The following is a 115,343-nucleotide window of genomic DNA, read 5'->3' on the forward strand; positions in this document are numbered from 1 at the left end:
GCTGGCGGGGCGTGTGCGGGCCCGAGCCGGTGTGCGCGAGGACCGCGAGGGCTGCGTCGGCGAGGGAGCCGTCGGCGCGCACGGGGACGGCGCTGATGCTGCCAGAGCCGTAGTTCGCGGTCAGGACGTGTCCGGCGTACAGGCCGAGGTGCGTGGGGCCGCTGCCGGAGACGGGGGTGGGTGACCCGAGGAGTTCGGGCCTGTCGCCGTTCACGCGGTACGCGGCCACCGCGCCCTCGGTCGTCTCGCTGACCGCGTAGAGCGTGCCGCCGTCGGGCGCCAGGGCCAGATAGGAAGGGTCGGGCACGTCGTTCGCGCCAGCGAGGACGGTCAGTGCCCCGCTGTCGGCGTCCACGGCGGCCGCCACGATCCCCGGCCCCCCGGCCGCCGTGAACGACCCGATGAAAGCCCGCCTGCCACCGTCTGCCACCACTGTCCCCTCTCGGTCGGGTGCGTCCGGAGCTGACGGTAGCAGTCGATCATTCGCGGTCTAGACCAAGTCACCCACATGCTGAAGGGCGGCGTCCCCGCGCGCTTCGGCGCGGTGCTACGCCCCGACCAGGGGCGATCCCGTCGGAGTCCGCAGCGGGGTGGCGAGTTCCGCGAGGGCCCGCTCCAGGCCGTGCAGGTGGGTCAGGGCCGGTTCCGCCGCGGGCGGGGGTGTCGCGGGGTCCGCGGGCCGCTCCGGGCCGCCATTCGTGAGCGCCTCGACCGCCGCCTCCACGCGCCAGCAGGCCGCGGCGAGGCGGGCGTCGTGCGAGGCCACCGGGTCGGCGGCCACCGCGACCAGGCCGCGGATCTCGCGGGCGCAGTCGTCGAGCAGGGCCAGCACCCGGCGGGCGCGCCGCTTGCGGCCGAGCATCGGGTTGAGCGGGTGCACCAGCGGGGCCACCGACAGGCGGACCCGGCCGAGCAGCTGCTCCAGCTCGGCCACGCGCACGGCGGGGTCGGCCGTCGGGGAGCCCGCCAGGCGCGCGGCGGCCTCGGCGGTGGCGGCGTGGACGCAGCGCAGGGCGCGCTGGATCCAGGCGTCCGTGACGGCGTGGGTCGTCACCGGCAGCACGAACAGCACCGCGAGCACGGCGCCGAGCGCGCCCACGCCGGTCTCCGCGGCCCGCAGCGCCAGCAGCGCGGGATCGAGGACGCCGAGCAGGCCGTAGAGGAGCTCGGCGAGGAGCGTGACGCAGAGCATCATCCAGGTGTACGACACGGCGGCGGTGTAGAAGATGCCGAAGACGCAGACGGCGAGGATGGCGGCCGTGGGGACCGGGGCGCCGTCCAGCGGGACCGCGACGGCCAGTCCGAGGCCGATGCCGATCACCGTGCCCAGGACCCGGCGGAAGCCGCGGACCAGGGTCTCGCCGCGCGAGGTGGTGTTGACGAACACCCACCAGGTCGCGCCGACGGCCCAGTACCAGCGCTCACCGGAGACCAGCTGGCCCACGACGAGGGCGAAGCCCGCGCCGGCGGTCGCCTGGACGGCCTGGCGGGTGGTCACCCGGGCCAGACCGGTGCCGCCGGGCGGCGCGGGCGCCGCGGCCGGGGGCATGCGGCGCTCGTAGCACCACAGGCCGAAGCGCACCGCGGCGGCGACGGCGAGGGACAGGAGCAGGGCGGCGTAGAGCTCGGGGAGGTGCCGCGGGGTCGCCTGGAGGAACTGCGCGACGAAGTACGTCATGAACGCGAAGACGCCGAGGCTGTGCCCGCGGGGCCCCCAGCGGCGCGCGTACACGCCCGCGCCGACGACCGCGAGGAAGGTCAGGTCGCGGGCGAGCGGCTGGTCGTGCAGCTCGGCCGCCGCGGCGAGCACCGGCAGGCCGACGAGCGGCAGCAGCGCGGTGGTGACCGCCTGACCGCGCACGGTGGCGTCGGTGACGGTGAACAGGGCCAGCAGCGCGGCGAGGCCGCCGGTGACGGCCCCCACGAGGGAGTGCCCGGCAAGGCCGCAGACCACGACGGCGAGACCGATGCCGACGACGGCCCGCGCGGCGAAGCGCAGCCGCGCCCGCCCCGGGTCCGGCGCCACGAACACCCTCTTCAGCACTGCTTCCCGCCCCCTGCTCGATCAAGGCATGAAAAAGGCGCCGCGGGGTCCGCAGCGCCATCGACCGTGTCATTGCAGCATCCGTCCGACTGCTGGCTCAAGTGGCGTCGCCTATGCTGGGCCATTGGCACAGGGAAACGGGTCCGGTGTCGCCCACCGGCGGGCCAACGGACCACGCGTGAGGAGGCCGGGCCCATGGCCGTGGACGAGCTCGACACCCGCATCCTGCGGCTGCTGCTGGAGCAGCCGCGCACCAGCGTGCGCGAGTACGCCCGCATCCTCGGGATCGCCCGCGGCACCCTCCAGGCCCGCCTCGACCGGCTGGAACGGGACGGCGTGATCACCGGCACCGGCCCGGCCCTCTCCCCCGGCGCTCTCGGCCACCCGGTGCTGGCGTTCGTGCACATCGAGGTCACCCAGGGCCACCTCGACGACGTCGGCGACGCGCTGGCGGCCGTACCGGAGATCGTGGAGGCGTTCTCGATCACAGGCGGCGGGGATCTGCTGACCCGGGTGGTCGCGCGGGACAACGCGCACCTGGAGGACGTGATCCAGAAGCTGATCAGCCTGCCGGGCGTGGTGCGCACCCGCACCGAGGTGGCGCTGCGCGAGCGGGTGGCGCACCGGCTGCTGCCGCTGGTGGAGTCGGTGGGCCGCACAGCGCGCAGGTGAGCCTTGGCATGCTGGACGGCATGAGCAATCTCGGCACCCTCTCGGTCATCTTCGATCTCGACGGAACGCTCGTGGACAGCGAGCCGAACTACTACGAAGCGGGGCGCCAGACCCTCGCCGAGCACGGTGTGCCGGACTTCTCCTGGGCCGAGCACGAGAGTTACGTCGGCATCAGCACCCTGGAGACGGTCACCGCCTGGAAGGCGCGCTACGGACTGCGGGCCTCGGTGGAGGAACTGCTCGCCACGAAGAACCGCCGCTATCTCGAGCTCGCCCGCGCCGGCACGCGCCCCTACCCGCAGATGCGGAAGTTCGTGGAGCTGCTGGCGACCGACGGGATCCCGATGGCGGTGGCGTCCGGCTCCTCGCGGGAGGCGATCGAGGCGGTGCTGGCCGGCACCGGCCTGGACGCCCACCTGCGGACCGTCGTCTCCGCCGAGGAGGTCGCCCACGGCAAGCCCGCCCCCGACGTCTTCCTGGAGGCCGCCCGCCGACTGGGCGCCGAGCCCGCCGACTGCGTGGTCCTGGAGGACGCCGCCCCGGGCGCCGCCGCCGCGCACGCGGCCGGGATGCGCTGCATCGCGATCCCGTACGTCGCCGCTCAAGCGGACGCCCCCGAGTTCGCGACGGCCGGGCTGCTCCTGCGGGGCGGACAGGAGGAGTTCACGGCGCGGGGAGCGTACGAGTGGCTGGCGGGCCGGGGCTGAGACCGCCGTACAACCCTGGCGTGCACCTCTGGCGTACAACCCTGGTCGCATCCCGGTGGTCTTGGTGGCGTGACCGAAATGATCAACGGACTGTCATGCTGAGGCCGCGGCGCCGCCGGAGCGGCGAGGTGGTCCACATGTTCGAGCTGTACCGCCTGCACGCGGACGCCGAACGCGCCAAGCGGACCGCCCTGTCGTTCACCGTGACCGCCCGGCTGGCCGCGGGCGCCGCGGTGTCGCTCGGCTGGCTGGCCGGGGCGCTCCTGTGGTGGCGCCCCGACCACTCGGGCGCGCGCACGGCACTGCTGGTCGGCTGCGCCGCGCTGGGCTGCGGCGTGCTGTGGGCCGTACTGCTGGCCGGGGCCACGCGCTGGCTGCGGCGCGGCCTGGTCGCGGACGCGGGCAGCGAGCCGCCGCGGGTGGCCGGCCTCGCGCCCGACAACTGGAGCACCCCCGACTGGGTCTGGGACACGCTGCGGATCGCGAACCTGGTGCTGATGTGCGTCCCGCTCACGGGCCTGGGACTGGCCCTCGGCGCCCCGGCCGCGCCCGAGGACGTCGAGGAGTGGCTGCGCGTGGGCCGGTGGCCGGCCACCGGCCTCGCCCTGTTGCTGACCGGGATCATGGGCGGGGTCATCGGCGGGCTGTCCGTCGGTCTGGGCGCCACGACGAAGGAGTGCTGGACCGTGCGCGGGGCGCTGGGCTGGCTGACGGTCTACGGCACACCACTCGCGCTGGCGGCACCCTGGCTGGCCGGCGCGTACGCGCACTGGTCGGCCGCGCTGCTCTGCCTGGCCGCGTTGTGGCTGCTCATCGCACCGGTGAACAAGGTCGCCAAGGAGATCCCGGGCGGCTCCTCGGACTGAACGGCCGGAACTGGTCGCTCCAGACCCGTTGACCCTCAGGCGCCTCGTTCCTATCGTCTGGTCGATCACTCGTACGGTGTTCGCAATACCGAACAACTCATACGGCGTTGACTCGCAGAGGAGCACCCATGGCACCGCCCCTCTCCAGACGATCCCTCCTCCAGGCAGCGGCCCTCGCCGCCGCGGCACCCGCCACCACCCTCGCCCCCGCCGGCCGCGCCGCAGCGGCCGGCGCCCAAGAGGCCGCGCTCCCCGCCCCGCCCGCGTGGACCGTGCGGCCCTTCGCTCTCGACCAAGTCGCCCTCGGGCCGGGCGTCTTCGCCGACAAGCGCGAGTTGATGCTCGACCACGCCCGTGGCTACGACGTCAACCGGCTGCTCCAGGTCTTCCGCGCCAACGCCGGCCTGCCCACCGGCGACGCCGTCGCCCCCGGTGGCTGGGAGGGCCTGGACGGCGAGGCCAACGGCAACCTGCGCGGGCACTACACCGGCCACTTCATGACCATGCTCGCCCAGGCCTGGGCCGGCACCGGCGAACAGGTCTTCGCCGACCGGCTGCGCACCATGATCGGGGCGCTGACCGAGGTGCGCGAGGCACTGCGCGAGGACCCCGTCGTGCTCAGCACCGGGGGGAAGTTCGGTACCGCCGCCGAGAACGTGCGCGGCTCCTACCAGTACGTCGACCTGCCCTCCGGCGTCCTCGGCGGCGCCGACGCGGTCACCCTGTCCGCCTGGGTGAAGCCCACCCACGGCAGTTCCTGGGCCCGCGTCCTCGACTTCGGCGACAACACCACCCGCTACCTGTATCTGGCCGCCCGCAACGCCGACGGCGTCCCCCGCTTCGCCATCACCACCGCGGGACCGGGAGCCGAGCAGGGCCTCAACGGCACCGCCGCGCTGCCGCTGAACCAGTGGAGCCACCTCGCCGTCACGATCGCGGGCGGCACCGGCGTCCTCCACGTCAACGGCACCGAGGTCGCCCGCGACACCGCGATGACCCTCACCCCGGCCGCCCTCGGCACGCCCGCCAACCACTGGCTGGGCCGCTCCCACTACCCGGCCGACCCCGTCTTCGCGGGCGCGTTCGACGAGTTCAACGTCTGGTCACGGGCGCTGACGGCCACCGAGATCACCGCCTTGCAGGGCAGCCGGGCCGCCGACACCTCCGCGGGACGCGGCGACCTGGCGTCGTACGCCTTCGACGAGACGTCCGGCGGGACCTTCGCCGACGCGTCCGGCCGGGGACTGACCGCGACGCTGCGCCGCACCTGGGGCGCGCCGAGCCATCCCGGGTTCCTGGCGGCGTACCCGGAGACGCAGTTCATCGACCTGGAGTCGAGGACCAGCAGCGACTACACGAAGGTGTGGGCGCCGTACTACACCGCGCACAAGATCCTCCGAGGTGTGCTCGACGCCCATCTCGCCACCGGCGACGCCCGCGCCCTCGACCTGGCGTCCGGTATGTGCGACTGGATGCACTCCCGGCTGTCCAAACTGCCGGAGGCCACCCTGCAACGCATGTGGGGCCTGTTCTCCAGCGGCGAGTTCGGCGGCATCGTCGAGGCGATCTGCGATCTGCACGCGATCACCGGCAAGGCCGAACACCTCGCGCTGGCCCAGCTGTTCGACCTCGACCGGCTCATCGACTCCTGCGCCGCGAACACCGACATCCTGGACGGCCTGCACGCCAACCAGCACATCCCGATCTTCACCGGATACCTGAGGCTGTACGACGCCACCGGCGAGCGGCGCTACCTCGACGCCGCCCGCAACTTCTGGGACATGGTCGTCCCGCACCGTATGTACGGCATCGGCGGCACCAGCACGGGTGAGTTCTGGAAGGCGCGGGACGTCGTCGCGGGCACGATCAGCGCGACCACCGCCGAGACCTGCTGCGCCTACAACCTGCTCAAGCTGAGCCGGACGCTCTTCTTTCACGAGCAGACGCCGAAGTACATGGACTACTACGAACGGGCGCTGTACAACCAGGTGCTCGGCTCCAAGCAGGACCGGGCGGACGCGGAGAAGCCGCTGGTCACCTACTTCATCGGGCTGACCCCGGGGCATGTCCGGGACTACACCCCCAAGCAGGGCACCACCTGCTGCGAGGGAACCGGCATGGAGAGCGCCACCAAGTACCAGGACTCGGTGTACTTCACGAGGGCGGACGGCACAGCGCTCTACGTCAACCTGTTCAGCCCTTCCACGCTGACCTGGGCGGCGAAGGGCGTCACCGTCCGGCAGACCACTCGCTACCCGGAGGAGCAGGGGACCACGATCGCCTTCGGCGGCGGCTCCGCGGTCTTCGACCTCGAGCTGCGGGTGCCCTCATGGGCGACGGCCGGGTTCCGTGTGACGGTCAACGGCCGTGCCGTGTCCGGCACTCCGACACCCGGCACCTACTTCACGGTGTCCCGCACCTGGCGCGCCGGCGACACGGTCCGCGTCGCCGTCCCCTTCCGGCTCCGGGTGGAGAAGGCCCTGGACGACGCGAGGACGCAGACACTCTTCTACGGCCCGGTGAACCTGGTCGGCCGCAACTCCTCGCCCGATTACCTGGAGTTGGGCCTCTACCGCAACGCCGGTCTCTCCGGCGATCTGCTCCCCTCGCTCACCCCGGTCGCGGGCAGACCGCTCCACTACGCTCTGAACGGCACCGAGTTCGCCCCCTTCGCCGAGGGCACCGAGGACCCGACCCACGCCTACTTCCGGCGCGTGGAACCCCGGGTGCTCTTCGGGAACCTCGACTCCGGCGTCGCGAACCCGGCCAAGTCCGACGGCACCACTTTGCTGGACGAGATCTGGGCCGGCGCACCCTTCACCGGCAAGGGCGCGCTCGTCGCGCGGGTGCGGTCCACCGTGGACGCGTGGGTGACGGCGGGCCTGCTCGGCGCGGCCGAAGGGCATGCGGTCGTCACCACGGCGCGGCGCGCCACCTACGCTCCCTAGACCGCTCCGCGCTCCCTGGCCGCTACGACCTGCGGCGCGGCTTTCCGCCGCCGCGTCGCGGGGTGCCGCCCTTGCCCGACCGCTGGGTCTTCCCGGCGGCCGGCTTGCGGCGAGCCTGCTGCGCGGGCTTGGCCTTCGGCTGGGCCTTGGGCTGGGCCTTGGCCTGCTCCGGGGTGCGGCCGCGGGTGCTGTTGACGGTGCGGCCGCGGACGACGCCGATGAAGTCCTCGACCAGGTCGGTGGTGGCCTCCTCGGGCCAGGACAGGGCGATCCCCGACTGGGGGACGTCCACCAAAGTGCGGTAGGTGAGGTCCTTGCGGTGGTGGAGGCGGGCCAGCGACTGGGGGACGACGAGCAGGCCGACGTTGGCCGCGACCAGCTCGACGGCGTCCGCGGTGGTGGCGGGGCGCTCGAAGCCGGGCTGACCCGGCGGCCGCTCCCACTCCAGGACGTCGTCCAGCGGATGGAAGACGACCTCGTCGGCCAGGTCCTCGGCGGTGACCTCCTCGACGGCCGTCACCTCGTGGTCCTTGGGCACCACCACGACCGTGGTCTCGGTATAGAGGGGGATCGCGCTGAAGAACGCACGGTCGACCGGCAGCCGTACGAGACCGGCGTCGGCGCGGCCGTCCCGCAGGGCCTCCGGGGCCTCCTCGGCGGTGACCGCGAGGAGCTCCAGGGGGATGTCGGGGTAGCGCTCGTTCCAGATCCGCACCCACTTCGAGGGTGTCACTCCGGGAACGTACGCGAGCCGGAACGAGAGGGGTGCTTCCGAGCCTGTCACCTGGCCAGGTTACCCGCCGTGGTCGGCGGCCGTTCACTCACTCGATACCCTTGACCCATGACGCAGCACCAGAGCACCCAGACGATGAAGCCCGCCACCGCGGCCAAGAAGCTGGGTGTGTACCTCGAGGCCACCCCCGCGGAGTTCCGGGAGGGCGTGGTCTCGCGCGCCGAGCTGAACGCGCTCCAGGCGGACCCGCCGGAGTGGCTGCGGGAGCTGCGGCGCACCGGCCCGCACCCCCGCCCGGTGGTCGCCGCGAAGCTCGGCGTCTCCATCGCGGGCCTCGCCCGGGGCGGGGTCACCGAGCCCCTCACCACCGAGCAGATCGACGCCCTGAAGCAGGAGCAGCCGGAGTGGCTCCAGAAGGAGCGCGCCACCCAGGCCGAGGTCCGCAAGGAATCGGCCCGCATCAAGCAGCAGCAGGCCGAGCGGGCGAACCGGCAGGACTCCTGACCGTCAGCCGATGTCGGCATGGGACCCGGGGGCGCCGGGTTCGGGGTCGGTCAGCTCGGCGCGGCCGATGATCTTCTCCTGGGCCGCGACCGCGGGGGCCTCCCAGGCGTCCAGGTCGTGCAGGTACTTCTGCACCATCGCGTAGCCGCCGCCACGGAACGCCGGGTTCTCGGTGCCGTCGACGAAGCCGAGGAGGTCGCGGGCGTCGGGGCAGGCAGTTCGCGTACCGCGCCCTCGCCGCGCGGCTCGACGGTGGCGACCAGGAACAGGGCGCTGGGGGCGAGTAAGCCCCCGGCAACACCCGAACGCGCACCCGCCAAAACCCGAATGCGCACAAGAGTACGACCCTGTAATCATCCTGGCATGCAGCTCAGCCTGGAATCGCTGGTCGTCCGTCACACCCACCGCCTCCCTTCCCCCGCCGGTTCCGCGGGGCAAGGGGCCGTCGCCGCGCGGCAGTTCGACGCCGCGCTGATGTCCGTGGGCTTCAAGCTGTCGGCGGACCTGCTGAAGCACCTGTCGGGGCTGTCGGCGGACACGGTCCTCGCCACCGCCGAGCGCACCCTGGCCACGGTCCGGGAGATGGTCGGCGACCATGTGCGGCACAACGTGTACTTCGTCGACTTCCCGGCGAACGTGCCGGACACCCTCGACTTCTGGCGGGACTGCATCGCCCGCGCCCTCGCCGACGAGTCCGTACGGCCCGGGATCCTCGCCCAGCTGAGCACCGGCGTGGTGAACCTGCTCACGCTGCCGTCGTACGGCCGCTACCAGCACTCGTACGAGGAGATGCTCGCCGCGCACGAGGAGCTGCTCGCCGCCGCCGGTGACCGGGTGACCGTGCTGCACCTGGGCGGCGCGCTCGACGACGAGGTCCATGACCTGTATCTGGCTCTCGCCGGTTCCACCACCCCGCTGGGCGACGAGCACCTCGCCGACCTCGCGGTCCTGGCCGGGATCTGCGCCGACCGTCCGCAGCCCGAGGCGATCCCGGTGCGGGAGAACCGGGCCGTGGTGAACCGGGCCCGGCTGGCGGCGGGGGCCGCGCCGATGCTGGACACGGTCACCGACGTACTGCGGCTGGCCTGCGCGCTGTCCGACGGTGACGTCACACTCCAGACGCCGACCCGGTTCCGGGCGCTGTCGCGTCCGGTGCGCCGCGCCCTGCTCGCGGGCCTGGACTCCGTCGTCGCGGCGGCGCCCGGCAAGCTCGCCGACGTCCCCGTGCACCGCGAGGCGTTCAAGCGGCTCGGCGAGCGGCTGCACCCGCACGAGTACCCGCGGTGGCCGCACGCCGCCGAGGCGTTCGCGGTCGCGCGCGGCGAGCGCAAGGCGCCGTCCTTCGACCGCCGGCTGGAGGAACTGCTCGGCGAAGGAGATGTCATCGGTGCGGCGCTGCTGCTCAAGGACGCACCGGGCCGGCTGTTCCGGTCCCTCGACCGGCTGCTGCGCCTGTGCCGTACGCAGGAGGAGCGGGACTGTGTCGTGGGCGCCGCCGTCGAGGCCGCGCCGCAGGTCTCCGGGCGGGTCGTGCTGTCGGTGCGTGAGCATCTGCACAACCGGGCCGACGGCGGCGAGCGGCGGCGCGTGTTCATCAACCGGCTCGGGCGGGCCTGGGTGACCGACGACACCCGCGCGGGCGTCCCCGAAGCCGAACGGGTCGGTCTGATCGAGGCGTTGGACGACGAGATCCGCCGTCGGCTGCCGGAGCCGGGGCAGTTGCTGGTCGACCCCGATGTCCTGGACGTGGCGCTGCCGCTCAGCGGGCGGGCCACCGCCGCCGGGCTCGGGGTGCTGCCCCGCGGCTCCCTCTCGCCGGTCGAGGGCGAGTTGCTGCGGTTCTTCGTGTACTGGAAGCAGCGCCGGCGGGACACCGACTACGACCTGTCGGCGCTGATGCTGGACGCCGACTACCAGACGGTCTGCTGGCTGTCGTACACCCATCTCGCCGAGTTGGAGGGCGAGCACTCGGGAGACATCACCGAAGCGCCGCAGGGGGCCTCGGAATTCATCAATCTCCGGCTGGGGGCCGTGCGCGGGACGTTCGTCGTGCCGCAGGTCAACCTCTACTCCGGGGAGGGGTTCGAGGAGGTCGAGGAGTCGTTCTTCGGGTTCATGCTGCGCGAGGGCGAGCAGAAGGGGCGGCCGTTCGAGCCCCGGACCGTGCGGATGAAGTCGGAACTGCGCGGTCCCGGCCGGGTGGCGCTGCCGCTCGCCTTCCTGCGCGGGGAGGACGGCGGGTGGCGAGCGAAGTGGCTGCACCTGTACCTGAAGGGCACGCCGTCGGCCAACCGCGTAGAGGACAACCGGGTGTCGGTGGCGACGCTGCTGCGCGGGATCGTGGAGCGCGAGCAGTTGACGGTCCGTCATCTGGTGGAGCTGATGAGCGGCGGTGAAGTGACCCTGTGGGACGGGGAGAAGGTCCCGGACGGGCCGGTCACCTACATCGGGCTCCAGCGGCCCGAGGGGCTGCACCCGGACTCGCGGATCGTGACGCTCGAAAATCTGCGCGACCTGATCCCGGAGTGACTGGTAGCGTGAGCCGTGGCGAGGCCATGAAGGGGCTTCCTTCTACCTCCGTGAGAACGGATTCCATGAACTAGTCCCTTTGCTCTCCTCGCCCTAGTCGGCACCGGCCGTCCCGCCACCGCGCGGGGCGGCCGGTTCGCTGTTTCAGCTGTCGTAGTCGACGGTGAGGGTCTCCGAGACCGGGTACGACTGGCAGGTCAGCACATACCCCGCCTCGACCTCGTTCTCCTCGAGGGCGAAGTTGCGGCGCATGTCGGCCTTGCCGTCCGTGACCAGCGCGCGACAGGTGCCGCAGACGCCGCCCTTGCAGGCGAACGGCAGGTCGGGGCGGGTGCGTTGGGCGCCGTCGAGGATGCTCCGCTCCCTCGGCAGGGCCGAGGTGGTGGAGCGGCCGTCGAGGACGACGGTGACCTGGCTGATAGGTCCGGTCGGCCCGGACTCCGTGTGGCGCACCTCGCGGACGGGCTCGTCGTCGGCGTAGAACAGCTCCTGGTGGACGCGGTCGGCGGGAACGCCGAGCTCGTCCAGCACCCGCTGGGCGTCGCGGACCATGCCGTGTGGGCCGCACAGCCACCAGTGGTCGGCGGTCCGCACATCGACCAGGCCGTCGATGAGCGCCGCCAGCCGCTCGGCGTCGAGGCGGCCCGAGAGCACCTCGGCCTCGCGGGGCTCCCGGGAGAGGACGTGGGCGAGCTGGAAGCGGCTCGGGTACAGGTCCTTCAGGTCGGCCAGCTCGTCGGCGAACATCACCGTGCCGCTGCGGCGGTTGCCGTAGAAGAGCGTGACCCGGGAGCGGGAGTCGGCGGCGAGGACGGACTCGGCGATGGACAGCATCGGGGTGATGCCGGAGCCGGCGGCGAGCAGCACATGGTGGCCGTGGGCGGTCAGGTCGGGGGTGAAGTTGCCGGTGGGGGCCATCACCTCGACGGTGTCGCCGGGGCGCACCTCGTTGACCAGCCAGGAGGAGAACAGACCGCCCGGCACGACGCGGACGCCGATGCGCGGGTCCGCACCGGCGGGCGTGCAGATGGAGTACGAGCGGCGCTCGTCCCGGCCGTCGATCTCGCGTCGCAGGGTCAGCGACTGGCCGGGCGCGAAGGCGAATTCCTCGGACAGCTCGGGCGGGATCTCGAAGCCGACGGCGGCCGCGTCCTCGCACAGCGGCTGCACGGCGGCGACCCGCAGCGGGTGGAAGACCGGGCGGCGGCGCGGGCGCGGCTTCACGGCCTCGGCGGGGGCGGTCGGGGCCATCAGATCTCCTTGACGTACTCGAACGGCTCGCGGCAGGCGCGGCAGCGCCACAGCGCCTTGCACGAGGTGGCGGCGAACCGGGAGGTCTCCTCGGTGTCCGCCGACCCGCAGCGCGGACAGGCCACCTCGCGCCGGGTGGGCGACAGCTTGAGCGGCACCGGACCCGCGGCCCGGCGGGGCGCGGCACCGGGCGGGGCGATGCCGTGCTCGGCGAGCTTGCGGCGGCCCTCCGGGGTGATCCAGTCGCTGGTCCACGGCGGGTTCAGGACGGTCCGGATCTCCACGCGCGCGTACCCCGCGTCCCGGAGCCGGGCGGCGACGTCCGCGCGCATCTCGGCCATGGCGGGGCAGCCGGAGTAGGTCGGGGTGAGGTCGGCGACGACCGTGCCGTCCTCGGTGAGCGTCACGCCGCGCAGGACGCCGAGGTCGGCGAGGGTCAGCATGGGCAGCTCGGGGTCCGGCACCCGCTCGGCGATCTCGCGGGCATGCCGTACGTCGAGCTGGAGGGTCACCATGTCGCCCCCGGGTGGGCGCGGGCCACGCTCTGCAGCTCCTCCAGCAGCGGGGCGAGGTGCTCGGTGTGCTCGCCGTCGCGGCCGGAGCCGGGGGACGGGCGGTACATCGGCATGGGCAGTCCGGCCTCCTCGGTCACCTGGCGCAGTACGTCCACGACCTCGGTGCGCACGTCGCAGGCGGTGAACAGCTCGCCCAGGTACGGGCCGACCTGCTCGACGGCCTTGCGCATCCGGCGGTGCGACTCCTCGGTGCCGTCGCCCAGGCGGACCGCCCACTCGGCGGCGTACTGCCGGTGGTAGGTCAGTTCCTTGACGCCCTTGGCGGCGACGGCGGAGAGCACCGGGTCGGGGTGCGAGACCAGTCGCTCGAAGTGGGCGAGCCGCCAGCTGGACAGCACCAGCAGCCGCACGACGGTGAACGCGAAGTCGCCGATGGGGAGTTCGGCGAGCCGGACGTTGCGGAAGTCGGCCGCGTCGCGGAAGTAGGCGTAGGCGTCCTCGTCGCGGCCGGTGCCGTCGGCCTGTCCGGCGCGGGAGTAGAGCAGCCGGGCCTGGCCGAGCAGGTCGAGGCCGATGTTGGCGAGCGCGACCTCCTCCTCCAGCTCGGGGGCGCGGGTGATCCACTCGGCGAGGCGCTGGGCGCTCACCAGCGCGTCGTCGGCCAGGGCCACGCAGGTCGCGGCGAGTTCACCGGCGTCCACGCCGTCCGGCACGGTGGTGTCGACGCCGTGCAAGGGGTCCTCGAAGCCGGTGCCGTAGGCCCAGCGGGTATCGTCCTCGTGACCCTCGGCGAGGGTCATGTAGACGTGGTCCTCACTCATCCCGGCTCCTAAATGTGCGGGACATCGTCGGGGATGTCGTAGAAGGTCGGGTGGCGGTAGACCTTGTCCGCGCTGGGCGCGAAGAAGGGGTCCTTCTCGTCGCGGGTGGAGGCGGCGATGTGCTCGGAGCGCACCACCCAGATCGACACGCCCTCGTTGCGCCGGGTGTACAGGTCGCGGGCGTGGGTGAGGGCCATCGTGTCGTCGGCGGCGTGCAGCGAGCCCACGTGGACGTGGTTCAGGCCGCGCTTGCCGCGCACGAACACCTCGTACAGAGGCCAGTCGGTGTTGCTCATGCCGCCGGTTCCTTCCGGGCCCGCTTGGCCGCGTGGGCGGTGGCCGCCTCGCGCACCCAGGCGCCTTCCTCGTGGGCGCTCCTGCGCCGTTCCATCCGCTGGGCGTTGCACGGTCCGCCGCCCTTGATCACCCGCATCAGCTCGTCCCAGTCGGGGGTGCCGAAGTCGTGCCGGCCGCGCTCGGCGTTCCACTTCAGCTCCGGGTCGGGCAGCGTGACGCCGAGCTTCTCGGCCTGCGGGACGGTCATGTCGACGAAGCGCCGGCGCAGTTCGTCGTTGCTGTGCCGCTTGATCTTCCAGGCCATCGACTGGGCCGAGTTGGGGGAGGCGTCGTCGGGCGGGCCGAACATCATCAGCGACGGCCACCACCAGCGGTTCACCGCGTCCTGCACCATCTCCCGCTGGCCCTCGGTGCCGCGCATCATCGTCAGCAGCAGTTCGTAGCCCTGCCGCTGGTGGAACGACTCCTCCTTGCAGATCCGCACCATCGCGCGCGCGTAGGGGCCGTAGGAGCTGCGGCACAGCGGGACCTGGTTGCAGATCGCGGCGCCGTCGACGAACCAGCCGATGACGCCGACGTCGGCGAAGCTCAGTGTGGGGTAGTTGAAGATCGAGGAGTACTTCTGGCGGCCCTCGATCAGCCGGTCGGTGAGGTCCGCGCGGTCCGCGCCGAGGGTCTCGGCGGCCGAGTACAGGTAGAGCCCGTGTCCGGCCTCGTCCTGCACCTTGGCGAACAGGATGGCCTTGCGGCGCAGCGACGGCGCGCGGCTGATCCACTCCCCCTCGGGCTGCATGCCGATGATCTCCGAGTGGGCGTGCTGCGCGATCTGCCGGACCAGCGTCTTGCGGTAGCCCTCGGGCATCCAGTCGCGCGGCTCGATGCGCTGGTCGCGCGCGATCGTCGCGTCGAAGTGCTCCTGGAGCGCCTCCGGGGGCTCCGGGGGCACGGCCTCGGCGAGGTGTGTCGTGGTCATCTCCACCAGCTTCCCAACCGACCATTCGTTCGGTCTCCAGTGTGACGCGTTTCCGTGGCTCCGGCAAGACCCTTGGAGGGCGGGAACGGACCCTTGACAGCCGTACGCCCCGGCTGATTGTTTGGCCGTGCCGAATGCAGACCGAATGGTCGGTTGGGACAGGAAGTGGTGGAGATGACCACGACACACCCCGCGGCGGCGATGTTCGCCGCGGACCAGGCCTCCCGGGGTCTCGGGATCGAGCTGCTGGAGCACGGCGAGGGGACGGCCGTGCTGCGCATGACCGTGACCGCGGCGATGGTGAACGGACACGGCATCGCCCACGGCGGCTATGTCTTCCTGCTCGCCGACACCGCCTTCGCCTGCGCGTGCAACAGCCACGGCCCGGTGACCGTCGCCGCGGGCGCCGACATCACCTTCGTCGCCCCGGCGTACGAGGGCGACGTGCTCGTGGCCCGCGCGCAGGAGCGCACCCGGTTCGGCCGCAGCGGCATCTACGACGTGAGTGTCCTGCGGGGCGACGAGGTCGTCGCGGAGTTCCGCGGACGCAGCCGCAGCATCGGCAGTACGACGACACACGCGCCGAAGGAGTCGCGATGAGCAACCTGGGCGAGCCCCTCCCCCACCATCTGCTGGACGAGGCCGAGCGGTTGACCCGCGAGCAGCTCAGGGAGCTCCAGCTCGACCGCCTCCGCGCGACGTTGCGGCACGCCTACGACCATGTGGAGCTGTACCGCGAGAAGTTCGACGAGGCCGGTGTCACCCCGGACGACTGCCGCGCCCTGGAGGACCTCGCCCGGTTCCCGTTCACCACCAAGGCCGACCTCCGGGACACCTACCCGTTCGGCATGTTCGCCGTGCCCATGGACCAGGTGCGCCGGGTGCACGCCTCCAGCGGCACCACCGGCCGGCCCACGGTCGTCGGCTACACCGAGAACGACCTGTCGATGTGGTCGGACGTGGTCGCCCGCTCGATCCGGGCCGCCGGCGGCCGCCCCGGCCACAAGGTGCACGTCTCCTACGGCTACGGCCTGTTCACCGGCGGACTCGGCGCCCACTACGGCGCCGAACGCGCCGGCTGCACGGTGATCCCCGCCTCCGGCGGGATGACGGCCCGGCAGGTGCAGATCATCCAGGACTTCCGGCCCGAGATCATCATGGTCACCCCGTCCTACATGCTCACCCTGCTCGACGAGTTCGAGAAGCAGGGCGTCGATCCGCGCGACAGCTCGCTGAAGGTCGGCATCTTCGGCGCCGAGCCGTGGACGGAGGAGATGCGCCGCGAGATCGAGGAGCGGGCCGGGATCCACGCGGTGGACATATACGGGCTGTCCGAGGTGATCGGCCCGGGTGTGGCGCAGGAGTGCGTGGAGACCAAGGACGGACTGCACATCTGGGAGGACCACTTCTACCCGGAGATCGTCGACCCGCTCACGGGCGAGATCATGGCCGAGGGCGAGGAGGGCGAGATCGTCTTCACCTCGCTCACCAAGGAGGCGCTGCCGATCATCCGGTACCGTACCCGCGACCTGACCCGGCTGCTCCCGGGCACCGCCCGGCCCGCGTTCCGCCGGATGCGGAAGGTGACCGGCCGCAGCGACGACATGATCATCCTGCGCGGGGTGAACGTCTTCCCGACCCAGATCGAGGAGATCGTGCTGCGCACCCCGGCGGTCGCCCCGCACTTCCAGATCCAGCTCAGCCGGCACGGCCGGATGGACCACATGACCGTCCGCGTCGAGGCCCGCCCCGACGCCGGGCCCGAGCAGCGCCGGACGGCCGCCGGGGCCATCGCCCAGGGTGTGAAGGACGGCGTCGGGGTCACCGTCGAGGTGGAGATCGTGGAGCCGGAGACGCTGGAGCGTTCGCTCGGCAAGCTGAAGCGGGTCAAGGACCTGCGCAAGGAGTAGGGGTCAGCGCCCGCGCAGGCTGCCCGCCGTCTCCCCGGTGCGTTCGCGCAGCAGCACGCGGAGGGTGTGGGCGTGCTCGTAGCCGACCTTGCGAGCGATGACCTCCAGCGGCTGGTCCGTGGTCCGCAGCAGGTGCGCGGCGCGCTCGACGTTCTCGGTCACCCGCCCCACCGTGTGGGGCGCCCGCACCCGTCAGCGAGCGCACCCTCCAGCGCACCATGCGCCGCACCCGTGCGCCGCGTCGGCGATCGATATCGGCTCGGCCACTCCGCGTGCAGCGAGCGGAAACTGCTTGACCGTTCGGAATTCCTGGATGAACTCTCCCTTCTGGTGCAGCCGGGGCCGGAGGCTCATTTGGTGCTGTCCGAGAGCGCACCGCGGGAATGCACTGTCGGACCATCCCCGGTGCACTCGTGGAACCCAGACACCCATTCGAAACCCCTAACTTCGGTGCCCAGAGCCGAATTCGCCGTATCCGCAAAGGGGGTTTCCGAAAATGTCGACGATGCCGGTCGGCGGGCTGGTTCCGCGAGCCGACGACAACGCGGCGGACCTCGTGGTCCGCAACGCCCGTATCCACACCGGCGATCCGCGCCGCCCGCACGCGGAGGCGCTCGCCGTCCGGGACGGGGTGATCACGGTCGTCGGCGACGACAAGGACGTGGCGGACGGGATCGGTCCGGCCACGAAGGTGGTCGACGCGCTCGGCCGGCGGATGGTCCCCGGCCTCAACGACGCCCACCTTCATGTGATCCGCGGTGGCCTCAACTACGTGCTGGAGCTGCGCTGGGACGGGGTGCGCAGTCTGCGTCAGGGCCTTGCGATGCTGCGGGAGCAGGCCGCGCGCACCCCGAAGGGCCAGTGGGTGCGGGTGGTGGGCGGCTGGTCGGCGGAGCAGTTCGCCGAGCGCCGGCTGCCGACGGCGGCCGAACTGAACGCCGCCGCCCCGGACACCCCGGTGTTCGTGCTGCACCTGTACCAGTCGGCGGTGCTGAACCGGGCCGCGCTCAAGGCGGCCGGCTTCACCCGGGACACGCCCGACCTCAAGGGCGGCCAGATCGTGCGCGGCCGGGACGGGGAACCCACGGGCCTGCTGCTCGCCGCGCCCAGCGCCCTGATCCTGTACTCGACCCTCGCCAAGGCGCCGATGCTGGAGGGAGAGGACAGAAAGACCTCGACCCGGCATTTCCTGCGCGAGCTGAACCGTTTCGGACTGACCTCGGCGATCGACGCCGCCGGCGGATTCCAGAACTTCCCCGACCATTACGCGACCGTCGTCGAACTCGCCGAAGCCCGGCAGTTGTCCCTGCGGATCGCCTATCACCTGTTCCCGCAGACACCGGGCCAGGAAATAGCCGACCTGACGCGCTGGACCGAAATGGTGAGCCCCGAGGACGGCGATGAATGGCTGCGGCTGAACGGCGCGGGCGAGAATCTCACCTGGGCCGCCGCCGACTTCGAGAACTTCACCCAGCCCCGCCCGGAACTCACGGATTACGAGCCCGAGTTCGAGAAGGCGGTACGGCTGCTCATGGAACGCGGCTGGGGATTCCGGCTGCACGCCACCTACGACGAGACCATCCGCCGCGACCTCACCGTGTTCGAGAAGCTCGCCGCCGAGGGGCTCTTCCCCGCCGGCAACCGGTGGCTGTTCGACCACGCCGAGACCGTCTCCCCCGCGAGCCTGGACCGTATCGCCGCGCTCGGCGGCGCGATGTCCGTGCAGAACCGCCTGTCCTTCCAGGGCGAGGCGTTCCTGCGGCGCTACGGCCCCGGCGCCGCCGCGGACGCCCCACCGCTCCGCGCCATGCTGGACCGCGGTCTGACCGTGGCCGCCGGCACGGACGCGACGCGCGTGTCGACGTACAACCCCTGGGTGGCGCTGCACTGGCTGGTCAGCGGCCGGAGCGTGGGCGATCTGGAACTGCGCCCGAGGTCCAACCGGGTCGACCGGGAGACCGCGCTGGCGATGTTCACCCGCGCGGGCGCCGAGCTGACCGGCGAGGACGAGGTCAAGGGCGTGCTGCGACCGGGCTGTTACGGCGATCTGGCCGTACTGTCCGACGACTACTTCACCGTCCCCGAGCCGGAGATCGCGCACATCGAGTCGCTGCTGACGGTGACGGGCGGCCGCATCGTCTACGCCGCCGCCGAGTACGAGGGGCTCGACGAGGAACTGCCCGCGGTGAGCCCCGCCTGGAGCCCGGTCGCCCACTTCGGCGGCTACCAGGCCGCCCCACACGCGGGCGTCCGCCAGGCCGTCCTGCTCGGCGAGGCGGTCGCCGAGTCCGAGCACCACCGCCAGTGGCGCGTCGCCCGCGGCCTCACCCCGGACGGCACCGCGACGCCGTTCGACCCCTGCTTCTCCCTCTGACGGAACCGATTTGACGGTCCGTCACCGCATGTCCGACAAACCCTCATCACCCCTGTCCAGAAAGGTCTCCACCATGGTCGACATCGCCGAGGTCACCGCCGCTCCCAGCCCTGACCTGCTCACCCCCGACAACTGCGCGGTCCTCTTCGTGGACCACCAGCCGCAGATGTTCTTCGGCACCGGCAGCGGCGACCGCACCGCGATCATCAACGCCACCGTGGGACTGGCGAAGGCCGCCCGGGTCTTCGACGTGCCGGTCGTGCTGAGCACGGTCGCCGCCGAGTCGTTCTCCGGCCCGATCATGCCGCAGCTCGCGGACGTCTTCCCCGACCAGAAGATCATCGACCGGACGACGATGAACGCCTGGGAGGACGTGAACTTCGTCGAGGCCGTCAAGGCCACCGGCCGCCGCAAGCTGGTCCTGGCGGGGCTGTGGACCGAGGTCTGCGTCGTCCTGCCCGCCCTGTCCGCGCTCTCCCAGGGCTACGAGGTCTACGTCGTCACCGACGCCTCGGGCGGCGTCAGCCCGCAGGCCCACGAACACGCCGTCCAGCGCATGATCCAGGCCGGGGCGATCCCGGTCACCTGGGTGCAGGTGCTGCTGGAGCTCCAGCGCGACTGGGCCCGCACGGAGACGTACACCGCGGTGACGGATGTCGTGAAGGAGAACGGCGGGGCCTACGGCCTCGGCATCGTCTACGCCCAGTCCGTCATCGGCGCGCACGCCGCCGGCTGATCACCCACTCACGTCAGGAACAGGCGGGAAGACGATGGACACCGGGCTGCTGCTGCTCCGGCTCACCGTAGGACTCCTCATCGCCGGGCACGGAGTGCAGAAGGTCAGCTTCCGGCTCGGCGGCGACGGGCTGGCGGGCGGCACCGAGGAGTTCCGCCACGACGGCTTCCGCGGCGGGAAGCTGACGGCGCTGGTCGCCGGTGCCAGTCAGATCGGTTCCGGCCTGTTCCTGGCGGCCGGACTGCTCACGCCCCTGGCCGCGATGGCAGCCATGGGCGTGATGACGGTCGCGGGCACCGTGAAGTGGCCGAAGGGGCTGTGGGTGCAGCACGACGGCTACGAGTATCCGCTCGTCCTCGTCGTCGTGTCGGCGGCGCTCGCGCTGACCGGGCCGGGACGCTGGTCCGCGGACCACGCGCTGGGCGCCACTGCGTGGCCGGAGTGGGTGGCGGTCGCCGCGATCGTGCTGGGTCCGGCGAGCGGGCTGCTCACGCGGGCGGTGCTGCACCGGCCGGAGGAGAGGACGCCGGAGGAGAGGACCAGGTATGCGCAAGCTGCTGACTGACGCGTTCCGCACGCTGGTGCCGCGGGGTGGGGACCGGCACGGGCCGCTGCCGCCTCTGCTGTTGACCCTCACCGTGGTCACCGGCCTGGTCGACGCGGTCAGTTATCTCGCCCTCGGGCATGTCTTCGTGGCCAACATGACCGGCAACGTGGTCTTCCTCGGCTTCGCCCTGGCGGGCGCCGAGAGCCTGTCCGCGCTCGCCTCCGCGGTCGCGGTGGTCGCCTTCCTGGCCGGCGCGCTGGCCGGGGGCCGGGTCGGCGCGCGGTACGCCTCCCACCGCGGACGGCTGCTGACGTCGGCGACGGCCGTGCAGACGCTCCTGGTCGCGGTGACCGTGGTGGTCGCCGCCGTGACGGACGGGCGGGTCGGAACCGGCGTCCAGTACACGCTGATCGTGTTCCTGGGGCTCGCCATGGGCCTGCAGAACGCGGTCGCCCGGCGCCTCGGGGTGCCGGACCTGACGACGACCGTGCTCACCCTCACCCTGACCGGCCTCGCCGCGGACTCCTCCACGGCCGGCGGCGAGGCTCCGCGCCCCGGGCGCCGTGTCCTCTCCGTCCTCGCCATGTTCCTGGGCGCCCTCATCGGCGCGGCGCTGCTGCTCGACGACCACCTGGTCCCGCTGCTGCTCCTGACGCTGGTGCTGCTGGCGGTCACGTCGGTGACCGCGCACCGCCTGTCGAGGGCCGACGCCCCCTGGATCCGGCCCTGAGCCATTGCGGCGCCTTGAGGCCTTGAGGCCTTGAGGCCTTGAGGCCTTGAGCTTTTGGGCCGCCGCTGATCTACGCGTCCAGCCGTCCCAGGTGATCCACGTTCCGCCGGTCCTCGGCGTCCTGGCTGGCCTCGCTCGCGAACCAGGCGTCGAGGATCTCCTTCAGCAGCGGCTCGGACGTCAGCCGCAGACTGAGGGCGAGCACATTGGCGTCGTTCCAGCGGCGCGCGCCGTCCGCCGTGTAGGCGTCCGTGCACAGGGCCGCCCGGACCCCGGACACCTTGTTCGCGGCGATGGAGGCGCCGGTGCCGGTCCAGCAGCAGACCACGGCCTGGTCGGCCCGGCCGTCGGCCACCTCGCGGGCGGCGGCCTCGGAGCACACGGCCCACTGGGGGTCGTCGCCCGGCCGCAGCGCCCCGTGCGCCACGGTCTCGTGGCCGCGCCGCTCCAGCTCCGCGAGGAGGAAGCGGGCGACGGGTTCGTCCATGTCGGAGGAGACGGAGATCCGCATGCCCGCAGCCTACTCAGCCCTCCGCCGGGTGACCCGCGTCACGTGCTGTCACAGGGATCGGCCGCGCGGTGTCTTGAGGCCGAACCCCTGAAGCGGAGGAGACACCATGAGCGAGAACCACCAGGTCGTCGTGGTCGGCGGCGGATACGCGGGCGTCATGGCGGCGAACCGGCTGACGCAGCGCGACGACGTGACCGTGACCCTGATCAACCCCCGCCCGACCTTCGTCCCGCGGCTCCGCCTGCACCAGCTGGTCGGCGGTGAGCAGGACGTGGTGCTCGACTTCGGCGACCTGCTGGCCGAGCGGGTCGGCCTGGTGGTCGACAGCGTGGAGCGGATCGACGTGGCCGGGCGGCGCGTGGAGCTCAAGAGCGGCGGCGCCCTGCGCTACGACTACCTGGTCTACGCCGTGGGCAGCGGCAGCGCCGATCCGCGGGTGCCCGGGGCGGCCGAGTTCGCCCACCCCGTCGCCACCCTGGAGGCGGCGCGACGGCTGCGGTCGATCCTCGACGGCACGCCGACGACGGCCCCGGTGACCGTGGTCGGCGCGGGTCCGACCGGCATCGAGACCGCCGCCGAGCTGGCGGAGCGGGGCCGCCGGGTCACCCTCGTCTGCGGCGGACCGCTCGGCGCGTACCTCCACCCCAAGGCCCGCCGTACGGCCGCCAAGCGGCTCACCCGGCTCGGGGCGACCGTGCTCGACGGCCCCGGCACGAAGGTGACGGCCGTGTCCCGCGACGCCGTACGGCTCGCCGACGGCCGCGAGCTGCCCAGCACGGTGACGATCTGGACCGCCGGCTTCGGCGTGCCCGATCTGGCCGCGCGCAGCGGGCTGAGCACCGACGCGGAGGGCCGCCTGCTCACGGACGAGACGCTCACCGGCGTCGACGACGAGCGCGTCGTCGCGGCGGGCGACTCGTCCGCTCCGTCGGACCTCCCCTTCCGGATGAGCGCCTACGTGGCGGGCTGCCTCGGCGCGCACGCCGCCGACACCGTGCTCCACCGCCTCGCGGGACGGCGGCCCGAGCCGGTCGACATGTCCTTCAACGCCATGTGCGTCAGCCTGGGCCGCCACGCCGGCATCTTCCAGCTCGCGCACAAGGACGACACCGCGCGGCGGCTCTACGTCCCCGGCCGGGCCGGTGCGCGGCTGAAGGAGATGACGTACACCTTCAGTGTCAAGCACCTGGTGAACGAGGCCCGCAAGCCCGGTTCCCACCACTGGCCCAAGGGCCCGCACCGCCGGGAGCAGCTGCGGGCCGCTCAGCCCTCGACGAACCCGCCCGGCCTCCCGGTGAGCTGACGCAGGGCGATCGACAGCCACACCAGGACGGCACCGACGATGACGTGCAGGGCGATGGTGAGCGGGGAGTCCGGCAGCGCGGTCAGGAACGCGAACACCGGCAGGACGACGGCGTATCCCCAGGACGGGATCCTGGGGAAGACGCGGGCTCGGACGAGCGCCGCCCCGAACGCGGCGCAGCCCGCGGCGAAGACGGCCGCCGAGCCGATGAGCACGGGAATCGTGGGGCCGGTCAGGGTCTCCTCGATGACCTCGTCGTCGAAGTGGAACAGGACGAGGTTCGAGGCGAACGCGGCGCCGCCGAACAGGCCGAGGCCGATGATGTTCACGGTGTGGGCGGTGTCCGCGAAGCGGCCGGTGGCGGCGCCCTGCGCCAGATGCAGGGCGCCGAGCAGCGGCAGGGCGAAGGCCGGGGAGACGGCCAGCACGCAACTGGTCGCGGAGGTCTCCCCGGTGAACGCCTCGACCAGCGCGGACAGGGCGATGAGCAGACCGGAGAGCGCCCCGCACAGCGCGCCCAGGCGGAGGCGGGGCGCGGACGGCGGGGCGGCGGTGGAGACAGCGGTCATGGGGCCAACTCCTCGGTTCGGTGGGGCGGTTCGGGCGGCCAGCTTGGGGCGCGACCGGGCAGCGACGGGAGAGGGGAAGCGGCGACATCCGAGCGCCGGACGTCACCAACTGCCGTCACGCCGATGGCCGTTCGGCATGTGTCGTCCGGCACGGTCCGCCGGCGGCCTCGGCGGCCTAATCTGACGGCAAGGGGGTGCGCATGACGGCCTATGTGCCTGTGCGGTGGGTGGCGCCGCTGTTGTACGGCGCGGTGCTCGTCGGCGGCCTGTACCAGGCGGTGGCCGTCTCCGCTCCCTCGCTCCCGCGGACGGCCGGCTTCGTCACCGCGACAGCGGCGCTGTTCGCCCTGGAGGCTGCCACGGGACGCCGGCCGCTGCCCCGGTTGCCGCTGCTCCTGACGCGCCTCGCACTGATCGGCACGGTGGTGGCCCTGGACTCGTCGGGGCTGTCCCAAGTCCTTGTCGTCCTGCTGCCGTTCACCGCCTACTTCGCGTACGGCCGAACGGCCGCCCTCGCCCTGGCCGCGCTGTGTCCGGCCGCACTGATCACCACCTGGGCGCTGACCTCCCCCGGCTGGCACCGCGAACTGGAGCACGTGTCGGACCTGCTGATGCTGTGCGTGGGTCTGATCCTGGCGCTGTCCATGGCCGCCGTGGCCGTCGGCGAGCAGCGTGCCCGGCTCGCCGCCCAGGAGTCCGCGGCGCGTGTCGCGGAACTGTCCGCCGCCGCCGAGCGCAACCGGCTGGCCCGGGACCTCCACGACAGTCTCGGGCACCATCTCACCGCCGTCTCGGTGCAGTTGGAGATGGCCGCGGAGTTCAGAACGCTGGACCCGGAGGTCGCCGGGCGGGCCATGGCCGAGGCGCGCCGGTCGGCGAAGCTCGCCCTGGGCGACGTACGGCAGTCGGTCCGCGTGCTGCGCGGCGCCACGGCCCGTCCCAGGCTCGCGGTCGCGCTCGCCGACCTGGCGGGCGACGGCGGGGCGCTGCCCCGGGTCACGGTCGAGGTGAAGGGCGACGAGGACGGCTACGGCACGGCCGAGTTGACCGCCCTGTACCGGGCCGCGCAGGAGGGGCTGACCAACGCGCGCCGCCATGCCCGTGCCTCGCGGGTGACGGTCACCCTGGAGCTGGCGCGGGAGGACGCGCGGCTGGTGGTGGCCGACGACGGCTGCGGGTTCGCGCCGGACCGGGCGACCGGCGGGTTCGGCCTGCTCGGGATGCGGGAGCGGGTCCAACTGGTGGCGGGGAGCGTGCGGGTCGACAGCAGTCCGGGCGCCGGGACCCGGCTGACGGTGACCGTGCCGCGCGGCAGAGGGGACGGGGCGTGAGTGGGCAACCGGAGGAGTCGGTACGGGTGTTGGTGGTCGACGACCAGCGGCTGATCCGCGACGGCATCGCCTCCCTGCTGTCCCTGCGGCCGGGCATCGCGGTGGTCGCAACGGCCGCGGACGGCCGGGAAGCGGTGGCCGTGGCGCTCGAACTGCGGCCGGACGTCGTGCTGATGGACGTACGGATGCCGGAGCTCGACGGCGTCGAGGCGGTCGCCGTGCTGCGCGAGCGGGCGCCGGAGTGCCGGGTGGTGATGCTGACGACCTTCGACGACGAGGACTACGTCCTGCGGGCGCTGCGGGCCGGGGCGAGCGGCTATCTCCTCAAGGACCTGCCGGCCGAGGAACTCGCGCGGGCGGTGCGGCTGGCGCACGCGGGCGTCACCCAGCTGGAGTCCTCGGTGGCCCGCCGCCTCACCGAGGCCCTGCCCTCCCCCGGTCCCGCGGCCCCCACGGCCGCGTCGGCCCCGGCCGATCTGACCCCGCGCGAGATCGACATCCTGCGGCTGGTGGCCCATGGCCACACGAACCGGGAGATCGCCGCGCGGCTGTTCCTGAGCGAGGGCACGGTCAAGAACCACATATCCCGCATCCTCACCCGGCTGTCCCTGCGCGACCGCACCCAGGCCGCCCTGCGGGCCCGGGACCTCGGCCTGCTGTGACGGTTGCGGGCGGGCGGACCCTCGTTCGGGCGTCCCGGGGTCGCGGCACACCACCGGCCGGCCGGACGCTTGGCATATGCCGACCGCCACCGCCCGCAGTACGACCCTGGCCCTCAGCAAGGGGGGCGCCTCGCTCGTGGACCTGCTCGTCGACGTACCCGAGGTCCGGGTCGTCGTCACCGGGCCCCGCATGCTGTACGACCACCTGAGCCTGCTGACGACCCTGACCGCGGCCGACGGCTGCACCGCGCACCGCCTGAAGGAGCTCGCCGACAGCCTGGAGGCCTCGGTGCACTGCGGGGCGGTCGGCGTCCGCCCGGTGGAGATCGCGGTCGCGCCGTACCGGGCCGGGGTACTGCTCCGGATCGGGCTCGGCCCCGCGAACATGTACCAGAGCGAGCTGGTCCTGAGCACCCGGACGGGAGAGACCTTCCGGGAGCTGCTGACTCGGCTCCTGACGGACGATCCCGACCGCTCCTTCTTCGCCGGCCTGCACGGCGTCGCGGCCGCCGGCCATCTGGAGCACGATCACTCACCCACCCGCGACACGCACGACCACGGGGGTGGCACGCACGATCACCGGGGTGGCACGCACGACCACGGGAGCGGCACGCACGACCACGAGGGCGGCACGCACGACCACGGGAGCGGCCATGGACATCCGTAAGAGCGCCGTGGACCTCACCGGTCAGGAGCGCGACCGGTTCCTGGAGGCCGTCGTCCGGCTCAAGCACCGGCCCGCACCCGCCGGTCCCCCGGGAACGAGCGTCTACGACCAGTTCGTCGCCCTGCATCGCGCGGTCATGGTGGTCCGGCCACCGGGGACTCCGACCGGGACGACCGTCAACTTCGCGCACTGGAACATCGGGTTCTGCGCCTGGCACCGCCAGTACGTCCGGCGGTTCGAGAAGGCGCTCCAGTCCGAGGTCCCCGGTGTCACCGTCCCCTACTGGGACTGGACCGATCACCCGGGCGCCGTCGCCAGGCTGTTCACCGGTGACTTCCTGGGCTCCTTGGGCTCGGGCTCGCCGGCACCGCTGACCGACAGCGTGTTCCGCGACCCGGTTCCCCCGGCGGAGCGGCCGGCCTGGTGGCCGACGAATCCGCCGGGAGCGACGGGATTCCCGGTCCACCCCCTCCTGGCGGACTCCTTCGGTACGTCCCTGGCCAGGGCCGGCGCGGGAGCGCAGTGGCCGCCGGGACGGGCGCACATCGCGCTGCTGGAGCGGTACGCCCCCGAGCAGCCGGGCGTGCACCCCTTCTGGCATTTCTGGACCGCGCTGGAGGAGGGTTTCTCCGCCCTGGACGAGAACGGCTCGCCGGTGTTCGTCCCCGCCCACAACAGCGGTCACAACTTCATCGGCGGCCACATGTCCCAGGGCTTCTCCCCCAACGACCCCGTGTTCTGGCTTCATCACGCCAACGTGGACCGGGTGTGGGCGAACTGGCAGTCCCGTCGGCTGGCCGCCGTGCCCGGCTCCAAACCGCGCGACCACTATCCGCCGCCGGCCCAGCCCTCGCCGTTCGACCTCCAGCCGGCACCGCCCGGCCACCGCCTCCTGGACCCGATGTGGCCCTGGGTGGGCGGCGCGGCGGGGTACGACACGCTGGTCGACGCCCAGGTGAAGCAGCTCCTGCCGGACTTCTCCGCCGAGGACCCGGTCAGCGTGGAGGACGTGCTGGACACCGAGACGGTCGACGCCGTGGGCTACCGCTACGCGCCGCCCGCGGCCTGACGTCCCCGCAGAACCGTCAGCGTGGTCTCCCAGTCGGCCGCGCGGGGCCGGTTGTGCGGCAGCCGGCCCAGGACGGCTCCCATGCCGCAGGTGTCGGTGAGCGCGGAGAAGACCAGACCCCCGGCGATACCCGCCGCGAGCAACTGCCAGGCGGGGTGGAGAAGGGCGCCGAGGAGCAGTCCCAGGAGCACGACCGCGCCAGCGGTGAACCGCACTTGGCGTTCCATGGCCCACCCGGCGCGGGCGGCCTCCGGACGCCGGACTTCGTTGCCTCCGGCCGCCCAGGCGCCGGTGCCCCCCGCGAGCGTGGCGGCGGCGATGCCTTCGGCGGCCAGGATCCGGCAGGCGTTCTCGGAGCGGTTGCCCGAGGCGCACACCATGAGCAGCTCGCCCGCCTGCCGCAGCTCGGGCAGGGCCGCGCGGAGCCGGTCGAGCGGGAGGTTGAGGGCGCCGGGCAGATGGCCCGAGGCGTATTCGCCGGGGGTCCGTACATCGATGACGGTGACCTCGTGCAGCCGGGCGCGGGCCTGGGCGACGGTCATGCCGACAGGGGTGAGGGGAGCGGTCATGGCAGATGTGATCCTTGGTGTTCGACGTCGTCCCGAAGTGGGACGTAGAGTACCCCTAGGGGTATTTCTGGAGGAGTGATCGTGGAACTGGACCTCGCGGGTGCCGACCTCAAGGCCGTGCTGAACCGGCTGCGCCGGGCGCAGGGCCAGATCTCCGGTGTGATCCGGATGATCGAGGAGGGCCGGGACTGTGAGGAGGTCGTGATGCAGCTCGCCGCCGCGTCACGCGCCCTGGACCGGGCGGGCTTCGCGATCATCGCCACCGGGCTGCAGCAGTGCGTGAGCGACATCGAGGCCGGCCGCAGCTCGGGCGAGGACGCCGAGCAGATGCGGGCCCGACTGGAGAAGCTGTTCCTGTCGCTGGCGTAAGCGCGGGTACGGGGCGTCACGGCTGTTCCTGTCGCTGGCGTAAGGGCGGTGCGAGGCCGTCACGGCTGGTCCCGATCGAAGGCGCACGCATGGGCGCGGGGCCGTCACGGCTGGTCCCGGGCGCCGGTGGGCCGTCACAGGATCGCGTCCCCCGCCATCAGGACGGCCACCGCGAGCAGCGCCCACGCGAAGGCCCGCTCGAGCGCCGACGCGGAGAACTTCGCCGCCAGCCGCCGCCCGTCCCACGCGCCCAGCACGGCCGCCCCGGCGAAGGGCGCGACGAGGGCCCAGTCCAGGCCCTCGCCGGTCCCGGCGCGCAGAGTGAGCGCGGCCAGGGCGTTGACCGTGATGACGAGCAGGCTGGTGCCCACCGCGGCCCGCATCCGCAGCCCGACGCCGGTCACCAGGGCCGGTACGGCGAGGAAGCCGCCGCCGACGCCGAGGACTCCGGTGACCGCGCCGAGCCCGGCGCCGACCGCCGCCGCCCGGCGGGGCCGTAGCGGACGCTCGCCGACGACCGGACCGGTACGGCTCGTGCGGAGCATCCGGGCCGCGATCAGGGCCGCGAGGACGGCGAAGGCCCCGGTGAGCACGGTCTGTGGAATGCTCGCGGCGACGGCTCCGCCCAGCAGCGCCGGGCCGATGCCCGCTGCCGCGAACGCCAGCCCGGTGCGCCAGCGGACCCGTCCGTCACGGGCGTGCGCGCACAGCGTGGTGGCGGAGGTGAGGGTCACGATGACGAGGGAGGCGGTGGTGGCCGCCGCCGGGCTGAAGCCGAGCAGATAGATCAGCGCGGGCACGGCGAGCACACTGCCCCCGCCCCCGAGCCCCCCGAGCGCCAGACCGACGACGGCCCCGGCGGCCAGGGCGAGGAGCAGCTCGGTCACGCGCCGCCCTCGTCGACCACGGTGAGTCCGGCCCGTTCCGCCGCGTCGAACCCGTCGTCCACCGCGACGACCGCGCGGCCGGAGGCGTCGAGCAGGGACGCGGCGATCGCGGCGCGCATCCCGCCCGCGCAGTGCACCCACACCTCGCCCTCGGGTATCTCGTCGAGCCGCCGGTGCAGGGTGTGCAGGGGGATGTGGAGCGAGCCGTCGACGTGTCCGCCGGAGCGTTCGGAGGCCCGCCGCACATCGAGGACGACGACGTCCGCATCCGGACGGCGGTCCGCGAGGTCGGCGAAGCCGGCGCGGGGGAAGGAGGCCGGGGTCTCGCCCGAGCGGACCCAGTCGGACGGCCCGCCGGTGGCCGCGGCGGCCGGCCGGTCGATGCCGACGCGCACCAACGCGCGCTGGGCGTCGGCCAGTTGCTCCGCCGACTCGGCGAGCAGCGTGACCGGCCTGCCCCAGGGGATCAACCAGGCGAGGTAGGTGGCGAGTTGGCCGTCGGCCTCGAAGTTGAACGAGCCCGCGACATGCCCCTCGGCGAAGGCGACCCGGCCGCGCAGGTCCACCACCCACTCCCCCGCCGCCAGCCGCGCGGCGATCTCCTCGGCGTCGGCCACGGCGGGCGCGGTGAGGTCGACCGGGCGCGGTCCGGCCGCGTTGAGGGGGCCCATGTGGGCGTAGTACGCGGGTATGTCGTCCAGCTCCGCGAGCAGTTCGGCGACGAAGATGTCGACGTCCCGGGTGAGCGCCGCGTTCGCCCCCCTCTCCTTGCCGATGGTCGTGGTCTCGCGCGTGGCCTGGGCGGAGGAGCAGAAGCTGCCGAAGCCGTGGGTCGGCAACACCGGCGTCTCGTCGGGGAGTTCGTCGGCCAGGCGGTGGGCGGAGGTGTGCTGGGCACGGGCCAGTTCCTCGGTCAGCCGGGGTTCGACGAGGTCGGGGCGGCCGACGGTGCCGATGAGCAGGGAGCCGCCGGTGAAGGCCGCCACCGCCGAGCCGTGCTCCTCCAGGACGTAGGAGGTGTGGTGCGGGGTGTGGCCGGGCGTGGCCAGGGCGCGCAGGGCCAGGCCCGACTGCGCGTCGAGGACGACGTGGTCCCCGTCGCGCACGGGGGTCCGGGCGAAGGCGACCCGGGCGCCGGCCGGGACGAGGTGGGCGGCGCCGGTCAGCCGGGCGAGCTCCAGGCCGCCGGAGACGTAGTCGTTGTGCAGGTGCGTCTCGACGACATGGGTGACACGCACCTCCCGCCGGGCTGCCGCCGCCAGCACCCGGTCGATGTCGCGCGGCGGATCGACCACGACCGCCGCGCGCTCGCCGCCCGCCAGATAGCAGCGGTTGCCGAGTCCTGCCACGTCGAGGGTGTCGATGAAGAACACGTCGGGCATTCCTTTCCGAGCCAGAATTACCCCCCGGGGTATACCGCGACGATAGCACGGGTACCCCGGGGGGTATTTTCGAGCGACCCGGGTGCGGAGGGAGTGGCGCCGTCAGTGGTTCGGTTCGGCCCTGCTGATGTCCGCCAGAGCGGTGTGCGGGTCCTCGGTGACGGCCAGGTCGCCCAGGGAGACCATGCCGACCGGGCACCCGCCGCGCTCCACCACGGGCAGCCGCCGTACGGCGTGCGCGCGCATCAGCTCGACGGCGTGGTCGGTGGTGTCGTCGGGGCCGACGGTGACGACCGGCGGCCTGCTGCACACCGTCCCGACGGCCGTGGTGTGCGGGTCGTACCCGTCGGCGACGGCCCGGACCACGATGTCGCGGTCCGTGAGCACGCCGAAGAGATCGCAGTCGTACGCCACGAGGACGTCACCTACGTTGTGCTCGCTCATGACGCGGGCCGCCTTCTCCACCGTGGTCATCGGCTCGACGGCCACCGCGCCCGGCGACATCACGTCACGTATCCGATGGGTCATGAGGCACCTCTTCGGTCATCGGCCCTTGCGCAGGAAGCGGCGCAGACGGGTCAGGGTCCAGGTGTTGATCACGTCGTCCTTGGTCAGCCAGCCGCGCTGCGCCGTCGCCACGCCGTACCGCAGGTTGGCCAGATGGGGCACGGCGTGGGCGTCGCTGTCGATCGCGAAGCGCACGCCGTGCCGCTTGGCCCGCAGGATGTGCTCGTCGCCGAGGTCGAGCCGGTCCGGGTGGGCGTTGATCTCCAGGGCCGTACCGGTGCGGGCGCAGGCGGCGAAGACCTCGTCGAGATCGGCGTCGATGCCCGGCCGCTTGCCGATCAGGCGGGTGGTGGGGTGGCCGATGACGTTGACGTACGGGTTCTCGCACGCCCGCACGAGCCGCTGGGTGAGAGCGTCCCGGCCCTGGTTGAAGTGCGAGTGCACCGAGGCCACGCACAGGTCGAAATCGGCGAGGAAGTCATCGGGCCAGTCGACGGCCCCGTCCGGGCCGATGTTCAGCTCGACCCCGTGGAGCAGCCGCATGCCGCCCTTGGGCTTCAGCGCGCGCACCCGCTCGCGCTGGGCGAGCATCCGCTCGCCGGTCATCCGCTGCATGTACAGGTCGGGGCCGTGGTCGGTGATCGCGTAGTAGGCGTAGCCGCGCTCGGCGGCCGCGGCGACCATGTCCTCCAGGGAGGCGAGACCGTCGGTGAGGTCGGTGTGGGTGTGCAGATCGCCCCGCACGTCCGCCTCGGTGACCGGCTCGGGCAGTTCGCCGCGCAGGCCCGCCTCGATCTCCCCGCGGTCCTCGCGCAGCGTGGGCGGGATCCACGGCAGCCCGAGCCGCCCGTAGACGTCCTCCTCCGTGCGGGAGACGATCTTCTTGCCGCTCTCGGCGTCGAACAGACCGTACTCGGAGAGCTTCAGCTTCTGGTGGACGGCCCGTTCCCGGATCCTGATGTTGTGCGCCTTGGACCCGGTGAAGTAGATCATCGCCGCGCCCCAGGAGTCCGGCGGGACGACGCGCAGGTCGATCTGGAGGCCCCGGTCGGTGCGCACGGACGTCTTCTTCTCGCCGTGCGCGATCACCTCGGTGACGTACGGCAGCTCGGTGAAGGCCCGCATCACCGGTCCCGAGCCGCGCGCGGCGACCAGGACGTCGATGTCGCCGATCGTCTCCCGGCCCCGCCGCAGCGACCCCGCGTAGGCGCACCGCAGCACACCGCTCAGCTCGGAGAGCGCGGTGACGACGTCCTCGGCCAGCTCGGCGGCGACGTCGACGAGCACCCGATCCCCGGAGGAGCGCAGCAGGTCGATGCCGTGCAGGAGGTTCTCCTCGGTGCGCGGCCCGAAGCCCTTGAGGTCGCGCAGTTTCTCCGCGCGGATGGCGTCGGCCAGCTCGTCGACCGAGGAGATGCCCAGCTCCTCGTAGAGCATCAGGGCCTTCTTCGGGCCGAGCGTGGGGATGGCCGTCAGCCGGCGCACCCCGGCCGGGATCTTGGCGCGCAGTTCCTCGACCGCGGCCACGCTGCCGGTGCCCAGGTACTCGACGACCTTCTCGGCGGTCGACTTGCCGACGTTCGGGATCTCCTTGAGGCCCTTGACGTCCAGCGTGGACACATCGGCGTGGTGGCCGCCGATCGCGCGGGCGGCCTTCTCGTAGACGCGCGCCCTGAACGCGTCTCCTCCGGTGATCGAGATCAGGTCCGCGTACTCCTGGAAGAGCGCGGCGACCTCGTCGTTGGCACGAGCCACACGTTCAGGGTAGGCACGGGGAGCGATTTCAGTCCCCCGCGGAGGCCCGGACATGGTCGGCGCACCACTGCCGGGCCGCGACGGCGACCTCGTCCAGGGCGCCGGGCTCCTCGAACAGATGGGTGGCGCCGGGCACCACATGCAACGTGCAAGGCACCCGCAGCCGCGCCGCCGCCTCCTCGTTGAGCCGCAGCACCTCCCGGTCCCGCCCGCCCACGATCAGCAGCACGGGCACCCGTACGGCGGACAGGGCGTCCTCCGCCAGGTCGGGCCGCCCGCCCCGGGAGACCACGGTCAGCACGCGCGCGGGACGCTCGGAAGCGGCCACCAGGGCCGCGCCCGCCCCGGTGCTGGCGCCGAACAGGGCGACCAGCAGATCCCGGGTGTCGTCCCGCCCGCCCAGCCAGTCGATCGCGGCCACCAGACGCGCGCCCAGCAACGGGATGGCGAAACGGTGCTCCCGCGTGAGGGCGTCCCGGCGGTCCTCCTCCTCGGTGAGCAGGTCCATCAGCAGCGTGCCGAGGGCGGCGGTGCGCAGCGCTTCGGCGACGCGCCGGTTGCGGGGGCTGTGCCGGGAGCTTCCGCTGCCGTGGGCGAAGAGCACGACGGCCCGCGCGGAGTCCGGCACGACCAGGTCGCCCGCCAGGTCGACGCCGGGGCCGACGGGCACGACGACGGACTGGGAGATCATCGCCATCGCCTCCCTTCCCTCCTCTCCGGGTTCCTCCTATCCGGCCGGGCAACCGGCCTACCGTGGAGACATGGGCGGCGACGCGGTGACGCTGTTCCTGTGCGGCGATGTGATGCTCGGGCGCGGTGTCGACCAGATCCTCGCGCACCCGTGCGATCCGGGCCTGCGCGAGCCGTATGTGCACGACGCCCGCGACTACGTCCGGCTCGCGGAGTCGGTGAGCGGCCCGGTGCCCGCCCCCGTGCCGCCGTCCTGGCCGTGGGGCGAGGCCCTGCGAGTGCTGGAGACGACCGACCCGGACGTGCGGATCGTGAACCTGGAGACGTCGGTCACCGGCGGCGGCACGTTCGCGACCGGCAAGGAGATCCACTACCGGGCCCACCCCGACAACCTGGCCGCGCTGGCCGTGGCCCGGCCCGACGTCTGCGTCCTCGCCAACAACCACGTCCTGGACTTCGGCCGCTCCGGACTGACGGAGACGGTGGACCGCCTGGCCCGCGCCGGTCTGCGGACGGCGGGCGCGGGCCGGGACGCGGCCCGCGCGTACGCACCGGCCGTGGTCCCGCTCGACACCGGCGGCCGGGTGCTGGTGTTCGCGCTCGGGATGCGCTCCAGCGGTGTCCCGCCCGGGTGGGCGGCGACCGAGGAGCAGCCAGGGGTGGCGTACGTGCCCGCTCCCACGCCGGCCGCGGCACGGAGGGTCCTGGAGCGGATACGGCGGGTCCGGCTCCCCGGCGACCTCGTGGTGGTGTCGGTGCACTGGGGGTCCAACTGGGGCTACGGCGTGCCCCGGAACCAGATCGCCTTCGCGCACGCCCTGGTGGACGGCGGCGTCGACCTTGTCCACGGACACTCCTCGCACCACCCGCGCCCGGTGGAGGTGTACCGGGAGCGGCTGATCCTGTACGGCTGCGGGGACTTCGTCGACGACTACGAGGGCATCGGCGGGTTCGAGCAGTACCGTGACGACCTCCGGCTGATGTTCCTCGTCACGCTCGCGGCCCGCAGCGGCCGGCTGACCGGGCTGCGCATGGTGCCGCTGCGGGCCCGGCGGATGCGCCTCGAACGGGCCGCGGCACGGGACCGGGCGTGGCTGCGCGAGACGCTCGAGCAGATCAGCGACGACGTCCGCCTCCTGCCCGCTGACGACGGGTCACTGACCCTGGCGTGAGCGGTTTCCGCGCAGGTCAGGACCCCCGGCGGGGCGTTGTCAGTGGTCTCCCCTAGAGTTCCGGTCACTTGATCACCGAAGTGCGGGGAGGCACCTGTGGGGTGGGTGACGGCGGGCGACTACGAGGTCGCGCTGGACGCGGGGAAGGTAGTGTGCCGCAACGCGGCCGGGCGGCGGCTGAAGTCGGTGCCGGCCAAACTCGCGGACGAACCCGCGGTGGTGGGGCTGCGGCAGCTCGCCGAGTGGCTGGAGCGGCACGAACGGCAGTGCCTGACCGACGTCGAGCGCTGGATGGTGCGCTCGCTTCCGGTGCCGCTCGCGGTCATCGCCCGGGTGTGGCCGGACCCTGCGTGGCAGAGCGCCCTGCGCGACCTCGTCGTGACGGGCCCGGACGGTGAAGTGGCCGGATTCCTGCGCGACGCCGACCCCGACCGCGGACTCGGTCTCGTCGACCTCGACGGCGACACCGGGCGCATCAGCCCCGAACTCGTCCGCATCCCGCACCCGGTGCTCCTCGACGACCTGGAGGAGCTGCGGGAGTTCGCCGTCGAACTCGGCGTCGAGCAGCGGGCCCAGCAGCTCTTCCGCGAGGTGTGGCACCGCCCGGACACCGTCGACGCCGAGGCGACGGCCGTCGACGACTACTCGGGCGGCACGTTCAAGGAACTGCGCTTCCTGGCCGGCCGGACCACCCAGCTCGGCTACCGCGTCCGCGGCGGCGACGCCGTCTGCTCGCTGCGCGAGGACGGCCGCGCGATCGAGGCCCGCGTGTGGATCGGCGACTACGAGTCCTACTACGAGACCGAGACGGGCCCGCTGACCTGGGCGGACGGCAACGGTCGGGCGCTGAGGCTCGGTCAGGTCGGGCCGGTGGCCTGGTCGGAGGGCATGCGCATGGCGGCCGCGCTGTACGCGGGCCGTGACATCCAGGACGAGGAGCAGGCCGCATGAGCACGTACGACGAGACCACCGCGGCCGCGCTGCTGGAGGCGGGCGCCGTCCTGCCGCCGGGCACCACCACCCGCGAGGACGCGGACACCCTCACCGTCCGCACGTACACCCACCCCGCGCTGGACGACCGTCAGGTCGTCCGCCTGGTGCCGGGCACGCTCGGCGAGGCCGAGGACCTGGCCCTGGAGTTCCTGGGCCTGGCCCGTGAGCCGGAGGCGCCCGAGGTCGGCCAGGTGCGCCGCGAGACGCTCGGCTTCCCGGCCTGGGCGCTGGTGAACGACCCGGCCAACGGCCACCACGCGCTGGCCCTGGTCAAGGATGTCGAGCGGCTCGCCCGGCAGGCCAAGTCCCGCCCCGGCACCGCCAAGGAGGGCTTCGAGCAGCTCGGCGAGCGGCTCGGACGGGCGGTCCCGCACTTCCTGCCGACCTTCTACGAGCAGGCCGCGCGGATCTTCCTCGGGCACGAGAACACGACGTACGCGGCGGCCTTCTTCGGCAAGGCGCGCGAGGCGGAGCGGGTGCACGCGCTCGCCGTGGACGAGGACCGGCAGCGTGCGGTGTTCCTGGAGTTCGCGTTCGCGGGAGCACTGACGGTCAAGGCGCTCAAGGAGCATGTGAAGGCCCTGTCCCGCCGGCTCGACCCGGGTGAGGCGTGGGCGCAGTACCGGCAGTTGACGGTGGAGCGCTGCGCCGCCGGCATGCCGCCGTACGCCTCGCTGCCGCAGGACGCCCGCGGTCTGATCAAGGCCGCCGGTCTGTCGCGGGCCGTCGAGGAAGGCTCCCTGGTCGCCGACCTGATCGCCTCCCCGGCGGCGGTGCGCGCGCCGGCCTCCTTCTGGAACACCTACCGGGCCACGCTGGCGGTGCTCGCCCGGGAGCGCCCGGCCGTGCGCCTCCGGCTGCTGGAGATCATGCCGAACGGCCTCGGTCGGTCCGTGGAGGACGACGAGTTCTGGCTCGCGGTGCTCGCGGAGAGCGGCGCGGACCGGTTGCTGACCGGTGAGGACACCGAGAGCGCGGGCGAGGCCGACGCGGCCGACTGGCTCGGGCGGTGGGCGCTGCACCGCAAGCACGGGGCGACGTGGTGCGGGCGGTCCCCCGCCACCCTGGCGCTCGTCGAGCGCATGGCACCGCGGCTGCGGGCCGACGGCCGGGCGGTCGACCTGTTCACGGGCCGCTGGCACGCCGGCGCCGACCTGGACCTGCTCGACCTGTGCGCGGCTGAGGGCGTCCCGCTGGCCGTGCCCGACACCGAGACCCGCGTCCATCTCGCCCTGGACCGCTGGCTGCGCGACGATCGCCCCGGGCGCCGCGACCTCACGGCCACCGCCGCTGACCCCCGCCTGCGCCGCCTGCTCTACGAGGCGATCGGCACCCTGGGCAGTGACCGTTCCCTGTCCGACCTGCTGAAGGACCTGGCCGATCATCCCGTGCTGGGCGAGGTCCTGGGCGAGTGGCTGGCGGACTCGGCCACGGAATTCACGAAGGCGACCGGCCTGCCCGACGCCCGTACCGCGCTGGAGCGGCTGCGGCCCTTCCGCCCGGTGGCCTTCCGCGTCGACGCCGAGGCCGTCGCCCGGGTCGCCGGCCATGACATCGCGCCGCTGCTCGGCCGTACGCTGCGCGCGGGCATCCTGGACGAGCTGGGCTGGCCCGCCCTCGACGAGGCGCTGCGGATCCTCGACGCCGAGGTCCGGGACAAGGGCCCGTTCAACGAGCTGGCGGTCAACGAGGCCTGGCCCGCGCTGATCGTCTCCCGCGGTCACAAGGCCGTCGTCGTCGGCCCGGAGAAGGTGCTGCTCGAACATGACCTGCGGCTGCCCGTCGGGCTGGACCGGTGGAGCCGCCCGCAGTTCCGCTGGGCCGACGGCGAGCTGCTGGTGATGTGGCGGCACGACGGCAAGCAGTCCGCCTACTGGTCGTCCCGCCCGGCCGAGGTGTTCACCCTGGGCGGCGAGCAACTCGGTTACTGGTACGGCCGTTACATCGGCTCTCCCTCCGTCCCGCTGCCCGGTGGCGGCCGGGCCACCGGGGGCCGCACCCTGCACCCCGGTGACACCGTCCTGCCCCCGAGCCGTCCCGTCATCGGCGACGGCACCACGCTGTGGCGCCAGGGCAGGCAGGGCCGGCAGGAGGCGTGGCTGGAGTACGACCCGGCGACCGGCACCCACGGGCGTGCCTCACTGCCCGCCTTCCTGCGGTCCGCCATCCGCGACGACGCGCGGCTGGAACAGTTCCTGTGCGAGGTGCTGCCGCTGCAACCCGGCCTCGAGGACAGCCCGTTCGGAACCGACGGCACCGTGCTGGGGCACTGGGTGCACACCGAGGGGAAGGGCGCGGAGGCGGTGACGACCGCCGGCACGCCGGACGGCCGGACCGTCACCATGCGGCGGGCCCGCGGAGTTCCGGTGGGCGCGCTGCGGCTGCCGGGTGGCGCCGAGCCCGTCGTCGCGATGACCGACGCGCAGATGGCGCTGTTCACGCCCGACGGCGGTCTGCTCGGCCGGGTGACGGTGGGCGAGCGGGGCAGCGAGTTCGCGGCCGGTACCCGCTATGTCCCGCCCACGGCCTTCTGGCACGCCCTGCGCCCCCGCGACGAACGCGGATCGGCCGCGCTGCGCGCCCTGACCGACGAGCGGGCGACCGAGCTGCTGCGCGCCGCGGCCGTGGCCCTGGCGGAGCGTCAGGATCAGCTGACCGCGGCAGGTGACAGCCCCGCCCGGGCCCAGGTACCGGCCGCCGACGAGTTCATCCGGCGGGCCGTGGCCTCGACGGTTCCGGAGCTCACCGACGAGCGGCTGCGCACCGGCGTCGGCGCCCTGGTCCGCGCCACGCTGTGGCTCATCGACTCGGCGATCACCTTCGCGACGCCCCCGGCCGAGCGGGCGCGGCCCGAGCGGCGGCGCACCGAGGGCATGTTCGCCGACTACAGCCCCCTGCACGGCGACGACCGGACGCTGCGCGACGCCACCGGCGCCATCGCCTCCCTGTGGGGCGGCTGGGGCGGCGAGAACAAGTGGACGGTGCTGCGTCAGATCCGCGCGGTGAACCACGTCCTGTCCGGGAACCCCGCCGACGGCAAGCCGCTGCCCGCCGGGAACGGCCGTCCGGCCCCGCTGGGCGACGGCTGGCTCAGCGAGGAGCACACGATCCCGGCCATCGGCACGGTCTGGCCGTCGCTGCTGGGCCTGCTGCGCCCGCTCGCCTACCGGGCCGCCCTGCCGACCGTGCCGGAGTACCGACGGGAGGCGCTGCTCCTGCTGTTCGAGGCCCTCGCCGAAGGCCCGCTCGCCGCGCCCGGCGAGAGCCTGCGCGAGGTCGTCCTCGGCGAACCGCACGGCAAGCAGCAGCGGGTCGGGCAGGTGCTGCGCCGGGACGGCCGTACCGTCGTCGTCCTCGGCTGCCAGAACGTCGACACCGCGCGCGGCCGGGTGAACTGGCTGGCGCTGGACCACGATCCGTCGGGCGCGTTCGGCGCGGTCGCCCACTTCACCCTGGAGAGCGAGACACGGCACGGGCAGGCGTTCCCCGCCGGGGGACTCGCCGCCGTCGCCCGGCTGGTCCGGGACAAGGGCGCCGCGCCCTGGCGGGCCGAGGCCGTCGAGGCGCTCGCCGCGGCGACGGGCGGCGGGCTGGGTCCGCTCCAGGCGACCGTCCTGCTGGCGGGCCGCCCGAGCGACCGCGACCCCGAAGCGTTCGCCGTGACGGGCCTGAAGCCGCGCCAGGCGGACCATGCGACCAACATGCTGGACTCGCTCTCGGCGCAGGACCGTACGGAATTGCTCGGGGCTCTGCTCCCCGCCGACCCCGCCGACCTGTGGACGACCGGCCCGGACATCGAGGCCGCGGGCCGGGTGTACACCGAGCGGCTGGGCTCCGTCGTCCGGCTGCCCGAGGACCTGACGGCCGACCTCGCCGGGCTGCCCTGCGGCACCGCGGAGCAGGTGCTCAACCCCGGTCTCACGCCCTGGATCAGCCGCACGACCGTGCTGCGCCCCGACAAGGACGGCAACCTGGTCCCCGCGGACCCGTCGGCCCTGCCCAGCAGGTACGAGCTGACGGCCGCCGAATCGAGCCTGGCCTGCCTCGCCTACGCCCTCCCCTACGGGCACCCGCTGCGCGTCACCCTCCCGGAGAGCCTCGCCGCCCTGCGGCGCCGGGTCGCCGATCCGCAGCTGATGCTCCAACTCGACGTCGACTGGACGGAGAAGGGCAGCTCGGCCGCGGTGGAGGTGCGCAAGGCCTACGGGCTCCCGGAGACCGGCGGGGCCGACGCGCACGGCCTGACCCGGGCCGGCGACGCACTGGTCCTGCGCCCGTGGCACGGCGACCAGGAGGCCACCTGGGTCCGCCCGGCGGGCCTCACCGGCCCGGACGACGCCGTGTTCGGCCTCCTCGAAGGGCTCGTGGGCCCCCACCGGGGCGCCGGACTGCGGGCGCTGCGGGCCCTCCTCTCCGACGACCTCACCCGGGCCGTCGCGGCGGGCACCGACCCCGCCGGGCCCGTCGGCCACGCCCAGGACCCCATGGTCAGCGTGCCCGAGCTGGTCGCCGAGGTCGCCACGACGCACGGCCTGAGCGAGGACGCGGCGGCGCTGTACCTCCAGTTGCTCACCCTGCCCGACCCCACGGACCGCAACTGCGCCCGCTGGACCGGCTGGCGGCCCGCCCGCCTGAAGAAGGCCCGCGCGGAACTGGCGGCGACCGACCTGGTCGTCGAGGCCAAGCGGCCCCGGGCCGGGCGCACCCTCTTCCTGCCCGGCGGCTGGCGCGACCTCAAGAACGCGCTCCCGGTGGAGACCTGGAAGGAGGGTCTGTACCCGGTCCGCGACAACCTGCGCGCGGTCCCGCGCCTCCCGCTGCCCGAACTGTTCGCCCGCGCCTGGCAGCGCGTCCGCGACGGCGACACCCCGGCCTACGAGGAACTGACCACGCGGGCCACGCGAAAGGGGCGCCGCCGATGACGACCACCCCGACCCGTCCTCACTCCGACCGACCGGAAGAACCTGTGCCGATGCCCACCGCGCCCACTCGCCAGATCGTCCCGCCCGAGGATCTGTACGCCGCCGAGCTGGCCTTCCTCGCCGCGTACGACGACGGGCCGCGACCGCCCGCGTGGCGGCTCACGCCCCGTGCCGTCGTCACGTTCGTGATGGGCAGCGGCGGCCGTGCGCTGAAACTCCCCGACGATGCCGAGGCGCCGGACGGTGTGCCGCGGCGGCTGGAGGTGTCCGCGAAGTTCGTGGGCGACCGGGCGCTGGTGGAGCGGTGTGTCGTCACACTCGCCGGGGAGCGCGGTCTGCTGCTGGTCGGGGAGCCGGGCACCGCCAAGTCGATGCTGTCCGAGCTGCTGTCGGCCGCCGTGTGCGGCACCAGCGGCCTGGTCGTGCAGGGCACCGCGGGCACGACCGAGGACCAGCTCAAGTACGGCTGGAACTACGCCCTGTTGCTCGCCCAGGGCCCCAGCCGTCAGGCTGTCGTGCCCTCGCCCGTCCTGACCGCCATGACCCGCGGCGGCATCGCCCGGGTCGAGGAGGTCACCCGCTGTCTGCCCGAGGTGCAGGACTCGCTGGTCTCGCTGCTCTCCGAGCGGCGGATCGCGGTGCCCGAACTGGCGGGCGGCGAGGACTCGTTGGCGCACGCGGCGCCCGGCTTCAACCTCATCGCCACCGCCAACCTGCGCGACAAGGGCGTCTCGGAGATGTCCGCCGCGCTCAAGCGCCGCTTCAACTTCGAGACGGTCGGCCCGATCGCGGACCTCGACGCCGAGACAGCCCTGGTGCGCGGCCAGGCGCGGGCCTCGGTGGAGCGGGCCGGGGCGGCCTTCCAGGTGGACGACGCGGTGCTGGAGGCGCTGGTGACAGCCTTCCGGGATCTGCGGGAGGGCCGGTCGGCGGAGGGCTGGGAGGTGGAGCGGCCGTCGACGGTGATGAGCACCGCGGAGGCGGTGTCCGTGGCGGGCGCGCTGGGGCTCGCCGCCGCGTACTTCCCGGGCGACCATGACGTGCTGGGACTGCTGCCCGGCCATCTGCTCGGCGTGGTCCGCAAGGACGACCCCGCCGACGCGGCCCGGCTGCGCGGCTACTGGGACGGCCCGGTCCGACGGCGGGCCGAGCAGGGCAGTGCCACGTGGCGCACCCTGTGGGACCTGCGCACGGTGCTGGAGGGCTGACGACCGTGGCCCTCTCCCCCGACGAGGCCGTGACGGCCCTCACCGACCCGGCGGCGCCGTACCTCATCGGCGTACGGCATCACGCGCCGTCCCTCGCCGCGGCCGTGCCCGCGCTGCTGGACGCGGCGAAGCCGGACGTGGTGCTCGTCGAACTGCCCGCCGAGATGCAGGAATGGCTGCCGTGGCTCGGTCACGAGGAGACCCGGGCGCCGGTGGCTCTCGCGGCGGCGCCGGGGGACGGGGGCGGCGGCCCGGCGTTCTACCCCTTCGCCGACTTCTCGCCGGAACTGGCCGCGGTGCGCTGGGCGGCCCGGCAGGGGGTCCCGGTGGTGGCGTGCGATCTGCCGCTGGCGGACCGCGCATGGGGCGAGGGGCGAGGGCGGTCGGGGTCGCCCTCGACGGGTCCCGGCATAGCGGACGCGCTGCGCTCCCGCCTGACCGGCCGCCCCGGGGACGACCTGTGGGACCGCCTCGTCGAGGCCACCGCCCCGGGCTCCCCGCCGGAATCCCTGCGCCGGGCGGCCCTGCTCACCGGCTGGGCCCTGCGCGAGGACGCGGCACGCTCGGGGGGCATTCCGGAACTGGACCTGCGCCGCGAGCACTGGATGCGGGCGTGTCTGGCGACGGCCACGGCCGGCGGGGAGCGGGCGGCGGCGGTCGTCGGGGCGTTCCATGCTCCGGCGCTGGTGGGGGAATCCGGTATGGGTGGTGCGCCGGCGACGGGCGAGCCGCCGGCGGTTGCCGTGGATGCGCCCGAGCTGAAGCGGAGTTGGACCACCTCACTCATCCCCTACACCTACGCGCTCCTCGACGAACGGTCGGGCTATCCGGCCGGTATTCGGGACCCGGAGTGGCAGCACCTGGTCCTTCGGGCGGCGGGAGATCCGGTCGCGCTGGAGGATGCGCTGACGCGGGCGGCCGTGGAGGTGTGTGCCGAGCTCCGGTCGCTCGGGCATCCCGCGGGGCCCGCCGACGCGCGGGAGATCAGCAGGCTGGCCGGTGACCTGGCCCGGCTGCGGGGGCTGCCCGCCGCGGGGCGCGGCGAGTTGGTCGAGGCGGTGCAGACGGTGCTCGCGCAGGGTGAGCCGTACGGCCGGGGCCGGGCCGTGGCCCGGGCGATGGAGCGGGTGCTCGTCGGGACCCGCGTCGGACGGCCCGCCCCCGGCGCGCCCCGCAGCGGGCTCGCCCCGGCGGTGGAGGCGGAGCTGTCCGCACTCGGGCTGCCCGGCCCCGGCGCCGACTCCGCCTCGCGCGATCTGCGGCTCGATCCGCTGCGCTCCGATCTGGACCGCAGACGCGAACTGCTGCTGCGCCGCCTGACGGTCTGCGGGGTGCCGTACGGACAGGCCCAGGAGGTGACCGGGGCGGGCGGTGCCGAGGCGCTCACCTCGCGGTGGGAGGTGCGCTGGACCCCGGCGACGGCGGCGATGCTGACCGCGGCCGGGGTGCGCGGGGTCACCCCGGCGCAGGCCGCGGAGGGCGTGCTGCGGGAGCGACGGCGGACGGAGCGGGACGGGGGCGGTGCTACGGCCGACCAGACGCTGCGGGGCCTGCGGGAAGCGGCGGAGTGCGGGCTGCCCGCGCTCGCGGACGAACGGCTCGCCGACGTCGCCGACGTGCTCCCCCAGTCCGGCACCCTGCCCGAACTCCTCGCCGGCCTGGCCCTGTTGGACCAGCTGCGTGCCGGTCACATCCCCGGGCTCGGCGCCGACGAGGACCGTACGACCCGGGCCGCGGCCGTGGCCGAGCTGCTGACCTCCGCCGCGGTCCGCCAGGTGGACGGACTGACCGGTTCCGAGGACCCGGCCGACGCCCACGCCCTGCTGGAACTCGCGCACCGAGCAGACGAGTTGGGTGGTATCCGGCTCACCGACGCCCTGGCCCGGCTCGCCGCCGACGGCTCCCCGCTGATGCGCGGCGCCGCCGGAGCCGTACGCGTCCTGCTCGGACACGAGGCACCCGACGCCCTGGGCGGCCGGATCGCCTCCTGGGTCGACTCGGCCACCGCCCCGGAGTCCCGCTCGGACCTCACCGCCCGCCTGACGGGCATCCTGACGGCGGCCGGACCGCTCCTGGAATCGGCGCCCGCCGCGCTCGAACCCCTGCTGAAGCGGGTGGCGGAGCTGCCGGACCGGGCGTTCCTCGACCGGCTGCCCGCCCTGCGCGGCGGCTTCGACACGCTCAGCCCCGCGGCCCGCGAACGCCTCCTCGCAGCCGTGGACGACCGCCTCGGCACCTCGGGCGGCGTCACCGACACCGGCGGCGTCGACCCGGCCGCTCTCGCCACGTGGACGCGGGCGGACCTGGTGGCCCGAGGTGAACTGGACCGGCTGGGCATGCTTCCGAGCCCTGCGTCGGCGAACGGCCCGGAGGCCACCGAACGAGTCTCTCCGTCAGTGCCAGGCCGCTCCCAGGAGCTGCCGGCCCCCTCCTCGGCGGACCACCACCGGCTCTCCCCCACCGACCGCTGGCGCCTGGTCCTGGGGCGGCGAGCCGACCAACTGCCGCGTTCCGCCGCCGCTTTGGCCACCGCGCTGGACGAGCTGTACGGCACCGGGCGCGGGGAGGGCAGCAGGGGCGGGTTGCCCGGGGCGGCCGGTGGCGGCGGTGGCCGGGAGGCGCCGTACCCCGGTGTGCGGGAGTGGTCCGAGGAACTGGCCGCCCTGTTCGGGCCCGGGATCCGCGAGGAGGTGCTGGCGGCGGCCGCCGCCTCGGGGCGTACCGATGTGCTGGCCGAGCTCGATCCGGACCGTGCGCGCCCCTCCGTCGACCTGTTGCGCACGGTGCTCATGCACGCGGGAGGGCTGCCCGAGGCACGCCTGGCCGCGCTGCGTCCGCTGGTGCGCCGCCTCGTTGACGCGCTGACCCGGGAGCTGGCCACACGGCTGCGCCCGGCCCTGCACGGCACGGCGCTGCCCCGCCCGAGCCGTCGGCCGGGCGGCGGCCTGGACCTGCCGCGCACCCTGCGCGCCAACCTGGCGACCGCCCGGCGCGGCCCGGACGGGCGGGTCGTGGTCGTCCCGGAGCGCCCGGTGTTCCGTACCCGGGCGAAGCGCGCCGCCGACTGGCGGCTGATCCTGGTCACCGACGTGTCGGGGTCAATGGAGGCGTCCACGGTCTGGGCGGCGCTGACCGCCTCGGTACTGGCCGGGGTGCCCACCCTGTCCACGCACTTCCTCGCCTTCTCCACAGAGGTCATCGACCTCACCGGCCATGTCGACGACCCGCTGTCCCTGTTGCTGGAGGTCAGCGTGGGCGGCGGCACGCACATCGCCGCCGGGCTCCGGCACGCGCGCGAGCTGGTCACCGTGCCGTCCCGCACGCTCGTGGTGGTCGTCAGCGACTTCGAGGAGGGCTATCCGCTCGGCGGACTCCTCGCCGAGGTGCGTGCCCTGGTCGGGGCCGGCTGCCACGTGCTGGGCTGCGCGAGCCTCGACGACGCGGGCCGACCCCGCTACTCCACCGGCGTGGCGGGACAGCTCGTCGCCGCGGGCATGCCGGTGGCCGCCCTCAGTCCACTCGAACTCGCCCGCTGGGTAGGAGAGAAGATCGCATGAGCCCGGGCCTTCCGCCGGTCGCCCCGGAGGTGACCGCAGAACTGGTCGGAGCGTTGTCGCCCCGGCTGCGCAAGCGGCTGGACGCGGGGATCGCCAAGTTGGCGGACCGGCCGGTCGTCGTCGACGGCGACACCGTACGCCTCGCCGTCGACGACGACACCGACCTCGAACTGCGCGCCCCGGGCGGGGTGGTGACCAGCGCGGACGCGATCCGCTGCGGGTGCCTGCTGGCACCGGACTGCCTGCACCGCGCGGCGGTGGCGTCGGCGGCACCGATCGCGTCGATGACGGACGCGGGTCCGGGTACGTCTGCGGACGCCGGCTCCGCACCTGACACCGCCAAAGCCCCGGACCCGGCAACCGAGTCGGGGTCGGGGTCGGCGCCACAGTCGGGGTCGGGGTCAGCGTCACAGTCGGGGTCGGAGTCTGCGCCTCTGTCGGAGTCGGCGCCCGCCCCGCTCGCCGCCGCCCCCACAACCAACCCCGGCCCAACAGCCACCCCCGACCCGACAGTCGCCCCCGATCAACTCACCGCCACCCCCGCCCAACTCGCCGCCGCCCGCGCCCTGCGCGAAGCCGCCGCCGCCGTGCTCGACGCCGGGACGGACGGGGCCGGAGCCGTGCTCCAGGCGGAGTTGCTGCGCGCGGCGCACACCGCGCGGCTCGCCGGGCTGCCCCGGGCCTCGTCCTCGGCGGTCGCAGCCGTCACCGCCCTGCGTGCGGCACGCGGCGCGGATCCGTCGTACCGGCTCACCGACCTCGTGGCCACGCTGCACGCCGTCCTGAGCGCGGCGCATCGCATACCGCGTGCCTCGGGGCCGGAGTTGACCGCGCTCAGGGGAAGCGTCCGGCAGCCGTACACCCCGGACGGCTCGCTACGGCTGTACGGCCTGTTCTCTGAGCCCGTGCTCACCGCGACCGGCTACGCGGGCGCCGTGACCTGGACCGCCGACGCCGAGGGCCGCCTGTACACGGTGTCCGACGTGGCGCCGGGCGGGGCCGGCCGGGCGGTCGGGGCGGCCGGACGTGCCGTACGCGTCGGCGATACGGCGCTGTCCCATCGGGAGTTGTCCCGCGCGGGGCTCGCCGTGTCCGGGGCGACGGTGTCGCCGACGGGTCGGCTGGGCGCGGGGAAGGGCGTACGGGCGGTGCGCGCGTCCGGCGCGGCCTGGGACGGCGAGCCGCTGGACCGGCTGTGGCGCGTGCCGGTCGCGGAGCAGGCGGTGCGTGCGCTGGCCGAGGACGCGCACGGCCTGCTGTTCCTGGAGGTCACCTTGCTCGGCGCGGTCCGTGAGGCTGCGGGCGACTGTCTGCTGGCCGACTGCGCGGGGCTGACGGTCCGCCTGGCCGCCGCCCATGACGACCCGGCGCTGCCGTACCGCGACAACCTCCGGCTGCTCGCCGCGGCCCCGGGCACCCGACTGCGCGTCGTCGCCCGCCTCACCCCGGCCTCGCACGCCCGCGCCCTTGTGCTGGCCACCAGTCACCCGACCGACCCCGACGCCCGCGTCGACCTCGGCTTCGACCGACTCCAGCGCGCGGACCTGCCGACGGACACGTCAGCGGCCCCCGTCGGCCCGCCGCCCAGCACCGACGAACCGCCCCTGCACCTGCTTCGTCGCCGAGTTCACCAGGCGGGCTCCGGTGGCCGACGGGTCCTGGCCTTCCCCGGGGACAGCGCCGCCGACGGCCGGCGCCTGCGTCGGCTGGGCCTCGCCACGGCGGGAGACCTGCTCGACGAACTGCACGCGGCTGCGGCCGAGCGGGACCGGGATGTCTTCGGGCGCCTCGTCCCGGCCGACCTCGACCGCTTCGCCCAGGCCTGGCTGGCGGCGGCCCACTACACAACGGAGGTCGACCGGGCTCTGTGCGCGGCGGCATGGGGAGGGGAGCCCGGAATCATGTGACACGCGGCGGCCGGAACCAAGGACGGACCCTCACCCGCCGTGCGCCAAGGCCTCACCCCGCCCCCGGCATCCCCCCGCCACCCTTCAGCCGCTCCAGATCGGACGGCCGGACCTGGATCGCCAGGATCGCGATCAGCGCGGCCACCACCGTGAAGATCGCCGCCGTGATGAAGGCGGCGGAGACTCCCGCGGTGAGGACCTCGTCCCCCCAGGGTGGTGGCAGCTCACCCGTGCGTTGGGCCTCCAGACGTTGCGCCGGGGTCGCCTCGGCCTGGAAGAGGGACTTCTGCTCCTCCGCCTCGTTCCTGCTGGCCGTGCCGTACATCGTGACCAGGATGGACAGGCCGAGGGAACCGCCGACCTGCTGGGTGGCGTTGAGGAGGCCGGAGGCGGCGCCGGTCTCCCGGACGGCCACGTTGGAGAGCGCCATCAGCGTCAGCGACACGAACTCCATGCCCATGCCCAGGCTGAAGACGAGCATCGGCCCGAGGACGCTGCCGGCGTAGGTGGAATCGACGTCGGTCAGGGTCAGCCAGCCCAGACCGGCCGCGGCCAGGATGGCGCCGACCACCATGAAGGGTTTGGGCCCGTACGTGGGCAGGAACTTGGACGCGAGCCCCGCGCCGACGGCGATGACCGCGCTGACCGGCAGGAAGGCGAGCCCGGCCTGCAACGGGCTGAAGTCCAGCACGTTCTGCACGAAGAGGGTCAGGAAGAAGAACATGCCGAAGATCGCCGCCGCAAGGCACAGCATGATGCCGTAGGTGCCCGCGCGGTTGCGGTCGAGGAACATGTGCAGCGGCGTGATGGGCTGGGTGGACCGGCGTTCCACCAGGATGAACAAGGCCAGGAGAACTACCGCCCCGGCGAACGAGGCCACCGTCAGCGGGTCCCGCCAACCGTCCTGTGCGGCGCGGATGAAGCCGTACACCAGGAGCACCATGCCCGCGGTGGAGGTCAGTGCGCCGGTGATGTCGAAGTGGCCCGGGTGGCGTTCGGACTCCTTGATCCAGCGGGGCGTGGCGAGCGCGATGAGCAGGCCGATCGGGACGTTGACGAAGAGCACCCACCGCCAGTTCAGCCACTCCACGAGCATGCCGCCGGCGAGCAGTCCGATCGCGCCGCCGCCCGCCGAGACCGCGGCGAACACCCCGAACGCCCGGTTGCGTTCCGGGCCTTCGCGGAACGTGGTGCTGATCAGGGCGAGGGAGGTCGGTGAGGCGATGGCGCCGCCGACGCCCTGGAGGGCGCGCGCGGCGAGGAGTTGGGCCTCGTTCTGGGCGAAGCCGCCGAGTAGGGAGGCGAACACGAACAGCAGGACGCCGAAGATGAACACCCGGCGCCTGCCGAGGATGTCACCGGCCCGGCCGCCGAGCAGGAGCAGTCCGCCGAAGGTCAGCGTGTAGGCGTTGACCACCCAGGACAGGCTGGTGGTGGAGAAGTCCAGGGAGCGCTGGATGTCCGGCAGCGCGATGTTCACGATGGTGATGTCCAGGACCACCATCAACTGGCACGAGGCGATGACCAGCAGGGCCATCGCACTTCCGCCACCGCCGTTCTCCTTGGCGGTGGTCTGTGGGGTGGTGGGCTGCGGGCTGCTGCTCATAACGTCTCGCACTCTCGGGGCTCGCACCCTCGCGAGGGGTCAGCGGACGACTGCGTCCACTCTCGGTCCACCGTTCGACGGTACGCCCGCCCCTGCACGGTCACCACTCGAATGGCGGTACGCCCACCCCCTGCGCGGCCACTCCTCCAGCCCGGCCCCTTGACGCCCCGCAGGGCCGTTGGCACACTCGCGAGCCATCACAGAAACCGCTTGCTATGCCACACCCCGCATGTGAATCGATTCAACCCATTGAACCCCACTCGATTCCAGGAGCCGAGATGAAACACAGAAGCCGGGCCGTCGCCTCCGCCGCCTGTGCCACCGCGCTGCTCACCGGCGCCGCGTTACTCACCGAACCCGCCAGCGCCGTCGCCCCGCGACTCGCGGCGGCCTGCGGCGAGGGCGCCTACCAGGCCGAGGCCGTGCTCAGCGGCAGCACCTGGACCGCCCGCCGCGGGGGTTCCGCCGTGTACACCGGTACGGACATGCGGGCCGCCATGCAGGCGGCCGTCAACAGCCTGACCGCGGGCCGCACTTCGAAGGAGCGGGTCGTGGTCCGCGGCTCGGGATCGATCAGCGCCGGATCCCGGGTCTCCCTGCCCAGCTACACCGTGCTGGACGTGTGCGGCACGATCAACGTCACCGGATCGGGCTCCGGCGACCAGGCCCCCGTCTACGCCCGGGGCGTCCGCGACATCGAGGTCCAGCACCTCAACGTCACCGGCGCGCCGCTCTACGGCATCTTCCTGCGCAACGTCCAGAACGTCGTGCTCGGCCAGATCGACATGCGCCTCTCGGCGGGCCTCGGCATCCGCGTCGACAACCGCGGCGACACCACCCAGTGGACGCGCAACGTGCGGATCGACAACGTCTACGTGTCCGGGGCGAGCAGTCACGCGGTGGAGACGTACGGCGTGGACGGCCTCACCGTCGGCACGGTCACCGCCCGCGATGTGGGCGAGTCCGGGCTGCTGCTGAACCAGACGATCAACGCCACCGTCGCGAAGGTCGACGCCGACAGCGCGGGTACCGGCACCGGATACGCGGCCTTCCGCATGGCCAACCGCAACGGCCGGGTGGGCAGTTCGTACCCCACCAACATCCGCGTCGGCGAGGTGGTCGCGCGCGGCGGCGGACGCGGGGTGTTCTGCGTGTCCGAGAGCGGCGGTGCGGTCATCGACCGGGTCAACCTCTCGAACACGGGCAACAACTCGATCCTGATCGAGAACTGCTACAACGTGAACATCGCCGCCCAGAGCGGCAGTGTCACCGGCGGCGGCGAGATCCGCCTCGCGGCCCGCTCGGAGTTCCCCAACAACTCCGACATCACCGTCCAGAACCTGACGGTCACCAACTCGGCGATCACCGAGAACCCCTGCAGGACCAACACCACGTTCCGGAACAACACGCTGGTGAACAGCCGGCAGACCATCTGCTGAGAGGAAGGAGGGGCGGACGGACCTCGGCCCGTCCGCCCCTCACGCGGGTTGCGGGATCAGCAGGTGCGGCCTACGTAGTACGCGCCCTGGATCTTGGAGGCGGAGCCCAGCCAGCTCTTGCCGGGTCCGACACATCGCTCGTAGTCGGCCTGCCAGGCGACCTCGACCTTGATGACGACATTCGAGCCGTCGGAGGTGCAGTGGTTGTACCAGGCGTCGGAGCCGGTCTCGTAGAAGCCGCACGGGTCGGCGGCAACCGGTACGGCGGACGTGGTGACCACGCCGAACGAGGTGAGGACGAGGGCCGCGCTGCCGAGAGCGCCGGTCACGAAACGACGAACACGCAAGGGGGACTCCATGCCGCTAGGAGGACCGGGGCCGGACGACGGGCGCCGGCCGGTCCGTTGATCGATGCGGACCCAGGATCGCCGCCGCGCGCCACCGAGTTGATCAAGAGGCGGCCCCCTTCACCCGCTGTATCGATTTGTCGTTGCGCCGACCGGTTGATCTTCGTCCGAACACCGCCCCCGGAGTTCACTTCGGCTCGCGCAACCCCGCGACCAGCACCGCGACCAGTCGGCGCGCGTCGTAGCGCGCGTCACTCTCGGCACCGATGCACAGGTTCCCGATGCCGCGCATGAGGTGATACGCGTCGAGGTCGGAGCGGATCTCGCCGGAGGCGGCGGCCGCGTCGAGCAGCTCCGCGCAGACGGGCAGGAGGCGTTCGAGGAAGTAGCCGTGCAGGGCCTCGAATCCGGCGCTGTCCCCCTGCATCGCGGCGGCCAGGCCGTGTTTGGTGACGAGGAAGTCGACGAAGAGGTCGACCCACCGCGCGAGGGCCCCGTGGGCCGTCGGACTGCTCGCGAGCAGGGCCGGTCCCGCCTCGGCGCAGGCGTCGACCTGATGGCGGTAGACGGCGATGACGAGGTCCGCCCGGGTGGGGAAGTGCCGGTAGATCGTGCCCACCCCGACGCCGGCCTCGGCCGCAATGTCCCGCACCGGCGCGTCCACGCCGGAGGCGACGAAGACCGCGGCGGCCGCGTCGAGCAGCGTCTGCTGGTTGCGCCGGGCGTCCTTGCGCTTGGACCTTGCCGAGCTTCCCGCGCCCTCACCGCTGTCGTTCACCGTCGGCACTCCTTCCCTGATCGGTCTTGCAAAACGGAACAGCGTTCCGTATCGTCGTGATTAACGGAACGTCGTTCCGTTTCACTTCATGATGGCAGACCGGGCCACGGCCGACCATGCCGCCCGGAGAGCCACCCCTCACCGAACCCGGAGTGCGCGAGCACCGAAGGGAAGGCACCTCCATGTCCGAATCCCCGCACCACCGCGCGGGCTCGCCCGCCACGGTCCTCTCCGCGAAGCCGGTCGTGCTGTCCGCCCCCGGCCGCGGCGAGGACCTCCAGGTCCGCGTGTCCGCCCCCGCCACCGGCGACCGGCTGCCCGTTCTCGTCTTCTCACACGGCTTCGGCTCGTCGATGGACGGCTACGCCCCGCTGGCCGACCACTGGGCCGCCCACGGCTTCGTGGTCCTCCAGCCCACCCACCTGGACTCCAGGACCCTCGGCCTGCCCGCCGAGGACCCCCGTACGCCCCAGATCTGGCGCCACCGGACAGAGGACCTGCGGCGCGTCCTCGATGAACTCGACGTCCTGGAGGCCGCGTTGCCGGGCCTGGCCGGGCGGGTTAACCGCGATCTCGTCGCCGTGGCCGGTCACTCCTGGGGAGCCCAGACAGCGAGCACGCTGCTCGGCGCCAGGGTCCTCGGCGCCGACGGGCTGCCCGGCGAGGACATGTCCGACCCTCGCGTCCGGGCCGGCGTCCTGCTCGCCCTGACCGGGCTCGGCGACGATCTCACCCCCTTCGCCGCCGAGCACTTCCCCTTCATGCGGCCGTCCTTCGCCACCATGACCGCCCCGGCACTGATCGTCGCCGGGGACAAGGACCAGTCCCAGCTGTCCACGCGCGGACCGGACTGGTTCACCGACCCCTACACGCACAGTCCGGGCCCCAAGAGCCTGCTCACGCTCTACGACGCGGAGCACTCGCTCGGCGGCATCTCCGGACACGAGGCCGCGGAGACAACGGACGCCAGTCCCGCCCGAGTCGCCCTCATACAGCGGCTCACCACCGCATTCCTGCGCGACACCCTCCGCGCCGACGCCACCGACTGGCGGGCGGAGGTCACCGCGCTGGAAGAGGGCCCGAGCCCGCTCGGAGAGCTGCGGTCCAAGTGAACTCCCCGTATCGAAAGGACACATGATGATCCTCGTCACCGGAGGACTCGGCTTCATCGGGTCCCACACCGTGCGCGCCCTGCTCGACCTGGGCGAGGAATGCGTCGTCGTCCAGCGCCGCCCCCGCGACCTCCCCGCCGTCCTCGCCGGCGCACCGGTGAAGGTGGAACAGGCGGACGTCGCCGACCGTGCGGCCCTGCTCGCCCTCGGCCGCCGCCACGACATCACCGGCATCGTGCACATGGCCGGCTCCTTCCCGTGGCCCTCGGATCCGGACACGCCCGTCGAGGCGACCCGCGCGGCACTGGACGGCCTGCTGAACATCGCGCAGGCCGCGCAGGACTGGGGCGTACGGCGACTCGGCCTCGCCAGCACGATCGGGGTCTACGTCGGTGCCGAGAACGCCGGCCCGTTCCGCGAGGACGCCCCGCTGGCGATGGACGTGCCCGTGTCGATCCCCACGTTCAAGAAGGTCGGCGAGCTGCTGGGCGGCTATCTCGCCGAGGCCACCGGCCTCGACATCGTCAACTACCGCATCTCCGGGACCTGGGGACCGCTGGGCCACAAGGACCCGTTCTTCGCCGCACCCGCCCTGGTGCACGCCGCCGCCCGGGGCACCGCTCCCGACCTCTCCCACCTCGTGGGGCCGGCCCACGCCGAGGACGGGCTCGATCTGAACTACGTGAAGGACACCGGGCGTGCCATCGCCCTGCTCCAGCTCGCGGACCGGCTCAACCACCGTACGTACAACGTCGGATCCGGCCGGGCCACCACCAACGCCCAGCTCATCGAGGCGATCAGGAAGGTGGTGCCCGACGCCCGGGTCAGCCTCCCCGCCGGCGGCTCCGCGCACCACCTGGTCCTGGACACCAGCCGCCTGAGGGAGGACACCGGCTACCGGCCCGAGTACGACACCGAGCGGGCCGCGGCCGACTACATCGGGTGGCTGCGGGCGGGCAACGAGAGCTGACCCGAAGGGCGGCAAGAGTGTGAGCGCTCACCCCACCGCGAGCGGCAACCGCTCGGCGAGTTCTCCCAGTTCCACCCGCTCCGCCTCCGTAGGCGCGCGCCGCCCGGTGCCGATCAGCAGCGCGTCCTTGTCCGGGAGCGCGGCCGGGAACGGCGTGCGCGCGAGCTTCTCGAGCAGTTCCCGGGTGGCCGCGAGGGTCTCGGCGGGTGGTTCGGGGACCGACGGCAGGTGGGCGGTCAGGTCGAGGTGGTGCAGGGTCCATTCGAGGACGTACGCGTACAGGAAGTCTCCGACCGTCAGCACCTCGTCGCGGGTGCTCACCCGGGCGCCGGGGTCGGCGAGTCCGGCGGCGCGGCCCGCAGCGGAGCCGACGTCGTCGAAGTGGAACTTCAGCCACTTGGGCTCGCCGTACGCGGCGGCCAGGCGCGGGACCAGCGCGTCCAGCGGGTCCTCGCCGGTCGGGGGCTCGACGAGCTGCCAGTAGGTGACCGCGTTCACGGTCGGTTCGGTGTCGGCCGGCGTGACCAGGGTGATCAGCACGTCCTGGGCGCCGATGACCAGATGGCACACCAGGTCTCTGACCGACCATCCGGTGCAGCCGGTAGGGCGCTCGAAGTCCTCGTCGGGCAGGTCGGCGACGGCGGTGCGCAGGGCGGTCCAGGAACGGGAGAAGAGATCCACCACTCGACGGTAGGCCGGTGGGGCGAGGCCCGACAACCGCGCTGCCGGCCTGGCCTTTCCCGCGCAGGCCGCGCGCCGGGGCCTGGTCCGGGCCCCGGCGGCCGCCCGCCGGTCAGCTCGCCATGCCGCTGAACCCGCCCGGCTGGTAGGAGCCGCCCTGGTTGTCGAGGATCACGCCGAACCGGTTGGCGGCGTTGATCATCGCGACCAGGCCGACCAGGGCCGCGAGCTGGTCGTCGTCGTAGTGCTTGCGCACCCGGTCCCAGGTCTCGTCGGACACTCCCCGTGGGCGTCGGCGATCCGGGTGCCCTCCTCGGCGAGTTCCAGCGCCGCCCGCTCGGCCTCCGTGAACACGGTGGTGTGCCGCCAGGTGGCCACCAGGTTGAGCCGTACGGCCGTCTCTCCGGCGGCTGCGGCTTCCTTGCCGTGGGTGTCGGCGCAGTAGCCGCAGCCGTTGATCTGACTGGCGCGCAGGCTGACCAGTTCCTGGGTGGTCCGGGGCAGCGAGGACTGCTGGATGATCTGGCTGACGCCGAAGGTGCGCTTGGCGATCGCGGCGCCGGTCTCGTTGGCGAGCAGGTTGAAGCGGGGTTCCATGAAGTGCTCCTGATGTGTGGTCCGACGTGCTGACAGTCACGAGATGCCGGCGCCCCCGTGGCTGTGACAGTGACAAGCGGCACACTGCCGCGATGTCACAACTCGGCCCTGTCCGGTGTCCGGTGTGCGACAGACTCGACCGTGCGGAGGGATCACGCATGACAGCCACCGAGAGCGACACCGCCACCGCCGCCTTCGTCCGGCATCGCAATCTGCTGTTCACCGTGGCCTACGAACTGCTCGGCTCGGCCGCCGACGCCGAGGACGTCCTCCAGGAGACCTGGCTGCGCTGGGCGGGCGTCGACCTGGACGCCGTACAGAACCAGCGCGCGTACCTGGTACGGATCGCCACCCGGCAGGCGCTGATCCGGCTGCGCACGCTGGAGCGCCGCAAGGAGACCTACGTCGGCCCCTGGCTGCCCGAGCCGCTGCTGACCGCGCCGGACGTGGCGGAGGACGTCGAACTGGCGGACAGCGTCTCGATGGCGATGCTGCTGGTGCTGGAGACGCTCACGCCGACCGAGCGGGCGGTGTTCGTGCTGCGCGAGGTGTTCGCCGTCGACTACGACGAGATCGCCGAGGCCGTGGACAGGACTCCGGCGGCGGTACGCCAACTCGCCCACCGCGCACGCTCGCACGTCGCCGCGCGCCGCCCGCGCGGGGGAGTCTCCCCGGCCGAGACACGAGCGGCCCTGAAAGCCTTCCAGCACGCGGTCGAGACAGGCGACTTGCGGGAGTTGCTCGACATCCTCGCCCCGGACGTCGTCTTCCTGGGCGACGGCGGCGGAGTCGCCCAGGCCGCGCTGACGCCCGTGGTGGGCGCCGACAGCGTGGCCGCCCTCCTGGCCGTCTCGCGCATGCGCGGCACCGCCGCGGGCGGCCTGCGACCGGCCCAGGTCAACGGCCACCCGGCACTGATCCTCCGGCTCGACGGCGAGGTGGACACGGTGGTGGCGGTCCGCATCGACGACGGCCTGATCACCGGCCTGTACGCAATACGCAACCCGGAGAAGCTGTCGCGCGTGGAGCGGGAGACGGCGCTGCGGCGCTGATTGTCAGAAGCCAAAGGGGTAGCCGAGCAAGGGAGTTCTGGTTAGCCTTACCTAAGTTGTGAGTACGGTTTCTGGGCGCTGTGGAACCGGTCCGGAGGATGCGTGAGGAAAGCGGACCCGCCGGGACGGGACGTCCTGCGGCGTGCGGTGGGCGGACAGCGCGGGGATGTCGCGCTCGGCGCCGTGCTGGGCATGGGCCACCAGACGGGCGAGGCCCTGGTGCCTCTCGTCATCGGCCTCGCCGTCGAGCGCGGGGTCGTCGACGGCGATGTCGAGGGCCTGATGTGGTGGCTCGGGGTGCTGGCCGTCGTCTACGTCGGCCTCTCCTTCAGCTTCCGTTTCTCCGCCCGCGCCGGCGAACGGGCCTCGGTGACCGCCGCGCACCGGCTGCGGACCGAACTCGTCGACCGGGTCCTCGCCCCCGAAGGCGGCGCGGAGGAGGGGCGGTTGCCCGGCGAGCTGGCGAACACCGCCACCGAGGACGCCAAACGGGTCGGCGCCGTCGCGATGGCCCTCATCGTCGGCATCGCGAGTGCGGCCGGACTGGCCGTCGGCGCGATCGTGCTGCTGCGCATGTCCGTTCCCTTGGGTCTGCTGGTCCTGCTGGGCACACCGCTGCTGCTCTGGCTCGGGCATCTGCTGAGCAAGCCCTTGGAGCGGCGCAGCGAGACCGAGCAGGAGCGGGCGGCTCTGGCCTCGGGTGTCGCCGCCGACCTGGTGGCCGGACTGCGGGTGCTCAAGGGCATCGGCGCCGAGCCGGCGGCCGTCTCCCGCTACCGCCGGATCAGCCAGGACTCGCTCACCGCCACCCTGCGCGCGGCCCGGGCCGAGGCCTGGCAGAACGGCGTGGTGACCATGCTCACCGGCGCCTTCCTGGCCGTGGTCGCCCTGGTCGGCGGACGGCTCGCCGCGCGCGGCGACATCGGCCTCGGAGAACTGGTCTCGGCCGTCGCGCTCGCCCTCTTCCTCATCGGCCCGCTCTCGGAATTCGCCTGGGTCAACGCCCAGTTGGCGCAGGGCCGCGCCTCAGCCGCACGGATCGCGGAGGTGCTCGGCGCCGAACACGCCGTACCGACGAAGGCCGTTGCTCCCGTGCTGGGCCGCGTCGAGGGCCGACTGCGGCTGCGCGGGCTGTCGTACGGCCCGCTGCGTGCCGTGGATCTGGAGGTCCTGCCCGGCGAGACGGTCGGCGTCGTCACCCTCGACCCCGCCCACGCCTCCGCCCTGCTGCACTGCCTCGCCCGCCACGCCGACCCCGACGAGGGGTCCGTGGAGCTGGACGGAACGGACCTCACCACGCTGGGGCTCGCGGAGCTTCGGGCAGCGCTGCTCGTCGCCGAGCACGACGCCGACCTGTTCGAGGGCAGCCTGTTGGAGAACGTCAAGGCCGCCGCGGGCCCCACGGCCCCCGTCGAGGCGGCGATCACCGCTTCCGGCGCCGACGAGGTCGTCCGCACGCTCCCCGACGGCGCCGGCACCGCGGTCACCGCCCGGGGGCGCTCGCTCTCCGGAGGGCAGCGCCAACGGGTGGCCCTGGCACGGGCTCTGGCCGCCGACGCCCCCGTCCTGGTCCTGCACGAACCGACCACGGCGGTCGACGCCGTCACCGAGGCGCGGATGGCAGCGGGTCTGCGGGAACTGCGCGCGGGACGCACGACCGTACTGGTGACCAACAGCCCCGCCCTGCTCGCGGTGACCGACCGAGTCGTGCTGCTCGATGCGGGCGGCGTCGTGGCGGACGACTCCCACGAGAGGCTGGTCCACCAGCACACCGACTACCGTACGGCGGTGCTGGCGTGAGCGGGTCCCAGGAGTTGCTGCCCGTCGCCACGCCCGCGCGCACCCGCGCCGCGATCGGTGAACTCCTGCGTCCGCAGCGGGGCTTGGCGCTCGCCGCCTTCGCCGTCATGGTCGCCGCGACCGCCATCGGCCTGCTCACCCAGCCGCTGCTGGGCCGGATCGTGGACCTGGCCGCCGACCGGGGGTCCGTGGACGCGATCACCACCACGGCCGCGCTGTTGGCGGCCGTCGCCGTCGGGCAAGGTGTCGCCACCGGGTTCGGCCTGTCGCTGATCTCCCGGCTCGGCGAGACCACGCTGGCCCGGCTGCGCGAGCGGTTCGTCGAACGAGCGCTCGGCCTGCCGCTGGAGCGCGTGGAGCGGGCCGGCGCCGGTGACCTCACCGCCCGGGTCACAGCCGACGTCTCCCTCGTCGCCGAGGCCGTCCGCAACGCCCTCCCGGAACTGGCCCGTTCCCTGCTGACCATCTTCCTCACCCTGGGCGCGCTGGCCATTCTCGACTGGCGGTTCCTGCTGGCCGCGCTGCTGGCGGTGCCGGTGCAGGTCGCCACCGCCCGCTGGTACGTTGCCCGTGCCGTGCCGCTGTACGCCGAGCAGCGGGTGGCGGCGGGCGCCCAGCAGCAGCAACTCCTCGACACCATCGCCGGATCCTCGACCGTGCGGGCGTTCCGGCTCGAGCGGGAGCACTCCGGGCGGGTCACCGAGCGGTCCTGGTCGCTGGTGGCGCTGACCATGCGCGGGGTCCGGCTGGTACTGGGCTTCTACAGCCGGCTGCACATCGCCGAGTACATCGGTCTGGCCGCCGTGCTGTTCACCGGGTACTGGCTGGTCCGCCAGGGCTCCGCTTCCGTGGGTACCGCGACCGCCGCCGCCCTGTACTTCCACAGTCTGTTCACCCCGGTCAACGCGGCCCTGGTCCTCCTGGACGACGCCCAGTCGGCGACGGCGGGCCTGGCCCGGCTCGTCGGGGTCACCGACGAACCCGCACCGGCGCGGCCGGCCCGCCCCACCGGGACGGACCGGGCCGAGGTCACCGTGCGCGGCCTCCACCACGCCTACCGGCCCGGACACCCCGTCCTGCACGACATCGACCTGACGATCCGGCACGGCGAGCGGATCGCCCTCGTCGGCGCCAGCGGGGCCGGGAAGACGACCCTGGCCCGGCTCGTCGCGGGCATCCAGCCGCCCACCGCCGGAACGGTACTGGTCAACGGCGTACCGCCGACGGAACTGGCCGCCGGACGCCGTACGGTCGCCCTGGTCACGCAGGAGACGCACGTCTTCGCGGGCCCGCTCGCCGACGATCTGCGGCTGGCCAGACCCGACGCGACCGACGACGAGCTGCGCGCCGCGCTCGACCGGGTCGACGCGCTGGCCTGGGCCGAGGCGCTCCCCGAGGGACTCGCCACGGTCGTCGGCGACGGCGGTCACCGGCTCACCGGCGACCGGACGCAGGCGCTGGCGCTGGCCCGGCTGATCCTCGCCGATCCGCCCGTGGTGATCCTCGACGAGGCCACCGCCGAGGCGGGCAGCGCCGGGGCTCGGGCGCTGGAGAAGGCGGTCGCGCGGGCGGTGGACGGCCGGACCGCGCTGATCGTGGCCCATCGCCTCAGCCAGGCGGCGACCGCCGACCGGATCGTCGTCATGGACTCCGGACGGATCGTCGAGACCGGCACGCACGACGAACTGCGCGCCGCCGCCGGTCCCTACGCCACCCTCTGGGCCGCCTGGTCGGACACCCGCGACAGCGACTCCTAGAAAGCCCGCTCCACAGGAAACCGAACAGAAGGACGACCGATGTTCCGCTCCCGCTCCCGCAGAGCGCCCCGGCTCGCCGCCGCGCTCGGCTCCGCCCTCCTGCTCCTCTCCGCGGCCACGGCCTGCGGCGACGACGACTCGGACTCCGGCACGTCGGACACCGACCCGAAGGCGAGCGCCTCCGGCGAGTCCGCCTTCCCGGTCTCGATCAGCCACAAGTACGGCAGTACGACGATCGAGTCCGCGCCGAAGCGGGTCGTGACCGTCGGCCTCACCGACCAGGACTCGGCGCTGGCCCTCGGTACGGTCCCGGTCGGCACCACCGAGTGGCTCGGCGGCTACAAGGGCGCCGTCGGCCCCTGGGCCGAGGACAAGCTCGCCGGCGCCGAGGCGCCCACCGTCCTGACGGACACGGGCACCGGACCGCAGGTGGAGAAGATCGCCGCGCTCAAGCCGGACCTGATCCTGGCCGTGTACGGCGGACTCACCAAGGAACAGTACGAGTCGCTGTCCAAGTTCGCCCCCGTGGTCGCCCAGCCCAAGGAGTACAACGACTACGGCGTGCCGTGGCAGGAGCAGACCGGGATCATCGGCAAGGCCCTGGGCAAGCCGGAGGAGGCGTCGGCGGCCGTCAAGGCGACCGAGGACGTGATCGCGGCGGCTGTCGAGGAACACCCCGAGTTCCAGGGCAAGACGGCCGTGATGGCCACGCCGTACGAGGGCATGTTCGTCTTCGGCAGCCAGGACCCGCGTTCGCATCTCCTCACCGACCTCGGCTTCTCGCTGCCGAAGGACCTGGACAAGGCGATCGGTGACCAGTTCGGCGCGAACATCAGCAAGGAGCGCACCGATCTGCTGGACCAGGACGCGATCGTGTGGCAGGTCGCCGATGTCACCAAGGACGCCGACAAGCTGCACAAGGACGCCTCCTACAAGGACCTGAAGGTGGTCGGCGAGGGCCGTGAGGTCTATGTGAACGAGTCGAGCGACTACGGCAACGCGCTGTCCATGGGCACCGTCCTCAGCCTGCCCTACGTCGTGGAGCGGCTGGCGCCGCAGCTGGCGGCGGCCGTCGACGGCAAGGCGGACACGAAGGTGGAGCAGCCCGCGTCCTGACGTCGGGCAGTGCGAGGGGGGCGGTCCGAGGACCGCCCCCCTTCTCTTTGCGCGGGGTCAGCGATCCATCGCCTCGGCCAGGCTCCGGGGCCGCATGTCGGTCCAGTGGGTCTCGACGTACTCGAGGCAGGCCTGCCGGGCCGCCGGGCCGTGGACGGTCCGCCAGCCCGCGGGCACCTCGGCGAAGTCCGGCCACAGGCTGTGCTGGTGCTCGTCGTTGACGAGCACCAGGTAGGTGCCCTCGGGGTCCTCGAACGGATTGCTGCTCATGCCTGTCCTCCCTTGTACGGGTTCGCTGCCGCCCACGCGACGAGCCCCTCCAGCGCCCGGAACCAGCTCCGGGCGAGATCCTGCACGGTCTCGCGCGTCAACAGCCCTTCCAGATACGACCAGTGCGCGGTCAGCACCGGACCGTCCGCGCGGTCCTCGGTCACGACGTTGACGGTCAGCGCGTGGCCCTGCCGCATCGCGGCCTCGGGCCCGATGTCGGCCGCGTCCTCCTCGGGCGCGTACGACCAGTCCCTCTCCTCGGGGATGCCGAACCGGCCCAGGTAGTTGAACTCGACGCGGGCCGGTTCGCGGGCCGAGAGCACGTCGCGGGTGCGGGGGTTGAGGTGGCGCAGCATGCCGTAGCCGAGGCCGCCTGCAGGCAGGGTCGCCAGGTGCTCGCGCACCCGTCGCACGGCTTCCTCGGCCGCCGGGCCGCCCGCGAACGCGTCGGCGGGGTCGGCGGTCCCGGAATCGAGCCGGACCGGGAAGACGTTGGTGAACCAGCCCACCGTGCGGGAGAGGTCGGCGTCGTCCCCGGCCAGTTCCTCCTCGCGGCCGTGGCCTTCCAGGTCGACGAGGACGGAGGTGCCGGAGTCGCCCGCACGCCGCCGCCAGTCGGTGACGGCGAGCGCGAGCCCCGCGAGCAGCACGTCGTTGACACCGGCTCCGAAGGCCGCGGGCACGACGGAGAGCAGCGGCCCTGTGTGCTCGGCGGGCAGGCGCAGCACGACCTCCCGCTGGGTGGCGGTGGTGTCGCGGCCCAGGTCCAGGGGGCGGTTGAGCGGGAACGGACTGGCGTCCAACACGCTCTCCCACAAGGGCAGTTCCGCCTCCCGGGCCGGTTCCTGGGCCCGCTCGGTGAGCAGCCTGGCCCAGCGGGCGAAGGAGGTCTCGACCGGAGCCGGCCGCACCTCCCGCCCGGCGCGGACGTCCTCCCAGGCCGCCGCCATGTCGGGCAGCAGCACCCGCCAGGACACACCGTCCACGACCAGGTGATGGGCCATCAGCAGCAGCCGCCCGGGCGCCTCCCCCGCGTCGAACCACACGGCCCGGACCATGGCGCCCGCATCGGGATCCAGCAACGAGCGTGCCGCGAGGGCGTGTTCGCGTACGGCGTCGGCGAGCTGTTGGTCATCGAGTCCGGCCACGTCCACCCGCTCGATCCACCCTCCGGCGTCCACCGAACCGACGGGCGGGACGTGCAGCGACCAGTCCTCCCGGGACAGCCGCGCCCGCAGCATGTCGTGCCGGTCGGCGAGGGCCTGGAGCACGGCGGTCAGAGCCTGTCGGTCCAGGGCCGCCGGTGTCCGTACGAGCGCGCCCTGGTGGTACGTGGACAAGGGGCCGCCCAGTTCGCGCAGCCAGTGCATCACCGGGGTCAGCGGGACGGTTCCGGTGCCGTCGTCCTCCCGGCGCGGCGCACCGGTGTCGGCGGACTCGGCGACCGTGGCCAGCGCGGCGACCGTCCGGTGCCGGAAGACGAGACGCGGGGTGATCCGCACGCCCGCCGCCCGGGCCCGGCCGACGAGTTGCATCGCCACGATGCTGTCGCCGCCCAGGGCGAAGAAGTCGTCGTCCACGCCGACCTGTTCGAGCCCCAGCACCTCGGCGAAGACCGCGCAGAGCGTCTCTTCCAGTGGGGTGGCGGGGGCGCGTCCGGAGGACAGGGCGGTGAAGTCGGGGGCGGGCAGGGCGGTCCGGTCCAGCTTGCCGTTGGGCAGGCGGGGGAAGCGGTCGAGGGGGACCACGGCGGCCGGGACCATGTGGTCGGGGAGGCGGGCGGCGACGAAGCCGCGCAGCTCCCCCGGGTCCGCGTCCGCGACCACGTAGGCCACCAGCAGCTTCCGTGAGCCCTCCTGATGCACCGTCACGAGCGCCTGGGCGACCGAGGGGTGTTCGGCGAGCGCCGACTCGATCTCGGCCGGTTCGACACGGAAGCCGCGGATCTTGATCTGGTCGTCGGCGCGCCCGAGGTAGTCGAGGCGTCCGTCGGCCGTCCAGCGGGCCAGATCGCCGGTGCGGTACAGCCGGGAGCCGGGGGCGCCGAAGGGGTCGGCCACGAACCGCTCGGCGGTCAGCCCGGGGGCGCCGAGGTAGCCGCGGGCGAGTCCGCCGCCGGCGAGGTACAGCTCGCCGGTGACGCCGGGCGGCAGCGGCTGGAGCAGCGGATCCAGGACGTAGGCCCGGGTTCCCGCCACCGGGCGGCCCACCAGGGGCCGTTCGCTGTCGCCGATCCGTGCCACCAGAGCGTCCACGGTCGATTCGGTGGGCCCGTACAGGTTGAACGCCTCGGTGCCGGGCAGCTCGGCCAGCCGCCGCCACTGGGCGACGGGGACCGCCTCGCCGCCGACTCCGACGACCGCGAGGGGACAGTCGCCGTCGAGCAGGTCGGTCATCTGGGCGAAGAAGGAGGGGGTCACTTCGAGGAAGTCGAAGCGGTGCTCGCGCACGGCGGCTGCGAGCAGCTCGGGATCGCGGCGGACCTCCTCGGAGACGATGTGCACACAGTGCCCGTCCAGCAGCCACAGCTGGGGCTGCCAGGAGGCGTCGAAGAAGAACGACCAGGCGTGCCCGGCACGCAGGTGCCGCCGTCCCGTGGTCTCGATCGCCGGGGCGTACAGCGTCTCGCGGTGGCTGTGGAAGAGGTTGCCGAGGGTTTCGTGGGTGACCACGACTCCCTTGGGGCGGCCGGTGGAGCCGGAGGTGTAGATGACGTAGGCCGGGTGATGAGGCGTCAGTTCCCGCCTCAGGTCGGCCGGGTCCTGGGCCGCGATCCGCTCGGCCGTGGCGGGGTCGTCCAGCACCAGACGCTCGAAGCCTGTCGGCAGCGGGAACGCGCGGGTGGTGAGCGTGACCACGGGCCGTGCGTCGTCGAGGACGTCGGCCGTGCGGTTGTCCGGGGCGTCGGGGTCGAGCGGTACGTAGGCCGCTCCCGCCTTGTGCACCGCGAGCACCGCAACCAGGAACCGGGCCGTGCGCGGCAGCGCCAGCGCCACGAACCGCTCGGGTCCCGCGCCGAGTTCGACGAGGAGGCGGGCGAGCCGGTTGGCCTCGGCGTTGAGCTCGGCGAAGGTGAGCTCCAAGCCGTCGGAGGCCGCCGCCGGGAGGTCCGGGAACTCGCGCACCCGCCGCTCGAACAGCGCGGGCACGGTCGTCGGGGCGGCGAGGGCGGGGCGGCTCTGCCAACCCCCTTCCAGGAACCGTCGTTCGTCCGCGCCAAGGAGGTCCACCCGGCCCACGGTGACGTCCGGGTCGGCGGTCACCGCGCGCAGGACGCGCCGCAGACGGTCCGCGAAGGACTGCGCGGTGGTGTGGTCGAACAGGTCGGCGCTGTACTCCAGGACGCCGTCGACACCGGTGCCGTCGGCGCGCTCGACGAAGTCGAAGGAGAGGTCGAACTTCGCGGTCGTCTGGGTCACCTCGTCCCGGCGGGCGTGCAGCCCGGGCAGGCCCGGGTCGTCCCCGTCGGCGGCGAGGTACACGACCATCACCTGGAAGAGGGGGTGCCGGGCCAGCGAGCGGGCCGGGTTGAGCACCTCCACCAGCCGCTCGAACGGCACGTCCTGGTGGTCGAAGGCGGCCAGATCCGCCTCCCGTACCCGGGCCAGCAGGTCCCGGAAGGTGGGGTCGCCGGACGTGTCGGTACGCAGGACCAGGGTGTTGAGGAAGAAGCCGGCGAGGTCGTCGAGGGCAGCGTCGGTGCGTCCGGAGATCGGGCTGCCGATGGGGATGTCGTGGCCGGCCCCGAGCCGGGTGAGCAGGGTGGCGACGGCGGCCTGGAGCACCATGAACACGCTGACGCCGTTGTCACGGGCCAGCCGCTGAACATCGGCGGCCAGTTCCGCGTCGAGGGAGAGGTCGGCCGAGCCGCCCCGGTAGCTGGACTCCAGCGGGCGGGGCCGGTCGACGGGCAGTGCCAGTTCCTCGGGAAGTCCGGCCAACGCCCGCTGCCAGTAGGCGATCTGCCGGTCACCGACCTCGGCCAGCAGCCCTTCCTGCCACAGCGTGTAGTCGGCGTACTGGACCGGCAGCGGCGCCCACCGCGGCGCCCGCCCCTGGGCGCGGGCGGCGTAGGCGAGGGCCAGGTCCCGGTTGAGGGGCGCCTGCGACCATTCGTCACCGGCGATGTGGTGCAGCAGGAACAGCAGCGTCCACCGCTCCTCACCCGTGCGGAACACGTGGACGCGGAGCGGGGGTTCACGGTCGAGCCGGAAGCCGTACGCCCCGGCCTCGGTGAGCTGCTCGGCGAGTTGCTCCTCGGTCGTGTCCACGACCTCGAAGGGGATGTCGACGTCGTCCAGGATCCGCTGATACGCCCGCCCGTCCGCGTCCGGGAACACCGTGCGCAGCGTCTCGTGCCGTGCGACCAGATCGTCCACCGCGGCCCGCAGCGCCTCGACGTCCAGCGCGCCGGTGAGTCGCCAGGCCGAGGGGATGTTGTACGTCGCACTCGGCCCCTCCACCTGGTACAGCACCCACAGGCGCCGCTGGGCGGAGGAGAGCGGGAGGCGGTCCGGGCGTGGGTGCGGGGTCAGCGCGGGGCGTGTGGCGACCGGTTCCGTGCCGGCCTCGGCGAGCCCGGCGACGGTCCGCGCGTCGAACACCGTCCGCAGGGACACCTCGACGCCGAGCGTGGCGCGGATCCGCGCGGCCAGGCGCATGGCGAGAAGAGAGTGGCCGCCCAGGGCGAAGAAGTCGTCGTCGACTCCGACCTCCGGCAGGCCGAGGACGTCCGCGAAGAGGCCGCACAGGATCTCTTCGCGGGGTGTGCGCGGCCGTCCGCCCACGGTGGCGAAGTCCGGCGCCGGCAGGGCCCGGCGGTCCAGCTTGCCGTTGGGGGTGAGCGGCAGCGCGTCCAGGGTGACGAACGCGGCGGGGACCATGTGCTCGGGGAGGGCGGCGGCGGTGTGGCGGCGCAGGTCGGCCCTGCCGTCCGCGGCCGGAACTTCCGCAGCCGGTACTCCCGCGGCCGGTACTCCCGCGGCGGGTACTCCCGCAGCCGGTACTCCCGCAGCCGGTACGACGTAGGCCACGAGCCGCTGGTCCTGGCCGACGACGACCGAGTGCGCCACCGACGGGTGCCGGGCGAGGACGGCCTCGACCTCGCCGGGCTCGATGCGCATACCGCGGATCTTGACCTGGTCGTCGGTGCGGCCGAGGAAGTCGAGCGTGCCGTCGGCCGTCCAGCGGGCCAGGTCGCCGGTGCGGTACATGCGGGAGCCGGGGGCGCCGTAGGGGTCGGCGACGAACCGCTCCGAGGTGAGGCCCGCGCGGTGGAGGTAGCCGCGGGCGAGCTGGACGCCCGCCAGGTACAGCTCCCCCGGCACACCCGGCGGGACCGGGCGCAGGGCGGCGTCCAGGACGTAGGCGCGGGTGTTCCAGACCGGGCGCCCGATCAGCACCTGCCCGGCCCCTTCCGGCACCTCGGTCGCCGTCACGTCGACGGACGCCTCCGTGGGCCCGTACAGGTTGTGCAGCCGGGCCGGCAGGAGCCGGTGGAAGCGCTCGGCCACCGGGGCGGGCAGCGCCTCGCCGCTGCACATCACCTGACGCAGGCCCGTGCAGCGGGCGGCGGTGGGCTCCTCCAGGAACATCTGGAGCATCGAGGGCACGAAGTGCGCTGTGGTGATGGCCTGTTCCTGGATCAGCGCGGCCAGGTAGGCGGGGTCCCGGTGGCCCTCGGGGCGGGCGAGGACCAGGGTGGCGCCGGTGATGAGCGGCCAGAAGAACTCCCACACCGACACGTCGAATCCGGCGGGGGTCTTCTGGAGCACCCGGTCCTCGGCCGCGAGCGCGTAGATGTCCTGCATCCAGAGCAGGCGGTTGACGATGCCCGCGTGGGGGACGACGACTCCCTTGGGGCGGCCGGTCGACCCGGAGGTGTAGATCACGTACGCCGGGCTCAACGTTTCGTACACCGACGGGAGTTCACCCTCGGGTCCGGTCGGCAGCTCGTCCCGGACGACCAGGACGGGCCGTGCGTCGTCCAGGGTGAACGCCAGCCGTTCCTCGGGCTGTTCGGCGTCCAACGGCAGATATGCTCCGCCCGCGCGGTGCACCGCGAGCAGGGCCACCACGAGCTCGACGGACCGGGGCAACGCCACGCCCACCGTGCGCTCGGGGCCGACGCCCGCCCCGGCGAGGACCCGTGCGGTGTGTTCGACGCGGGCGTCCAACTCGGCGTAGGTCAGTCGCTGTTCGCCGAGGACGAGGGCCAGGGCGTCCGGTGTACGGGCCACCTGGGCACGGAACAGCTCGGGGAGGGTCGTGGCGGGGAGTTCGCGAACCGTGTCGTTCCACTCCTCGACGACCAGGTCATGCTCATCGGCGTCCAGGAGTGCGAGGTCCCGCACGGGACAGTCCGGGTGGTCGGCCACCTGCTCCAGCAACCGGACCAGATACCCCGCCAGTCGCCGTGCGGTGGCCTGGTCGCACAGGTCGAGCGCGTGTTCCAGGAGCAGCACCAGACGGCCGGGGCGCGTCTCGTCCACGAAGGTGAAGTGCAGGTCGAACTTGGCCATGCCGGTGTCCATGTCGAACCACTCGGTGGGCAGCCCGAGCACGTCGGGGTCCCCGTCGGGCCGGTAGTGGTAGCCGAGCATGACCTGGAAGAGCGGGTTGCGGCCGGTGACGCGGGGCGGGTTGACGGCCTCGACGACCTGGTCGAAGGGCAGGTCCTGGTGCTCGAAGGCGGCCAGGGAGGACTCCCGGACCCGGGCCAGGAGTTCCCGGAAGGTGGGGTCGCCGGAGATGTCGGTGCGCAGGACCAGGGTGTTGACGAAGAAGCCGACCAGGTCGTTCAGGGCTTCGTCGGCGCGGCCCGCTACGGGGGCGCCCAGGGGGATGTCCTCCCCCGCGCCGAGCCGGTTCAGCAGGGCGGCGGTGGCGGCCTGGAAGAGCATGAACATGCTGGTACCGGTGGCCCGGGACAGTTCGCGCAGGGCGCTGCCGGTGTCGGGGTCCAGCTCCAGGCGGACCTTGCCGCCGCGTCCCGTGGGCCGGTCCGGGCGAGGCCGGTCGAGGGGCAGGGTCAGTTCCTCGGGGAGGTCCCGCAGGGCCTCGGTCCAGTGGGCGAGCTGCGCCGCGCCGACCTGCCCGAGGAGGGTGTCCTGCCAGAGGGTGTAGTCGGCGTACTGGACCGGGAGCGGCGCCCAGTCGGGGGCGCGGCCCTCCCGGCGGGCCAGGTAGGCGGTGGTGAGGTCGGTGAGGAAGGGCCGGTCGGACCATTCGTCGGTGGTGATGTGGTGCAGCACGAGCGCCACCACGTGGTCGGCCGGACCGATCCGCAGCACTTCTGCACGCACAGGGAGTTCGGTGCTCAGGTCGAAGGGGCGCCGCTGGGCGGCCTCGACCCGTGCGGCGAGTTCCGCCTCGGCGCAGTCGGCGACGACGAACTCGGGCTCGGCCTGCTCGGCGATCCACTGGTACGGCTCGCCGTCCTCGACCAGGAAGCGTGTGCGCAAAGCTTCATGGCGGTCCGTCACATCGCGCACCGCGGAGCGCAGCGCTTCGAGGTCCAGTTCACCCCGAAGCCGGAAGACGAGCGGGAAGTTGTAGGCGGCGCCGCCGCCGGTGATCCGCTCGACGAGCCAGAGCCGTCGCTGGGCCGCCGACAGCGGTATCCGCGCGGGCCGTTCGGCCGCCCGCTCCAGCGCGGGGCGGGCGGGCCGTCCCGCCTCGGCGCGCAGAGCCAGGGCTTCGGGCGTCGGCGCCTCGAACAGGTCGCGGATCGCCAGCTCCGCGCCCAGGTCGGTGCGGGCCCGGCTGATCAGCCGGGTGGCGAGCAGTGAATGACCGCCCAGGTCGAAGAAGTTGTCCTCCGCGCCGGTGCGGGGCAGCCCCAGCACCTCGGCGAAGAGCCGGCACAGCACCTCCTCGACGGGCGTGCGCGGCCCGCGTCCCTCCGACAGGGCCACCGCGGGCTCGGCGTCCGGCAGGGCGCGTACGTCGAGCTTGCCGTTGTCGTTCATCGGCAGCCGGGGCAGCACCACGAAGGCGGCCGGAACCATGTAGCCGGGCAGTCGCTGCCCCAGGTCGTCCCGGAGCCGCCGGACCAAGGCGCCCTGGCCGCGGGTGGCGGTCGGGGTGTTGGCGTAGGGGGCGGTGCCCCGGTCGGCGCGGGGGCGGTACAGGCCGTGTGTGCGTCCGGACCGGGCGGCGGGGACGAACACGGCGTCGAAGAAGCCGGGTTCGTCGGACCAGGTGGTCAGTACGCGGTATCCGTGGGCCGCGCCCAACTGCCGTATGTCCTCGGGCTCCTCCCCCGCGTCCGGCACCGGCGCGGAGTCCATGGCCCGCATCGCGGCCAGATCCGCCGCCGTACGCGCGTCGGGGATCCGCAGGACCCGCAGCGGCTCGGTCCCGTCCAGGTGGCCCGGGAGGTCGGCGCCCCACGTCAACTCGGGTACGTCGGCCAGCCGTACCGCGTCCTCCGTGTCCTCCGTGTCGGCGTACAGGACCACGTCGTAGCGGTAGCGCGTCAGCTCGTTGTGGTGGCGCCCCGCCTTGGTGCGCAGGTCGACGCCGACGCCCAGGGTGGTGAACCAGTCGGGATCGACCAGGAGTTCCTTCTCCAGGGCGAGACCTCGGTCCACGGCCTGACGCAGGGGCTCGGCCCGGCGGGCGGCCTGGATGCCGGTCTGGAACACCCGCGCCTGCCGCAGGTCCCGTACGTCTCCGAGGAACAGCGCGCCGCCGGGCGCGAGCAGTCCCAGCGCGCCCCGGATCACCTGGCGCAGATGGTCCAGGCTCGGGAAGTACTGGACGACCGAGTTGATGACGACCGTGTCGAAGTAGCCGACGGGCAGGCCGTCCGTCACCTCGGCGGCCTGGCAGCGCAGTTCCACCTTCCGGGCCAGCTCGGGGTCGGCCTTCAGGTCCTCCCCGAGCTTGCGGATCACGGGTGCCGCGAAGTCGGTCGCCCAGTACGCCTCCGCGTCCGGGGCGAGCCGGGAGAGCAGCAGGCCGGAGCCGACGCCGATCTCCAGGACGCGCCGGGGCCGCAGCTCGCGGATCCGCTCGACCGTGGCCTCGCGCCACTCCCTCATGTGGTCGAGGGGGATCGGCTCGCCGTCGTAGGAGCTGTCCCAGCCCGCGAAGTCCTCGGTGAACAGGGCCGTGCCGATCTCGGTGTACTCGGCGGAGTAGATCTCCCGCCACTCCCCGATCTGCTCCCGCTCGGCCTCCTGGCGGGCCTCGGCGTCGGGCTCGGCCGGGACGACGTAGGCCACGAGCCGCTTGGTGCCGGGGGCGTTCGCGTCGTCCCGGGCGATCACGGCGGCCTGGGAGACCTCGGCGTGCTGGGTCAGCGCGGTCTCGATCTCGCCGAGCTCCACCCGGTGGCCGCGGACCTTGACCTGGTCGTCGGTGCGGCCGAGGAAGTCGAGGTTGCCGTCGGGGCGGCGGCGGACCAGGTCGCCGGTGCGGTACAGGCGCTCGCCGGGGTGCCCGTAGGGGTCGGCCACGAACCGCTCGGCGGTCAGTCCCGGCCGGTCGAGGTAGCCGCGGGCCAGGCCCACGCCGGCGATGTACAGCTCGCCCGCCACACCGTCCGGTACCGGGCGCAGCCAGGTGTCCAGGACGCGGGCGCGGGTGGCGCGGATCGGGCGGCCCACGGTGGGCGTGGCGCTGTCGTGGGTGCCGCCGCCGAGGGTGTTGATCGTGTATTCGGTGGGCCCGTACAGGTTGTAGCCGTACGTCCCCTCGGTGTCCCGCAGGGTGTTCCACACCGTCTCGGTGACCGCCTCGCCGCCCAGCAGCACCAGGGGCGGCCGGTGGCCCTCCAACAGGCCTTCCTCGATGAGGAGATGGGCGTACGTCGGGGTCACGTTGACCACGTCGACGCGGTGTTCCTCGCAGTACGCCACCAGCGCGATGGCGTCCCGTCGCAACTCCTCGTCGCAGATGTGCACTTCGTGGCCCTCGACGAGCCACAGCAGCTCCTCCCAGGACATGTCGAACGCGAACGACACGGTGTGCGCGATGCGCAGCCGGCGCCCGCCCGCCGAGGCGATGGCCGGGGCGAAGATCTCCTTCTGGTGGTTGAGCTGCATGTTGGTCAGGCCGACGTACGGCGTGACCACGCCCTTGGGGCGGCCGGTGGAGCCGGAGGTGTAGATGACGTAGGCCGGGTGGTCCAGGCTGAAGACCCGGGTGACCGGGTCGGCGGAGAAGGCCGTGAGCGTGGCCGGGTCGTCGAGCAGGACGCGTGGGGTGTCGCCCGTCAGCGTCCGGGAGACCGCCTCCGTCGTCAGCAGGAGCAGTGGCCGGGCGTCGGCCAGCATCAGCGAGAGCCGTTCGGCGGGGTGGTCCAGTTCGAGGGGCAGGTAGGCGGCTCCGGTGCGCAGGACCGCGAAGAGCGCCACGACGGTGTCGATCGAGCGCGGCAGCCCGAGCGCGACGACCTGCTCGGGGCCGGCGCCGTGCGCGATGAGCAGCCGGGCCACGCGGTTGCAGCGGGCGTCGAGTTCGGCGTACGTCACGGTGTGGGTGCCGAAGACGAGGGCCGTGGCGTCGGGGGTGCGGGCGGCCTGGGCGGCCAGCATGTCGGCCACGGTCTCGTGCGGTACGAGCTGCCGGTTCGCCTCCTCCTCCCGGGCCAGCGCGGCGGCCTCGGCGGGCAGCAGCGCGGAGAGGGAACCCACGGCGGCGGACGGGTCGGCGACCAGGCGGCCGACCAGCAGCACGAACCGGTCGAGCAGACCGCGGGCGTAGGCGTCGTCCAGCAGGTCGGGGCGGTAGGCGAGGGTGACGCGGACCCGTTCGCCGGGGGTGACGACGAGGTTGGCCGGGTAGTGCGTGGCGTCCACATTGGCGACCGCCGTCGCCCCGTGCCGCTCGCGCAGTTCGGCGAGCCGGTCGTCGGTGTCGGCGTTGCGCAGCACGAACAGCGTGTCGAACAGCCTGCGGTGACCGGTCTCGGCCTGGAGGACGCCGAGGCCCAGGTACTCGTACGGCATGACCTCCAGACGCTCGCGCTGGACGCGGCGCAGCAGCTCCAGCACCGGCTCGCGCGGGTCGAAGGCGATGCGGGCGGGCACGGTGTTGAGGAACATGCCGATGACGTTCTCGACGTCCGGCACCTCGCTCGGGCGCCCGGCGACGGTCGTGCCGAAGACGATGTCGCTACGGCCGGAGGCGCTCGCCAGCACCAGGCCCCAGGCGGCGTTCAGAACCGTGTTGAGGGTCAGCGAGTGGCGGCGGGCGGTCTCGCGCAGCCGCTCGGCGGTGTCGGCGTCGAGGACGGCGTCCAGGTGCTCCGGGATCACCGGTTCCGGGCCCCGGTCGTCGACGGCCGGCACCAGCAGCGTGGGCTCCTCGAAGCCGGCGAGCGCGGTACGCCAGACCCGGGTCGCCTCGGCGTCGTCCTGGCGCTCCAGCCAGGTCAGATAGTCGCGGTACGAGCCGGGGCGGGCGAGTCCGGCCGGGTCGCCGCCGCTCTCGTACAGTGCGAACAGCTGGTCCAGGAACAGCCAGGCCGACCAGCCGTCCCACAGGATCAGATGGCGCCCGACGACGAGCCGGTCGCCGCGTCCCTCGCCGAGCCGGATCAGCAGCATCCGGAAGAGCAGCGGCCGGCTCAGGTCGAACCGGCGGGAGCGCTCCTCGGCCAGCAACTCCCGCATGCGGTCGTCCTGTTCGGCCGGGGCGAGGCCGGACAGATCCACTTCCGTCAGCGGCGCGTCGGCGTCCCGCACGATGAACTGCACGGGCTGACGCAGGCCTTCGCTGGTGAAGCCGGCGCGCAGGGAGGGGTTGCGGGCCAGGAGGGTGCGGGTCGCGGCCCGGAGCCGTTCGGCGTCCACGCGTTCGGCGAAGTCGAAGGACTCGTGGACGGTGTAGACGTCCAGGGCGCTGTCGTCGTACGTGGAGTGGAAGAACAGGCCCTCCTGGAGCGGGGCCAGGGGCCAGACGTCCTCGATGCGGCCCGGGGCCAGTCGCTCGACCCGGTTCCGTTCCTCCTCCGTGAGCGTGAAGGCGGATGCCTCGGCCTCGGCGGGCTCGGCGAGCGTCGCGGCGGCGGCGAGGGCGGCGGGTGTGCGGTGCTCGAAAACGTCGCGCGGGCCGAGCAGCAGTCCGGCCCGGTGGGCCCGGCTGGCGACGGCGATGGAGCTGATGCTGTCGCCGCCGAGCAGGAAGAAGTCGTCGTCGACACCGGCGTCCGGGAGCTTCAGTACGGCGGCGAAGATCTCGGTGAGGAGCTGTTCCCGGGGCGTGCGCGGGGCCCGGGGCGCGGCGCGTTCGGCGGTCGGGGCGGGGAGCGCCTGGCGGTCGAGCTTGCCGCTGGGGGTCAGGGGCAGGGCGTCGAGGGGGACGTAGGCGGTCGGGACCATGGGCGCGGGGAGCGTGCCGGTCAGGGACTCGCGCAGGTGTGCCGGGTCCAGGGTCGCCGGGACGACGTAGGCCACGAGCGCGTTGTCCCGTACCGTCACCGCCGCCTGGGCGACCTCCGGCAGCCGGGTCAGCGCGGCCTCGATCTCGCCGGGCTCGATACGGTTGCCGCGCAGCTTGACCTGCCGGTCGGTGCGGCCGAGGTACTCGATCACCCCGTCGGGGCGGCGCCGGACGAGGTCGCCCGTGCGGTACATACGGGTGCCGGGCGGCCCGTAGGGGTCGGCGGTGAAGCGCTCGGCGGTCAGCCCGGGGCGGGCGTGGTAGCCGCGGGCGAGCTGGACGCCGGTCAGGTACAGCTCGCCGGGGACGTCGTCGGGGACGGGGCGCAGACAGGCGTCCAGGACGCGCAGGCCCGTGTTCCACACCGGGCGGCCGATGGGCACGGAGGTGCCGTCGTCGGTGCCGTCGTAGGGGTGGTGGGTGACGTCGACGGCTGCCTCGGTGGGGCCGTACAGGTTGTGCAGCGGGACCCCGGTCAGCTCGTGCCAACGCCGGGCCGCGGCGACGGGCAGCGCCTCGCCGCTGCTGAGGACGCGGCGCAGGGAGGCGGACCAGGCGGGGTCCGCCGTCACTTGCTCGGACTGGAGGAACGCCTCCAGCATGGACGGCACGAAGTGCATTGTGGTGATGCGCTGTTCGCGTACGAGCGCGGCCAGATAGGCGGGGTCGCGGTGTCCGTCGGGGCGGGCGAGGACCACGGCCGCGCCTTCGAGGAGCGGCCAGAAGAACTCCCAGACGGAGACGTCGAAGCTGGACGGCGTCTTCTGCAGGACCCGGTCGTCGGCCGCCAGCCCGTACGCCCCCTGCATCCAGGCGAGGCGGTTGACGATGGCACGGTGGGTGACGATCACGCCCTTGGGGCGGCCGGTGGAGCCTGAGGTGTAGATCAGGTAGGCGGGGTCGTCGGGGTGGGCTGTCCGTACGGCCGTGGGGCCGGGCGGGGTGTCGTCGGTGTCGAGCAGGAGCAGCGCTTGCTGGTCCGGCAGCCGGTCCGCCGTCTCCGCCAGGGTCACGACCGTCGTGGTCCCGGAGTCCTCGAGCATGTGGGCGACCCGGTCCGCCGGGTAGTCCAGGTCGACCGGGAGGTAGGCGGCCCCCGACTTCAGTACGCCGAGCAGGGCCACCATCAGCTCGGCCGACCGGGGCACCGCCACCGCGACGAAGTCCCCCGGCCCGGCGCCGCGGTGGCGCAGCCGTGCGGCCAACGCCTCGGCGCGGCGGTCGAGTTCGGCGTACGTCAGCCGCTCGTCCTGGAAGACGACGGCCGTGGCGTCCGGGGTCCGGGCGGCCTGGGCCTCGAAGGCCTTGGCCAGGGTGGTCTCCGTCTCCGGGAGGGTGTGTTCCTCTCCGGCCGGGTGGGCGCGCAGGGCCTCGTCCGGGGAGAGCAGGTCCACGGCGGCGACCGGCCGTGCCGGATCGTCGGTGAACGCCTCCAGGACGCGGCTCAGCCGGTCGCCGAGGACCCGGACGTGGTCGCCGCCGAAGTGCCGCGCGTGGTACTTGAGCCGCAGGTCGAGCCGTTCCCCCGGCTTGACGACGAGGGCGAGCGGATAGTGGACGGCGTCGTGGAACGCGTCGCCGGTGATCCGCACCCGGCCCGAGGCGTCCCGCAGGTCCGGTTCGGCGGGGTAGTTCTCGAACACCACCAGGGTGTCGAAGAGTTCGCCCTCGCCCGCGTGTCCCGTGAGTCGCTGGATCTCCGCGAGTCCGAGGTGCTGGTGTTCGAACAGGCGGGCCTGTTCCTCCTGGAGGCGCTTCAGGAGCGCGCCCAGCGGCTCGCCCGGTGTCCAGCGCAGCCGTGTCGGCAGGGTGTTGATGAACAGGCCGACCATGGAGGCGACGCCCTCGACCTCGCTGTCCCGGCCGGAGACGGTCGTGCCGAACACCACGTCGTCCCGTCCGGTGAGGCGCCCGAGGAGCAGTCCCCACGCGGCCTGGACGACGGTTCCGAGGGTGACGCCGTGCTCGCGGGCGCGCTCCACCAGACGTGCGGTGGTCCGCTCGGACAGCTCCAGCCCGATGTGCTCGGGGTGGACCGGCGCACCGGTGGCCGGGGTGTCGGTCAGCCGGGTGGCCTCGTCGAGGTCGGTGAGCGCCGCGCGCCAGGCGGTACGGGCGGCTTCGCGGTCCTGCCCGGCCAGTCGGCGCAGGTGGGCACGGTACGGGGTGACGTCGGCGAGGAGCGGGGTGTCGGTGCCGTAGCAGGCCATGAGTTCGCGGTGCAGGACGGGCAATGACCATCCGTCCGCCACGATGTGATGGAACGTCAGGACGAGGCGGCTGCGGAGTTCGCCCAGACGGACCAGGGCGCAGCGCAGCAGTGGCGGTGCCGCGAGGTCGAATCCCGCGGCCCGCTCGTCCGCGGCCACGGCGTCGCCCAGCGTCTCGCGGACCTCGCCCCCCTGTCCCGAGAGGTCCACCTCCCGCCAGGGGAGGTGGGCGTGCCGGGTGATGATCTGCACGGGGCTGCCGTCCGGGCCCTGGCGGAAGGCGGCGCGCAGGGGCGCGTGCCGGTCCAGCAGGCGCTGGGCGGCGCGGCGCAGTGCGGTGCCGTCGACGGGGCCGCTCAGGTCGAGCACCTGCTGGACGACGTAGACGTCGCTCTGTGTGCCGCTGGTGAGCGAGTGGAAGAAGAAGCCCTGTTGGAGGGGGGTGAGCGGGAGGAGTTCCTCGAAGTCGAGGGGGTGGGAGCCCTGCAACTCCTCGATCTCGTCCGGGGCGAGTTCCAGGAGCGGTGACTGCTCGGCCTGTTCCTCGACCCGCTCGACGGCCGCCCGGGCGAGGGCCTCGGCCGTGCGGTGCCGGAAGACGTCGCGGGTGGTGAGCCGCAGGCCGGACTCCCGTGCGCGGATGAGGAGTTGGATGGCGGTGATGCTGTCGCCGCCGAGGGCGAGGAAGTCGTCCTCGGCCGTGACCGACTCCAGCCGGAGCACTTCGGCGTACAGGGCGCAGAGCAGCTTCTCGCGCGGGGTCGCGGGCGGGCGTCCGGAGCTCAGCGCCGCGTAGTCCGGGGCCGGCAGGGCCTTGACGTCGATCTTGCCGCTCGGGGTGACCGGCAGCGCGTGCAGCGGTACCAGCGCCGAGGGGACCATGTAGTCGGGGAGCCACTCGGCCGCGTGGGCGCGCAGGGTCCGCATGAGCGCGCTGACGTCACGGAAGGGGGCGGGGCGGTTGGCGTGCGGGTACGTGCCGGAGGCGCGGTACAGGCCGGTGCGGGGCTCGTCGAGGGCCAGTACGGCGTCGAAGGCGCCGTCGTCGGCGCCGCCGTTCCAGGTGAGGGCGGCCCGGTAGCCGTGCCGGGCGGCCAGGGCGTGCAGTTCCTCCGGGTCGGCGCCGGCGGCCGTCTCGCCGCTGCTGCCCTCCAGGCGCCACTGGTCCGCCAGATCGTCGGCGAGGCGGGCGTTGGGGATGCCGGTGATCCGCAGGCGCGGGGGCCGCCCGGTGAGCAGTGCGTCGAGGTGCGCGGCCTCCGACCAGGGGATCTCGCGCTCCTCGGGAACCGTACCGCGCGTGCCGGGGCGCAGTACGACGTCGTAGCGGTACCGGCTCAGTTCGTTGTGGTGGGCGCCCCGTTTGATCCGGATCTCCGCGTCGAACCCGTCGAGGGCGGCGAAGTAGTCCGGATCCAGCAGCAGTTCGCCCTCCCAGCGCACCGACTGCTCCACGGCGGCCCGCAGGGCGCTCTTGTCGTCGGTCGCGGCCCGCCGCGTCTCGACGGCAGCGCGCAGGGTGCGCAGCAGGCGGAGGTTGCGGACGTCGCCGACGAAGATCTGTCCGCCGGGGGCGAGCAGGTCGCCGAAGCGGCGCAGGACGTCCGTCAGGTACTCCGCGCTGGGGAAGTACTGGGACACGGAGTTGAGGACGATGGTGTCGAAGTACCGGGCGGGCAGTCCGGTCGTGTCGTGGGCGGGCTGGGCGCGCAGTTCGACCCCGGGGATGTCGGTCCGGGCGCGCAGCGCGTCGATCGCCTCGGTGGACAGGTCGGTGCCCCAGTAGGCCTCGCAGTCGGGGGCGAGCCGGGAGAGGATCAGGCCGCTGCCGACGCCGACCTCCAGCACGCGTCCGGTCGCGCGGATGCGCCGGACGGTAGCCTCGCGCCATTCCCGCATCTCCTCGACGGGGATGGGGAGTCCGTCGTACATGCTGTTCCAGCCCGCGAAGTTCTCCTCCGAGCGCTCCGAGCCCACGGCGCTGTAGAGGAGTTCGTGGACCTCCTTCCACTCCTCCACCCGGGCGTCCGGGCCGTCGAGGGCCGGTACGACGTAGGCCACGAGCCGTCGGTCGCCGGGCCGGTCCTCGCGGGCGACGACGGTGACCTGGTCGACGGCCGGGTGGCCGCGCAGCACCGACTCGATCTCGCCGGGCTCGATCCGGAAGCCCCGGATCTTGATCTGGGTGTCGGCGCGGCCGAGGAACTCGAGGCGCCCGTCGGCCCGCCAGCGGACCAGGTCGCCCGTGCGGTAGAGGCGCTCGCCGGGGGCGCCGAAGGGGTCGGCGACGAATCGTTCCGCCGTCAGCTCGGGGCGGCCGAGATAGCCCCGGGCGAGACCCGCGCCGCCGAGGTACAGCTCGCCGGTGAGTCCGGCGGGGACGGGACGGAGGAAGGCGTCGAGAACGTAGGCGCGGGTGCCGGGGTCGGGCACGCCGATCGGCACGATCGACCCGGCCGGGATGTCGGGGTCGCACAGGCCGAGGGTGGAGTTGGTGGTCGCCTCGGTCGGGCCGTAGGCGTTGAACATCATCCGGCCGCGCGCGTAGCGGCCCACCAGCTCCGGGGAGACCCGCTCGGTGCCCGCCAGCAGGGTCGCGGTGGGCGGCAGTTCGACGTCCTCCGGCATGGCCGCGAGCAGCGCGGGCGGCAGGATCATGAAGGTGACGCCGTGGGCGTTGGCGTAGTCGGCGAGCGGCGCGCCCGGCACCCTGAGTTCGGCCGGGACGACGACCAGACGGCCGCCGGAGAGCAGGCCGAGGCACAGGTCCCAGAAGGCGACGTCGAAGCTCGGCGAGGCGAACTGGAGTACCCGGCTGTGCGGGCCGATGCCGAAGCGTTCGCTCTGGGTGGCGACGAGTTTCGCCACCCCGCTGTGAGCCAGGACGACGCCCTTGGGGCGCCCGGTGGAGCCCGAGGTGTAGATGACGTAGGCGGCGTTGTGGACGGTGATCGACGCCTCGGGGTCGTGGGCCGGGTGCCGGGCGAGTTCGGCGGCCGTGTCGGGCGCGTCGAGCGCCAGCAGGGCCATGCCCTCCCGTTCGGGCAGGTCGCGGGCGGTCTCCTCGGTGGTGACCAGGCAGACGGGTGCCGCGTCGCCGAGCATGTACGCGATGCGGTCGGCCGGATAGTCGTGGTCGATCGGGAGATAGGCGGCGCCGGACTTGAGCACGGCGACCTCGGCGACGATCAGGTCGGTGGAGCGCGGCAGAGCAAGGGCGACGATGCGCTCGGGGCCCGCGCCGCGGGCGAGCAGGGCGTGCGCGAGCCGGCCTGCGCGCTCGTCCAGTTCGGCGTAGGTCAGTTCCTCGTCCTCGAAGACGAGGGCCACGGCGTCGGGGCGGGTGCGGACCTGCTCGGCGAACATCGAGGGCCAGGTGTCCGCGGGGACGCCGTGCTCGGTGGCGTTCCAGTCGTGGACGACCTGGCGGTACTCCGCCTCCCCCATCAGCGCGAGCCGGTCGACGGGGGTGTCGGGGTGGGCGAGCGCGTCGGTCAGCAGGGTGCGGTAGTGGACGAGCAGCCGTTCGACGGTCGCGCCGTCGAAGAGGCGGGGGTCGTAGGTCGCCTTCGCCTCGCCCTCGCGGACCTCCAGCAACAGGTCGACGGAGCCGGGGAGTTCGCCCGCGGGGCGGGTCGCGGTGGCGAACGCGGTGTTGAAGAAGAGCCCTCCGCCGCGCAGGGGCCGGGGGCGGAGTTCGTCGAGGAGCAGGTCGAAGGGAACCCGGTGGGTCTCGGCCTCCTCCCACGCCTGCTCCACTCGTCGCAACAGCCCCTGGAAGGTGGGCGCGTGGTCGGCGGACACCCGTAACGGCAGACCGTCGTGGCCGACGGTGAGATCCGTGGCTCCGCTGCAGCGGTGCAGCAGGGCGAGGTAGGCGGTGAGCAGTCGCTGGTCCGTGGCGTGCGGGACGTTGGACAGCGTGCGGATCGCGCGGCCGGCGCCGGGCTCGGGTGGGTGGGGCCGGTCGGCGGGCAGGGTGATCTCGAGCGGCGGCGGGGTCAGCAACCGCCGCCAGTAGGCCAGGACTTCCTCGGAACCGCACACTGCAGCGTGCCCTCCCAGCAGGTCGTTCCCGGCCTGGGCCGGGGGTCGGCGCCATAGTAAGGTAAGGGTTACCTAATTAATAGGGCGCGCACAGATTTGGCCAAGGGGATGGGACGGCGGTCCAACTCGCTCTACAGTCCTGACCAGTTAGGCAAGGCTGACCAAAGGAAGTGGACGTGGGGACCTCGGCGGTCCGGCGGGCGAAGGGCCCCCGCGCGATGCTCCTGCTCGCGTTGTCCGGCGCGGCCCTCGTCGTGCTGTGCGGCCTGTCGATGGCCTACGGCGCCCTCGGCGTCCCCCTCGACCAGGTCTGGCGCACCCTCCTGGGCGATGCGCCCAACTCCCGTGTCGACAACGTCATCTGGTCCGTACGGCTGCCCCGGACCGCCCTCGGCCTCGCCACCGGCGCCGCCCTGGGCCTGTCCGGCGCCCTGATGCAGGCGCTGACCCGCAACCCGCTGGCGGACCCCGGCATCCTCGGGGTCAGCGCGGGCGCCGCCTTCGCCGTCGTCCTGTCCGTGGGAGTCCTCGGCATCGGCTCGGTCTACGGCTACATCTGGTTCGCCTTCGCCGGCGCGCTCACCTCGAGCGTGCTGGTCTATCTGCTGGGCGGGCTCGGCCGGTCGGGCACGACCCCGGTGAAGCTCGCCCTGGCCGGGGTCGCGGTGACCTCCCTGCTGTTCTCGCTGACCAGCGCGATCGCCCTGACCGACCCGGACGCCCTGAACCGCTACCGCTTCTGGTCGGCGGGGTCCCTGGCCAACCAGAACGACGAAGTGCTGCTGCGTGTCCTGCCGTTTCTCGCCGTCGGCGGCGTCCTGGCGCTGGCCTGCGCACCCGCCCTGAACCGGCTGGCGCTCGGTGACGACGTGGCCAGGTCCCTGGGGCTCAGGCTCGGACTGGTCCGCGTCCAGGGCGTGGTGGCCGTCACCCTGCTCACCGGCGGGGCCGTGGCCGTCATCGGGCCCGTCGTCTTCGTCGGCCTGGTCGTACCGCACATCGCGCGCGTCCTCGCGCAGTACGCCGGCATCGGCCCGGACCACCGCTGGCTGCTGCCCCTGTCGGCCGTGCTCGCGCCCTGCCTGCTGCTGGCCGCCGACATCGCCGGACGGCTGATCGCCCGGCCGGTCGAGATCCAGGCCGGGATCCTGGTCGCCTTCCTCGGCGGCCCGTTCTTCATCGCGCTGGTGCGCCGCCGACGACTCGCGGAGCTGTGAGCCATGACCACCGACCTCGCGCCCGTGCCACGCCGGACCGCCGGCCGCCTCACCTTCCGTCTGACCGTTCCGCCCGTCTCCGGGCTGCTGCGCCCCCGGCTGCTGGCGGTCTGCCTGGTCCTCGCGGCCGCCGCCTTCGTCCTGTTCGTCGTGGAGACCTCCGTCGGGGACATCTCCCTGCCGCTCACCGACGTGCTCAAGGCCCTCGTGGGCGCGAGCGACCCCGCCACCGAGCTGATCGTCCACGAACTCCGGCTGCCCCGGGCCCTCGCGGGCCTGCTCGTCGGCTTCGCCTTCGGGGTCTCCGGCGCCCTGTTGCAGACCATGACCCGCAACCCCCTGGCCAGCCCCGACATGATGGGCATCACCCAGGGCGCCGGTACGGCCGTGGTGGCGGGGATCGTCCTCGGCTGGGACGGCAGCCTCGGCACCCAGGCACTGGGACTGCTCGGCGCGCTGCTGGCGGCGCTGCTGGTGTACGTGCTGGCCTGGAAGCGGGGCACCAGCGGCTACCGGATCGTCCTGGTGGGCGTCGGCGTCGCGTGGATCTGCACCAGCGCCACCGACTACCTCATGGCCCGCGGCCAGCGCTTCCAGGCGCAGGCGGCGCTGGGCTGGCTGGTGGGCAACCTCAACGGCCGTACCTGGGAGCAGATCACCCCGCTCGCGGTGGCGATGGCCCTGCTCCTGCCGCCCGCGCTGCTGCTCGGCCGGCTGACCCGGACCCTGGAGCTCGGCGACGACGTGGCCCGGGCCCTCGGCACACGGGTGCAGACGGTCCGGGTGGCGGTCCTGCTCGCCTCCGTCGGCCTGGTGGCCTTCGGCACCGCGACCGCCGGGCCCGTGGCCTTCGTGGCGCTGGCCGCCCCCCAGGTCGCCCAGCGCCTGGCCGGTACGGCCTTCCCACCACCCGTGGCCGCCGGTCTCACCGGAGCTGTGATGGTGCTCGGTTCCGATCTCGTCGCCCGCAAGCTCGTCCCGGACACCGAGCTGCCGGTCGGGATCGTGACGGGCGTGCTCGGCGCGCCCGTCCTGCTGTGGCTGCTCATCCGTGCCAACCGCGCCGGTTCAGGAGGCTGACAACGTGTCGAAGACGGACCCCGGGCCGGCCGAAGGACCCGAACTGTGCGCCGAGGCACTGCGGTTGGCGTACGACGACCGGGTGGTCGTGGACGATCTCGACCTGGTCGTCCCCACCGGCCGGATCACCGTGATCGTCGGGGCCAACGCCTGCGGCAAGTCCACCCTGTTGCGCGCCCTGGCCCGGCTGCTGACCCCCAGGTCCGGGGCCGTGCACCTGGACGGGCGGTCGATCCACTCGATCCCGACCCGCACGCTCGCCCAGCGGCTGGGCATCCTGCCGCAGTCCCCGGTGGCGCCCGAGGGGCTGACCGTGATCGACCTGGTGGGCCGGGGCCGGTCGCCGCATCAGACGTGGTGGCGGCAGTGGTCGTCGGCCGACGAGGAGGCGGTGCACGAGGCGCTGCGCGCCACCGACATGACCGATCTGGCGCACCGGGCGGTGGACGAGCTGTCCGGCGGCCAGCGCCAGCGGGCCTGGATCGCCATGGCGGTGGCCCAGGGCACCCCGGTGATGCTCCTGGACGAGCCGACGACGTACCTCGACCTCGCCCACCAGATCGACGTCCTCGACCTGGTCACCGACCTGAACCGGCATCAGGGCCGCACGGTCGTCATGGTGCTGCACGACCTCAACCAGGCCTGCCGTTACGCCGACCACATCGTCGCCATGAAGGCGGGCCGCATCGCCGGGGAGGGCACGCCGACCGAGGTCGTCACCGCCTCGATGGTCGAGGAGGTTTTCGGGTTGCGGTGCGTCGTGGGCACCGATCCGGTGAGCGGGACTCCGATGGTGATCCCGATGGGCCGGCACCACGAGGGCTCCGAGGACCCGGCGCCGGTCGCCACGGGTTGAGCGGCGGGGCCGGGGCTGCCCGGTCCCGCCGCGACGGTCACGGACGGGCCGTCAGATAGCCGCCCATCGTGCGGAAGTACTCGGTGGCGGCGTACTCATGGCCGTCCTCGGTCCGCACCCGCTGGACCACCAGTCCGGGCAGCCGGCCCGAACGCGCCCCGGCACCGGCCACGATGACGATGCCGTCGCCCTCGCGGATGAAGACGCGCCCCGGGGTTCCGCCGTACCGTCCTTGCGAGACCGTGGCCTTGAGGATCCGGATCCGCTCCCCGCGATAGTGCGTGAAGGCGTTCGGATACGGGTCCGACTGGGCCCGCACCAGCCGCTCCAGGTCCTCGGCGGGCCAGGACCAGTCGATGCGGCTGTCCTCCAGGGAGCGCTTGTGGAAGAAGCTCGACCGGGAGCGGTCCTGCGGAATCCATACCGCCCTGCCGGAGGCGATGAGATCGAGGGACTCCCGGACCACCGGGCCGATCAGGTCGACGGTGCGGTGGAACAGGTCGGTGGCGGTGTCGGCGGGCCCGACGGGCACCGCCCGCTGGAGCAGGATGTCGCCCATGTCGAGCTCGGCGTCCATGCGGTGGGCGGTGACGCCGACCCGCTGCTCGCCGTTGACGAGCGCCCAGATCAGCGGCGAGAAGCCCGCGTAGGAGGGCAGCAGGGAGTCGTGGATGTTGAGCGTGCCGTGCGGCGGCAGGTCGAAGATCTCGGCCGGCAGCCAGGTGCGCCAGTTGTTCGCCACGATGATGTCCGGCTCGGCGTCCTTGAGCGCCCGGAGGAGTTCGTCGTCGCCCGGCCGGTTCCGCAACAGCACGGGCACGCCGTGCTTTTCGGCCAGGTCGGCGACGGAGTCGCTCCAGATCCGTTCGTACACGTGGTCGCTCTTGGGGTGGGTGACGACCAGGACCACTTCGTGTTCGGAGTTCAGCAGAGCCTCTAGCGTTCGGTGTCCCCAGGTCTGGTAGCCGAACATGACGACCCGCATACAAGCCCTCCTCAGCCATTGCTAGGTAAGGCTAACCTTATCTAGCATGAGCCTGCTCGGGGGAGACTGTGGACCTCATCTGAGAGCGCTGTGAACTCCCCCCTACAGGAGGCGATGACGCGGTGACGACATTGCACAGTGGGCCGGACTCCGTCTACGACGTTCTGGGCATCGGCTTCGGGCCGTCCCATCTCGCCCTCGCGATCGCGCTCCACGAGCACGACGCGAGCGCACAGGGCTTGCGCGTGGGATTCCTGGAGCGGCAGCGGCGGTTCGGATGGCACCGCGGCATGCTCATCGACGACGCCACCATGCAGGTGTCCTTCCTCAAGGACCTGGTGACGATGCGCGATCCCACCAGCGACTTCAGCTTCCTGTGCTATCTGCGCGAGCGCGGCCGACTGGTCGACTTCCTCAACCAGAAGACGCTCTTCCCCTTGAGGATCGAGTTCCACGACTACTTCGAGTGGGCCGCCGCCCGCGTCGGCCATCTCGTCTCGTACGGCGCCGAAGTGGTCTCGGTGCGGCCGGTCACCGAGGACGGCGAGGTCCGCTGGTTCGACGTCACGAGCCGCGATCCCGAGGCGCCGGAGGAGCTGACCGTGCGCCGCACCCGGACCCTGTGCGTGGCCACCGGTCTGGAGCCGCACCTGCCGCCCGGCGCGGCGCTGTCGGAACGCGTCTGGCACAACAGCGAGTTGCTGCCGCGCGTGGACCGACTCCACCGCTCCGGCACCCCGGTTCGCCGGGCCTTCGTCCTCGGCGCGGGCCAGAGCGCCGCCGAGGCCGTCGACTACCTGCACCGCAGCTTCCCCGAGGCCGAGATCTGTTCCGTGTTCTCCAAATACGGCTACACCCCGGCCGACGACAGCCCGTTCGCCAACCGGATCTTCGACCCCGAGGCGGTGGACCTGTTCTACGGCGCACCACCCCAGGTGAAACGATCCCTCTACGACTACCACCGCGGCACCAACTACTCCGTGGTGGACATGGAGTTGATCGAGTCCCTGTCCCGGACGATGTACCAGGAGAAGGTCCAGGGCACGCAGCGGCTGCGGATGATGAACGTCTCCCGGATCCGCGAGGTCGCGAGCCGCGGGGACAGCCTGGACGTGACGGTGGAGTTCCTGCCCACCGGGGAACGCGAGGTGCTCACCGCCGACGTGATCGTCTACGCGACCGGCTACCAGCCCCGGGGCATCGGCGACCATCTCGGCGAGATCGCCAAGCTCTGTCTGCGTGACGAGGAGGACCAGCTCCGCGTCGGGCGCGACCACCGGGTGGAGACCGCCGCGCACGTCACGGCGGACGTCTACCTCCAGGGCGGCACCGAGCACACCCACGGCCTCACCTCGACCCTGCTGTCCACGACCGCCGTACGCGCCGGGGAGATCTGCTCCTCCCTCCTCGGCGACCGCCGGACGGCGGTCGGCTCCCGGGAGTAGCGTCCGTCCGCTTGCCGTCGCCCTGGTGCGGTGGCGGCAAGCGGACGGGTTCCCTAGCGGCGGCTGCGCACCAGCAGATACAGGAAGTACGGCGTGCCGATCACGGCGGTCACCATGCCGGCGCCGAGCTGGGCCGGCGCGATCACCGTGCGGCCCAGCAGGTCCGCCGTGCACACCAGGGCGGCGCCGAGCAGCATGGCCACCGGTACGACCCGGACGTGCCGGCGGCCCACCAGGGCCCGGGCCGCGTGCGGGGCGACGAGGCCCACGAAGCCGATCGTGCCCGCCGCGGCCACGGCGGTGGCGCTCAGCAGGACGCCCAGGACGAGGAAGCCGAGGCGCCCCCGGGCCAGGTCCAGGCCCAGCAGCCGCGGGGTGTCCTCGTCCAGCGACACGAGGTCCAGCTCCCCCCGCCGCAGCACCGCGACGGCCGTACCCAGCGCCACCACGACCGCGAGCGGTACGACGTCCGGCATGGTCCGCCCGTAGGTGGAACCGGACAGCCAGGTGAGCGCCTTGACCGCGTTGAACGGGTCGGTGAGCACGATCAGCAGGCTGATCAGCGCGGTCGCCGCGGTGGCGACCCCGATGCCGACGAGCACCAGGCGGTTCTGCTGGAACCCGTCCCGCGCGGCGAGCCCGAAGACGATGACGGAGCTGACCGCGGCGCCCGCGAACGCCGCACCCGCGAGACCCCACGACCCGGCCAGCGGCACGGTCGTCACCAGCAGGACGGCGCCGAGCGCGGCCCCGCCGGAGACGCCGAGCACGGCGGGCTCGGCGAGCGGGTTGCGGGTGACGGCCTGGATGAGCGTCCCGGACAGGGCCAGGGCGGCACCGGCCAGCAGGGCGGCGAGGACCCGGGGCATCCGGGTGTCGAGCACGAAGGAGACGGTCTGACCCGCCCTGCCCTGCGCCCAGTTCACGACGTCGCCGAGCAACAGCTTGGCGTCGCCCAGCAGTACGGCGGCGATCGTCACCCCGACCAGCACCACCGCCAGGACGACCGTGACGGTGACGAACACGGCGCGGCTTCTGATGCGCAGCCGGTCGGGCGCGGCGGCGGCCTCGGTGTCCTTCAGCCGGACCGCCATGCCGACCAGGAACACCGCGCCGACGAGGCTGGTGACGACGCCCGTCGGCACGGCGACCGCGAGGTCGGCCGGCACCAGGGAGCGCAGCAGCACGTCCGAGCCGAGCACGAGGGCCGCGCCGGTCAGTCCCGTGACCGGAAGGCTCACCCGGGTCCGGCTGAAACCGCGGAACCTGCGGGCGAGGGCCCGTACGAGGGCGGGGGCGCACAGGCCGACGAAGCCGATCGGTCCGGCCAGGGTGACGGAGGCGGCGGAGAGCAGCGCCGCGAGCACGACCGCCGTGACACGGGTGGCGCGGACCGGCACGCCGAGGCCGCGGGCGGCGTCGTCGCCGAGGGCCAGGGCGTCGACCCTGCGGGCGACCAGCAGCAGTCCGAGGAGGCCGACGACGCCGAGGGGCGCCATGCGGACCACGCCGTCGAAGCCGTTCTGGCCGATGCTGCCCTGGTTCCACTGGTAGAGCCCGTGGGTCTCCTCGGGGAACAGCAGGAGCAGCCCTTCGGTGACCGCGTTCAGGCCGAGCATCAGGGCGGTGCCGGCAAGGACGAGGCGCACGGTGCCGGTGCCCAGGCCGGACAGGCCCAGCACGACGGCGGCCGCGGCGAGGCTGCCGAGGAGGGCGACGCCGGAGGAGGCGAGCAGGGGCAGTGAGACGCCGGTGACGGCGACCAGCCCGAGGGCCAGGTAGGAACCGGCGTTGACGGCGAGGGTGTCGGGGGACGCGAGCACATTGCGGCTGACGGCCTGGAGGGCGGCGCCGGCCATGCCGAGCATGGCGCCGACGAGGATCCCGGCGGTCATCCTGGGCAGCCGGGACTCGATGACGACGGAGGCGTCGCCCGCCTCGGCCTGGCCGGTGAACGCCTTCCAGACCTCGGAGGCGCCCACGGCGGCCGTGCCCTGCGTGATGTCGACGACCGCGAGGGCGGCGACGATCAGGACCAGTGCGGCCGTCACCGCGGCCGCGCCCGTCCGGGACGTGGCCGCCGACGGACGGGTGGCGGGGGTTGTCGCGGTGACGGCCATGGGCTACTTCGTCAGAGCGGCGACGACGGAGTCGACGTACTGGCTCATCGAACCGGGACCGCCGAACATCCAGATGCCGTCGGGCAGCCGGTGGACGTTGCCCTTCTTCACGAACGGCAGCGAGGTCCACACCTTGTCCTTGGCGAGGGCGTCGGTGAAGGGGGTGCTGCTCTTGTCGCCGTCGTTGCCGATGTAGGCGAAGTGCACGTCGTCGCTGAGCTTGGTGAGCCCCTCGACGTCGGTGGAGCCGAGGCCGTAGCTCTCATCGCCCTTGACGGTCCAGTCGTTCTTCAGACCGAGCCGCTCGTTGACGGCGCCGATGAGCGAGCCGCTGGTGAAGGGGCGGATGGAGACCTGGTTGGAGATGTCGTAGCCGTCGGCGAAGGCGTACTCGGCGCCGTCGAGACCGGCGTCGGCGAGGGCCTTCTTGCCCTCGGCGAGCTTGGCGTCGAAGTCTTCCTTGATCTTGTCGGCCTGCTCGGTGGTGCCGGTGGCCTTGGCGAGCAGGTCGAGGTTCTCGGTCATCTGCCCGATCGGGTCGGCCGCGTCGGCGGACTTCACCTCCACCACCGGGGCGACCTCGCGCAGTTGCTTCACCGCGGCCGGCGGCAGGTCGGTGCTGGCGACGATGAGGTCCGGCTTCAGGGCGGCGATGGTGTCCATGCTGGGCTCGCCACGGGTGCCGATGTCCTTGGGCTCGTTCTTCAGCGGGACCGCCTGGTCCCAGGTCTTGTAGCCCTTGACGTCGGCGACGCCTACCGGGTCCACGCCCAGGGACACCAGCAGCTCGACCTCGTGCCACTCGGTGCCGACGACCTTCTTGGCGGGGCCGTCGAGCTCGACCTTCTTGCCGGAGGCGTCGGTCAGGGTGACGGGCTCGGCCGACTGGGTGGCCTTGGCGTCGTCGGCGGCGGGCTCGGTCGTACCGCAGGCGGACAGGACGAGTGCCGCGGCGGTGGCGGCCGCCGCGGTGGTCAGGAGGCGTCTCATGAGGGTGTGCTGAGCCTTTCGCTTCGCGTGTGGTGCCGGCCGATCGCGCGGGTGCGCAGCCGGCCCGTGAGGGGGTCGGTGTCGACTTCGATGCGGATGCCGTAGGTGTCGGTCAGCCGCTGGGCGGTGAGGACGTCGTCGGGGAGACCGTCCGCGACGATCCGGCCCTCGTGCAGCAGCACGATCCGGTCGGCGAGGGCTGCGGCCTGGTCGAGGTCGTGCAACACCGCGCCGACCGCGATCCCGTGGTCGTCCGCCAGATCGCGGACGAGGTCGAGGAGTTCGATCTGGTAGCGCAGGTCGAGGTAGGTCGTCGGCTCGTCCAGGAGCAGCACGCCGGTCTCCTGCGCGAGGCAGCTCGCGAGCCACACTCGCTGGAGCTGGCCTCCGGAGAGGTGCTCGGCGCCGCGCTCGGCGAGTTGCGCGACGCCGGTCATGGCGAGCGCGCGGTCCACGGCGGCGGGTCCGTCCGGGTCCGCCCTGCCCCAGCGGCCCCGGTAGGGGTAGCGGCCGAACTCGACGACGTCCCGCACGGTCAGCCCGCTCGGCGTGGGCCGGCCCTGCGTCAGCAGGGCCACCCGGCGGGAGAACTCACGGGAGGTCAGCGCCAGGCCGTCCGTGCCGTCGACGGTGAGTGTGGCGGTCCGGGGCCGTTGCAGCCGCGCGATCGTGCGCAGAAGCGTCGACTTGCCGCTGCCGTTCGGGCCCACGAGCACGGTCACTTGGCCGGGTCGCAGGGTGAGCGACGCGTCATGAACGACGTCGACACCCTCGTAGGCCACGGTGACCTCCGTGGCCGACAGCTCATGACCTCGGGGACGTAGGGCCGCGGAGATCTCTTCACCTGATCGCACGAGCCCAGGTTAGCCTAACCTAACCCGACCCTGTGAAGGCCCTGGGATCACTTTCACAAGACGAAGACCGGCCATTGTGACTTCAGGCGGCCGTCAGGCGCGGCCGGGCTCCCGCGAGGCGTCGATCTCGGCGATCAGGGCCTCGACACGGGACCTGATCTCGTCGCGGATCGGGCGGACCCCGTCCACGCCCTTGCCCGCCGGGTCCTCCAGCTGCCAGTCGAGGTAGGTCTTGCCCGGGAAGACCGGGCAGGCGTCGCCACAGCCCATGCTGACCACGTAGTCGGAGGCCTGGACGGCCTCGGGGGTGAGCACCTTGGGCTCGGCGCCGGCGAGGTCGACACCGACCTCCCGCATCGCCTCGATCGCGGCCGGATTGACCCGGTCGGCGGGGAGCGACCCGGCGGAGCGGACCTCGACACGGTCCCCCGCGAGGTGGGCGAGGAATCCGGCGGCCATCTGCGACCGCCCGGCGTTGTGGACGCAGACGAAGAGCACGGAGGCGATCGGGGTGGCGGGCATCGGTTCTTCCTTCCAGATCAGCCCTGGCTGACATCAGCCAGCGGTGATGTGAAAGTATCAGCCCATGCTGACGTCAGCCGACACTGATCTGATCCGGATCCTGGCCGACCCGCTGCGTCTCCGGATCGTCACCCTCCTCGCGAGCGAGACCCTGTGCACCACACACCTCGTGGACGAGACCGGCGCGAGACAGACGAACCTGTCCAACCATCTGAAGGTGCTCCGGGACGCGGGTGTGGTGGAGACCGAGCCCTGTGGCCGCTTCACCTACTACCGGCTCAAGCCCCTCGTCATCGCCGAGCTCGCCGAACAACTCGCCGAGCTGGCACGGACCGCGGCGGCCACGGCCGAGAACGAAGTCAAGCGATCCTGCCCCTGACCGCCCCGCCCTCCGAGGAGCCCCTGGTGACCGCCACCCACGACAGCGCCACGCCGCCCGTCGCGCCCACGTCTGCCCGGGCGCCGCTGGCCGCGCGGGCCGTCGCGGAGTTCGTCGGCACCGCGGCCCTGGTGACCGTGGTCGTCGGCTCGGGCATCCAGGCCACCGAGCTGACCCAGGACGTCGGGGTGCGGTTGCTGGCCAACTCCCTGGCCACCCTCTTCGGCCTCGGCGTCCTGATCCTGCTGCTCGGCCCGGTGTCCGGTGCGCACTTCAATCCGGTGGTGACCCTGGCGGAGTGGTGGAGCACCCGGCGCGACCGCGGCTCGAAAGCGGGCGCCCGCGAGGCCGCCGCATACCTCCCCGCCCAGGTCGTCGGCGCGATCGCCGGCGCCGAACTGGCGGACGCGATGTTCGGGGAGCCGCTGGTCCGTTGGTCGACGCAGGACCGGACCGGAACGGCCCTGCTCCTCGGCGAGACGGTGGCCACCGCCGGCCTGATACTGCTGGTCCTCGGCCTGGTCCGCACCGGCCGAGCGCACCGCGCGCCCGCGGCCGTCGCCTCCTACATCGGCGCCGCGATCTGGTTCACCTCCTCCACCTCCTTCGCCAACCCGGCGGTGACCGTCGGCCGCGCCTTCACCGACACCTTCACGGGCATCGCCCCCGGCTCGGTCCCCGCCTTCGTCGGGGCGCAGCTCCTGGGCACCGCGATCGGCCTGGCCCTGGCGGCGGCCGTCTTCACGCCGTACCGGCGGACACTGGAACAGGCCGGGGCCGCCGCGGATCGCTTCTCCTGAGCGGACAGGTAGATTCCGGAGGGCGGAACCTGAACGGAGAGCCGGGCCATGGACAAGCCTCTGAAGACGCCACCGCCGTATCCCATCGCCAGCGTGGACCACGCGCTGCGGGCGGCGACGATCCTCCAGCTGGAGGGCGGCGCGACGGTGTCGGAGATCGCCGAGCGGCTGGGCGTCGCCCGGTCGACCGCGCACCGGCTGCTCGCGATGCTGGTCTACCGGGACTTCGCCGTGCAGGACGAGGACCGCGTCTACCGCGCGGGACCGGTACTGGAACTGGCCGCGCACTCGCAGTCCCTGGTGTCACGGCTGCGCGCGGCGGCCCTCCCCCATCTGCGCCGGGCCGTCGACCTGCTGGACGAGACCACGAACCTGATCGTGCGCACCGGCGACACGGCCCGGTTCATCGCCAGCGTCGAGTGCGGCCAGGCGCTGCGGGTCGGCTCCCGGGAGGGCATGGTGTTCCCCGCCCACCGGACGACGGCGGGCCTGCTGCTGCTCGCCGAGCTCCCGGACGAGGAGCTGGAACAGGTGTACGCCCCCGAACGCTACCGGGACCGCCCCGCGGACCGCCCCGAACTCCCCCGCCTGCGGACCGAGTTGAGACGAGTGCGCCGCAATGGCTTCGCCGTCAACCGGGAGCGCTCCGAGCGCGGCCTCGTCGCCGTCGGCGTCCTCGTCCGCGACCGGGACGGTACGGCTGTCGCGGGCCTGTCGGTGTCCATGCCCAGCGTGCGCTACGACCCCCAGCGGCTCCAGTCCCTGGTGGCCACCCTCAACACCACGGCCCACGCGCTGGAGCGGGACCTGTGACCACGAGCGGGCCACCCTCCCGGCGGTGGCCGACCCCGCCGTGCGCGCCGCGCCCAGGCAGCGCGCGCAGCCCGCGCGGTCAGTCGTTCGGCAGCAGGTCGATCGCCTTCTCGGTGACGACGTCGGGTGCCTGTCCCGCGTCCACCCTGCCGCCGCGCTCGTCGGGTTCGAGCGGTTCCAGGGTTTCCTCCTGCGAGTCCAGCAGGGTCTCCGGCATGAAGTGGCCGGTGCGCCGGCGCAGCCTTTGCTCCAGCACCTCGTGGTCGGCCGTCAGATGCACGAAGAAGACCGTCGGGCAGGCCGCGCGCAGGACGTCCCGGTAGCGGCGCCGCAGGGCGGAGCAGGAGACGACGCCTCCGGTGCCCTCCGTGTCGCGCTGCCGCAGCCACCCGCCGACGGACTCCAGCCAGGACTGGCGGTCGGTGTCGTCGAGCGGGACGCTCGCCGACATCTTGGCGATGTTGGCCTTCGAGTGGAAGTCGTCCGCCTCGGCGAAGGGGATGTCCAGTCGCTGGGCGAGCCGCCGCGCCACGGTGGTCTTGCCCGCCCCGGACACTCCTATGACCACGACGCACGGCGGGCGCCGCCCGGCATCAGTGGGCATCGGGACGCTCTCCGTTCGTGGCCGAGGGCCGATGCGGGTCGGCGGGGCCGTCGGAGCCCGCCGGGTACTCCTGGAGCGGGACGAGGTCCCTCTCCCAGGCCGAGATGACGGGTTCGAGCACCCGCCAGGCCTCCTCCGCCTCGTCGCCGCGGATCGACAGGGCCGGGTCCCCCCTGAGGACGTCCAGCAGCAGCGTGCCGTACGCGGGCAGTTCCGGCGGTTCCATCTCGGCGGCGAGTTCGAGCTCGGCGAGGTGGTCGGGGCGGGCGCCCGTGCCCATCAGATCCAGGACCAGGCCCTCCGGTTCGAGCTCGAAGCGCAGCACGTTGGGCGCGACCTCGCCGCTGTGACCGAAGGGCAGGTGGGGGACGGCGCGGAAGCGCACCGCGACCTCCTTGCGGTCCGCCCCGAGTGCCTTGCCGCTGCGCAGCCGGAACGTCGTCCCCGCCCAGCGCCAGCTGTCCAGTTCCAGTTCCACCTCGGCGAAGGTCTCGGTGCGGTGCTGCGGGTCCACCCCTTCCTCTTCGACGTACGAGGGGACGGCGTGGTCGCCGCTGCGGCCGGCCGAGTAGCGGGCCCGGCGCGTGCGCCGCACCACGTCGTCGTCGGTGAGCACGCGCACGGACCGCAGGACGTCGAGCTTGCGGTCGCGCAGGTCCCGTTCGCCCAGCGTGATGGGCGGTTCCATGGCGACCAGGCAGAGCAGCTGCAGCAGGTGGTTCTGCACCATGTCCTTGAGCGCGCCGACGTGGTCGTAGTAGCCGGCCCGTCCTTCCAGCGCGAGCGTCTCGTCCCAGACGATCTCCACCTCGGCGATGTGGGTGCTGTTCCACAGGGGTTCGAGCACCCGGTTGGCGAGCCTGCTGCCGAGCACGTTCTGAACGGTCGTCATGGCGAGGAAGTGGTCGACCCGGAACACGGCCTGCTCGGGCACGAGGTCGGCGAGCAGCCGGTTCAGCTCCCGCGCGTCGGCCAGGCTCTCGCCGAAGGGCTTCTCCACCACGATCCGGCTGCCGGGGGGAAGGCCCGCCTGCTGCAGCGCCTTGACCACGACCGGGAACAGGGCCGGAGGCAGGGCCAGATAGAGGGCGACGGGGTCCTCCCCCGCGACGACCGAGGCGATGTCGGCGGGGTTGGTGACGTCGACCCGTCGGTAGTCGGCCGCCTCGGCGATCGCCGTCCTGGCGCCGGCCGGATGCCGGCCACCATGGCGGTCCAGGTGCGCGGTCACCCATTCCCGGTACCGGTCGCCGTCCCAGTCCTCCCGGCTCGCGCCGAGCAACCGGAAGTCGTCGCCGAGGTGTCCCGCGGCCCGCAGGGCGGCCAGGGCCGGCAGCAGAAAGCGGCCGGTGAGGTCGCCCGTGGCGCCGAGGATCACGAGTCGGTCGATCATGCGTGTGCGCCTGCCTTCGCTCGGGCGAGGTTGACTCCGCTGGCGGCGATCCCGATGTGGCTGAACGCCTGGGGGAAGTTGCCCATGAACTCTCCGGTCGACGGGTCGATCTGCTCCGACAGCAGCCCCAGCGGGCTCGCGCGGGCGCACAAGGAGTCGTACAGCTCCTCGGCCTCGGCGATCCGGCCCTGGCCGATGAGGTTGTCCACCAGCCAGAAGCTGCACAGGACGAAGGCGCCCTCGTCGCCGGGCAGACCGTCGGGTGACTCCTTGTGCAGATAGCGGTAGAGCAGGCCGTCACCGGCTGACAGGCGTTCGGCGACGGCCGTGGCGGTGGCCACCATCCGCGGGTGGTCGGCCGGGACGACCTGGCGCAGCGGAAGGGCGAGCAGGCTGGCGTCGAGGGCGCCGCCGCCGTCCAGGTGGACGCTCAGCGTCTGCGCCTCCTCGTCCCAGGACTCGTCGAGGATGCGCCGGCGCAGTTCGTCGGCCGAGGCCCGCCAGCCGGCGACCTCTGCGGGCAGGCCGAGCCGTTCGGCGATCGCCGCCGCCCGGTCCAGGGCCACATGGCACATCCCGGCCGAGTAGGTGAACGCCCGGCCCTCGCTGCGCACCTCCCAGATCCCCTGGTCCGGCTGACGCCACGCCTGTCCCGCGGCGTCGGCCAGCTTGGCCAGGCCCGCCCACAGCGCCGGCTGGATCTGCCCGCCGGCGCGCAGCCACTGGTCGGCGCAGTCCAGGATCTCGCCGTAGACGTCGTGCTGGCGCTGGTCGGCCGCGCCGTTGCCCCAGCGCACCGGCGCGGAACGCTGGTAGCCCTCCAGCTCCGCGTCCTCCACCTCGTCCGGCACCAGGCCGCCGTCGAGGGCGTACATGATCCGGGGCTGCCGGCTGTACTCGAAGGCGTCGAGGACCCAGCCGAGGAAGGCGTCGGCCTCACCCCCGAAGCCGATGCGGCGCAGCGCGAACACGGCGAAGGCCGCGTCGCGGATCCAGGCGTAGCGGTAGTCCCAGTTGCGGATGCCGCCGATCGGTGCGGGCAGGGAGGAGGTGGGGGCCGCGACGAGCGAGCCGTTGGCCCAGTCGTCGCAGAGCTTCAGCGTGATCGCCGCGCGGCGGACCAGCGGTTCCTGGGGGCCGTCGTACTGGAAGTGCTTCATCCAGCGGCGCCACGCGTCGGCGGTGCCCCGCAGCATGGTGTCGGGGTCGAACCGGTGGTGGCGGTGGAAGCGGCCCCAGGACAGGACGAGGTCGAGGCGTTCGCCCTGCTGGAGGTCATGGGTGCTGTGCAGGCCGGTCAGGGGGCGGTTGGAGCGCAGGTGCAGCCGGAGGTCCGGCCGCCGGGACGGTCGTACCTCGAGTCCGCTGAACATCACCTGCGCCTGCGCGCCGCCGCGGGGATCCAGATCCATGCGCAGGCGGACGGTCCCGTCCAGGACCACGGCGGAGCGCACGAGTTCGCCCCGGTCGGCGGGGGCGTCATCGGTGAGGTCGGCGCCGGAGCGCAGGGCGAGCGCGTCGGTGACGCGCACGAGGCCGGTGGCGCTGCGCAACTCGGTGATCAGGACCCCGGTGTCGGGTTCGTAGCGCTGCCGTGCCTCGACCAGTTCCTCCGGCGCCAGGGTGAAATGCCCGCCGCGTGCCTGATCCAGCAGTCCGCAGAAGAGCGGGTCGGCGTCGAAGCGCGGCAGGCACATCCAGGGAATGGAACCGTCCAGGCCGACCAGCGCGGCCGTCGTGCCGTTCCCGATCAGGCCGAGGTCCTCCAGCGGCAGGTAGCCCTTGCGCCGGCGCACCGGCCGGAAAGGGGGGTCGGGATCGTGCATGCCGTCTCTCTTCTCGCGGCTCGGCGGGCAGGCCTCCGAAGTACCCGGCTAGAACGTGATCATTACCTTCACGGTGTTGTCGAGCTTCTTGTCGGAGACCTCGAAGGCCCGCTCCATGTCGTCGAAGTGGAACTCATGGGTCGTCAGGTGCGAGGGGTCGACGAGTTGTGCCTGGAGGACCCGCAGCAGCCGCTCCATGCGCAGTCTGCCGCCGGGGCACAGTCCCGTGGCGATCGTTTTGTCGGCCATGCCGACGCCCCACTCGACGCGGGGGATGCGCACGAACTCCCCCTCGCCGAAGTAGCCGATGACGGAGATGGTGCCGCCGGGCTTGGTGATCTTGACGGCGGTCTGGAACGTCACGTCGGCGCCGAGTGCCTCGATGGCGGTGTCGACGCCCTGGCCCTGGGTCAGTTCGAGGACCCGCTCGACGACGTCCTCGCTGGTGAAGTCGACGATGTCGGTGGCGCCGTAGGTGCGCGCGAGTTTCTGCCGGTCGGGCACGGATTCGACGCCGATGACCGTTCCGGCTCCGCGCAGTCTCGCCCCCGCGGTCGCCATCAGGCCCACCGGGCCCTGGGCGAGGACGGCGACGGTTCCACCGATCGGGATGTCGCCCTTCTCCGCGCCCATGAAGCCGGTCGAGAGCATGTCGGCGCAGTAGACGGCCAGTTCGTCACTGACGGAGTCGGGGATCTTCGCGAGATTGGCGTCGGCCTCGTTCACATGGAAGTAGTCGGCGAGGACCCCGTCCTTGAGGTTGGCGAACTTGAAGCCCCCGAGGGGTGCTCCGGACTGCGAGGGAAACCCGTTCTGCGAGGCCAGGTCGCCCCAGTCGGGGGTGATGGCGCCGACCACGACCCGGTCGCCGGGCCTGAAGTCCTTCACCTCGCTGCCCACGGCGTGCACGACGCCCACCGCTTCGTGGCCCAGCGTCAGGTTCTCCCGCGGCCCGATGCCGCCTTTGACCGTGTGGGAATCGGACGTGCAGATCAGGGCCCGGGTCGTCCGTACGACAGCGTCGCCCGGACCCGGCTCCGGGACGGGCTTCTCCATGAAGCCCACCCGCCCGATCTCCTTCATCACGAAAGCCTTCACCCGTCTGTCCCTCTTCCGGCCGAATCACCTCGTCCATCACTTCTGCCACTGTCGCAAGGGCCACACGGTCCCGCGACCGGACCGCACGCACGCCGAGCCACCGCGAGGGCCGTGAGACCGCTGTTAGCGTCGGGATTCGCGCGGGCACGAGAGCGGAGGACACGGTGGGTGACGAGGACACGGAACGGGCCTTCATCGGGTCGTTCACCTCGGCCGGCGGTCTCGGGATCGTGGCGGCCGCCGTGGACCCCGGGACGGGGGCGCTGACCACGACCGGCGTCGTCGACGGTGTGGCCGACCCGTCGTACCTGGCGGTCGGGCACACGGGTGCGGGCCCGGTCCTCTACGCCGTCTCGGAGACGACGCAGGGCGCGGTCGCCGCCTACGACATCGCCGGGCCGGAGCCCCGCCCGCTCGGCGCGCCGGTGTCCGTACGCGGGCAGGAACCCACGCATCTCGCGGTCGCCCACGGTCACCTGCTGACCGCCAACTACGGATCCGGCAGCGTCACCGCGCTGCCACTCGCCGCCGACGGCACCCCACGGGCGGCCACCGATGTCCTGCGCAACGAGGGCAGCGGCCCGCACCCCGAACGTCAACTGGGCCCCCACGCGCACCAAGTACTCCCGGACCCCTCGGGACGCTGGGTGCTGAGCGTCGACCTCGGCACCGACGCGGTGCGGATCTGTTCCCTGGACGCGGGGTCGGGCAAGCTGACACCGCACGGGCAGACCGCGCTGCGGCCCGGCACCGGTCCACGGCACCTCGTCTTCCATCCGGACGGAGGTCGCGCGTACGTCCTGGGCGAGCTCGAGCCGGGTGTCGTCGTGTGCCGCTGGGACGCCGCCAACGGGGTGCTCGAGCCGCTGGGCACGACCGCTCTGTACCCGGACGCCGCCGGTGCCGTCTCCCCGTCGGCGCCGGTCGTCTCGCACGACGGCCGCCATCTGTGGACGGCGGTGCGGGGCCCCGACACCATCGCCGTGCTGGCGCTCGACGCGGCCGGCGAGCGGGCGGACCTGGTCACTTCGGTGCCGTGCGGGGGGCGGTGGCCGCGCGATCTGGTCCTGCACCCGTCGGGCACACGCCTGTACGCGGCCAATGAGCGCTCGGGCGACGTCACCTGGCTGGACGTCGACTCCGCGACGGGCATCCCGGCCCGCGCCGGTTCCGTGTCGGTCCCGGCGGCGTCCAGCGTCGTCTTCGTCTGACGGCCGAAGGACCTCGGGTCACCCCTGGCCGCGTACGACCGTGACAGGGCAGTGCGCGTGGTGCAGCAGTGCCTGGCTCACCGAGCCCAGGAGGAGTCCTGCGAAACCGCCGCGCCCTCTCGCGCCGACGACCATGAGCTGGGCCGTCCTGCTGGTCTCGATCAATGCCTCGCGGGTCTCGCCGCTGAGCACTTCGTTTCTGACCGTGACGTCCGGATACCTCTCGGCGCGCCCGGCTACCGCCTGCGCCAGCAGCCGCTCCGCGCTCTCCGGGCCGGTGCCGGGCGGCACGTACTCCGGTCGCCACGCGTGCACGGCCAGGATCTCGGCCCCGCGCAGCGCCGCCTCGGCGAAGGCGAACTCGATGGCCTGCTCTCCCGCGGGAGAGCCGTCGACGGCGACCACGACCGGTCCGGCGCCGGGCGGTTCCTCGCGGACCACCATCACCGGACACCGGCTGTGGGCGGCCAGGGACGCGGCCGTCGAGCCCAGCAGCATGCCGATGAATCCCCCCATGCCCCGGGGCCCGACGACCACCAGGTCGGCGGCGCGCGACTCGGCCTCCAGCACCGCCACCGCGTCGCCGGTCACCACGGCCTCGGAGACCTCCACCTCGGGCGCCACGCCCCGGGCACGCTGCGCCGCCTCGCTCGCCAGGCGATTGAGCGGCGACGGATCCAGCGGCGTGTACATGGGCCGCACGGGCCAGCCGAAGGCGTGCACCACCCGCAGCTCCGCGCGTCGCCGCTGGGCTTCCCGGGCGGCCTGATCCACCGCGGCAAGGCTCGACGACGAGCCATCCACTCCTACGACGACAAGGTTGCCCACCGCTCCTCCAATGATCGCCTCCGCTACCAAGCTTCACGGCGGCGATGCGTTGCTGCCATTCGAGCGGCAGGGAGACGGCCCCTGTGCACCTACCTTGTGCTCATGGACAACGACAAGCGCGACATTCAAGTGCCCGACAGCACCAGTCCGTTGCACCAGGTTCCCCTGGAGCAGTTGCGCCGACGTACCAGTATGAAGTGGCGCACCCACCCCGAGGACGTGCTGCCGCTGTGGGTGGCCGAGATGGACGTGCCGCTGGCCGAGCCGGTCGCCCGGTCGCTCACCGAGGCGGTGGCGCTCGGCGACACCGGCTACCCGGCCGGGACCGGGTACGCGCGGGCGCTGGCCGAGTTCGCGCGCAAGCGGTGGGGCTGGGGCGGGGTAGCGGTGGAGCGCACCGCGATCGTGCCCGATGTGATGCTGGGCATCGTCGAGATGCTGAAGCTGGTGTCCGGGCCGGGCGATCCGGTCGTCGTCAACTGCCCGGTGTACCCGCCGTTCTACCAGTTCGTCGGGAACCTGGGCCGGCCCGTAGTCGAGGCTCCGCTCGGCGAGGACGGACGGCTCGACCTCGCCGTACTGGAGGAGACCTTCCAGCGGCTCGCCGAGGGCGGGGGCCGTCCGGTGTACCTGCTGTGCAGCCCGCACAACCCCACCGGGGCGGTGCACACCGCGACCGAGCTGACGGACGTCGCGCGGCTGGCACGGACGTACGGCATCCGCGTGGTCGCGGACGAGATCCATGCCCCGATCGTGGCCGCGGGCACGTCCTTCGTGCCGTACCTGAGTGTGCCGGGCGGGGAGGACGGGCTGTCGCTGATGTCGGCGTCCAAGGCCTGGAACCTCGCCGGGCTCAAGGCCGCCCTCGCCATTGCCGGGCCGGGCGCGGCCGACGACCTCGCCCGGCTCCCCGAGGAAGTCGGCCACGGCCCCAGCCACCTGGGCATCATCGCCCATACGGCGGCCCTGCGGGACGGCGGGGACTGGCTCGACGCCGTCCTGTCCGGCCTCGACGACAACCGCCGCCTGCTGGAAGACCTGCTGGCCGAGGAACTGCCGGGCGTCCGGTACCGGCCCGGTGAGGGCACCTACCTCGCGTGGCTGGACTGCCGGGCACTGGGCCTCGGCGACGACCCCGCGAGCGTCTTCCTGGAACGCGGCCGGGTCGCCCTGAACTCCGGCATCCCCTTCGGCACCGGCGGCGCGGGCTTCGTCCGCCTGAACCTGGCCACCTCACCGGAGCTGGTCACCGAGGCGGTGCGCAGGATGGCGGCGGCCGTGCGCTAATCGGCGTGGCGGCTCACGGCGCGCACCAGTTCGTCCACGTCACCCTCTGTGGTGGCGAAGGAGGTCACGAAGCGGACGACGCCCGGCTCCCAGCGGTCGTGGTAGAAGGCGTACCCCTCGGCCAGGAGTCCCTGGGTGACCTGCTCGGGCAGTCGGCAGAACAGGATGTTGGCGTCGGCCGCGCCCAGCAGGTGCACCCCGGGCACCGCCTTCAGGCCGTCCTGGAGGCGGGCGGCCATGGTGTTGGCGTGGGCCGCGTTGCGCAGCCACAGGTCGTCGGTGAGGTACGCGTCCAACTGGGCCGCGTGGAAGCGCATCTTGGCGGCGAGCTGGCCCGCCCGCTTGGCGCGGAAGGAGAGTTCGGGCGTGAGCGCGCGGTCGAAGACGACGATCGCGTCGGCGGTCATCGTGCCGTTCTTGGTGGCGCCGAAGGACAGCAGGTCGACTCCGGCCCGCCAGGTCAGCTCGGCGGGGGTCCGGCCGAGGGAGGCGACGGCTCCGGCGAAGCGGGCGCCGTCCATGTGCAGGCGCAGGCCGGCGTCCTTGGTGATCGAACCGAGGGTGCGCAGCTCGTCGAGGGTGTAGACCGCGCCGGTCTCGGTGGCCTGGGTGACGCTCACGACGGACGGCTCCACGCTGTGCACGTCCCCCGCCTTGTGGCGTACGGCCGCCCGCAGCGCGTCGGGATCGATCTTGGCGTCGTCCCCGCCGAGCGGCACCAGCTTGGCGCCCGCCGTGTAGAACTCGGGCGCCCCGCACTCGTCGTTGTTGACGTGACTCTCGCGGTGGCACAGCACGCTGCCCCAGGGCGGGGTGAGCGCGGCGAGGCTCAGGGCGTTGGCGGCGGATCCGGTGGACACGATCAGGACGTCGACGTCGCGCTCGAATATCTCGCTCAGGCGGCGCCGGACGGAGGCCGTGCTGTCGTCGTTGCCGTAGGGCAGGGCCTGGCCGGAGGCGGCTCGGGTGACGGCCTCGATGATCTCCGGTGAGGCGCCGGCGGTGTTGTCGCTGCTGAAGACGCGGGACGCGGTGCTCATGATCGGGCTCCTTGCTGTGCGGGGCGGGCGGGGGATGCGGCGGCGACGAGCTGGCGCAGGGCGCCGTAGTAGACCTCGTGATCGGTCACGGCGGGCACGATCTCGGCCAGGGAGCCGGTCAGCGCCGGGAACCGCTCCGGGTCGAGCGCGGCCAGTGCGGTGCGGGTCGCCGCCTGGGCGGTCCTGGGTTCGCGGTGGTCGACGAAGCCGGCGCTGCCGAGGGTGAGCAGGTACATCCGCCGGTACGCGGTGATCGCCTCGGTGGGGGTCAGGCCGGCGGCGAGGCTGTGGGCCAGTTGCGGCTCGGCCAGGCGGGCCAGCAGATTCGGGCCGAGCCAGGGGCGCGTGCCGCGCAGGGCGAGGAGTCCGGGGTGGGCGGCCAGCAGGCGGTACAGCGCGGTGAAGCGGGTCTCGGTGGCGGTCGCCCAGTCGGCGTCCGGCGCCGCTTCGGGCAGCTGGGCGGCCAAGTGGTCGACACACAGGTCCAGCAGTCCCGCGAGGTCGGTGCAGCGGCGCTGGAGGGAGGCGAGCGAGATCTCGAGGCGCGCGGCGAGCGCCCGGAAGGTCAGGGCCTCGGGGCCGCTCTCGTCGACCAGGTGGAGGGCGGTCTCCGCGATGCGGTCGGGGGTGGCCCGGTCGAGGGACGGGGAGTGGCGAGGCATGCGGGTCATCGTACGATACAGCGTATCGGCGAGTCCAGGCTGACGCCTCTCCCGTACGGTCGTAGGCTCGCTGCGCACATGAGGAACAGGAGGCCGAGGTGTCCGAGACGACGGTGGCCGAGGTGATGGCCGAGCTGGCCGGGCTCGAGGACCCGAAGATCCGCGCGGTGAACGAGCGGCACGGCGACGATCACGCCGTGAACCTCACCAAGCTGCGTGCCGTCGCGAAGCGGCTCAAGACGCGGCAGGAGCTGGCGTGTGAGCTCTGGGCGACGGGTGACAGCGCGGCGCGGCTGCTCGCGCTGCTGATCTGCCGGCCGAAGGCGTTCGGGCGGGACGAACTGGACACGATGATCCGCGAGGCGGGCACGCCCAAGGTGCACGACTGGCTCGTCGGCTACGTGGTCAAGAAGAGCCCGCACGCCGAGGAGCTGCGCGTGGCCTGGTCGGCCGATCCGGACCCGGTGGTCGCCAGCGCCGGCTGGGCGCTGACCGCCGACCGGATCGCGAAGAGGAAGACCGAGGGCCTCGACCTCACCGGGCTGCTCGACGTCGTCGAGGCGGAGATGAAGGACGCCCCGGACCGCCTGCAGTGGTCGATGAACACCTGCCTGGCCCAGATCGGCATCGAGTACGCCGAGCACCGGACCCGTGCGCTGGAGATCGGTGAGCGGCTGGAGGTGCTGAAGGACTACCCGACGTCCCCCGGCTGCACCTCTCCCTACGCGCCGATCTGGATCAACGAGATGGTGCGTCGGCAGGAGACCGCGTAGGCACGTCTTCAGCAGACGACGGAGACTTCATTGAGCGATCTTCAGTAGACGATGGACACCACCTGACACACCGCCTCCGCGAGGCGGCGGTCTCCCTGGACGCGGGCTCGCCCGAGGGCGGTGGCGGGGTCGATGCCCCGGACGCACAGACGCCAGGCGGTCTCCGGGTCCAGGGCCACCGAGGCGGCCGGCCGCCCGAGGAGCGGTTCGGCCAGTGACCAGCGGTCCGGCGTGGCCGTGACGATCCAGGGGCCGCCCGCTCCTTCGGCGGTCACCTCGATCTGCTCGCCGACGGCCGCCTGCGTCCGCCGCAGAGTGTGGGGCAGCGCCCGCATGAAGGTGTCCAGGACCGTGCGCAGGACGTGCGGTCCGGGATCGGTGGGGCGGCCGAGGGCGTGGCGGAGCTGCTGCCGATGGGTCCAGTACTCGGTGAACTCCCGGGCGATGTCCAGCCACGCCGGTGCCGGGTCGGCTCCCGCCCAGGACACACCCAGGGCGGGGGCGGCGAGGTCGGCGGCGGCGAAACGCTCGGCGAGCCGGTGGCCGGCCTCCTCCAGGGACGCGAGGAGGGAGGCGGGGCCGGCCTCGGCGTGGCGGTCGACGACCTCCTGGTTGGTGCGGTGGATGAACGCCTCCAGCGGTTCGCCGGGCCGCGGCCCGCCCCGCTCTCCGCCCGCGCCCTCACCGAGGCGGCCGAGGTAGCCGCCGAGGATGTGCGCGGTGAGGTCCCGCACGGTCCAGCCGGGCAGCGCGGGCCTGCGCCAGTCGCCGGGCGGCAGGGCGCGGAGGGTGTCGAGCAGCGCGTCCAGCTCCGGCCCGAACAAGGGCCGGGCGTCGATCGGCTCACCCAGCCAGGAAGCGCCGGACACTACTCGGCCCCGGGCTCGAAGTCCTCGACGAAGTAGCTGTCATGACGGACCCGGAACTGCTTCAGCTCCTCTCCCCCGCGCTGTGCGAACTCGGCGACCCGCTCGAAGTACTCCTCCCTCGGGGCGCCCGGCGAGAAGAGCATGAGCATGGACATCGGCTCGTCGGTGACGTTCCTGAAGCCGTGCAGGCCGCCGACCGGCACGTACAGGAAGTCACCTTGACGGCCCGTCACCCACTTCTCGCCGTCGTAGAGCGAGAGTTCGCCGGAGAGGATGTAGAAGGACTCCGACATGGCCTTGTGGAAGTGAGGCTTGGCGCCGGCGGACCGCGCGGCCAACTCCACCTTGTAGAGTCCGAATTCGCCGCCGGTCGACTCATTGGTGGCGAGGTACCGGGTCGTGCCACCGGGCGAGCTGAGGTCGGGCGGCGCGTCGGCGGGCCGGAAGACCGCGTTCACCTCTCCCCTGTCACCGTGGTAGCGGGGCTCGGGGTACTCGAGGGGCTCCAGGTACGACATCGTGCACTCCTTCTGCCGGTTCTCCGGCTGAAATGATCGCTCGCGGCCCGCGAGGGAGGCATCGGCCGTCGGCATGATCTTGAAGGGTCGAGGAACCAGGCCCGGAGACCTAGGCCAGGGGTCCGGCCGCTCCTATGGGAGTGCGGTGGCTCCCGGCGGCATGGCACAGTCACCGCCGTGACCTTGATGAACGTCCTCGTCGACTTCGCCCGCACCGGCCGGGTCGGACCCCTGCACTGCGGCATGACTCTCAGCGAGGCCGAAGAGCTGCTCGGACCGGGCCGTCCGCACCCGGCGATCGTCATGCTCGGACCCGACACCGACGGCTACCCGTACTCCTGGGACGGTCTCCAACTGGTCGTCACCCGGAAGGCGGTCAGCGGGATCTGGATCAACCTGTGGGCCAGTACGGCCGCCAAGCTCCCGCCGCTCGTCCTGCCCTCATCGGAGTCGTACGACGCGAGAGTGCTGCGCGAGGACCTGCTGACGGCGCTGGAAGCGGCGGGCTGCGGCCACTGTGTCAACGACACCCTCACCTTCGGCGACCAGTCCAGCATCCTCAGCCTCCCCGCCCACGTGTGCGCGGTCTTCAGCGTCCCCAGCCGGCACAATCCGGTCCCTCACCCGGACCGCCACTACCTCAGCGTCATGCACAAGCACTTGCCGTGACATCACGTGGAAGCCGCGGCGGAGGGGCAGCGGTCAGGCGCGGCAGCGCAGCAGTTCCAGCGGCGGCTTGGCGACCAGGTCCGCCCAGAAGTCCTCGCCGTACGCACGGACACCGGCCTCGGACACCGTCAGCGGCACCCACTCCACCGCATCGAACCCGGCCGCACGCAGGCACTTCTCGTAGACGTCCCGGCGCGGGGCGCTGCTGACGATGGTGATGGGCGGTTCGAGGAGGGCCGTGACCCGTACGCGCGTGCCGGTCTCGATCTCGCCGGCCGGTTCGCAGCGGAATCCGTACCGCTCCAGGGACGGGTTGTCGAACCCGTAGTCCGGCTTCTGGGCGAGCACGAAGAACTCCCCGCCCGGCACCAGGTTCTGGTGGATGTTGCGGCACATCCGCTCCATCGCCGCGATGTCCTCGGCGTAGTTCAGGCACTGCACGCCCAGCGCGATGTCGAAACGCCGGTCCAGCGAGCCGAGTTCCTCCACGTCGCCGACCTCGTACCGCACGCCGAGCGGGTCCCGCTCCTCGATCTCCCGCGCGGCGACGATCATCTCGCCGGAGATGTCGACGCCGAAGACGTCCGTGGCGCCGCGCCGCTTGAGCTCCCGGCTGTAGAACCCGGTGCCGCACGCCAGGTCGAGGACGGACTTGCCCCTCACATCCCCGACCATGCCCAGGAAGCTCGGCACCTCTCCGAAACGCATCAACGGCAGGGACTTGAACCCCTCGAACGCCTCGCCGATCTCGTCGTACTGCTGCACACTCACGTGCGGCCCCCTTCAGAGCGTCGTCGTGGCAGAGAGTCTGCTTCGACTCGCCCGAAGGCCCGTACTGGCAAATGCCACGAAGAAGTCGGCCGCCGAGGTTCGTATCCCCCAACAGGGCCCGGCTACCGGGGGATCGCCTCCAGCACCTGGAAGTGTGTGGGCGGCAGAGGGTCTCCCACATGGGTCAGCTCAAGACCCGCGGAGGCCAGCAGGGCGGCGAACTCCGACTCCGTACGCTCCCGGCCCCCGGCCATCACCAGCATGTTGAGGTCGCTGAGCACGGTGCTCAGGCCCGCCGGGGGGCCGTCCTCGGCGGGCAGCACCGGCTCCACCAGCAGAAGCTTCGCGTGGGGCGGCATGGCCTCGCGGCAGTTGCGCAGGATGGCGCGTGAACTGTCGTCGTCCCAGTCGTGGATGACGCTCTTCAGCACGTACGCGTCGCCCCCGGAGGGGACTTCGGTGAAGAAGTCTCCCGGTGCGATCGTGCAGCGCGCCGCCACGCCTGCCGCCGCCAGCACCTCGGCCGCCTCCTTCACACCCGTCGGGGTGTCGAACAGCACGCCCCGGCTCCCGGAGCAGCCGGTCAGCAGGGCGGCGAGGAGCGTGCCGTTGCCGCCTCCGACATCCACGACGGTGTCGAATCCGGCGAAGTCGTAGCCGGCGGCCACCACTTCGGCGGCTCCTCGCGCGTTCTCCGCCATCGCGGCGTTGAACAGGTCGGACAGGTCCGCCCGCGCGCCGATGTAGGGGAAGGCGGGCATGCCGAAGACCTTCTCGAACGCGGTCTGCCCGGTGCGCACGCTGTGCAGCAGTTCCCCCCATGGCCGCCACACGGCCTCCGAGGTGAACAGGTCGGCCAGCGCACGGGCCGGAGCCTCGGTGTCCGACCGGAGGACCTCACCGAAGGGGGCGAGCGTGAACTTCCCGGTCCCGTCCTGCCGTTCCACCACCCCGAGACTCTCCAGGGCCCGCAGCAGACGGTGCAGCGAATCGTGGTGGGTGCCGGTGGTCACCGCCAGCTCGGCCGAGCTCTTCGGGCCGTCGTGCAGCAGATCGGCGAGCCGCAGCCGGGCGGCCACACCGAGAACCTGGGAGGCCATGTAGCCGTGGATGAAGTGCAGGGCCCTGGCCTGGAGTTCGGGGCCTCCTGGTGTGTCGTCCGGCGCGGAGGTCATGTCGCTCACCACGCGACGTGCAGGGCTTCGGGGGCGTGGTCGACGAACTGCCGGGCCATCCGGACCGATCCCTCTTCCACGAGGTGGAGGCCGGGAAGCCGGGTGGTCAGGGTCTCCAGCGTCACCGCGAGCTGGAGCCTGGCCAGCCGGGCGCCCACGCAGGCGTGCACGCCGTGTCCGAAGGTCAGGTGCCGGGTGATCTGCCGCGTGACGTCGAACGTCTCGGGCTGGTCGAACTCCTCGGGATCCCGGTTGGCCGCGCTGTAGAGGGCCACGACATCGGCTCCGGCGGGCAGGGTGCGCCCGCCCAGGGTCACCTCACGCGTGGTCGCCCGGAAGAAGGCGTGCACGGGGGTGTCGTAGCGGGCGATCTCCTCCACCGCGCCCGGGATCAGCTCCGGGCTCCGGCACAGCATCCGCCACTGCTCGGGGCGGGACAGCAGATGCCACAGGCCGTTGCCCAGCAGTGCCGTGGTGGTCGAGTGTCCCGCGGTGATCAGGCCGATGAACGTCCATACCAGTTCGGCCAGTTGCTCCTCGTCGAGCGGACCGGGCGGCGCGAGCGCGCCGACGATCTCGCTGAACGCGTCCGTCCCCGGGCGCTCCTTGCGCTCCCGGACGTAACGCGCCATCACGTCCTGGAACTTGAGGAACAGCTCGGCGGCGGCGACCTCGTCCTCCCTGGGGGCGCCGCCGGTGATGACGGCCACGCAGGCGTAGGCGCCGTCCCTGATGATCGCCCGGTCCTCCGGGTCGACCCCGCACATCTCGGAGATGGTGTCGACCGGCAGCACCCGCGCGTAGCGGTCCATCAGCTCGGCCGTACCGTCTCGCTCGATGGCGTCCACCAGGGCGACCGCGCGCCTGCGGATGCCCGGCTCCATCTCCGCGACGGCGTCCGTGCCGAGCCGCTTGGCCAGCGGTGCCCGCACCTTCAGATGGCGTTCGCCGTTGACGTTGATGATGGCCGACGACGGCGGGAAGCCTCGTTCGAGCACGGCCACGGCGTCGGGGTGCAGCGGCAGCGGGCTGCGCAGGGCGTTCGCCGTGGAGAAGGTCTCGTGCTGCTGCAGCACCGTACGAACGTCGTCGAAGCGGGTCACCACCCAGGCCCGCATCACCTCGGACCAGAACACCGGCTCCTGCCGACGCGCCTCGGCCAGGAACGGATAGGGATCCTGAAGATGCGCGCCCAGAGGGTCGTACGACGCACCGATGGCACTTCCCATGACGCTCGCCCCCTGACGGAGCCGGGAACCAGGACCGACGCACGATGGCAGGCCCCCCTTGAGGACGGGTGGAGACCCTGCCCCGGCGTGGGCCGGGCAATCGCCGGTCGGCTGCCGCCGCCAAGTGCCGTACGCGGCGGGACCGCCTCCCTACGCTCCTGGCACCAGGCACGACAGGTGCAGTACGCGACAGGAGGTCACCCATGGAGAACCCGACCCGTAAGGCCGCCGCGACCGGGGCCGCCGCCCTGCTGACGGTGGGGCTCGTCATCGCCGGGGCCGGGGCGGCGAACGCCGCGGCCCCGGCCGAGGCGGAGCGCATCACGTCCTCGGCGCAGCTCAAGGAGAGCATCGCGCGCGCCGCGCAGCTCGAACAGCAGGCCGGGGACGTCGCGCTGGGCGGCGGCATCGGCGGCAACCTGGACGCGACCGGCACCCGCGCCGTCCAGTGCTGAGGCGGAGGTGACCACCGTGGACCAGGACGGATCCCCGCGCACGTGGTGTCCCAGCGGACGGGCGGACAAGCCCGAGTCCGTCGTGCTGGGCGTGCGGTCCGGGCAGGACGGCCGCGTCGTGTATCTCGCCGACCCCGTGCCGGCGTCCGAGGTGCTGGGCGAGGTGCCCGAGGGTGTCGAACCCCGGCGCGTCATGCGCTTCGCCTCGCACTGTGTCAGTTCCTGCGTCAATCGCCGGGGCGACGACTGCACGCTCATCGAGCGGGTGCTGGTCGGGCGGCCCGCCGAGGAGACCGACCGGGTCCCACGGTGTCACCTCCGGACGCAGTGCCAGTGGTGGAGCCAGACCGGGGTGGCGGCGTGTCTGCGCTGCCCCGCGGTCTCCACCCGCCACCACGCCGACGACGAGCTGGCCGAGCTGGTGGCCGATCCGGCGACGACGAAGGAAGAGCTCGACGCGTGGATCGCCGCCGCGCACTGAGACTCGCGGCCCGTGGTGTCCCCGGACACCGAAGCACCGACGATCCCCGGACAGACGGTCTGTCCGGGGATCGTCGGCGTTCGCGGAGCGGTATGAGGGTTCACAGGACCTCCGGGCTCCGCTCCCCCCGAAGGTCGTCGTCCCCCAGTCGGTTCACCCGGGGCAAGGGGGTGGTCAGTTCCCCGTGGACGGCCACCGCCGCCGCGTAGCCGCGGTCCATGGGGATGTCGAGGAGGGTCCAGCCGGCCGGTGGGGTCGGGCCGGGCGGGCCGCCGGAGCCCACGTAGTCGGCGGCCGGGTCGCGGCCCAGTCCGGTGCCGAGGCCCTTGAGGTAGGCCTCCTTGCGGGTCCACAGCCGGGCCAGCGCGCGGGGGCGGCGCGCGGGCGGCAGCGCCTCCAGCTCCGCCTGTTCGGCCGGGTGCAGCATGGTGGCGAGTTCGGCCGCGCTGCACGGGTCGGCGACGAGGTCGACGTCGACGCCGATGGGCGCCACCGCGGTGCCCATCAGCACGAGGTCACCGCGGTGGGACAGCGAGAAGTGCAAGGGGCGCGCCGCGTCCAGCACGGTGGGCCGACCGTGCGGGCCGCCGCAGCACGGGCAGGTCTCACGGCCGTAGCGGATCTCCTGCGGCAGCACGTCGAGGTACGTGCCCAGCAGGCGGCGCAGCGCCAGGTGGGCGGCGGTGAAGCGGATCCGGTCGCCCGGGTGGGCCAGTTCCGCCGCCCGCCGCCGCTCGGTCGTGTCGAGTACGGCGGTGTCGAGACCGGCGCCGCGCACCTCGGGCACTCTGAGCAGCCACAGGTCCAGGGACCCGGGCCGGGGCAGGGCGCGGACGGGTGCCCTGGGCGCGAGCAGCGCCGGGCCGCCGGTGACCGCGCTCCGGGCGGTACTCCTGGGATCACTCACCGGACCCCTCCTTGTTCGATGACGGATGCACGGGCCGCCGCCGGGCATGTCAGCCCCGGGCGGCGACCTCGGACGGCCGGGTCTGCTCCTCGGGCTCCTCCGGTTCCCCGGGCGGCCGGGTGGGCAGGTCCCGGCGTCGGCGCAGTGGTCCCGCGAGCAGCAGTGCGGAGCTGACGGCCAGGCCGCCGGTCAGCAGCCACAGTGCCGGGCGCACGCCGAGGGCGCCGCCCAGGACGCCGCCGAGCAGCGAACCGAGCGGGATCGCACCGAAGTTGGCGACCGACATGCTCGCGGTGATCCGGCCGAGCATGTGCGGCGGGCAGTACTGCTGGCGGAAGGTGCCCTGGATGACGTTGGCGGACACCACGCCGAGCGCGAGCACCGCACCGCCCAGCGCGAGCAGGAAGACCCGCCAACCGGGCTGGGCCAGCGGGACGAGCAGACCGAACGGGGCGGTGGCGAACTTGCACAGCAGCATCCCGCGAGCGGTGCCGAAGCGCCGGGCCAGGGGCGTGGCCACGACGGCACCGAGCAGCCCGCCGACGCTCGCGCCGGCCAGCAGCCAGCCCACGGCGGCCGCGTCGACACCCAGTTCACGCACCAGGAAGACCGTCAGCAGGGCCTGGTAGCCGGTGAGCAGCAGGTTGGTGACCGTGCCGTAGGCCGTGAGCACGCGCAGGTACGGGTCGCGGAGGGTGTGGCGCAGGCCGTCCTTGACCTCGTCGCGCAGGGCGCGCGGGGCGGCGGGTTCGGCGGGCGGGGGTTCGGTCTTGCGGATGCCGAGCAGGCAGAGGGTGGAGGCCATGAAGGTCGCGGCGTCGACGAGGAGGCCGCTGACGGCGCCGAACAGGCCGGCCAGCATGCCCCCTCCGCCGAGCCCGGCGAGCTGGGCCGCGGATTCGCTGCCCTGGAGCTTGGCGTTGGCCTCGGGGAGATCCTCGCGGGCCACGACGGAGGGCAGGTAGACGCGGTAGGCGAGGGAGAAGAAGACGTTGGCCAGGCCGGTGAGCAGGGCGACCACCAGCAGCTGCGTCATGGTGAGCGCGTCGAGCCAGGCGGCGGCGGGCACGCTGAGGAGCAGCAGCAGCGAGCCCAGGTTGCAGGCGATCATCAGCGGGCGGCGCGGCAGCCGGTCCACCCAGGCGCCGGCGGGCAGTCCGACCAGCAGCCACGGCAGCCAGGCCGCCGCGGCCAGGGCGCTCACCCAGAACGTGCTCGCGTCCAGGGTGACCACGGCGACCAACGGCATGGCGACACCGGTGATGTTGCTGCCGAACCGGCTGGCGGTCTCCCCCGCCCACAGCAACCGGAAGTCCCGCTGCCGCAGGAGTCCGCCGGGTTCCCGTGCGCGCCGCGGCAGTCCGCTCATCGCTGGGCCACCACCTTCGCGACCTCGTCGGTGAGTCGGTCGGTGGCGTCGGTCCAGCGCTTCTGGCGGGCGGCGAACTCCCCTTCCAGCGACCGGAGTTCAGCCCTCGCGTCGGCGATGGCCGCCTCCGGTGCCGCTCCGCCGGGGCCGCCGCCGTAGGCGCAGGCGGCGGCGACGGTCCCGGGGTCCAGCCAGTCGGCGGGGTAGCCGGTCGCCGCCGCGGCCACGGCCGGCTGCGCGTCGGCGGCCTCGGCCAGCGGCAGGCCGCCGTCCAGGGCGGCGAGGACGGTCTCGCCGACGAGGTGGTGCGCGGAGCGGAAGGGCATGCCGTCCACGACGAGGCGCTCAGCGAGGTACGTCGCCGAGGTGAGCCCGTCCCGGGCGCGGGCGCGCATGCGGTCCTGGTCCGGTTCGGCCCCGGAGATCACCAGCCGCAGCAGCGTCGTCGCGTCCTCCGTGCCGGACAGACCGGGCCACAGGTGGCGTACGGCCTCGGTGCCGACCGCGATGGCGTTGGTGTACCCGGCGGTCGACATGGCGGCCGCGGCCCCGGTGAAACCGGCCAGGGCGGCGGTGGAACGGCCCTGGATGTGCTCCAGCAGGAAGGGGTTGCGCTTCTGCGGCATCATCGAGCTGGAGCCGACCAGGTCGTCGGCCATCCGCAGCAGCCCGAACTCCTCGGTGGTCCACCAGGTCAGATCGCGGGCGACCCGGGCCAGGAGGACGCCCAGGACGGACGCGGCGGACAGCAGCCGCAGCGCAAAGTCCCGCGAGGCGACGGCGTCGACCGAGTTCGGCGCGGCCGAGGTGAAGCCCAGGAGGGACGCGGTGCGGGCCGGGTCGACGGGAACGGACGTGCCCCCGACCGCGCCCGCCCCGAGCGGGTTGACGTCGATCTCCCGCCCGGCGTCGAGCAGGTCGGCCAGGGAGCGCAGCACGGCGCCCGCGACCCCGCGCAGGTAGTGCCCGTAGGAGACCGGCACGGCGGGCTGGCCGTGCGTGTACGCGGGCATGGTCACGTCCCGGTACTCCTCGGCACGCTCCAGCAGCACTCGCGCCAACTCCGCGACCTCGCCGGTCAGTCGGGCGTACGGACCCCTTGCCTTCAGTCGTACGGTCGTGGCGTTGAGGTCGTTGCGGGAGCGGCCCGTGTGCAGGACGCCGCCGACCTCCTGGCCGAGCCGGTCGACCAGCCAGCCCTCGTAGGCGAGGTACACGCCACGGGGCATGGGGAGTTCGCGGACCGGGGCGAAGTCGGACCTGCGCAGCTCGGAGATGGTGTCGAGAAGGGCGGCGGCACGCGTGGCGTCCACGATGCCGCGCTCGGTGAGCATCACCAGGTGCGCCCGGTCGACCTCGCTGATCAGCCGCAGTTCCTGGCCGAGCGAGTCACCGGTGCCGTAGACGATGCGGTGGGCGCGGGGATCGAGGGCGGTGCGCAGGCGGCCGGTGTCCACTCCGGAGGTGCTCATACGGGCGTCGCCTCCTTCGCCTCCGCCGGCCTGGGATCACAGGCCACCGGCTCACGGGCCCGCACCGGCTCCAGTGCCGTGGCCAGCCCGAAGTCGCACGCCTTCGCCGCCCTTCGCCCGGACTCCTCCGCGACGGAAGCGGTGGCGATGACGTGGCCGAGCCTGCCCCGGAAGTCCTCGGCAGGTCCGACCCGGGTCCCGTCCGCCCGGTACACGGACGCGTCCACGACCCCCGGCACCGCCCGCGCCGCCGCCTCGGCAGCGTCGGTGTCGCCGAGGACCGCGTCCGCGTCGGCGGTGAGGAACCGGATCGAGGCGGCGCCGGTCGCGTCGGGTGTCCCGGTGAGGTCGACGGGAAGTCCGAGCCCCGCCCGCACCTGGGCCCCGACCAGGTCGACACCCAGCGCGCGGCGCACGAGCTCGGGAATCATGCCGCCGGCCAGCCTCGGGTTGACCTCGATGACGCGGGCCACGCCGCCGTCGAGGCGGAGTTCGACGTGGGCGGCGGCCCAGCCGAGGCCGAGGGCCTTGACGGCGTGCACGGCACTGTCGACGAGCGCGGCGGCCTCGGGCGCGGGCAGCACGGCGGGGACGTCGTGTCCGGTCTCCACGAAGACGGGCGGCGCCCCGACGTGCTTGGCGACCGTGACCACGGCCTCCTCGCCGAACACCTCCACGGAGAACTCGGGCCCGGTCAGATACTGCTCCACCAGGACGACCGGCAAAGTGCCCAGTCCGCGCTCGTTGACCGTGGCGGACAGCAATTCCCGTGCGTGCGCGGCGACTTCGGCGGCGCCGCAGCACAGCCGTACGCCCAGACTGCCCGAACCCTGTACCGGCTTGACCACGACGGGCCGGCCCAGCCACTGCGCGGCGGCGATCGCCTCGGCGGTGTCGAGGGCCGCCGAGAACCGGGGCACCGGCACGCCCGCCTCGGCCAGCACGCGGCGCTGCACGGACTTGTCCCGGCAGGCGCGCACGGCGGCGGCCGAGGGTCCCGGCAGCCCCAGCCGGTCGGCGAGTTGGGCGGCGGTGGCGATGTAGTACTCCGAACTCGACAGGACCCCGGCGGGCTCCAGCTCGCGTGCGACCGCCCAGAGTGCCTCGACGTCCGAGGTGTCGACGACGACCGTACGCAGCCCGTCCTCTGCCACGTACGGATAGCGGGCGGGGTCGGCGCTCAGGAGTACCGGCTCGGCCCCGAGGGCGCGGGCGCGCTGGGCGAACTGGCGCCCGGTTCCGGTGGTGTTGGACTCGACGAGGAGGAGCAGGGGGCCGTTCACGCTTCGTCCTCCGGCATCATCACGTCGCCGAAGCCGCGGCGCGCCCACACCAGGCGGGCCCAGGCGGGCGGGGCGTCCAGCGGGTGCTCGACGGTGACCGGGCCGCCCGGGGTGGGGGCCGGTTCGATGCCCTGCTCACGCAGCCAGTCCTTGTTGTAGACGGTGGACTGGTAGCGGTAGCCCTCGTCGGGCAGCACCATGACGACCTTGCTGTCGGGGTTGCGTGCCGCCCACCAGGCGGCGACCTGGAAGGAAGCACCGCTCGTGGGGCCCATGAACAGGCCGTGGTTGCGGAAGAGTTCATGGGTCGCGTGGAAGGCCTCGGCGGCCGTCACCCAGTGCACCTCGTCGTAGGCGGCGTGCCGGACGTTGCCGGGGTGGATGCTGCTGCCCAGCCCGCGCAGGGTGCGCGGCCCGTCGGGGATGCCGAAGATGATCGAGCCGTGGGTGTCGACGCCGACCAGGTGCAGGGCGGGGTCGGCGGGGCGCAGCGCGGCGGCCAGGCCGCCGGTGGAGCCGCCGGAGCCGACCGGGCCGACCAGGCAGTCCACCGAGCCGACCGTCTCGCCGATGAGTTCGGCGACCACCGCGTAGGCGCCGGGGTTGTCGGGGTTGTCGTACTGGCCGGGCACGAAGCTGTCGGGGTGCAGGGCGCGCAGTTCATCGACGCGGGCGAGGCGGGCACCCTGGATGCCGCCGGGCTGACCGGCGTACTCGACGATCTCGACGGTGGCGCCCAGCATTTCGAGGCGGGTGCGCAGGTCGCGGTCGATGGCGGAGTCGCCGACGATGGTCAGGTCGTAGCCGCGCAGCCGGCACACCATGGCCAGGCCCAGCGCGAAGGTGCCGGAGGAGGTCTCGATGATCCGGGTGCCGGGCCGCAGCAGTCCGGCGGCCTCGGCGCGGTCGACGATGTAGCGGGCGGGCAGCAGCTTCATCAGGCTGAAGGCGGCCGCGTAGAGGTTGTCGGACACCTGGATGATGCGCGGCAGCTCGGTGGCGTCCACCACCGAGTCGTGCAGCTTCGCGGCGCCCGCGATCGTGGTCGCAGTCATGTCAGTTCACCCGTCGTGAAGATCCACTGCTCGTGGATGCCGATGGTGTGCAGCAGGTGCCGTCCCTGCTCGGTGCGGGCGTCGACCTCGGGGTCGTCGCGGTCGTAGAGGAGCCCGGCGATGTCGCCGCTGTGCGCGGCCTGGATGCCGAGGGCGCCGGTCTCGCGGGCGATGGCGCGCAGCTCCTCGAGGAGCGGGATGGGCAGGTGCCGCTGGTTGATGTCGGTGCTGGCGGAGGCGACCGCGCCGATCAGGGCGACGTCCTTGGTGTGGATGGCCTCGCGCAGCATGGCCTGGAGTTCGGCGAAGACGCCGATCTCGGCGTCGCCGTAGCGTGCGGGCGGGAAGGCCAGCGTGTCGACGCCCTTGCCCTCGTTCTCGGGCCGCGAGCCGAACCCGAGGACGCGGACGGCCGGCATGCGGTAGCCGAAGTCCTCGATGACCTTGCCCTCGCGCTGCGCGAACAGCACCGAACTCTCCTTGAACATCAGCGAGTCGGAGGCCGTCTCGGCGCGGACCGCGATCCGCGCGACCGTCTCGGGCGGCAGCGGGCGCACGAAGGCGTCCTGCACCGCCCAGATCGCGGCCAGCACATCGCTGGTCGAGGAGCCGAACCCGCGGCACAGCGGGACGTCACCGGACAGTTCGAGATGCCCGCCGACCAGGCCGTCGTCGGGCCGCGCGCAGGCCTCGACGGCGAGCTGGGCGGCGCGCCGTGCCTTGCTCTTCCATGTGGGGAAGACCGTCAGCTCCTCGCCCCGGGCCGGGATGAAGGAGGCCTGGGTGGTGTGGACGGTGCAGGGCAGTGTGACCAGTCCCCGGGTGAGCTGACCCTGGTGCGGAAAGACGCCCTGGAGAATTTCGCCGTGATGTATCGGTGCCGAGGCGACACCGACGCGCCAACCGGAATGATCCACCATGTCCTTGACTTCCTCTGGGGGCCGG

At 72.9% G+C, this 115,343-nt stretch carries 90 protein-coding genes and 2 pseudogenes (1 of these 92 running past the window's edge); 44 read left to right on the forward strand and 48 right to left on the reverse strand.

All coding sequences use genetic code 11. The features are described from left to right. Together AC068Z_RS19785 and AC068Z_RS19790 are read right to left on the reverse strand one after the other, a co-directional pair. Positions 1-430, reverse strand: partial view of a lactonase family protein gene (locus AC068Z_RS19785; RefSeq protein ID WP_478556941.1) — the 5' end (the start) only. It extends 596 nt beyond the left edge of the window; 430 of the gene's 1,026 nt are visible here — the first part of the coding sequence; the start codon lies at positions 428-430; its stop codon lies beyond the left edge, outside the window. Between the two features lie 117 nt (positions 431-547). Next, positions 548-2,044: an FUSC family protein gene (locus AC068Z_RS19790; protein WP_478556943.1), complete on the reverse strand. Its 1,497-nt coding sequence runs from the start codon at positions 2,042-2,044 to the stop codon at positions 548-550. Positions 2,045-2,239: 195 nt separating this feature from the next. Here AC068Z_RS19790 and AC068Z_RS19795 point away from each other — a divergent pair, with 195 nt between their 5' ends. The 4 genes from AC068Z_RS19795 to AC068Z_RS19810 all read left to right on the forward strand — a co-directional run bounded on the left by AC068Z_RS19795 (position 2,240) and on the right by AC068Z_RS19810 (position 7,237). After that, positions 2,240-2,716 (forward strand): Lrp/AsnC family transcriptional regulator, encoded by a 477-nt coding sequence (locus AC068Z_RS19795; protein ID WP_478556945.1) that lies wholly within the window; start codon positions 2,240-2,242, stop codon positions 2,714-2,716. A gap of 20 nt (positions 2,717-2,736) precedes the next feature. Further along, the gene (locus tag AC068Z_RS19800; protein ID WP_478556947.1) at positions 2,737-3,423 is read left to right on the forward strand and encodes an HAD family hydrolase; all 687 of its coding nucleotides are present in this window, start codon (positions 2,737-2,739) and stop codon (positions 3,421-3,423) included. A 137-nt stretch (positions 3,424-3,560) separates the two neighbouring features. Next, the gene (locus tag AC068Z_RS19805) at positions 3,561-4,289 is read left to right on the forward strand and encodes a hypothetical protein (RefSeq protein ID WP_478556949.1); all 729 of its coding nucleotides are present in this window, start codon (positions 3,561-3,563) and stop codon (positions 4,287-4,289) included. 128 nt (positions 4,290-4,417) lie between these two features. Next, positions 4,418-7,237, forward strand: a complete 2,820-nt coding sequence (locus tag AC068Z_RS19810; protein WP_478556951.1) for a beta-L-arabinofuranosidase domain-containing protein — start codon at positions 4,418-4,420, stop codon at positions 7,235-7,237. Positions 7,238-7,259: 22 nt separating this feature from the next. Here AC068Z_RS19810 and AC068Z_RS19815 read toward each other — a convergent pair whose 3' ends face one another. After that, the gene (locus AC068Z_RS19815) at positions 7,260-8,021 is read right to left on the reverse strand and encodes a LysR family substrate-binding domain-containing protein (protein WP_478556953.1); all 762 of its coding nucleotides are present in this window, start codon (positions 8,019-8,021) and stop codon (positions 7,260-7,262) included. A 57-nt stretch (positions 8,022-8,078) separates the two neighbouring features. Between AC068Z_RS19815 and AC068Z_RS19820 the strand changes: the two genes are divergently transcribed. Then, positions 8,079-8,474: a DUF5997 family protein gene (locus AC068Z_RS19820; protein WP_478556955.1), complete on the forward strand. Its 396-nt coding sequence runs from the start codon at positions 8,079-8,081 to the stop codon at positions 8,472-8,474. Between the two features lie 39 nt (positions 8,475-8,513). Here AC068Z_RS19820 and AC068Z_RS19825 read toward each other — a convergent pair. Further along, positions 8,514-8,681, reverse strand: a pseudogene (locus tag AC068Z_RS19825) (Dyp-type peroxidase); the annotation flags it as partial. A 156-nt stretch (positions 8,682-8,837) separates the two neighbouring features. On the opposite strand from AC068Z_RS19825, the gene AC068Z_RS19830 reads away from it, so the two are divergent. Then, the gene (locus AC068Z_RS19830) at positions 8,838-11,003 is read left to right on the forward strand and encodes a hypothetical protein (protein ID WP_478556957.1); all 2,166 of its coding nucleotides are present in this window, start codon (positions 8,838-8,840) and stop codon (positions 11,001-11,003) included. A gap of 144 nt (positions 11,004-11,147) precedes the next feature. Here the strand turns inward: AC068Z_RS19830 and paaE are convergent, their stop codons facing one another. Genes paaE through paaA form a run of 5 tightly spaced genes read right to left on the reverse strand, consistent with a single transcriptional unit; the run spans position 11,148 to position 14,860 of the window. Then, complete coding sequence (paaE, locus tag AC068Z_RS19835) at positions 11,148-12,254, reverse strand: 1,2-phenylacetyl-CoA epoxidase subunit PaaE (protein ID WP_478556959.1); 1,107 nt, start codon at positions 12,252-12,254, stop codon at positions 11,148-11,150. Next, positions 12,254-12,769, reverse strand: coding sequence for a 1,2-phenylacetyl-CoA epoxidase subunit PaaD (gene paaD / locus AC068Z_RS19840; RefSeq protein WP_478556961.1), 516 nt, complete (start codon positions 12,767-12,769; stop codon positions 12,254-12,256). Before paaD ends, paaE begins: the two co-directional genes overlap by 1 nt. Further along, entirely contained in the window at positions 12,763-13,590 is an 828-nt protein-coding gene (paaC, locus tag AC068Z_RS19845; RefSeq protein WP_478556963.1) for a 1,2-phenylacetyl-CoA epoxidase subunit PaaC, read from the reverse strand. Before paaC ends, paaD begins: the two co-directional genes overlap by 7 nt. 8 nt (positions 13,591-13,598) lie before the next feature. Next, positions 13,599-13,886 carry a 1,2-phenylacetyl-CoA epoxidase subunit PaaB gene (paaB, locus tag AC068Z_RS19850; protein ID WP_478556965.1) on the reverse strand — a complete coding sequence of 96 codons (288 nt, stop codon included), beginning with the start codon at positions 13,884-13,886 and terminating at the stop codon, positions 13,599-13,601. Beyond that, positions 13,883-14,860, reverse strand: a complete 978-nt coding sequence (gene paaA, locus AC068Z_RS19855; protein ID WP_478556967.1) for a 1,2-phenylacetyl-CoA epoxidase subunit PaaA — start codon at positions 14,858-14,860, stop codon at positions 13,883-13,885. Before paaA ends, paaB begins: the two co-directional genes overlap by 4 nt. A 174-nt stretch (positions 14,861-15,034) precedes the next feature. Here paaA and paaI point away from each other — a divergent pair, with 174 nt between their 5' ends. Beyond that, positions 15,035-15,460, forward strand: coding sequence for a hydroxyphenylacetyl-CoA thioesterase PaaI (gene paaI, locus AC068Z_RS19860; RefSeq protein ID WP_478556969.1), 426 nt, complete (start codon positions 15,035-15,037; stop codon positions 15,458-15,460). Next, complete coding sequence (paaK, locus tag AC068Z_RS19865; RefSeq protein WP_478556971.1) at positions 15,457-16,770, forward strand: phenylacetate--CoA ligase PaaK; 1,314 nt, start codon at positions 15,457-15,459, stop codon at positions 16,768-16,770. Before paaI ends, paaK begins: the two co-directional genes overlap by 4 nt. Before the next feature lie 3 nt (positions 16,771-16,773). Here the strand turns inward: paaK and AC068Z_RS19870 are convergent, their stop codons facing one another. After that, complete coding sequence (locus AC068Z_RS19870) at positions 16,774-16,932, reverse strand: hypothetical protein (RefSeq protein WP_478556973.1); 159 nt, start codon at positions 16,930-16,932, stop codon at positions 16,774-16,776. A 334-nt stretch (positions 16,933-17,266) separates the two neighbouring features. Here AC068Z_RS19870 and AC068Z_RS19875 point away from each other — a divergent pair, with 334 nt between their 5' ends. The 4 genes from AC068Z_RS19875 to AC068Z_RS19890 all read left to right on the forward strand — a co-directional run bounded on the left by AC068Z_RS19875 (position 17,267) and on the right by AC068Z_RS19890 (position 21,157). Then, the gene (locus AC068Z_RS19875) at positions 17,267-19,144 is read left to right on the forward strand and encodes an amidohydrolase (protein WP_478556975.1); all 1,878 of its coding nucleotides are present in this window, start codon (positions 17,267-17,269) and stop codon (positions 19,142-19,144) included. A 73-nt stretch (positions 19,145-19,217) separates the two neighbouring features. Beyond that, positions 19,218-19,880, forward strand: a complete 663-nt coding sequence (locus AC068Z_RS19880) for a hydrolase (protein ID WP_478557279.1) — start codon at positions 19,218-19,220, stop codon at positions 19,878-19,880. Positions 19,881-19,914: 34 nt separating this feature from the next. Continuing rightward, positions 19,915-20,445, forward strand: a complete 531-nt coding sequence (locus AC068Z_RS19885; protein ID WP_478556977.1) for a DoxX family protein — start codon at positions 19,915-19,917, stop codon at positions 20,443-20,445. Next, positions 20,426-21,157 (forward strand): YoaK family protein, encoded by a 732-nt coding sequence (locus AC068Z_RS19890; RefSeq protein ID WP_478556979.1) that lies wholly within the window; start codon positions 20,426-20,428, stop codon positions 21,155-21,157. Before AC068Z_RS19885 ends, AC068Z_RS19890 begins: the two co-directional genes overlap by 20 nt. Before the next feature lie 70 nt (positions 21,158-21,227). Here AC068Z_RS19890 and AC068Z_RS19895 read toward each other — a convergent pair whose 3' ends face one another. Beyond that, a complete protein-coding gene (locus AC068Z_RS19895; RefSeq protein ID WP_478556981.1) occupies positions 21,228-21,668 on the reverse strand; it encodes an RpiB/LacA/LacB family sugar-phosphate isomerase in 441 nt (146 codons plus the stop codon). Positions 21,669-21,774: 106 nt separating this feature from the next. Here AC068Z_RS19895 and AC068Z_RS19900 point away from each other — a divergent pair, with 106 nt between their 5' ends. Further along, the gene (locus tag AC068Z_RS19900; protein WP_478556983.1) at positions 21,775-22,971 is read left to right on the forward strand and encodes an NAD(P)/FAD-dependent oxidoreductase; all 1,197 of its coding nucleotides are present in this window, start codon (positions 21,775-21,777) and stop codon (positions 22,969-22,971) included. On the opposite strand, the gene AC068Z_RS19905 is transcribed toward AC068Z_RS19900, so the two are convergent. Continuing rightward, positions 22,932-23,540: a hypothetical protein gene (locus tag AC068Z_RS19905; protein ID WP_478556985.1), complete on the reverse strand. Its 609-nt coding sequence runs from the start codon at positions 23,538-23,540 to the stop codon at positions 22,932-22,934. The genes AC068Z_RS19900 and AC068Z_RS19905 overlap by 40 nt on opposite strands. A 200-nt stretch (positions 23,541-23,740) precedes the next feature. On the opposite strand from AC068Z_RS19905, the gene AC068Z_RS19910 reads away from it, so the two are divergent. From AC068Z_RS19910 to AC068Z_RS19925, 4 genes are all read left to right on the forward strand, one after another. Next, positions 23,741-24,871, forward strand: coding sequence for a sensor histidine kinase (locus tag AC068Z_RS19910; protein WP_478556987.1), 1,131 nt, complete (start codon positions 23,741-23,743; stop codon positions 24,869-24,871). Continuing rightward, a complete protein-coding gene (locus AC068Z_RS19915; protein ID WP_478556989.1) occupies positions 24,868-25,533 on the forward strand; it encodes a response regulator in 666 nt (221 codons plus the stop codon). The genes AC068Z_RS19910 and AC068Z_RS19915 overlap by 4 nt, the downstream gene beginning before the upstream one ends. Positions 25,534-25,609: 76 nt before the next feature. Continuing rightward, positions 25,610-26,200, forward strand: a complete 591-nt coding sequence (locus tag AC068Z_RS19920; RefSeq protein ID WP_478556991.1) for a hypothetical protein — start codon at positions 25,610-25,612, stop codon at positions 26,198-26,200. Further along, positions 26,187-27,269 (forward strand): tyrosinase family protein, encoded by a 1,083-nt coding sequence (locus tag AC068Z_RS19925; RefSeq protein ID WP_478556993.1) that lies wholly within the window; start codon positions 26,187-26,189, stop codon positions 27,267-27,269. Before AC068Z_RS19920 ends, AC068Z_RS19925 begins: the two co-directional genes overlap by 14 nt. Here AC068Z_RS19925 and AC068Z_RS19930 read toward each other — a convergent pair. Then, entirely contained in the window at positions 27,248-27,838 is a 591-nt protein-coding gene (locus AC068Z_RS19930; protein WP_478556995.1) for a rhodanese-like domain-containing protein, read from the reverse strand. The two genes, AC068Z_RS19925 and AC068Z_RS19930, sit on opposite strands and share 22 nt — an antisense overlap. Before the next feature lie 81 nt (positions 27,839-27,919). Between AC068Z_RS19930 and AC068Z_RS19935 the strand changes: the two genes are divergently transcribed. Then, a complete protein-coding gene (locus AC068Z_RS19935; protein ID WP_451731608.1) occupies positions 27,920-28,207 on the forward strand; it encodes a metal-sensitive transcriptional regulator in 288 nt (95 codons plus the stop codon). Positions 28,208-28,341: 134 nt separating this feature from the next. Here the strand turns inward: AC068Z_RS19935 and AC068Z_RS19940 are convergent, their stop codons facing one another. The 5 genes from AC068Z_RS19940 to AC068Z_RS19960 form a co-directional block, all read right to left on the reverse strand. After that, positions 28,342-29,094: a sulfite exporter TauE/SafE family protein gene (locus AC068Z_RS19940; RefSeq protein ID WP_478556997.1), complete on the reverse strand. Its 753-nt coding sequence runs from the start codon at positions 29,092-29,094 to the stop codon at positions 28,342-28,344. Beyond that, a complete protein-coding gene (locus AC068Z_RS19945; protein ID WP_478556999.1) occupies positions 29,091-30,467 on the reverse strand; it encodes an MBL fold metallo-hydrolase in 1,377 nt (458 codons plus the stop codon). Before AC068Z_RS19945 ends, AC068Z_RS19940 begins: the two co-directional genes overlap by 4 nt. A 111-nt stretch (positions 30,468-30,578) precedes the next feature. Next, positions 30,579-31,004 carry a CBS domain-containing protein gene (locus AC068Z_RS19950; RefSeq protein ID WP_478557001.1) on the reverse strand — a complete coding sequence of 142 codons (426 nt, stop codon included), beginning with the start codon at positions 31,002-31,004 and terminating at the stop codon, positions 30,579-30,581. 15 nt (positions 31,005-31,019) lie between these two features. Continuing rightward, positions 31,020-32,738: a DNA polymerase/3'-5' exonuclease PolX gene (gene polX / locus AC068Z_RS19955; RefSeq protein WP_478557003.1), complete on the reverse strand. Its 1,719-nt coding sequence runs from the start codon at positions 32,736-32,738 to the stop codon at positions 31,020-31,022. Between the two features lie 28 nt (positions 32,739-32,766). Next, positions 32,767-33,429: a dienelactone hydrolase family protein gene (locus AC068Z_RS19960; protein ID WP_478557281.1), complete on the reverse strand. Its 663-nt coding sequence runs from the start codon at positions 33,427-33,429 to the stop codon at positions 32,767-32,769. A gap of 70 nt (positions 33,430-33,499) precedes the next feature. Between AC068Z_RS19960 and AC068Z_RS19965 the strand changes: the two genes are divergently transcribed. The 6 genes from AC068Z_RS19965 to AC068Z_RS19990 all read left to right on the forward strand — a co-directional run bounded on the left by AC068Z_RS19965 (position 33,500) and on the right by AC068Z_RS19990 (position 47,187). Further along, complete coding sequence (locus AC068Z_RS19965; protein ID WP_478557005.1) at positions 33,500-34,600, forward strand: CapA family protein; 1,101 nt, start codon at positions 33,500-33,502, stop codon at positions 34,598-34,600. A 96-nt stretch (positions 34,601-34,696) separates the two neighbouring features. Continuing rightward, complete coding sequence (locus AC068Z_RS19970; protein ID WP_478557007.1) at positions 34,697-35,551, forward strand: DUF4132 domain-containing protein; 855 nt, start codon at positions 34,697-34,699, stop codon at positions 35,549-35,551. Continuing rightward, a complete protein-coding gene (locus AC068Z_RS19975) occupies positions 35,548-40,515 on the forward strand; it encodes a hypothetical protein (RefSeq protein WP_478557009.1) in 4,968 nt (1,655 codons plus the stop codon). The genes AC068Z_RS19970 and AC068Z_RS19975 overlap by 4 nt, the downstream gene beginning before the upstream one ends. After that, a complete protein-coding gene (locus tag AC068Z_RS19980; RefSeq protein WP_478557011.1) occupies positions 40,512-41,723 on the forward strand; it encodes an ATP-binding protein in 1,212 nt (403 codons plus the stop codon). Before AC068Z_RS19975 ends, AC068Z_RS19980 begins: the two co-directional genes overlap by 4 nt. Positions 41,724-41,728: 5 nt before the next feature. Next, complete coding sequence (locus AC068Z_RS19985) at positions 41,729-45,280, forward strand: vWA domain-containing protein (RefSeq protein ID WP_478557013.1); 3,552 nt, start codon at positions 41,729-41,731, stop codon at positions 45,278-45,280. Further along, on the forward strand, positions 45,277-47,187 hold the full coding sequence (locus AC068Z_RS19990) for a hypothetical protein (protein WP_478557015.1): 1,911 nt from the start codon (positions 45,277-45,279) through the stop codon (positions 47,185-47,187). The genes AC068Z_RS19985 and AC068Z_RS19990 overlap by 4 nt, the downstream gene beginning before the upstream one ends. Positions 47,188-47,239: 52 nt before the next feature. Here AC068Z_RS19990 and AC068Z_RS19995 read toward each other — a convergent pair whose 3' ends face one another. Next, the gene (locus AC068Z_RS19995) at positions 47,240-48,793 is read right to left on the reverse strand and encodes an MFS transporter (protein ID WP_478557017.1); all 1,554 of its coding nucleotides are present in this window, start codon (positions 48,791-48,793) and stop codon (positions 47,240-47,242) included. A 278-nt stretch (positions 48,794-49,071) separates the two neighbouring features. Between AC068Z_RS19995 and AC068Z_RS20000 the strand changes: the two genes are divergently transcribed. After that, the gene (locus tag AC068Z_RS20000) at positions 49,072-50,232 is read left to right on the forward strand and encodes a hypothetical protein (RefSeq protein ID WP_478557019.1); all 1,161 of its coding nucleotides are present in this window, start codon (positions 49,072-49,074) and stop codon (positions 50,230-50,232) included. A gap of 56 nt (positions 50,233-50,288) precedes the next feature. Here the strand turns inward: AC068Z_RS20000 and AC068Z_RS20005 are convergent, their stop codons facing one another. Continuing rightward, the gene (locus AC068Z_RS20005; RefSeq protein ID WP_478557021.1) at positions 50,289-50,591 is read right to left on the reverse strand and encodes a DUF6355 family natural product biosynthesis protein; all 303 of its coding nucleotides are present in this window, start codon (positions 50,589-50,591) and stop codon (positions 50,289-50,291) included. A gap of 175 nt (positions 50,592-50,766) precedes the next feature. Then, a complete protein-coding gene (locus AC068Z_RS20010) occupies positions 50,767-51,357 on the reverse strand; it encodes a TetR/AcrR family transcriptional regulator (RefSeq protein ID WP_478557023.1) in 591 nt (196 codons plus the stop codon). Positions 51,358-51,539: 182 nt separating this feature from the next. Between AC068Z_RS20010 and AC068Z_RS20015 the strand changes: the two genes are divergently transcribed. Both AC068Z_RS20015 and AC068Z_RS20020 read left to right on the forward strand, forming a co-directional pair. After that, entirely contained in the window at positions 51,540-52,469 is a 930-nt protein-coding gene (locus AC068Z_RS20015; RefSeq protein WP_478557024.1) for an alpha/beta hydrolase family protein, read from the forward strand. Between the two features lie 22 nt (positions 52,470-52,491). Beyond that, entirely contained in the window at positions 52,492-53,439 is a 948-nt protein-coding gene (locus AC068Z_RS20020) for an NAD-dependent epimerase/dehydratase family protein (protein WP_478557026.1), read from the forward strand. A gap of 27 nt (positions 53,440-53,466) precedes the next feature. On the opposite strand, the gene AC068Z_RS20025 is transcribed toward AC068Z_RS20020, so the two are convergent. Together AC068Z_RS20025 and AC068Z_RS20030 are read right to left on the reverse strand one after the other, a co-directional pair. Next, positions 53,467-54,120 carry a maleylpyruvate isomerase N-terminal domain-containing protein gene (locus AC068Z_RS20025; RefSeq protein WP_478557028.1) on the reverse strand — a complete coding sequence of 218 codons (654 nt, stop codon included), beginning with the start codon at positions 54,118-54,120 and terminating at the stop codon, positions 53,467-53,469. A 112-nt stretch (positions 54,121-54,232) separates the two neighbouring features. Further along, positions 54,233-54,717: pseudogene (locus AC068Z_RS20030) on the reverse strand (carboxymuconolactone decarboxylase family protein). Between the two features lie 158 nt (positions 54,718-54,875). Here AC068Z_RS20030 and AC068Z_RS20035 point away from each other — a divergent pair. The 4 genes from AC068Z_RS20035 (at position 54,876) to AC068Z_RS20050 (ending at position 60,442) form a co-directional block, all read left to right on the forward strand. Further along, entirely contained in the window at positions 54,876-55,769 is an 894-nt protein-coding gene (locus tag AC068Z_RS20035; protein WP_478557030.1) for an RNA polymerase sigma-70 factor, read from the forward strand. Positions 55,770-55,871: 102 nt separating this feature from the next. Further along, positions 55,872-57,569, forward strand: a complete 1,698-nt coding sequence (locus AC068Z_RS20040) for an ABC transporter ATP-binding protein (RefSeq protein ID WP_478557032.1) — start codon at positions 55,872-55,874, stop codon at positions 57,567-57,569. 107 nt (positions 57,570-57,676) lie between these two features. Further along, positions 57,677-59,326, forward strand: a complete 1,650-nt coding sequence (locus tag AC068Z_RS20045; RefSeq protein WP_478557283.1) for an ABC transporter ATP-binding protein — start codon at positions 57,677-57,679, stop codon at positions 59,324-59,326. A 39-nt stretch (positions 59,327-59,365) separates the two neighbouring features. After that, positions 59,366-60,442, forward strand: a complete 1,077-nt coding sequence (locus AC068Z_RS20050) for an iron-siderophore ABC transporter substrate-binding protein (protein WP_478557034.1) — start codon at positions 59,366-59,368, stop codon at positions 60,440-60,442. A 57-nt stretch (positions 60,443-60,499) separates the two neighbouring features. On the opposite strand, the gene AC068Z_RS20055 is transcribed toward AC068Z_RS20050, so the two are convergent. Continuing rightward, positions 60,500-60,712: an MbtH family protein gene (locus tag AC068Z_RS20055; protein ID WP_478557036.1), complete on the reverse strand. Its 213-nt coding sequence runs from the start codon at positions 60,710-60,712 to the stop codon at positions 60,500-60,502. Next, the gene (locus AC068Z_RS20060) at positions 60,709-79,362 is read right to left on the reverse strand and encodes an amino acid adenylation domain-containing protein (RefSeq protein ID WP_478557038.1); all 18,654 of its coding nucleotides are present in this window, start codon (positions 79,360-79,362) and stop codon (positions 60,709-60,711) included. Before AC068Z_RS20060 ends, AC068Z_RS20055 begins: the two co-directional genes overlap by 4 nt. A gap of 176 nt (positions 79,363-79,538) precedes the next feature. Here AC068Z_RS20060 and AC068Z_RS20065 point away from each other — a divergent pair, with 176 nt between their 5' ends. From AC068Z_RS20065 to AC068Z_RS20075, 3 genes are read left to right on the forward strand one after another with little or no spacing between them, the layout of a single operon-like run. Further along, positions 79,539-80,579 carry a FecCD family ABC transporter permease gene (locus tag AC068Z_RS20065; RefSeq protein WP_478557040.1) on the forward strand — a complete coding sequence of 347 codons (1,041 nt, stop codon included), beginning with the start codon at positions 79,539-79,541 and terminating at the stop codon, positions 80,577-80,579. A gap of 3 nt (positions 80,580-80,582) precedes the next feature. Further along, positions 80,583-81,659 (forward strand): FecCD family ABC transporter permease, encoded by a 1,077-nt coding sequence (locus AC068Z_RS20070; RefSeq protein ID WP_478557043.1) that lies wholly within the window; start codon positions 80,583-80,585, stop codon positions 81,657-81,659. A 4-nt stretch (positions 81,660-81,663) separates the two neighbouring features. Then, positions 81,664-82,515 (forward strand): ABC transporter ATP-binding protein, encoded by an 852-nt coding sequence (locus AC068Z_RS20075; RefSeq protein ID WP_478557045.1) that lies wholly within the window; start codon positions 81,664-81,666, stop codon positions 82,513-82,515. Positions 82,516-82,552: 37 nt separating this feature from the next. Here AC068Z_RS20075 and AC068Z_RS20080 read toward each other — a convergent pair whose 3' ends face one another. Then, positions 82,553-83,500, reverse strand: coding sequence for a methionyl-tRNA formyltransferase (locus AC068Z_RS20080; RefSeq protein WP_478557047.1), 948 nt, complete (start codon positions 83,498-83,500; stop codon positions 82,553-82,555). Between the two features lie 122 nt (positions 83,501-83,622). Here AC068Z_RS20080 and AC068Z_RS20085 point away from each other — a divergent pair, with 122 nt between their 5' ends. Beyond that, complete coding sequence (locus tag AC068Z_RS20085; RefSeq protein WP_478557049.1) at positions 83,623-84,945, forward strand: lysine N(6)-hydroxylase/L-ornithine N(5)-oxygenase family protein; 1,323 nt, start codon at positions 83,623-83,625, stop codon at positions 84,943-84,945. A 53-nt stretch (positions 84,946-84,998) separates the two neighbouring features. Here AC068Z_RS20085 and AC068Z_RS20090 read toward each other — a convergent pair whose 3' ends face one another. The 4 genes from AC068Z_RS20090 to AC068Z_RS20105 form a co-directional block, all read right to left on the reverse strand. Beyond that, a complete protein-coding gene (locus AC068Z_RS20090) occupies positions 84,999-87,065 on the reverse strand; it encodes an iron ABC transporter permease (protein WP_478557051.1) in 2,067 nt (688 codons plus the stop codon). A 3-nt stretch (positions 87,066-87,068) separates the two neighbouring features. Beyond that, positions 87,069-88,055: an ABC transporter substrate-binding protein gene (locus tag AC068Z_RS20095; RefSeq protein WP_478557053.1), complete on the reverse strand. Its 987-nt coding sequence runs from the start codon at positions 88,053-88,055 to the stop codon at positions 87,069-87,071. After that, the gene (locus tag AC068Z_RS20100) at positions 88,052-88,909 is read right to left on the reverse strand and encodes an ABC transporter ATP-binding protein (protein WP_478557055.1); all 858 of its coding nucleotides are present in this window, start codon (positions 88,907-88,909) and stop codon (positions 88,052-88,054) included. Before AC068Z_RS20100 ends, AC068Z_RS20095 begins: the two co-directional genes overlap by 4 nt. A gap of 93 nt (positions 88,910-89,002) precedes the next feature. Next, positions 89,003-89,431, reverse strand: coding sequence for an arsenate reductase ArsC (locus tag AC068Z_RS20105; protein ID WP_478557057.1), 429 nt, complete (start codon positions 89,429-89,431; stop codon positions 89,003-89,005). A gap of 64 nt (positions 89,432-89,495) precedes the next feature. Between AC068Z_RS20105 and AC068Z_RS20110 the strand changes: the two genes are divergently transcribed. The 3 genes from AC068Z_RS20110 to AC068Z_RS20120 are packed head-to-tail and all read left to right on the forward strand — an operon-like array spanning position 89,496 to position 91,423. Next, positions 89,496-89,810: an ArsR/SmtB family transcription factor gene (locus AC068Z_RS20110; RefSeq protein ID WP_478557059.1), complete on the forward strand. Its 315-nt coding sequence runs from the start codon at positions 89,496-89,498 to the stop codon at positions 89,808-89,810. A 26-nt stretch (positions 89,811-89,836) separates the two neighbouring features. Further along, positions 89,837-90,610: an aquaporin gene (locus tag AC068Z_RS20115; protein ID WP_478557061.1), complete on the forward strand. Its 774-nt coding sequence runs from the start codon at positions 89,837-89,839 to the stop codon at positions 90,608-90,610. Between the two features lie 48 nt (positions 90,611-90,658). Further along, on the forward strand, positions 90,659-91,423 hold the full coding sequence (locus AC068Z_RS20120; RefSeq protein ID WP_478557063.1) for an IclR family transcriptional regulator: 765 nt from the start codon (positions 90,659-90,661) through the stop codon (positions 91,421-91,423). Between the two features lie 79 nt (positions 91,424-91,502). On the opposite strand, the gene AC068Z_RS20125 is transcribed toward AC068Z_RS20120, so the two are convergent. From AC068Z_RS20125 to AC068Z_RS20140, 4 genes are read right to left on the reverse strand one after another with little or no spacing between them, the layout of a single operon-like run. Then, the gene (locus tag AC068Z_RS20125) at positions 91,503-92,027 is read right to left on the reverse strand and encodes a gluconokinase (RefSeq protein WP_478557065.1); all 525 of its coding nucleotides are present in this window, start codon (positions 92,025-92,027) and stop codon (positions 91,503-91,505) included. Continuing rightward, positions 92,017-93,420, reverse strand: coding sequence for a glucose-6-phosphate dehydrogenase (locus AC068Z_RS20130; RefSeq protein ID WP_478557067.1), 1,404 nt, complete (start codon positions 93,418-93,420; stop codon positions 92,017-92,019). Before AC068Z_RS20130 ends, AC068Z_RS20125 begins: the two co-directional genes overlap by 11 nt. Beyond that, entirely contained in the window at positions 93,417-95,246 is a 1,830-nt protein-coding gene (locus tag AC068Z_RS20135; protein WP_478557069.1) for a glycoside hydrolase family 15 protein, read from the reverse strand. Before AC068Z_RS20135 ends, AC068Z_RS20130 begins: the two co-directional genes overlap by 4 nt. A 48-nt stretch (positions 95,247-95,294) precedes the next feature. After that, complete coding sequence (locus tag AC068Z_RS20140; RefSeq protein WP_478557071.1) at positions 95,295-96,344, reverse strand: NAD(P)-dependent alcohol dehydrogenase; 1,050 nt, start codon at positions 96,342-96,344, stop codon at positions 95,295-95,297. Positions 96,345-96,508: 164 nt separating this feature from the next. Here AC068Z_RS20140 and AC068Z_RS20145 point away from each other — a divergent pair, with 164 nt between their 5' ends. Continuing rightward, positions 96,509-97,555 (forward strand): lactonase family protein, encoded by a 1,047-nt coding sequence (locus AC068Z_RS20145; RefSeq protein WP_478557073.1) that lies wholly within the window; start codon positions 96,509-96,511, stop codon positions 97,553-97,555. Between the two features lie 18 nt (positions 97,556-97,573). Here AC068Z_RS20145 and AC068Z_RS20150 read toward each other — a convergent pair whose 3' ends face one another. Further along, positions 97,574-98,383, reverse strand: a complete 810-nt coding sequence (locus AC068Z_RS20150; RefSeq protein WP_478557075.1) for a universal stress protein — start codon at positions 98,381-98,383, stop codon at positions 97,574-97,576. Between the two features lie 102 nt (positions 98,384-98,485). On the opposite strand from AC068Z_RS20150, the gene AC068Z_RS20155 reads away from it, so the two are divergent. Then, a complete protein-coding gene (locus tag AC068Z_RS20155; RefSeq protein ID WP_478557077.1) occupies positions 98,486-99,670 on the forward strand; it encodes a MalY/PatB family protein in 1,185 nt (394 codons plus the stop codon). Here AC068Z_RS20155 and AC068Z_RS20160 read toward each other — a convergent pair. Beyond that, on the reverse strand, positions 99,667-100,710 hold the full coding sequence (locus AC068Z_RS20160) for a threonine aldolase family protein (RefSeq protein ID WP_478557079.1): 1,044 nt from the start codon (positions 100,708-100,710) through the stop codon (positions 99,667-99,669). The genes AC068Z_RS20155 and AC068Z_RS20160 overlap by 4 nt on opposite strands. Beyond that, a complete protein-coding gene (locus AC068Z_RS20165; protein ID WP_478557081.1) occupies positions 100,707-101,372 on the reverse strand; it encodes a TetR/AcrR family transcriptional regulator in 666 nt (221 codons plus the stop codon). The genes AC068Z_RS20160 and AC068Z_RS20165 overlap by 4 nt, the downstream gene beginning before the upstream one ends. A gap of 125 nt (positions 101,373-101,497) precedes the next feature. Between AC068Z_RS20165 and AC068Z_RS20170 the strand changes: the two genes are divergently transcribed. Further along, entirely contained in the window at positions 101,498-102,145 is a 648-nt protein-coding gene (locus tag AC068Z_RS20170) for a DNA alkylation repair protein (RefSeq protein ID WP_478557285.1), read from the forward strand. A 41-nt stretch (positions 102,146-102,186) separates the two neighbouring features. Here the strand turns inward: AC068Z_RS20170 and AC068Z_RS20175 are convergent, their stop codons facing one another. Further along, positions 102,187-103,014: a maleylpyruvate isomerase family mycothiol-dependent enzyme gene (locus tag AC068Z_RS20175; protein ID WP_478557083.1), complete on the reverse strand. Its 828-nt coding sequence runs from the start codon at positions 103,012-103,014 to the stop codon at positions 102,187-102,189. Further along, entirely contained in the window at positions 103,014-103,532 is a 519-nt protein-coding gene (locus tag AC068Z_RS20180; RefSeq protein WP_478557287.1) for a cupin domain-containing protein, read from the reverse strand. Before AC068Z_RS20180 ends, AC068Z_RS20175 begins: the two co-directional genes overlap by 1 nt. Positions 103,533-103,709: 177 nt before the next feature. Between AC068Z_RS20180 and AC068Z_RS20185 the strand changes: the two genes are divergently transcribed. Continuing rightward, positions 103,710-104,201, forward strand: coding sequence for a hypothetical protein (locus AC068Z_RS20185; RefSeq protein ID WP_478557085.1), 492 nt, complete (start codon positions 103,710-103,712; stop codon positions 104,199-104,201). 33 nt (positions 104,202-104,234) lie between these two features. On the opposite strand, the gene AC068Z_RS20190 is transcribed toward AC068Z_RS20185, so the two are convergent. From AC068Z_RS20190 to AC068Z_RS20200, 3 genes are all read right to left on the reverse strand, one after another. Continuing rightward, a complete protein-coding gene (locus AC068Z_RS20190; protein ID WP_478557087.1) occupies positions 104,235-104,972 on the reverse strand; it encodes a class I SAM-dependent methyltransferase in 738 nt (245 codons plus the stop codon). Positions 104,973-105,094: 122 nt separating this feature from the next. Next, positions 105,095-106,147, reverse strand: a complete 1,053-nt coding sequence (locus AC068Z_RS20195; protein ID WP_478557089.1) for a methyltransferase — start codon at positions 106,145-106,147, stop codon at positions 105,095-105,097. A gap of 5 nt (positions 106,148-106,152) precedes the next feature. Beyond that, the gene (locus tag AC068Z_RS20200) at positions 106,153-107,376 is read right to left on the reverse strand and encodes a cytochrome P450 (RefSeq protein WP_478557091.1); all 1,224 of its coding nucleotides are present in this window, start codon (positions 107,374-107,376) and stop codon (positions 106,153-106,155) included. Positions 107,377-107,579: 203 nt separating this feature from the next. Between AC068Z_RS20200 and AC068Z_RS20205 the strand changes: the two genes are divergently transcribed. Then, the gene (locus AC068Z_RS20205) at positions 107,580-107,831 is read left to right on the forward strand and encodes a hypothetical protein (RefSeq protein WP_478557093.1); all 252 of its coding nucleotides are present in this window, start codon (positions 107,580-107,582) and stop codon (positions 107,829-107,831) included. A gap of 16 nt (positions 107,832-107,847) precedes the next feature. Next, complete coding sequence (locus AC068Z_RS20210) at positions 107,848-108,312, forward strand: hypothetical protein (protein ID WP_478557095.1); 465 nt, start codon at positions 107,848-107,850, stop codon at positions 108,310-108,312. 100 nt (positions 108,313-108,412) lie between these two features. On the opposite strand, the gene AC068Z_RS20215 is transcribed toward AC068Z_RS20210, so the two are convergent. The 6 genes from AC068Z_RS20215 to AC068Z_RS20240 are packed head-to-tail and all read right to left on the reverse strand — an operon-like array spanning position 108,413 to position 115,318. Next, complete coding sequence (locus AC068Z_RS20215; RefSeq protein ID WP_478557097.1) at positions 108,413-109,219, reverse strand: 4'-phosphopantetheinyl transferase family protein; 807 nt, start codon at positions 109,217-109,219, stop codon at positions 108,413-108,415. Positions 109,220-109,268: 49 nt separating this feature from the next. Further along, complete coding sequence (locus tag AC068Z_RS20220) at positions 109,269-110,588, reverse strand: MFS transporter (protein ID WP_478557099.1); 1,320 nt, start codon at positions 110,586-110,588, stop codon at positions 109,269-109,271. Then, positions 110,585-112,060 (reverse strand): argininosuccinate lyase, encoded by a 1,476-nt coding sequence (gene argH, locus AC068Z_RS20225; protein ID WP_478557101.1) that lies wholly within the window; start codon positions 112,058-112,060, stop codon positions 110,585-110,587. The genes AC068Z_RS20220 and argH overlap by 4 nt, the downstream gene beginning before the upstream one ends. After that, a complete protein-coding gene (locus AC068Z_RS20230; protein ID WP_478557103.1) occupies positions 112,057-113,343 on the reverse strand; it encodes an ATP-grasp domain-containing protein in 1,287 nt (428 codons plus the stop codon). The genes argH and AC068Z_RS20230 overlap by 4 nt, the downstream gene beginning before the upstream one ends. Then, positions 113,340-114,398, reverse strand: a complete 1,059-nt coding sequence (locus AC068Z_RS20235) for a PLP-dependent cysteine synthase family protein (RefSeq protein WP_478557104.1) — start codon at positions 114,396-114,398, stop codon at positions 113,340-113,342. The genes AC068Z_RS20230 and AC068Z_RS20235 overlap by 4 nt, the downstream gene beginning before the upstream one ends. Continuing rightward, complete coding sequence (locus AC068Z_RS20240) at positions 114,395-115,318, reverse strand: GHMP family kinase ATP-binding protein (protein ID WP_478557106.1); 924 nt, start codon at positions 115,316-115,318, stop codon at positions 114,395-114,397. The genes AC068Z_RS20235 and AC068Z_RS20240 overlap by 4 nt, the downstream gene beginning before the upstream one ends. Positions 115,319-115,343 lie beyond the last annotated feature (25 nt).

Source organism: Streptomyces sp. NPDC043726 (genome assembly GCF_056436565.1).

What these genes read in the sequence shown, in the direction of transcription:
- AC068Z_RS19980 (WP_478557011.1), top strand. Translation starts at nt 40,512, where the DNA reads ATGACGACCACCCCGACCCGTCCTCACTCCGACCGACCGGAAGAACCT.
- AC068Z_RS19885 (WP_478556977.1), top strand. Translation starts at nt 19,915, where the DNA reads ATGGACACCGGGCTGCTGCTGCTCCGGCTCACCGTAGGACTCCTCATC.
- AC068Z_RS20090 (WP_478557051.1), bottom strand. Translation starts at nt 87,065, where the DNA reads ATGGCCGTCACCGCGACAACCCCCGCCACCCGTCCGTCGGCGGCCACG.
- AC068Z_RS20020 (WP_478557026.1), top strand. Translation starts at nt 52,492, where the DNA reads ATGATGATCCTCGTCACCGGAGGACTCGGCTTCATCGGGTCCCACACC.
- AC068Z_RS20165 (WP_478557081.1), bottom strand. Translation starts at nt 101,372, where the DNA reads ATGCCTCGCCACTCCCCGTCCCTCGACCGGGCCACCCCCGACCGCATC.
- AC068Z_RS19975 (WP_478557009.1), top strand. Translation starts at nt 35,548, where the DNA reads ATGAGCACGTACGACGAGACCACCGCGGCCGCGCTGCTGGAGGCGGGC.
- AC068Z_RS20235 (WP_478557104.1), bottom strand. Translation starts at nt 114,398, where the DNA reads ATGACTGCGACCACGATCGCGGGCGCCGCGAAGCTGCACGACTCGGTG.
- paaI (WP_478556969.1), top strand. Translation starts at nt 15,035, where the DNA reads ATGACCACGACACACCCCGCGGCGGCGATGTTCGCCGCGGACCAGGCC.
- AC068Z_RS20130 (WP_478557067.1), bottom strand. Translation starts at nt 93,420, where the DNA reads ATGATCGACCGACTCGTGATCCTCGGCGCCACGGGCGACCTCACCGGC.
- AC068Z_RS20135 (WP_478557069.1), bottom strand. Translation starts at nt 95,246, where the DNA reads ATGCACGATCCCGACCCCCCTTTCCGGCCGGTGCGCCGGCGCAAGGGC.
- AC068Z_RS20070 (WP_478557043.1), top strand. Translation starts at nt 80,583, where the DNA reads ATGACCACCGACCTCGCGCCCGTGCCACGCCGGACCGCCGGCCGCCTC.
- AC068Z_RS20205 (WP_478557093.1), top strand. Translation starts at nt 107,580, where the DNA reads ATGGAGAACCCGACCCGTAAGGCCGCCGCGACCGGGGCCGCCGCCCTG.
- AC068Z_RS19995 (WP_478557017.1), bottom strand. Translation starts at nt 48,793, where the DNA reads ATGAGCAGCAGCCCGCAGCCCACCACCCCACAGACCACCGCCAAGGAG.
- AC068Z_RS19880 (WP_478557279.1), top strand. Translation starts at nt 19,218, where the DNA reads ATGGTCGACATCGCCGAGGTCACCGCCGCTCCCAGCCCTGACCTGCTC.
- AC068Z_RS20160 (WP_478557079.1), bottom strand. Translation starts at nt 100,710, where the DNA reads ATGAGCACCGCGTCCCGCGTCTTCAGCAGCGACAACACCGCCGGCGCC.
- AC068Z_RS19920 (WP_478556991.1), top strand. Translation starts at nt 25,610, where the DNA reads ATGCCGACCGCCACCGCCCGCAGTACGACCCTGGCCCTCAGCAAGGGG.
- AC068Z_RS19810 (WP_478556951.1), top strand. Translation starts at nt 4,418, where the DNA reads ATGGCACCGCCCCTCTCCAGACGATCCCTCCTCCAGGCAGCGGCCCTC.
- AC068Z_RS20195 (WP_478557089.1), bottom strand. Translation starts at nt 106,147, where the DNA reads ATGACCTCCGCGCCGGACGACACACCAGGAGGCCCCGAACTCCAGGCC.
- AC068Z_RS19990 (WP_478557015.1), top strand. Translation starts at nt 45,277, where the DNA reads ATGAGCCCGGGCCTTCCGCCGGTCGCCCCGGAGGTGACCGCAGAACTG.
- AC068Z_RS20240 (WP_478557106.1), bottom strand. Translation starts at nt 115,318, where the DNA reads ATGGTGGATCATTCCGGTTGGCGCGTCGGTGTCGCCTCGGCACCGATA.
- AC068Z_RS20055 (WP_478557036.1), bottom strand. Translation starts at nt 60,712, where the DNA reads ATGAGCAGCAATCCGTTCGAGGACCCCGAGGGCACCTACCTGGTGCTC.
- AC068Z_RS19905 (WP_478556985.1), bottom strand. Translation starts at nt 23,540, where the DNA reads ATGACCGCTGTCTCCACCGCCGCCCCGCCGTCCGCGCCCCGCCTCCGC.
- AC068Z_RS19965 (WP_478557005.1), top strand. Translation starts at nt 33,500, where the DNA reads ATGGGCGGCGACGCGGTGACGCTGTTCCTGTGCGGCGATGTGATGCTC.
- AC068Z_RS19800 (WP_478556947.1), top strand. Translation starts at nt 2,737, where the DNA reads ATGAGCAATCTCGGCACCCTCTCGGTCATCTTCGATCTCGACGGAACG.
- AC068Z_RS19900 (WP_478556983.1), top strand. Translation starts at nt 21,775, where the DNA reads ATGAGCGAGAACCACCAGGTCGTCGTGGTCGGCGGCGGATACGCGGGC.
- AC068Z_RS20045 (WP_478557283.1), top strand. Translation starts at nt 57,677, where the DNA reads ATGGTCGCCGCGACCGCCATCGGCCTGCTCACCCAGCCGCTGCTGGGC.
- AC068Z_RS19930 (WP_478556995.1), bottom strand. Translation starts at nt 27,838, where the DNA reads ATGACCGCTCCCCTCACCCCTGTCGGCATGACCGTCGCCCAGGCCCGC.
- AC068Z_RS20005 (WP_478557021.1), bottom strand. Translation starts at nt 50,591, where the DNA reads ATGGAGTCCCCCTTGCGTGTTCGTCGTTTCGTGACCGGCGCTCTCGGC.
- AC068Z_RS20120 (WP_478557063.1), top strand. Translation starts at nt 90,659, where the DNA reads ATGGACAAGCCTCTGAAGACGCCACCGCCGTATCCCATCGCCAGCGTG.
- AC068Z_RS19805 (WP_478556949.1), top strand. Translation starts at nt 3,561, where the DNA reads ATGTTCGAGCTGTACCGCCTGCACGCGGACGCCGAACGCGCCAAGCGG.
- paaB (WP_478556965.1), bottom strand. Translation starts at nt 13,886, where the DNA reads ATGAGCAACACCGACTGGCCTCTGTACGAGGTGTTCGTGCGCGGCAAG.
- AC068Z_RS20080 (WP_478557047.1), bottom strand. Translation starts at nt 83,500, where the DNA reads ATGCGGGTCGTCATGTTCGGCTACCAGACCTGGGGACACCGAACGCTA.
- AC068Z_RS19875 (WP_478556975.1), top strand. Translation starts at nt 17,267, where the DNA reads ATGTCGACGATGCCGGTCGGCGGGCTGGTTCCGCGAGCCGACGACAAC.
- AC068Z_RS19925 (WP_478556993.1), top strand. Translation starts at nt 26,187, where the DNA reads ATGGACATCCGTAAGAGCGCCGTGGACCTCACCGGTCAGGAGCGCGAC.
- paaE (WP_478556959.1), bottom strand. Translation starts at nt 12,254, where the DNA reads ATGGCCCCGACCGCCCCCGCCGAGGCCGTGAAGCCGCGCCCGCGCCGC.
- paaK (WP_478556971.1), top strand. Translation starts at nt 15,457, where the DNA reads ATGAGCAACCTGGGCGAGCCCCTCCCCCACCATCTGCTGGACGAGGCC.
- AC068Z_RS20105 (WP_478557057.1), bottom strand. Translation starts at nt 89,431, where the DNA reads ATGCCCGCCACCCCGATCGCCTCCGTGCTCTTCGTCTGCGTCCACAAC.
- AC068Z_RS19960 (WP_478557281.1), bottom strand. Translation starts at nt 33,429, where the DNA reads ATGATCTCCCAGTCCGTCGTCGTGCCCGTCGGCCCCGGCGTCGACCTG.
- paaA (WP_478556967.1), bottom strand. Translation starts at nt 14,860, where the DNA reads ATGACCACGACACACCTCGCCGAGGCCGTGCCCCCGGAGCCCCCGGAG.
- AC068Z_RS20050 (WP_478557034.1), top strand. Translation starts at nt 59,366, where the DNA reads ATGTTCCGCTCCCGCTCCCGCAGAGCGCCCCGGCTCGCCGCCGCGCTC.
- AC068Z_RS19910 (WP_478556987.1), top strand. Translation starts at nt 23,741, where the DNA reads ATGACGGCCTATGTGCCTGTGCGGTGGGTGGCGCCGCTGTTGTACGGC.
- argH (WP_478557101.1), bottom strand. Translation starts at nt 112,060, where the DNA reads ATGAGCACCTCCGGAGTGGACACCGGCCGCCTGCGCACCGCCCTCGAT.
- AC068Z_RS20095 (WP_478557053.1), bottom strand. Translation starts at nt 88,055, where the DNA reads ATGAGACGCCTCCTGACCACCGCGGCGGCCGCCACCGCCGCGGCACTC.
- AC068Z_RS20110 (WP_478557059.1), top strand. Translation starts at nt 89,496, where the DNA reads ATGCTGACGTCAGCCGACACTGATCTGATCCGGATCCTGGCCGACCCG.
- AC068Z_RS20125 (WP_478557065.1), bottom strand. Translation starts at nt 92,027, where the DNA reads ATGCCCACTGATGCCGGGCGGCGCCCGCCGTGCGTCGTGGTCATAGGA.
- AC068Z_RS20155 (WP_478557077.1), top strand. Translation starts at nt 98,486, where the DNA reads ATGGACAACGACAAGCGCGACATTCAAGTGCCCGACAGCACCAGTCCG.
- AC068Z_RS20220 (WP_478557099.1), bottom strand. Translation starts at nt 110,588, where the DNA reads ATGAGCGGACTGCCGCGGCGCGCACGGGAACCCGGCGGACTCCTGCGG.
- AC068Z_RS19890 (WP_478556979.1), top strand. Translation starts at nt 20,426, where the DNA reads ATGCGCAAGCTGCTGACTGACGCGTTCCGCACGCTGGTGCCGCGGGGT.
- paaD (WP_478556961.1), bottom strand. Translation starts at nt 12,769, where the DNA reads ATGGTGACCCTCCAGCTCGACGTACGGCATGCCCGCGAGATCGCCGAG.
- AC068Z_RS19950 (WP_478557001.1), bottom strand. Translation starts at nt 31,004, where the DNA reads ATGACCCATCGGATACGTGACGTGATGTCGCCGGGCGCGGTGGCCGTC.
- AC068Z_RS19895 (WP_478556981.1), bottom strand. Translation starts at nt 21,668, where the DNA reads ATGCGGATCTCCGTCTCCTCCGACATGGACGAACCCGTCGCCCGCTTC.
- AC068Z_RS20000 (WP_478557019.1), top strand. Translation starts at nt 49,072, where the DNA reads ATGAAACACAGAAGCCGGGCCGTCGCCTCCGCCGCCTGTGCCACCGCG.
- AC068Z_RS19795 (WP_478556945.1), top strand. Translation starts at nt 2,240, where the DNA reads ATGGCCGTGGACGAGCTCGACACCCGCATCCTGCGGCTGCTGCTGGAG.
- AC068Z_RS20170 (WP_478557285.1), top strand. Translation starts at nt 101,498, where the DNA reads ATGGCCGAGCTGGCCGGGCTCGAGGACCCGAAGATCCGCGCGGTGAAC.
- AC068Z_RS20200 (WP_478557091.1), bottom strand. Translation starts at nt 107,376, where the DNA reads ATGGGAAGTGCCATCGGTGCGTCGTACGACCCTCTGGGCGCGCATCTT.
- AC068Z_RS20035 (WP_478557030.1), top strand. Translation starts at nt 54,876, where the DNA reads ATGACAGCCACCGAGAGCGACACCGCCACCGCCGCCTTCGTCCGGCAT.
- AC068Z_RS20180 (WP_478557287.1), bottom strand. Translation starts at nt 103,532, where the DNA reads ATGTCGTACCTGGAGCCCCTCGAGTACCCCGAGCCCCGCTACCACGGT.
- AC068Z_RS19830 (WP_478556957.1), top strand. Translation starts at nt 8,838, where the DNA reads ATGCAGCTCAGCCTGGAATCGCTGGTCGTCCGTCACACCCACCGCCTC.
- paaC (WP_478556963.1), bottom strand. Translation starts at nt 13,590, where the DNA reads ATGAGTGAGGACCACGTCTACATGACCCTCGCCGAGGGTCACGAGGAC.
- AC068Z_RS20015 (WP_478557024.1), top strand. Translation starts at nt 51,540, where the DNA reads ATGTCCGAATCCCCGCACCACCGCGCGGGCTCGCCCGCCACGGTCCTC.
- AC068Z_RS19820 (WP_478556955.1), top strand. Translation starts at nt 8,079, where the DNA reads ATGACGCAGCACCAGAGCACCCAGACGATGAAGCCCGCCACCGCGGCC.